112 protein-coding genes, 1 tRNA gene and 3 pseudogenes (2 of these 116 cut by a window edge) are annotated in these 109,599 nt (G+C 70.9%); 37 read left to right on the forward strand and 79 right to left on the reverse strand.

The window, feature by feature from the left end:
- Positions 1-81, forward strand: the final stretch of a protein-coding gene (locus ACFYOH_RS10695; protein WP_388623485.1) for a hypothetical protein. 1,044 nt of this gene lie to the left of the window's left edge; 81 of the gene's 1,125 nt are visible here — the last part of the coding sequence; its start codon lies off the left edge, out of view; its stop codon occupies positions 79-81.
- Between the two features lie 69 nt (positions 82-150).
- Here the strand turns inward: ACFYOH_RS10695 and ACFYOH_RS10700 are convergent, their stop codons facing one another.
- Positions 151-945, reverse strand: coding sequence for an SURF1 family protein (locus ACFYOH_RS10700; protein ID WP_388623488.1), 795 nt, complete (start codon positions 943-945; stop codon positions 151-153).
- A 43-nt stretch (positions 946-988) separates the two neighbouring features.
- Entirely contained in the window at positions 989-1,828 is an 840-nt protein-coding gene (locus ACFYOH_RS10705) for a class I SAM-dependent methyltransferase (protein WP_388623491.1), read from the reverse strand.
- Between the two features lie 83 nt (positions 1,829-1,911).
- Between ACFYOH_RS10705 and ACFYOH_RS10710 the strand changes: the two genes are divergently transcribed.
- On the forward strand, positions 1,912-3,729 hold the full coding sequence (locus ACFYOH_RS10710; protein ID WP_388623494.1) for a prolyl oligopeptidase family serine peptidase: 1,818 nt from the start codon (positions 1,912-1,914) through the stop codon (positions 3,727-3,729).
- 7 nt (positions 3,730-3,736) lie between these two features.
- Here the strand turns inward: ACFYOH_RS10710 and ACFYOH_RS10715 are convergent, their stop codons facing one another.
- The gene (locus ACFYOH_RS10715) at positions 3,737-5,662 is read right to left on the reverse strand and encodes an NAD-binding protein (protein WP_388623496.1); all 1,926 of its coding nucleotides are present in this window, start codon (positions 5,660-5,662) and stop codon (positions 3,737-3,739) included.
- 162 nt (positions 5,663-5,824) lie between these two features.
- On the opposite strand from ACFYOH_RS10715, the gene ACFYOH_RS10720 reads away from it, so the two are divergent.
- The 3 genes from ACFYOH_RS10720 to ACFYOH_RS10730 all read left to right on the forward strand — a co-directional run bounded on the left by ACFYOH_RS10720 (position 5,825) and on the right by ACFYOH_RS10730 (position 8,656).
- Positions 5,825-6,835: a permease gene (locus tag ACFYOH_RS10720; protein WP_388623499.1), complete on the forward strand. Its 1,011-nt coding sequence runs from the start codon at positions 5,825-5,827 to the stop codon at positions 6,833-6,835.
- Complete coding sequence (locus ACFYOH_RS10725) at positions 6,832-7,554, forward strand: TIGR03943 family putative permease subunit (protein ID WP_388623501.1); 723 nt, start codon at positions 6,832-6,834, stop codon at positions 7,552-7,554. The genes ACFYOH_RS10720 and ACFYOH_RS10725 overlap by 4 nt, the downstream gene beginning before the upstream one ends.
- Positions 7,555-7,639: 85 nt before the next feature.
- Positions 7,640-8,656, forward strand: coding sequence for a hypothetical protein (locus tag ACFYOH_RS10730; protein WP_388623504.1), 1,017 nt, complete (start codon positions 7,640-7,642; stop codon positions 8,654-8,656).
- 23 nt (positions 8,657-8,679) lie between these two features.
- On the opposite strand, the gene ACFYOH_RS10735 is transcribed toward ACFYOH_RS10730, so the two are convergent.
- Complete coding sequence (locus ACFYOH_RS10735) at positions 8,680-10,728, reverse strand: NAD(+) synthase (protein ID WP_388623506.1); 2,049 nt, start codon at positions 10,726-10,728, stop codon at positions 8,680-8,682.
- A 159-nt stretch (positions 10,729-10,887) separates the two neighbouring features.
- On the opposite strand from ACFYOH_RS10735, the gene ACFYOH_RS10740 reads away from it, so the two are divergent.
- On the forward strand, positions 10,888-11,859 hold the full coding sequence (locus tag ACFYOH_RS10740) for an ATP-binding cassette domain-containing protein (RefSeq protein ID WP_388623509.1): 972 nt from the start codon (positions 10,888-10,890) through the stop codon (positions 11,857-11,859).
- Positions 11,856-12,650: an ABC transporter permease gene (locus ACFYOH_RS10745; RefSeq protein WP_388623512.1), complete on the forward strand. Its 795-nt coding sequence runs from the start codon at positions 11,856-11,858 to the stop codon at positions 12,648-12,650. The genes ACFYOH_RS10740 and ACFYOH_RS10745 overlap by 4 nt, the downstream gene beginning before the upstream one ends.
- Positions 12,651-12,705: 55 nt before the next feature.
- Here the strand turns inward: ACFYOH_RS10745 and ACFYOH_RS10750 are convergent, their stop codons facing one another.
- From ACFYOH_RS10750 to ACFYOH_RS10765, 4 genes are all read right to left on the reverse strand, one after another.
- On the reverse strand, positions 12,706-15,858 hold the full coding sequence (locus tag ACFYOH_RS10750; protein WP_388623515.1) for an ATP-binding protein: 3,153 nt from the start codon (positions 15,856-15,858) through the stop codon (positions 12,706-12,708).
- A 19-nt stretch (positions 15,859-15,877) separates the two neighbouring features.
- Complete coding sequence (locus ACFYOH_RS10755) at positions 15,878-16,396, reverse strand: hypothetical protein (protein WP_388623518.1); 519 nt, start codon at positions 16,394-16,396, stop codon at positions 15,878-15,880.
- Positions 16,397-16,507: 111 nt separating this feature from the next.
- On the reverse strand, positions 16,508-18,466 hold the full coding sequence (locus ACFYOH_RS10760) for an amino acid transporter (RefSeq protein WP_388623521.1): 1,959 nt from the start codon (positions 18,464-18,466) through the stop codon (positions 16,508-16,510).
- Between the two features lie 275 nt (positions 18,467-18,741).
- A complete protein-coding gene (locus ACFYOH_RS10765) occupies positions 18,742-20,313 on the reverse strand; it encodes a Na+/H+ antiporter (RefSeq protein WP_388623524.1) in 1,572 nt (523 codons plus the stop codon).
- A 297-nt stretch (positions 20,314-20,610) separates the two neighbouring features.
- On the opposite strand from ACFYOH_RS10765, the pseudogene ACFYOH_RS10770 reads away from it, so the two are divergent.
- Both ACFYOH_RS10770 and ACFYOH_RS10775 read left to right on the forward strand, forming a co-directional pair.
- Positions 20,611-20,757, forward strand: a pseudogene (locus tag ACFYOH_RS10770) (hypothetical protein); the annotation flags it as partial.
- Positions 20,758-20,957: 200 nt separating this feature from the next.
- Positions 20,958-22,082 (forward strand): MFS transporter, encoded by a 1,125-nt coding sequence (locus ACFYOH_RS10775; RefSeq protein ID WP_388623885.1) that lies wholly within the window; start codon positions 20,958-20,960, stop codon positions 22,080-22,082.
- A gap of 44 nt (positions 22,083-22,126) precedes the next feature.
- On the opposite strand, the gene ACFYOH_RS10780 is transcribed toward ACFYOH_RS10775, so the two are convergent.
- Positions 22,127-23,533 carry an ATP-binding protein gene (locus tag ACFYOH_RS10780; protein ID WP_388623527.1) on the reverse strand — a complete coding sequence of 469 codons (1,407 nt, stop codon included), beginning with the start codon at positions 23,531-23,533 and terminating at the stop codon, positions 22,127-22,129.
- Positions 23,530-24,201, reverse strand: a complete 672-nt coding sequence (locus ACFYOH_RS10785; RefSeq protein ID WP_388623530.1) for a response regulator transcription factor — start codon at positions 24,199-24,201, stop codon at positions 23,530-23,532. Before ACFYOH_RS10785 ends, ACFYOH_RS10780 begins: the two co-directional genes overlap by 4 nt.
- Before the next feature lie 151 nt (positions 24,202-24,352).
- Here ACFYOH_RS10785 and ACFYOH_RS10790 point away from each other — a divergent pair, with 151 nt between their 5' ends.
- The 3 genes from ACFYOH_RS10790 to ACFYOH_RS10800 are packed head-to-tail and all read left to right on the forward strand — an operon-like array spanning position 24,353 to position 26,672.
- Complete coding sequence (locus ACFYOH_RS10790) at positions 24,353-25,006, forward strand: DUF4956 domain-containing protein (protein WP_388623533.1); 654 nt, start codon at positions 24,353-24,355, stop codon at positions 25,004-25,006.
- Positions 25,003-25,824 carry a polyphosphate polymerase domain-containing protein gene (locus ACFYOH_RS10795; RefSeq protein WP_388623536.1) on the forward strand — a complete coding sequence of 274 codons (822 nt, stop codon included), beginning with the start codon at positions 25,003-25,005 and terminating at the stop codon, positions 25,822-25,824. The genes ACFYOH_RS10790 and ACFYOH_RS10795 overlap by 4 nt, the downstream gene beginning before the upstream one ends.
- Positions 25,821-26,672: a phosphatase PAP2 family protein gene (locus tag ACFYOH_RS10800; protein ID WP_388623539.1), complete on the forward strand. Its 852-nt coding sequence runs from the start codon at positions 25,821-25,823 to the stop codon at positions 26,670-26,672. Before ACFYOH_RS10795 ends, ACFYOH_RS10800 begins: the two co-directional genes overlap by 4 nt.
- A 74-nt stretch (positions 26,673-26,746) precedes the next feature.
- Here ACFYOH_RS10800 and ACFYOH_RS10805 read toward each other — a convergent pair whose 3' ends face one another.
- The 4 genes from ACFYOH_RS10805 to ACFYOH_RS10820 all read right to left on the reverse strand — a co-directional run bounded on the left by ACFYOH_RS10805 (position 26,747) and on the right by ACFYOH_RS10820 (position 30,027).
- On the reverse strand, positions 26,747-27,658 hold the full coding sequence (locus ACFYOH_RS10805; RefSeq protein ID WP_388623542.1) for a hypothetical protein: 912 nt from the start codon (positions 27,656-27,658) through the stop codon (positions 26,747-26,749).
- Between the two features lie 96 nt (positions 27,659-27,754).
- Complete coding sequence (locus ACFYOH_RS10810) at positions 27,755-28,426, reverse strand: hypothetical protein (protein ID WP_388623545.1); 672 nt, start codon at positions 28,424-28,426, stop codon at positions 27,755-27,757.
- Between the two features lie 228 nt (positions 28,427-28,654).
- The gene (locus ACFYOH_RS10815) at positions 28,655-29,596 is read right to left on the reverse strand and encodes a M56 family metallopeptidase (protein ID WP_388623548.1); all 942 of its coding nucleotides are present in this window, start codon (positions 29,594-29,596) and stop codon (positions 28,655-28,657) included.
- 41 nt (positions 29,597-29,637) lie between these two features.
- The gene (locus tag ACFYOH_RS10820) at positions 29,638-30,027 is read right to left on the reverse strand and encodes a BlaI/MecI/CopY family transcriptional regulator (RefSeq protein ID WP_388623551.1); all 390 of its coding nucleotides are present in this window, start codon (positions 30,025-30,027) and stop codon (positions 29,638-29,640) included.
- Positions 30,028-30,177: 150 nt separating this feature from the next.
- On the opposite strand from ACFYOH_RS10820, the gene ACFYOH_RS10825 reads away from it, so the two are divergent.
- Complete coding sequence (locus ACFYOH_RS10825) at positions 30,178-31,014, forward strand: undecaprenyl-diphosphate phosphatase (protein WP_388623554.1); 837 nt, start codon at positions 30,178-30,180, stop codon at positions 31,012-31,014.
- Positions 31,015-31,127: 113 nt separating this feature from the next.
- On the opposite strand, the gene ACFYOH_RS10830 is transcribed toward ACFYOH_RS10825, so the two are convergent.
- Positions 31,128-33,782 carry a WD40/YVTN/BNR-like repeat-containing protein gene (locus ACFYOH_RS10830; protein WP_388623558.1) on the reverse strand — a complete coding sequence of 885 codons (2,655 nt, stop codon included), beginning with the start codon at positions 33,780-33,782 and terminating at the stop codon, positions 31,128-31,130.
- A gap of 376 nt (positions 33,783-34,158) precedes the next feature.
- Here ACFYOH_RS10830 and ACFYOH_RS10835 point away from each other — a divergent pair, with 376 nt between their 5' ends.
- On the forward strand, positions 34,159-34,413 hold the full coding sequence (locus tag ACFYOH_RS10835; protein ID WP_388623561.1) for a hypothetical protein: 255 nt from the start codon (positions 34,159-34,161) through the stop codon (positions 34,411-34,413).
- Between the two features lie 65 nt (positions 34,414-34,478).
- On the opposite strand, the gene ACFYOH_RS10840 is transcribed toward ACFYOH_RS10835, so the two are convergent.
- Entirely contained in the window at positions 34,479-34,748 is a 270-nt protein-coding gene (locus ACFYOH_RS10840; protein ID WP_388623563.1) for a DUF3761 domain-containing protein, read from the reverse strand.
- Between the two features lie 290 nt (positions 34,749-35,038).
- On the opposite strand from ACFYOH_RS10840, the gene ACFYOH_RS10845 reads away from it, so the two are divergent.
- The 3 genes from ACFYOH_RS10845 to gltX all read left to right on the forward strand — a co-directional run bounded on the left by ACFYOH_RS10845 (position 35,039) and on the right by gltX (position 37,723).
- Positions 35,039-35,509 (forward strand): hypothetical protein, encoded by a 471-nt coding sequence (locus ACFYOH_RS10845; RefSeq protein ID WP_388623566.1) that lies wholly within the window; start codon positions 35,039-35,041, stop codon positions 35,507-35,509.
- On the forward strand, positions 35,506-36,168 hold the full coding sequence (locus ACFYOH_RS10850; protein WP_388623569.1) for a hypothetical protein: 663 nt from the start codon (positions 35,506-35,508) through the stop codon (positions 36,166-36,168). The genes ACFYOH_RS10845 and ACFYOH_RS10850 overlap by 4 nt, the downstream gene beginning before the upstream one ends.
- Before the next feature lie 181 nt (positions 36,169-36,349).
- Complete coding sequence (gene gltX / locus ACFYOH_RS10855; RefSeq protein WP_388623888.1) at positions 36,350-37,723, forward strand: glutamate--tRNA ligase; 1,374 nt, start codon at positions 36,350-36,352, stop codon at positions 37,721-37,723.
- Between the two features lie 7 nt (positions 37,724-37,730).
- On the opposite strand, the pseudogene ACFYOH_RS10860 reads toward gltX, so the two are convergent.
- A pseudogene (locus ACFYOH_RS10860) lies at positions 37,731-38,102 on the reverse strand (glycosyltransferase); the annotation flags it as partial.
- 513 nt (positions 38,103-38,615) lie between these two features.
- Here ACFYOH_RS10860 and ACFYOH_RS10865 point away from each other — a divergent pair.
- Both ACFYOH_RS10865 and ACFYOH_RS10870 read left to right on the forward strand, forming a co-directional pair.
- Positions 38,616-40,052, forward strand: coding sequence for a DUF6177 family protein (locus ACFYOH_RS10865; RefSeq protein ID WP_388623572.1), 1,437 nt, complete (start codon positions 38,616-38,618; stop codon positions 40,050-40,052).
- A 122-nt stretch (positions 40,053-40,174) separates the two neighbouring features.
- Positions 40,175-40,738: a site-specific integrase gene (locus ACFYOH_RS10870; RefSeq protein WP_388623575.1), complete on the forward strand. Its 564-nt coding sequence runs from the start codon at positions 40,175-40,177 to the stop codon at positions 40,736-40,738.
- 70 nt (positions 40,739-40,808) lie between these two features.
- Here ACFYOH_RS10870 and ACFYOH_RS10875 read toward each other — a convergent pair whose 3' ends face one another.
- The 4 genes from ACFYOH_RS10875 to ACFYOH_RS10890 all read right to left on the reverse strand — a co-directional run bounded on the left by ACFYOH_RS10875 (position 40,809) and on the right by ACFYOH_RS10890 (position 43,374).
- A complete protein-coding gene (locus ACFYOH_RS10875) occupies positions 40,809-41,225 on the reverse strand; it encodes a hypothetical protein (protein ID WP_388623578.1) in 417 nt (138 codons plus the stop codon).
- A 233-nt stretch (positions 41,226-41,458) separates the two neighbouring features.
- Positions 41,459-41,532: transfer RNA gene (locus ACFYOH_RS10880), tRNA-Pro, on the reverse strand.
- Positions 41,533-41,606: 74 nt separating this feature from the next.
- Positions 41,607-42,365, reverse strand: a complete 759-nt coding sequence (locus tag ACFYOH_RS10885) for a Pr6Pr family membrane protein (RefSeq protein ID WP_388623581.1) — start codon at positions 42,363-42,365, stop codon at positions 41,607-41,609.
- 55 nt (positions 42,366-42,420) lie between these two features.
- The gene (locus ACFYOH_RS10890) at positions 42,421-43,374 is read right to left on the reverse strand and encodes a metallophosphoesterase (protein ID WP_388623584.1); all 954 of its coding nucleotides are present in this window, start codon (positions 43,372-43,374) and stop codon (positions 42,421-42,423) included.
- 198 nt (positions 43,375-43,572) lie between these two features.
- On the opposite strand from ACFYOH_RS10890, the gene ACFYOH_RS10895 reads away from it, so the two are divergent.
- Positions 43,573-44,040 (forward strand): GatB/YqeY domain-containing protein, encoded by a 468-nt coding sequence (locus ACFYOH_RS10895; RefSeq protein ID WP_388623587.1) that lies wholly within the window; start codon positions 43,573-43,575, stop codon positions 44,038-44,040.
- A 177-nt stretch (positions 44,041-44,217) separates the two neighbouring features.
- Here ACFYOH_RS10895 and ACFYOH_RS10900 read toward each other — a convergent pair whose 3' ends face one another.
- Positions 44,218-46,554: a transglycosylase domain-containing protein gene (locus ACFYOH_RS10900; RefSeq protein ID WP_388623589.1), complete on the reverse strand. Its 2,337-nt coding sequence runs from the start codon at positions 46,552-46,554 to the stop codon at positions 44,218-44,220.
- Between the two features lie 493 nt (positions 46,555-47,047).
- Here ACFYOH_RS10900 and wblA point away from each other — a divergent pair, with 493 nt between their 5' ends.
- On the forward strand, positions 47,048-47,386 hold the full coding sequence (wblA, locus tag ACFYOH_RS10905; protein WP_018547931.1) for a transcriptional regulator WblA: 339 nt from the start codon (positions 47,048-47,050) through the stop codon (positions 47,384-47,386).
- Positions 47,387-47,944: 558 nt separating this feature from the next.
- On the opposite strand, the gene ACFYOH_RS10910 is transcribed toward wblA, so the two are convergent.
- Positions 47,945-49,384, reverse strand: a complete 1,440-nt coding sequence (locus tag ACFYOH_RS10910) for an ArsA family ATPase (RefSeq protein ID WP_388623592.1) — start codon at positions 49,382-49,384, stop codon at positions 47,945-47,947.
- Positions 49,381-50,358, reverse strand: coding sequence for an ArsA-related P-loop ATPase (locus ACFYOH_RS10915; RefSeq protein WP_388623595.1), 978 nt, complete (start codon positions 50,356-50,358; stop codon positions 49,381-49,383). Before ACFYOH_RS10915 ends, ACFYOH_RS10910 begins: the two co-directional genes overlap by 4 nt.
- Positions 50,359-50,498: 140 nt before the next feature.
- On the opposite strand from ACFYOH_RS10915, the gene ACFYOH_RS10920 reads away from it, so the two are divergent.
- From ACFYOH_RS10920 to ACFYOH_RS10935, 4 genes are all read left to right on the forward strand, one after another.
- A complete protein-coding gene (locus ACFYOH_RS10920; RefSeq protein WP_003975360.1) occupies positions 50,499-50,660 on the forward strand; it encodes a DUF4177 domain-containing protein in 162 nt (53 codons plus the stop codon).
- Positions 50,657-51,121: a RidA family protein gene (locus tag ACFYOH_RS10925; RefSeq protein WP_228624160.1), complete on the forward strand. Its 465-nt coding sequence runs from the start codon at positions 50,657-50,659 to the stop codon at positions 51,119-51,121. The genes ACFYOH_RS10920 and ACFYOH_RS10925 overlap by 4 nt, the downstream gene beginning before the upstream one ends.
- A gap of 79 nt (positions 51,122-51,200) precedes the next feature.
- A complete protein-coding gene (locus ACFYOH_RS10930) occupies positions 51,201-52,085 on the forward strand; it encodes an NUDIX hydrolase (RefSeq protein WP_388623598.1) in 885 nt (294 codons plus the stop codon).
- The gene (locus tag ACFYOH_RS10935; protein WP_388623601.1) at positions 52,082-52,912 is read left to right on the forward strand and encodes an MBL fold metallo-hydrolase; all 831 of its coding nucleotides are present in this window, start codon (positions 52,082-52,084) and stop codon (positions 52,910-52,912) included. The genes ACFYOH_RS10930 and ACFYOH_RS10935 overlap by 4 nt, the downstream gene beginning before the upstream one ends.
- Positions 52,913-52,925: 13 nt before the next feature.
- On the opposite strand, the gene ACFYOH_RS10940 is transcribed toward ACFYOH_RS10935, so the two are convergent.
- Both ACFYOH_RS10940 and ACFYOH_RS10945 read right to left on the reverse strand, forming a co-directional pair.
- Positions 52,926-53,747: a nucleotidyltransferase domain-containing protein gene (locus tag ACFYOH_RS10940; protein ID WP_388623604.1), complete on the reverse strand. Its 822-nt coding sequence runs from the start codon at positions 53,745-53,747 to the stop codon at positions 52,926-52,928.
- A 148-nt stretch (positions 53,748-53,895) separates the two neighbouring features.
- On the reverse strand, positions 53,896-54,570 hold the full coding sequence (locus ACFYOH_RS10945; protein ID WP_030668030.1) for a Crp/Fnr family transcriptional regulator: 675 nt from the start codon (positions 54,568-54,570) through the stop codon (positions 53,896-53,898).
- A gap of 276 nt (positions 54,571-54,846) precedes the next feature.
- Here ACFYOH_RS10945 and nth point away from each other — a divergent pair, with 276 nt between their 5' ends.
- Genes nth through ACFYOH_RS10960 form a run of 3 tightly spaced genes read left to right on the forward strand, consistent with a single transcriptional unit; the run spans position 54,847 to position 57,870 of the window.
- The gene (gene nth, locus ACFYOH_RS10950; protein ID WP_388623607.1) at positions 54,847-55,908 is read left to right on the forward strand and encodes an endonuclease III; all 1,062 of its coding nucleotides are present in this window, start codon (positions 54,847-54,849) and stop codon (positions 55,906-55,908) included.
- A 54-nt stretch (positions 55,909-55,962) separates the two neighbouring features.
- Complete coding sequence (locus ACFYOH_RS10955; protein ID WP_388623610.1) at positions 55,963-56,658, forward strand: NUDIX hydrolase; 696 nt, start codon at positions 55,963-55,965, stop codon at positions 56,656-56,658.
- Positions 56,659-56,670: 12 nt separating this feature from the next.
- The gene (locus ACFYOH_RS10960; RefSeq protein WP_388623613.1) at positions 56,671-57,870 is read left to right on the forward strand and encodes a MarP family serine protease; all 1,200 of its coding nucleotides are present in this window, start codon (positions 56,671-56,673) and stop codon (positions 57,868-57,870) included.
- A 25-nt stretch (positions 57,871-57,895) separates the two neighbouring features.
- Here the strand turns inward: ACFYOH_RS10960 and ACFYOH_RS10965 are convergent, their stop codons facing one another.
- The 6 genes from ACFYOH_RS10965 to ACFYOH_RS10990 all read right to left on the reverse strand — a co-directional run bounded on the left by ACFYOH_RS10965 (position 57,896) and on the right by ACFYOH_RS10990 (position 66,317).
- A complete protein-coding gene (locus ACFYOH_RS10965) occupies positions 57,896-58,075 on the reverse strand; it encodes a hypothetical protein (protein ID WP_365723261.1) in 180 nt (59 codons plus the stop codon).
- A 202-nt stretch (positions 58,076-58,277) separates the two neighbouring features.
- Positions 58,278-59,198: an alpha/beta fold hydrolase gene (locus ACFYOH_RS10970; RefSeq protein ID WP_388623616.1), complete on the reverse strand. Its 921-nt coding sequence runs from the start codon at positions 59,196-59,198 to the stop codon at positions 58,278-58,280.
- Positions 59,195-59,683: a phage holin family protein gene (locus ACFYOH_RS10975; protein WP_388623619.1), complete on the reverse strand. Its 489-nt coding sequence runs from the start codon at positions 59,681-59,683 to the stop codon at positions 59,195-59,197. The genes ACFYOH_RS10970 and ACFYOH_RS10975 overlap by 4 nt, the downstream gene beginning before the upstream one ends.
- A 122-nt stretch (positions 59,684-59,805) precedes the next feature.
- Positions 59,806-61,248: a Na+/H+ antiporter NhaA gene (gene nhaA / locus ACFYOH_RS10980; protein ID WP_388623622.1), complete on the reverse strand. Its 1,443-nt coding sequence runs from the start codon at positions 61,246-61,248 to the stop codon at positions 59,806-59,808.
- Between the two features lie 185 nt (positions 61,249-61,433).
- The gene (acs, locus tag ACFYOH_RS10985; RefSeq protein WP_388623625.1) at positions 61,434-63,389 is read right to left on the reverse strand and encodes an acetate--CoA ligase; all 1,956 of its coding nucleotides are present in this window, start codon (positions 63,387-63,389) and stop codon (positions 61,434-61,436) included.
- Between the two features lie 138 nt (positions 63,390-63,527).
- The gene (locus ACFYOH_RS10990; RefSeq protein WP_388623627.1) at positions 63,528-66,317 is read right to left on the reverse strand and encodes a SulP family inorganic anion transporter; all 2,790 of its coding nucleotides are present in this window, start codon (positions 66,315-66,317) and stop codon (positions 63,528-63,530) included.
- A 264-nt stretch (positions 66,318-66,581) separates the two neighbouring features.
- On the opposite strand from ACFYOH_RS10990, the gene ACFYOH_RS10995 reads away from it, so the two are divergent.
- Positions 66,582-67,856: a hypothetical protein gene (locus tag ACFYOH_RS10995; protein ID WP_388623630.1), complete on the forward strand. Its 1,275-nt coding sequence runs from the start codon at positions 66,582-66,584 to the stop codon at positions 67,854-67,856.
- Positions 67,857-67,899: 43 nt separating this feature from the next.
- Here the strand turns inward: ACFYOH_RS10995 and ACFYOH_RS11000 are convergent, their stop codons facing one another.
- Positions 67,900-68,892, reverse strand: coding sequence for an ATP-binding protein (locus ACFYOH_RS11000; RefSeq protein WP_388623633.1), 993 nt, complete (start codon positions 68,890-68,892; stop codon positions 67,900-67,902).
- A gap of 101 nt (positions 68,893-68,993) precedes the next feature.
- On the opposite strand from ACFYOH_RS11000, the gene ACFYOH_RS11005 reads away from it, so the two are divergent.
- A complete protein-coding gene (locus ACFYOH_RS11005; RefSeq protein WP_388623636.1) occupies positions 68,994-69,818 on the forward strand; it encodes an oxidoreductase in 825 nt (274 codons plus the stop codon).
- Positions 69,819-70,179: 361 nt separating this feature from the next.
- Here the strand turns inward: ACFYOH_RS11005 and ACFYOH_RS11010 are convergent, their stop codons facing one another.
- Positions 70,180-71,010 carry an HAD family hydrolase gene (locus ACFYOH_RS11010; RefSeq protein WP_388623639.1) on the reverse strand — a complete coding sequence of 277 codons (831 nt, stop codon included), beginning with the start codon at positions 71,008-71,010 and terminating at the stop codon, positions 70,180-70,182.
- A gap of 589 nt (positions 71,011-71,599) precedes the next feature.
- On the opposite strand from ACFYOH_RS11010, the gene ssd reads away from it, so the two are divergent.
- From ssd to ACFYOH_RS11035, 5 genes and pseudogenes are all read left to right on the forward strand, one after another.
- Positions 71,600-72,706 carry a septum site-determining protein Ssd gene (gene ssd, locus ACFYOH_RS11015; RefSeq protein WP_388623641.1) on the forward strand — a complete coding sequence of 369 codons (1,107 nt, stop codon included), beginning with the start codon at positions 71,600-71,602 and terminating at the stop codon, positions 72,704-72,706.
- A pseudogene (locus ACFYOH_RS11020) lies at positions 72,703-73,323 on the forward strand (ATPase, T2SS/T4P/T4SS family); the annotation flags it as partial. The gene ssd and the pseudogene ACFYOH_RS11020, both read left to right, overlap by 4 nt.
- A gap of 802 nt (positions 73,324-74,125) precedes the next feature.
- Entirely contained in the window at positions 74,126-74,386 is a 261-nt protein-coding gene (locus tag ACFYOH_RS11025) for a hypothetical protein (protein WP_388623644.1), read from the forward strand.
- Positions 74,358-74,885, forward strand: coding sequence for a DUF6879 family protein (locus ACFYOH_RS11030; RefSeq protein ID WP_388623646.1), 528 nt, complete (start codon positions 74,358-74,360; stop codon positions 74,883-74,885). The genes ACFYOH_RS11025 and ACFYOH_RS11030 overlap by 29 nt, the downstream gene beginning before the upstream one ends.
- 27 nt (positions 74,886-74,912) lie before the next feature.
- Entirely contained in the window at positions 74,913-75,767 is an 855-nt protein-coding gene (locus tag ACFYOH_RS11035) for a helix-turn-helix domain-containing protein (protein WP_388623649.1), read from the forward strand.
- A 61-nt stretch (positions 75,768-75,828) separates the two neighbouring features.
- On the opposite strand, the gene ACFYOH_RS11040 is transcribed toward ACFYOH_RS11035, so the two are convergent.
- The 23 genes from ACFYOH_RS11040 to ACFYOH_RS11150 all read right to left on the reverse strand — a co-directional run bounded on the left by ACFYOH_RS11040 (position 75,829) and on the right by ACFYOH_RS11150 (position 95,545).
- Positions 75,829-76,449: a collagen-like protein gene (locus ACFYOH_RS11040; RefSeq protein ID WP_388623652.1), complete on the reverse strand. Its 621-nt coding sequence runs from the start codon at positions 76,447-76,449 to the stop codon at positions 75,829-75,831.
- On the reverse strand, positions 76,446-76,739 hold the full coding sequence (locus ACFYOH_RS11045) for a hypothetical protein (RefSeq protein ID WP_388623655.1): 294 nt from the start codon (positions 76,737-76,739) through the stop codon (positions 76,446-76,448). The genes ACFYOH_RS11040 and ACFYOH_RS11045 overlap by 4 nt, the downstream gene beginning before the upstream one ends.
- A 12-nt stretch (positions 76,740-76,751) precedes the next feature.
- A complete protein-coding gene (locus ACFYOH_RS11050; RefSeq protein ID WP_388623658.1) occupies positions 76,752-76,955 on the reverse strand; it encodes a hypothetical protein in 204 nt (67 codons plus the stop codon).
- An 18-nt stretch (positions 76,956-76,973) separates the two neighbouring features.
- Complete coding sequence (locus ACFYOH_RS11055) at positions 76,974-77,735, reverse strand: peptidoglycan-binding protein (protein ID WP_388623660.1); 762 nt, start codon at positions 77,733-77,735, stop codon at positions 76,974-76,976.
- 11 nt (positions 77,736-77,746) lie between these two features.
- Positions 77,747-78,616, reverse strand: a complete 870-nt coding sequence (locus ACFYOH_RS11060) for a hypothetical protein (protein ID WP_388623663.1) — start codon at positions 78,614-78,616, stop codon at positions 77,747-77,749.
- 10 nt (positions 78,617-78,626) lie between these two features.
- Complete coding sequence (locus ACFYOH_RS11065) at positions 78,627-78,848, reverse strand: hypothetical protein (protein ID WP_388623664.1); 222 nt, start codon at positions 78,846-78,848, stop codon at positions 78,627-78,629.
- 8 nt (positions 78,849-78,856) lie between these two features.
- Complete coding sequence (locus ACFYOH_RS11070) at positions 78,857-79,423, reverse strand: hypothetical protein (RefSeq protein ID WP_388623667.1); 567 nt, start codon at positions 79,421-79,423, stop codon at positions 78,857-78,859.
- Between the two features lie 16 nt (positions 79,424-79,439).
- Entirely contained in the window at positions 79,440-82,379 is a 2,940-nt protein-coding gene (locus tag ACFYOH_RS11075) for a hypothetical protein (RefSeq protein ID WP_388623670.1), read from the reverse strand.
- A 16-nt stretch (positions 82,380-82,395) separates the two neighbouring features.
- Complete coding sequence (locus tag ACFYOH_RS11080; protein WP_388623673.1) at positions 82,396-85,725, reverse strand: phage tail tape measure protein; 3,330 nt, start codon at positions 85,723-85,725, stop codon at positions 82,396-82,398.
- Between the two features lie 33 nt (positions 85,726-85,758).
- Positions 85,759-86,235, reverse strand: coding sequence for a hypothetical protein (locus ACFYOH_RS11085; RefSeq protein ID WP_388623675.1), 477 nt, complete (start codon positions 86,233-86,235; stop codon positions 85,759-85,761).
- Positions 86,228-86,383, reverse strand: a complete 156-nt coding sequence (locus ACFYOH_RS11090; protein WP_388623678.1) for a hypothetical protein — start codon at positions 86,381-86,383, stop codon at positions 86,228-86,230. The genes ACFYOH_RS11085 and ACFYOH_RS11090 overlap by 8 nt, the downstream gene beginning before the upstream one ends.
- Positions 86,384-86,424: 41 nt before the next feature.
- A complete protein-coding gene (locus tag ACFYOH_RS11095) occupies positions 86,425-86,877 on the reverse strand; it encodes a hypothetical protein (protein WP_388623680.1) in 453 nt (150 codons plus the stop codon).
- A 15-nt stretch (positions 86,878-86,892) separates the two neighbouring features.
- Positions 86,893-87,855 carry a phage tail tube protein gene (locus ACFYOH_RS11100; protein WP_388623683.1) on the reverse strand — a complete coding sequence of 321 codons (963 nt, stop codon included), beginning with the start codon at positions 87,853-87,855 and terminating at the stop codon, positions 86,893-86,895.
- Positions 87,848-88,042 carry a hypothetical protein gene (locus ACFYOH_RS11105; RefSeq protein ID WP_388623686.1) on the reverse strand — a complete coding sequence of 65 codons (195 nt, stop codon included), beginning with the start codon at positions 88,040-88,042 and terminating at the stop codon, positions 87,848-87,850. Before ACFYOH_RS11105 ends, ACFYOH_RS11100 begins: the two co-directional genes overlap by 8 nt.
- An 11-nt stretch (positions 88,043-88,053) precedes the next feature.
- The gene (locus ACFYOH_RS11110; protein ID WP_388623689.1) at positions 88,054-88,521 is read right to left on the reverse strand and encodes a hypothetical protein; all 468 of its coding nucleotides are present in this window, start codon (positions 88,519-88,521) and stop codon (positions 88,054-88,056) included.
- Complete coding sequence (locus tag ACFYOH_RS11115; protein WP_388623692.1) at positions 88,518-89,399, reverse strand: hypothetical protein; 882 nt, start codon at positions 89,397-89,399, stop codon at positions 88,518-88,520. The genes ACFYOH_RS11110 and ACFYOH_RS11115 overlap by 4 nt, the downstream gene beginning before the upstream one ends.
- 16 nt (positions 89,400-89,415) lie before the next feature.
- The gene (locus ACFYOH_RS11120) at positions 89,416-89,739 is read right to left on the reverse strand and encodes a hypothetical protein (RefSeq protein WP_388623696.1); all 324 of its coding nucleotides are present in this window, start codon (positions 89,737-89,739) and stop codon (positions 89,416-89,418) included.
- A 74-nt stretch (positions 89,740-89,813) separates the two neighbouring features.
- Positions 89,814-91,271, reverse strand: coding sequence for a phage major capsid protein (locus tag ACFYOH_RS11125; RefSeq protein WP_388623698.1), 1,458 nt, complete (start codon positions 91,269-91,271; stop codon positions 89,814-89,816).
- A 144-nt stretch (positions 91,272-91,415) separates the two neighbouring features.
- Positions 91,416-92,129, reverse strand: coding sequence for an HK97 family phage prohead protease (locus ACFYOH_RS11130; protein WP_388623700.1), 714 nt, complete (start codon positions 92,127-92,129; stop codon positions 91,416-91,418).
- Positions 92,126-93,361 carry a phage portal protein gene (locus ACFYOH_RS11135; RefSeq protein ID WP_388623703.1) on the reverse strand — a complete coding sequence of 412 codons (1,236 nt, stop codon included), beginning with the start codon at positions 93,359-93,361 and terminating at the stop codon, positions 92,126-92,128. The genes ACFYOH_RS11130 and ACFYOH_RS11135 overlap by 4 nt, the downstream gene beginning before the upstream one ends.
- Positions 93,358-93,522, reverse strand: coding sequence for a hypothetical protein (locus tag ACFYOH_RS11140; RefSeq protein ID WP_388623706.1), 165 nt, complete (start codon positions 93,520-93,522; stop codon positions 93,358-93,360). Before ACFYOH_RS11140 ends, ACFYOH_RS11135 begins: the two co-directional genes overlap by 4 nt.
- A gap of 9 nt (positions 93,523-93,531) precedes the next feature.
- The gene (locus ACFYOH_RS11145) at positions 93,532-94,974 is read right to left on the reverse strand and encodes a terminase TerL endonuclease subunit (RefSeq protein ID WP_388623708.1); all 1,443 of its coding nucleotides are present in this window, start codon (positions 94,972-94,974) and stop codon (positions 93,532-93,534) included.
- 79 nt (positions 94,975-95,053) lie between these two features.
- Positions 95,054-95,545 carry a hypothetical protein gene (locus tag ACFYOH_RS11150; RefSeq protein WP_388623711.1) on the reverse strand — a complete coding sequence of 164 codons (492 nt, stop codon included), beginning with the start codon at positions 95,543-95,545 and terminating at the stop codon, positions 95,054-95,056.
- 159 nt (positions 95,546-95,704) lie between these two features.
- On the opposite strand from ACFYOH_RS11150, the gene ACFYOH_RS11155 reads away from it, so the two are divergent.
- Positions 95,705-96,133, forward strand: a complete 429-nt coding sequence (locus ACFYOH_RS11155) for an endonuclease VII domain-containing protein (protein WP_388623713.1) — start codon at positions 95,705-95,707, stop codon at positions 96,131-96,133.
- 208 nt (positions 96,134-96,341) lie between these two features.
- Here the strand turns inward: ACFYOH_RS11155 and ACFYOH_RS11160 are convergent, their stop codons facing one another.
- The 22 genes from ACFYOH_RS11160 to ACFYOH_RS11265 all read right to left on the reverse strand — a co-directional run bounded on the left by ACFYOH_RS11160 (position 96,342) and on the right by ACFYOH_RS11265 (position 108,825).
- Positions 96,342-96,692 carry an HNH endonuclease gene (locus tag ACFYOH_RS11160; RefSeq protein ID WP_388623716.1) on the reverse strand — a complete coding sequence of 117 codons (351 nt, stop codon included), beginning with the start codon at positions 96,690-96,692 and terminating at the stop codon, positions 96,342-96,344.
- A gap of 255 nt (positions 96,693-96,947) precedes the next feature.
- Complete coding sequence (locus ACFYOH_RS11165; RefSeq protein ID WP_388623718.1) at positions 96,948-97,148, reverse strand: hypothetical protein; 201 nt, start codon at positions 97,146-97,148, stop codon at positions 96,948-96,950.
- 188 nt (positions 97,149-97,336) lie between these two features.
- On the reverse strand, positions 97,337-99,451 hold the full coding sequence (locus ACFYOH_RS11170; protein ID WP_388623721.1) for an FtsK/SpoIIIE domain-containing protein: 2,115 nt from the start codon (positions 99,449-99,451) through the stop codon (positions 97,337-97,339).
- A gap of 85 nt (positions 99,452-99,536) precedes the next feature.
- The gene (locus ACFYOH_RS11175) at positions 99,537-99,722 is read right to left on the reverse strand and encodes a DUF6257 family protein (RefSeq protein ID WP_388623723.1); all 186 of its coding nucleotides are present in this window, start codon (positions 99,720-99,722) and stop codon (positions 99,537-99,539) included.
- Position 99,723: 1 nt separating this feature from the next.
- A complete protein-coding gene (locus tag ACFYOH_RS11180) occupies positions 99,724-100,038 on the reverse strand; it encodes a hypothetical protein (protein ID WP_388623726.1) in 315 nt (104 codons plus the stop codon).
- Positions 100,035-100,211, reverse strand: coding sequence for a hypothetical protein (locus tag ACFYOH_RS11185; RefSeq protein WP_388623729.1), 177 nt, complete (start codon positions 100,209-100,211; stop codon positions 100,035-100,037). The genes ACFYOH_RS11180 and ACFYOH_RS11185 overlap by 4 nt, the downstream gene beginning before the upstream one ends.
- Complete coding sequence (locus ACFYOH_RS11190) at positions 100,211-101,329, reverse strand: hypothetical protein (RefSeq protein ID WP_388623732.1); 1,119 nt, start codon at positions 101,327-101,329, stop codon at positions 100,211-100,213. The genes ACFYOH_RS11185 and ACFYOH_RS11190 overlap by 1 nt, the downstream gene beginning before the upstream one ends.
- Positions 101,326-101,697, reverse strand: a complete 372-nt coding sequence (locus tag ACFYOH_RS11195) for a DUF6907 domain-containing protein (protein ID WP_388623734.1) — start codon at positions 101,695-101,697, stop codon at positions 101,326-101,328. Before ACFYOH_RS11195 ends, ACFYOH_RS11190 begins: the two co-directional genes overlap by 4 nt.
- Positions 101,694-101,972, reverse strand: a complete 279-nt coding sequence (locus ACFYOH_RS11200) for a hypothetical protein (RefSeq protein ID WP_388623737.1) — start codon at positions 101,970-101,972, stop codon at positions 101,694-101,696. Before ACFYOH_RS11200 ends, ACFYOH_RS11195 begins: the two co-directional genes overlap by 4 nt.
- A 102-nt stretch (positions 101,973-102,074) precedes the next feature.
- A complete protein-coding gene (locus tag ACFYOH_RS11205) occupies positions 102,075-102,287 on the reverse strand; it encodes a hypothetical protein (protein WP_388623740.1) in 213 nt (70 codons plus the stop codon).
- Between the two features lie 71 nt (positions 102,288-102,358).
- Entirely contained in the window at positions 102,359-102,985 is a 627-nt protein-coding gene (locus ACFYOH_RS11210; RefSeq protein WP_388623743.1) for a hypothetical protein, read from the reverse strand.
- Positions 102,982-103,269: a hypothetical protein gene (locus ACFYOH_RS11215; protein WP_388623745.1), complete on the reverse strand. Its 288-nt coding sequence runs from the start codon at positions 103,267-103,269 to the stop codon at positions 102,982-102,984. Before ACFYOH_RS11215 ends, ACFYOH_RS11210 begins: the two co-directional genes overlap by 4 nt.
- Positions 103,266-103,430 carry a hypothetical protein gene (locus ACFYOH_RS11220; RefSeq protein WP_388623748.1) on the reverse strand — a complete coding sequence of 55 codons (165 nt, stop codon included), beginning with the start codon at positions 103,428-103,430 and terminating at the stop codon, positions 103,266-103,268. The genes ACFYOH_RS11215 and ACFYOH_RS11220 overlap by 4 nt, the downstream gene beginning before the upstream one ends.
- Positions 103,431-103,445: 15 nt before the next feature.
- Positions 103,446-103,997, reverse strand: coding sequence for a single-stranded DNA-binding protein (locus ACFYOH_RS11225; protein WP_388623750.1), 552 nt, complete (start codon positions 103,995-103,997; stop codon positions 103,446-103,448).
- Between the two features lie 104 nt (positions 103,998-104,101).
- Positions 104,102-104,479 (reverse strand): hypothetical protein, encoded by a 378-nt coding sequence (locus ACFYOH_RS11230; protein WP_388623753.1) that lies wholly within the window; start codon positions 104,477-104,479, stop codon positions 104,102-104,104.
- Positions 104,476-104,673 (reverse strand): hypothetical protein, encoded by a 198-nt coding sequence (locus tag ACFYOH_RS11235; RefSeq protein ID WP_388623754.1) that lies wholly within the window; start codon positions 104,671-104,673, stop codon positions 104,476-104,478. Before ACFYOH_RS11235 ends, ACFYOH_RS11230 begins: the two co-directional genes overlap by 4 nt.
- Positions 104,674-104,949: 276 nt before the next feature.
- Positions 104,950-106,125, reverse strand: coding sequence for a DNA primase (locus tag ACFYOH_RS11240; RefSeq protein ID WP_388623756.1), 1,176 nt, complete (start codon positions 106,123-106,125; stop codon positions 104,950-104,952).
- Positions 106,122-107,048, reverse strand: a complete 927-nt coding sequence (locus ACFYOH_RS11245; RefSeq protein ID WP_388623759.1) for a bifunctional DNA primase/polymerase — start codon at positions 107,046-107,048, stop codon at positions 106,122-106,124. Before ACFYOH_RS11245 ends, ACFYOH_RS11240 begins: the two co-directional genes overlap by 4 nt.
- An 88-nt stretch (positions 107,049-107,136) precedes the next feature.
- On the reverse strand, positions 107,137-107,385 hold the full coding sequence (locus tag ACFYOH_RS11250; RefSeq protein ID WP_388623762.1) for a hypothetical protein: 249 nt from the start codon (positions 107,383-107,385) through the stop codon (positions 107,137-107,139).
- Complete coding sequence (locus tag ACFYOH_RS11255) at positions 107,382-107,531, reverse strand: hypothetical protein (protein ID WP_388623764.1); 150 nt, start codon at positions 107,529-107,531, stop codon at positions 107,382-107,384. Before ACFYOH_RS11255 ends, ACFYOH_RS11250 begins: the two co-directional genes overlap by 4 nt.
- A gap of 35 nt (positions 107,532-107,566) precedes the next feature.
- Positions 107,567-108,490 carry a DUF6907 domain-containing protein gene (locus ACFYOH_RS11260; RefSeq protein ID WP_388623767.1) on the reverse strand — a complete coding sequence of 308 codons (924 nt, stop codon included), beginning with the start codon at positions 108,488-108,490 and terminating at the stop codon, positions 107,567-107,569.
- 74 nt (positions 108,491-108,564) lie between these two features.
- Positions 108,565-108,825 (reverse strand): hypothetical protein, encoded by a 261-nt coding sequence (locus ACFYOH_RS11265; protein ID WP_388623770.1) that lies wholly within the window; start codon positions 108,823-108,825, stop codon positions 108,565-108,567.
- Positions 108,826-109,060: 235 nt separating this feature from the next.
- On the opposite strand from ACFYOH_RS11265, the gene ACFYOH_RS11270 reads away from it, so the two are divergent.
- On the forward strand, positions 109,061-109,599 hold the 5' portion of the coding sequence (locus ACFYOH_RS11270; RefSeq protein WP_388623772.1) for a helix-turn-helix domain-containing protein. 211 nt of this gene lie beyond the right edge of the window; the window shows 539 of its 750 coding nt (coding positions 1-539); it begins with the start codon at positions 109,061-109,063; the stop codon falls past the right edge of the window.

Below are 109,599 nucleotides of genomic sequence, written 5' to 3' on the forward strand. Positions count from 1 at the left end.
GGCTCGCCTGCGGCCACGGCTACGGTGGCGGGGGAGTGCTCGGGGACGGTGATTTACACCGGCGTGCTGGCTGGGGTGTAGAGATGGGGCGGCTTCGGGCCGTCGTTCGACTGCGGGCCGGTGGGGCTGGTCGCGCAGTTCCCCGCGCCCCTAGGGAGCTGCACTTGCCGTCGGCTCCGGCGTCTCCTCCGGCACCAAGCCCAGCGCGGCGTCCCGCGCGGCCTCGGCCTCTCGGCGTACCAGCCGGAACCACATGAACACCACAAAGCCGGCGAAGACGAACCACTCCCCGGTGTAGCCGAGGTTCTGGAACGCCTTCAGGTCCAGCCCGGTGCCGTCCGGCGCCGTCGCGGGCACGGCCTTCATCCCGGCGTCGGCCTTGTCGAGGGTCACCCAGGCGTCGTACAGCTTGTACGGCACCAGGTTCACCAGGGAGGCCGAGCTGATCGCCGCCGTCTGCCCGGCCGGCAGTCCGCCGGCCGCGCTGACCCCGTTGTCCCCGGGAGTCTCGGACGCCTGCAGCGCACCGGTGACGGTGATCTCACCGCTCGGCGGCGCGGGCGCCTTCGCCGGGTCCGCCTTGCCCGGCAGCCAGCCTCGTACGACCGGCAGTGCCTTGCCGGAGTCGGTGCGCAGCAGGGTGAGGACGTAGAAGCCGTTCCTGCCGCCCACCTGCCGGCCGGGCACCAGCAGCTGGGTGCCGTAGTGCCCGCTCGCGGTGACCCGGCGGCCCGAGGTGGCCTTGTCGACGGGCAGCATCGACTCCAGGGGGCGCGCGGTCTCCTGCTTGTCCGACGCCGCCTGCTCGGTCGCGCTGCGGTGCTCCTGCACCCGCCCCTCGAACCGGCTCAGCTGCCAGGACCCCATGAAGACGCAGAACGGGATGGCGAGCAGCACGAAGACGTTGATGCCCCACCAGCGGGGAGTCAGCAGAAACCGGTACACGCCTCCCACGGTACGGCGCCGCCGCCGGGCGCCTGCCCGCGGGTCAGCCCTTGCTCGCCTTGAGGGAGTAGATCAGCGGGATGCGCGGGTGGTCCGCCGGGAAGCGGTGGTAGCCGTCGCGGACCTCGAAGTTCTCGAAGCGCGGGAAGAGGGAGACGTCGTGCTCGTGCAGGAACTCGATCCGCAGCCCGGTCGCGGCGAGCGCGGAGACCACGTCGCCGAGGGTGTGCTGCCACTCCACACTGCGGTTGTGGACGGTGACGGCGTCCGGGTCGGCGTAGGTGCCGGGCTCGTCCCAGACCTGGGCGTCGCGGCGGAAGTAGTCCCGCACGATCTGCGTGCCGGTCGCGTCGTCCAGCGCTTCGGTGATCGGGTGGAACTCGGCGAGGTACAGGAACCCGCCGGGCGCGACGAGGGAGGCGGCCGTCTCCGCCCAGCGGCGGATGTCCGGCAGCCAGCACAGCGCGCCGAGCCCGGTGTAGACGATGTCGTACGCGGCCTCGGGCACGGTGTCGGCCGCGTCGTACACGTCACTGGTGACGAAGGCGGCGCGCTCCGGGCCGTGGCCCAGTTCGGCGGCGAGGGAGCGGGCGGCCTCGACGGCCGGGGCGGAGAAGTCCAGGCCGACGACCCGGGCGGCGCCCCGGTGGGCCCAGGAGAGGGTGTCGGTCCCGATGTGGCACTGGAGGTGGAGCAGCGTCTTGCCGGTGACGTCGCCGACCTCGGCGGTCTCGAAGTCGCGCAGGGCGTGCGGGTGGGCGCGGAAGCCGTCGAGGTCGTAGTACTCACCGGCGACGTGCACGGGGACGCGCTCGTCCCACATGGCCCGGTTGTCCTCGCGCCAGCCGTCGGGGGCGGAGTGATGGTCGACCTGGGTGCTCATGATCGGAAAGTTATCCACAGGCTGCGCACACCCGCCACCCAATTGTCGGCGCGGCCAGGCAGTATGGGCGCATGACTGGGGCGATGAGTGAGAGCAACGAGCCGGGCGTGCGGGACACGGCCGGCATGCCGGACTGGGAGAAGCGCTTCCGGGCGCCGCGGGTGTCCCTGCCCGACTGGGCGGAGGACGCACCGGACCGCTCCCTGTTCGTGTCGAACGCGACGGGCACGTACGAGCTGTACGCGTGGGACCGCGCGACGGGCGGGCAGCGGCAGGCGACGCACCGGCCGAACGGCACGACGGACGGCGCGCTCTCCCCGGACGGCGCCTGGATCTGGTGGTTCGACGACAAGGACGGCGACGAGTTCGGCATCTGGCGCCGCCAGCCCTTCGGGGGAGGTGAGGACGAGCCTGCCGTCCCGGGCCTCGATCCGTCCTATCCGGCCGGGCTCGCCCTGTCCCGGGACGGGCGCACGGCGGTCGTCGGCCGCTCCACGGACGACGAGGGCACGACGATCCACCTCGCGCGCGAGGGCGAGGACCCGGTCGAGATCTACCGGCACCGCGAGTCGGCGGGCGTCGGCGACCTCTCGCACGACGGCTCGCTGATCGCCGTCGAGCACACCGAGCACGGCGACGCCATGCACGCGGCGCTGCGCGTGCTCCGCCCGGACGGCACGCCGGTCGCCGAGCTGGACGACACCAAGGGCGGCACCGAGGAACTGGGCCTGGAGGTGCTGGGCTTCGCACCGGTCGACGGCGACACCCGGCTGCTCATCGGCCATCAACGCCGGGGCCGCTGGGAGCCGCTGGTGTGGGACGTGGCGACGGGCGAGGAGACCGACCTCGCCCTGGACCTGCCGGGCGACGTCGGCGCCGAGTGGTACCCGGACGGCTCGGCCCTGCTGATCGTCCATGGCTTCGAGGCCCGCAGCGAGCTGTTTCGCTACGACCTGGCGAGCCGTGAGCTGACCCGCATCCCCACCCCGCCCGGCACGGTCTCCGGCGCCACCGCCCGCCCGGACGGGAGTGTCGAGTACCTGTGGTCGTCGGCCGCCGAGCCGCCGGCGGTGCGGTCCACCTCCGGCGGTGTGGTCCTGGACCCGCCCGGCATGGCCTGTCCGCCGTCGGTGCCGGTGGAGGACGTGTGGGTGCAGGGCCCCGGCGGCCGCATCCACGCCCTGATCCAGAAGCCGGCGGGTGCCACCGGCCCGCTGCCCACGGTCTTCGACCTGCACGGCGGCCCGACCTGGCACGACAGCGACTCCTTCGCCGCGGGCCCGGCCGCCTGGGTCGACCAGGGGTATGCGGTGATCCGCATCAACTACCGCGGCTCCACCGGGTACGGCCGCGCCTGGACCGACGCCCTGAAGCACCGGGTCGGCCTGATCGAGCTGGAGGACGTGGCCGCGGTCCGCGACTGGGCGGTGTCCTCCGGCCTCGCCGACCCCGCCCGGCTGATCCTGACCGGCGCCTCCTGGGGCGGCTATCTCACCCTGCTCGGCCTCGGCACCCAGCCCGAGGCGTGGACGGTGGGCATCGCGGTCGTTCCCGTCGCGGACTACGTCACCGCGTACCACGACGAGATGGAGGCCCTGAAGGCCATGGACCGCACCCTGCTGGGCGGCACCCCCGAGGAGGTCCCCGAGCGCTTCGAGGCCTCGTCCCCGCTCACGTACGTCGACGCGGTCAAGGCCCCGGTCTACATCTCGGCGGGCGTCAACGACCCGCGCTGCCCGATCCGCCAGATCGACAACTACGTCAAGCGTCTGGAGGCCAGAGGCGCCATCCACGAGGTGTACCGCTACGACGCCGGGCACGGCTCCCTGGTGGTGGACGAGCGGATCAAGCAGGTGAGACTGGAGACGGACTTCGCGGCCCGGCACCTGGGCGCCAGCTGAGCGGGGGTCAGCGCAGCTCTGCGAGGCCTCGGCGGGTGGCGGCGACCACCACCCGGTCCCCCTTGACCAGCACATGATCCGGTGCCGTGTCCGCCCGCCCCTCCAGTGCCAGCACCCGCCAGGACCCGGCCCGGAAAGCGTCCCGTACGGTCCGCCCCTCCAGCTGGGGATGCCCGGCGACGTCCACCGCGGCGAACAGCAGCACCCGCCGCTCCACCGCGATGGCGCCCAGCACCTGCCGCCCCAGCATCGCCCCGGCGAACGCGGGCGCGGCCAGATGCGTGACGCTCCGGCTCCGGGTGAGGGCGTGCGGGTAGGCGGCGCGCAGGGTGCGGTACACCGCGGTGGCGAAGTCGTCGTCGTACAGCCGCAGCACCACCCGCAGATCGGGCCGTACGCTCCGCGCGTACAGCACGGCCTCCAGGTTCGTGGTGTCCGCGCTGGTCACCGCGAGCAGCGCGTACGCCCGGTGGATCTTGGCGGACTCCAGCACCCCTTCCTGGGTGACGTCCCCGAGCACCACGGGCACCCGCAGCCGCCGGGCGGTCGCCAGGCCCCGTGCCTCCGGGTCGGACTCGACGCACACCACGGGGATGTTCAGCTCGCGCAGCCGGGTCAGCACCCGGGTGCCGATCTTCCCCAGCCCGAGCAGCACCACATGCCCGCCGAGCCCGCGCGGCGGTTTGCGCAGGGCGGAGGCGGTGCGGAAGGTGCCCAGCGCCTCCAGCACGGCCGCCAGCAGCACCGGAAGCAGCAGCAGACCGACCAGTCCGGAGAGGAGTTGCAGGATCTGCCGGCCCAAGGGCGCGCCGATGGCCGGGTTGTCGATCGCGAAGAGGTCCAGCAGGGTCAGATAGAAGGCGCTGAGCGGATGCATCCCGGTGACCACCCACAGCGCGACGGCGAGCGCCACCACGCAGGCCACCATGCCGGCCAGCGACCAGCGCAGCCGCCGGGAGAACAGCGAGGCGAGCGGCGGCACCCCGCCACGGCCGGGCGCGGCCGACTCCCCGCCGTTCGCCGAGGACACCTGCTCCAGCACCACGGCCGCCCGCCCCGCGGCCTGCCGTACCTCGTCGTCGTCCGGCAGCAGCCGGGGCTCCTGGTCCACGGCCTCGGGATCCGTGCCCGGCGGGGAGAGCAGGGCGAGGGTGCACAGTCCGGTGCCGGCCGACGGCCGTTCGACGGCCCGCAGCAGCAGCCCCTCGGTCTGGACGACCTTGCTGGTGCCGGCGACGGCGGTGGCGGCCAGCGCGGGTGCGGCGGTGTCGGCGTCGGACAGCACGGTGGTGGACGCGTCCGAGCCGCCCTCGCCGTTGCCGGCGGCCAACGCGGCGGCCTGGTCGAGGAGTTCCTCGATGTGCTGGCCCAACCGCCGGTTGTAGAGCCGGAGGACGAGCCGCAGCCGGGGGTTGAGCCGGCGGGCGGTCAGTGCGGCCCGGATGTTGGTCTCGTCGTCGTCGAAGACGAGGGCGAGCGCGGCGGCCCGTTCCACTCCGGCCTGGGCGAGCAAGGACTCGGTGATCTCGGCGGCTTCCAGCACCCGTGCGGCCTCACCGCCGTTGCCGCCGCCGGCGGTGCTGCCCGTGCCGCCGGTGCTGCCCGTGCCGGCGGCCGTAGCGGTCGAGCCGGACCCGGGCCCGGAGCCGGACCTGGACCCGGAACCCGATCCGGACCCGGAACCCGGTCCGGAACCTGATCCGGACCCGGATCCGGACCCGGACCCGGACCCTGATCCGGTGCCGCCGCGGCCGACCGTGGCGCTGACCACGCGGTCGAACAGCGCGGCCGAAGCGGACCGGGCCCGTCCGACCACGGGAGGTCTGGCGGTGCGCTCGTTCGGCGGTACCACAAGGGTGACCTGCTCGCCGTAGACTCCGCGCAACTCGGCGGCCAGCCGGTGCGCGAGTCCGTCGTCGCCGCACACCACCATGTGCGGGGCCCTGGGCCCACCTTGATACGGAACGCTCCCCACGAGGGAAAAGACTGCCCCAAGGAGAGGAGTGGTTCCAGCAACGGTGTGAACACCCCGGGGGCGACTCGCGTACCGAAGGGGAGGGAGCGAACGAGGACAGCCAGCCGGAGGTAACCGCACGTGGCCATCACGGAAGACGCCCCGCCCAGCGCGGAGGTCAGCCCCCCGCCCGGTCCGGAGGGCCGCCGGCTCAGCTCCCCCCTCGTACTGACGCTGACTCTCCTCCTCGCGGTGCTCGCCCAGTCCCCGATCCGCGGCCTGCTCGGCACCCCGCTGATGCAGAGCTGGATGACGGTGTTCGTCGCGGTGACGGTCCAGGCGCTGCCCTTCCTCGTCCTCGGCGTGCTGCTCTCGGCGGCGATCGCGGTGTTCGTGCCGCCGTCCTTCTTCGCCCGCGCCCTCCCGCGCCGCCCCGCCCTGGCCGTCCCGGTCGCCGGGATCGCGGGCGCGGTGCTGCCGGGCTGCGAGTGCGCCTCGGTGCCGGTGGCGGGCGCCCTCGTCCGCAGGGGAGTCACCCCGGCCGCCGCGCTCGCCTTCCTCCTCTCCGCCCCCGCGATCAACCCGATCGTGCTGACCGCCACCGCCGTCGCCTTCCCGCGCAACCCCGAGATGGTGCTGGCCCGGTTCCTGGCGAGCCTGCTGGTGGCGTGCGCGATGGGCTGGCTGTGGCAGCGGCTGGGCCGCACCGACTGGCTGCGCCCGCCGGCCCACGGGGCGCACGAGGGCGCGACCAAGGGGGAGGCGTTCTGGAACTCGGTACGGCACGACACCATGCACGCGGGCGGCTTCCTGGTGCTCGGGGCGATGGCCGCGGCCACGCTGAAGGCGGCGACCCCGGCGGACTGGCTGCGCACGGCGGCCGGAAACCCCGTCTTCTCCGTGCTCGCACTGGCCGTCCTCGCCGTACTCCTGTCCATCTGCTCGGAGGCGGACGCGTTCGTCGCGGCCTCCCTCACCCAGTTCTCCCTGACGGCCAAGCTGGTGTTCCTGGTGGTGGGCCCGATGATCGACCTCAAGCTGTTCGCGATGCAGGCCGGCACCTTCGGCCGTACCTTCGCCCTCCGCTTCGCCCCCGCCACCTTCGCGCTGGCGATCGCGGGCGCTCTCGTGACCGGGACGGTGCTCCTGTGAACCGCCAGTCCCAGGCCGCCGTCATGTTCCTGCTCGGCGCCGCCCTCCTCCACGCGGGCAGCACCGACCTCTACCTCCGGTACGTCAAGGAGGGCCTGCGCCCGCTGCTGCTGGCCTCGGGCGCGGTACTGATCGCGGCGGCGCTGGCGACGGTCTGGTACGAACGCCGACGCGCCAGGGCCGCCGCCACCGAAACCCACGACCACCACCACCCCGAACCCCGGGTCTCCTGGCTCCTGTTGCTCCCCCTCCTCGCCCTGATCCTCATCGCCCCGCCCGCCCTCGGCTCCTACAGCGCCCTGCGCTCCGGTACGGCCCTGCAGAAGCCGTTCACCTACGGCAGGCTGCCCGCCGCCGACCCGGCCCCGCTGTCCGTCATCGACTACGCCTCCCGCGCGGCCTACGGCCACGGCCGTTCCCTGCGGGGCCGTACGGTCCGCGTCACCGGGTTCCTCGCCCTCGACCACTCGGGCGCGCCGTACCTGGTCCGGATGGCCCTCAACTGCTGTGCCGCGGACGCCCAGCCGATCAAGATCGCCCTCACCGGCAGCCTGCCCCCGGTCCTGCGCCCCGACGCCTGGCTGGAGGTGACCGGCACGTACACGCCCAGGCTCATGCAAGACCCCGTCAACAACGGTCCCATCCCCTACCTGAAGGTCGCCTCGGCGAAGCCGGTCCCGGTGCCGCACGATCCGTACGACGAGACGTGGAACACCTGACGCGCGATCACGGCAGTGCCGGCCGTCTCCTCGTTGCCGGATCCGGTACAAGACCGTTCGGCCCGGCGCGGTGACAATCCGAGGCATGAACAGCAAGGTCGGTCAACTCGTGGTCTGTGCGCTGCTGCTGGCGTGCGCGGGGGTGGCCGCATGGTTCGTGCCGGCCGTCACCGCGGACGAGCGGGCCTGGCGCGCGGCCCGGCCCTGCGCCGCCGGTACGCGCGGGAACGACTGCCTGCGCACCCTCCCGGCCGTGATCGAGCGGACCGATCCGCATTCGCCCAAGCAGGGCGGCCGCCTGTACTTCACCGACGGCCGTCCGCTGGACCGGCTCTGGGTGTCGTACGACGCGGCCGAGACCTTCGCGGCCGGTGACCGGGTGCGGCTGACCGTGTGGCGGGGTCAGGTGATGAAGGTCGCCGGGGATCGGTACGTCTGGCACGAGCATGTGCCCACCGGGGGCAGCCAGGCCGTCATCGCGGTCGGGTGCGTGCTGGCCGCCGGCTGGCCAGGGGCTCGGCTGTTGCTGCGGGCGCGCGGGCGCCGGCGACCGAAGGACAAGGTCCAGCCGTCACCGCTGCCGTTCCTCGTCCCCCTCCTCGGCACGGCGGTGTGGCTCTTCCCGCTGTGCTACCGGCACCCCGTGTCCCTGTTCGGCTCGCCGGGGACGATCGCCTGGGGGGCAGTGGGCACGCCGGTCAGCGTGGCGCTGTCCGGCTGGGCGTGGCGGGCGACCCGGATCCGCACGCCCGGTGACTCCGCGGCACCCGAACTCCCCACCGACAGCGAGGTGTTCCTGCCCGCGCGTTTCCTGGAGGACACCGACTACAACCCGCACGGCTTCGGTACCCACATCGTGCTCGGCGCCGACGGACCCGCCGTGACGCCGCACCCCGGGCCGGGGCGGTTCGCGGCGCGGCGGATCCCGGTGGGACGGCTCACCGTTCAGGGCGTGCGGCGGCCGCGGGGCGAGGAAGGCGACCTCGTTCCGCACCACTGGCACATCGCCGACCTTGACGACGCGGGTACGCCGGTCCGGCTCGCGGCCGACCCCGACGACCTCGCGCTCGTCCTGCGTGTGCTTTCCGGCGTGCGCGCGTGAATCCGCCCAGCAGCTCGGGGCGCCTACGCCCCGGGCTCCCTGAGGTCGACCCGCTCCAGGTCCCGCAACCACGCCTGCGCCGTCCCGTCCGACGGGGCCCGCCAGTCGCCGCGCGGGGAGAGTGAACCGCCTGCCGAGACCTTCGGGCCGTTCGGCATGGCCGAGCGCTTGAACTGGGAGAAGGCGAAGAAGCGGCGGATGAAGACCTCCAGCCAGTGGCGGATGGCGGCGAGGTCGTACGTGCCCCGCTCGTCCTCCGGGAAGCCGGGGGGCCAGGCGCCGTTCTCGCGGTCGTGCCAGGCGTGCCAGGCGAGGAAGGCGATCTTGGCGGGGCGGAAGCCGTAGCGCAGCACGTGGAAGAGGGTGAAGTCGTGCAGCGCGTACGGGCCGATCTTGGACTCGGTGGACTGCATCTCCTCGCCGGGTACGAGTTCGGGGCTGATCTCCGTGTCGAGGATCGCGGTGAGGATCTTGCCGGTCTCCTCGTCGAACTGCTCGCTGCCGACGACCCAGCGGATGAGGTGCTGGATCAGTGTCTTGGGGACACCGGAGTTGACGTTGTAGTGGCTCATCTGGTCGCCGACGCCGTACGTCGACCAGCCGAGCGCCAGCTCGGAGAGGTCGCCGGTGCCGAGCACGATGCCACCGCGCTGGTTGGCGAGGCGGAACAGGTAGTCGGTGCGCAGGCCCGCCTGGACGTTCTCGAAGGTGACGTCGTACACCGGCTCGCCGGCGGCGAAGGGGTGGCCGATCTCCTTCAGCATCAGCCGGGCGGTGGGCGTGATGTCCAGCTCGGCCGCGGTGACGCCGAGGGCGCGCATCAGCCGGTGGGCGTTGTCCTTGGTGTGGTCGCTGGTGGCGAAGCCGGGCAGGGTGAAGGCCAGGATGTCGCTGCGCGGGCGGCCGGCGCGGTCCATCGCCCGGGCGGCGACGATCAGCGCGTGCGTGGAGTCCAGGCCGCCCGAGACGCCGATGACCACCTTCGGGCCGCCGATCGAGGCGAGGCGCTGCTGCAACCCCGCGACCTGGATGTTGTAGGCCTCGTAGCAGTCCAGGGCGAGGCGGTCGGCGTCGGCGGGCACGAACGGGAAGCGTTCGACGCGGCGGCGCAGGCCGAGGTCGGTGGTGGTGGGCGGGGCGAGTTCGAAGGACACCGTGCGGAAGTCGTCGGTCCGTGCCGCGTGGGTGCGGCGGTTGTCGCCGAAGGTGCCCATCCGCTGCCGTTCCTGCCGCAGCAGGTCGAGGTCGACGTCGGCCACCGCGTACTGCTCGCCGAGCGGGAAGCGCTCGGTCTCGGCCAGCAGTTCCCCGTTCTCGTAGATCAGGGTCTGGCCGTCCCAGGACAGGTCGGTGGTCGACTCACCCAGGCCGGCCGCGGCGTAGACGTACGCGGAGAGGCAGCGCGAGGACGCGGAGCGGCACAGCAGCTTGCGGTCCTCGGCGCGGCCGACCGTGATCGGGCTGCCCGACAGGTTGACGAGGACGGTCGCACCGGCCAGCGCGGCCTCCGCGCTCGGCGGCACCGGCACCCACATGTCCTCGCAGACCTCGGCGTGCAGGACCAGCCCGGGCAGATCCGTCGCCGCGAAGAGCAGGTCCACGCCGAAGGGCACGTCCGCGCCGCCGAGCCGGATCGTTCCGCCGCGTTCGCCGTCTCCCCCGGCGATCTGCCGGCGCTCGTAGAACTCCCGGTAGTTCGGCGGGTACGACTTCGGTACGACGCCGAGGATCCGGCCGCGGTGCACGAGCACCGCGCAGTTGAAGATGCGGTCGCGGTGGCGCAGCGGGGCGCCGACGACCAGCACCGGCAGCAGGTCCGCCGACCCGGCGACGATCGTGGCGAGCGCCGTCTCGACGTCGTCGAGCAGCGCGTCCTGCAGCAGCAGGTCGTCGATCGCGTACCCGGACAGGCACAGCTCCGGGAACACGGCGACGGCGACACCCTCCTCGGCGCACCGGCGCGCATGGCGCAGGACCGCCTCGGCGTTGGCGGGCGGGTCGGCGATGACGGTGTGGCCCGTGCACGCGGCGACGCGCGCGAAGCCGTGCTGGTAGATCGACCAGAAGCTCAACGGGACCTCTTTCCGAAGCGACTTTCCTACAAGAGGAAGCCTAAAGGGCAGGCCGCCGCCCACCGCTCACCTGCGGGTTTCAGCGCTCCGAGGCCCTTCTCGCCCGGCTGAAACCCCGGTGAAGCCGCCCTGAACCGCGCCGGCCGCACGCTCTGGGGCATGACGACGACCGGACAAGAACTCGCGATCGCGGCCACCGGGCTGCGCAAGGCCTACGGGGACAAGACCGTCCTCGACGGCATCGACATCCAGGTGCCCGCCGGCACGATCTTCTCCCTGCTCGGGCCGAACGGCGCGGGCAAGACCACGGTGGTCAGTATCCTGTCCACGCTGATCTCCGCCGACGGCGGCCAGGCCCGGATCGCCGGGCACGACCTCACCGCCCAGGCCCAGGCGGTCCGGGCGGCCATCGGGGTCACCGGGCAGTTCTCCGCCGTGGACGGGCTGATCACCGGCGAGGAGAACATGCTGCTCATGGCCGACCTGCAGCACCTCTCCCGCCGGGAGGGACGGCAGGTCGTGGCCGAGCTGCTGGAGCGCTTCGACCTGGTCGAGGCCGCGAAGAAGCCCGCCTCCACCTACTCCGGCGGCATGAAGCGCCGCCTCGACATCGCCATGACCCTGGTCGGCAACCCGCGGATCATCTTCCTCGACGAGCCGACCACCGGCCTCGACCCGCGCTCCCGCCACACCATGTGGCAGATCATCCGCGAGCTGGTCTCCGGCGGTACGACCGTCTTCCTCACCACCCAGTACCTGGAGGAGGCCGACCAGCTCGCCGACCGCATCGCGGTGCTCAACGGCGGCCGGATCGTCGCCGAGGGCAGCGCCGCCGAGCTCAAGCGGCTGGTGCCCGGCGGCCATGTGCGGCTCCGGTTCTCCGACCCGGTGACGTACGAGCGGGCGGCGACCGCGCTGCGCGAGACCACCCGCGACGACGAGGCGCTCACCCTGCAGATCCCCAGCGACGGAAGCCAGCGCGAGCTGCGCGCCGTCCTCGACTGGCTGGACGCCGCCGGCATCGAGGCCGACGAGCTGTCCGTGCACACCCCGGACCTGGACGACGTGTTCTTCGCCCTGACCGGCAGTTCCGTACCCGCCCAGACCACCGACAAGGAGACCGTCCGATGATCACCGCCGGCTACGCCTTCCGCGACAACCTCACCATGCTGCGGCGCAACCTCCTGCACGCGCGCCGCTATCCCTCCCTCACCCTGAACCTCCTGCTCACCCCGGTCATCCTGCTGCTGCTCTTCGTCTACGTCTTCGGCGACGTGATGAGCGCCGGCATCAACGGCGGCCACGCGAACCGGGCCGACTACGTCGCCTACCTCGTCCCCGGCATCCTGTTCCTGACCGTGGCCATGACCTCGCTCGGCACCGCGGTGTCCGTGTGCACCGACATGACCGAGGGCATCATGGCCCGGTTCCGCACCATGGCGATCTCCCGCGCCTCCGTGCTGATCGGCCATGTGATCGGCAGTGTGATCAAGACGCTGATGGCTCTGGTGCTCGTCCTCGGTATCGGACTGGCCATCGGCTTCCGGCCGAACGCGACGCCGGTGGAGTGGCTCGCGGCGGCCGGACTGATGGCGCTGGTCAGCCTCGCGCTGACCTGGATCGCGGTCGGCATGGGCCTGGTGAGCCCCAACCCCGAGGGCGCCAGCAACATCGGGACCCCGCTGGTCATGCTGCCGTTCCTGTCCAGCGCGTTCGTGCCGGTGAACGCCATGCCGGGCTGGTTCCGCTGGTTCGCCGAGTACCAGCCCTTCTCGCCCTTCATCGAGACCCTGCGGGGGCTGCTGCTGGGCAGCGGGATCGGCACGAAGAACGCCGTGCTGGCTCTGGCGTGGTGCGTGGGGCTGACAGTGCTGGGCTATCTGTGGTCCAAGGCGCAGTTCAATCGCGAGCCGAAGCGGTGACGACGCGGAAGGGGCGGGGCCGCGAGGCCAACCGGCGGCTGCGGGTGAGCCCCCGTCAGTCCGCCGTAAGCTCCCGCAGTGCCTCCGCCCGCAGTCCCTCCCGCCCCAGGGCGGCGTACCTCGACCTCGCGTCGGCGTACGCCGCCCTGTCGGCGTTCTCGGCCGCTTCCCGGGAGCGGGTCAGGGACAGGGTGGGGAACTCCCGTACCACCGGCATCCGTTCGGCCAGCGCCACCAGCCGTACGGCGGCCGGGTCGCCCTGGGCCAGCCGGGTGTGTCCGAGGGCCAGCAACAACGTGCCGTACACCGGCAGTTCCACCGGGGCCCCGTCGGCCGGCGAGCCGTCGGCCAGGGCACTGGACAGCAGCCCGAGCAGCCGCGCCCGCAACTCCTCGGTGAGCCCGGCGACCGGGTCCGGCCGGCCGTGCAGCGCGTGCGCGGCCACGGCGGCCGACTGCAGCTGCAGCGCCCACGGGTCCACGAAGGGATCGTCGGCGGCGTACAGGGCACTGATCTGCCGTACCCGCTCCGCCGCCCGGCGCCACAGCCCGAGCCCGAGCTCGGTCAGTCCCCGGGCCAGCGCGATCTCCGCCCTGGCCGGCAGCTCGGGGCTGAACGTCCCGTCCGAGTCCGGCGGCTGGTCCAGGGCGGCGCGGTCCAGCCAGTACTCGGCCTCTTCGATGTCGCCCTTGTGCAGACAGGCCAGCGCCAGCCCCCAGCGGACGCCGAGCGAGTCCGACGTGTCGCCGAACGCGTCCAGTGCGCTCAGGGCGGCGCGCAGATGGTCGTACGCCTCCGCGCCCCGCTCGGTCTGCAGGCACAGCTCGCTGACCCGGCCGTGGCTGAGCAGGTGCATGGCCGGGTTGTTCAGCGGGGCGAGCGCGTCGACCATCCGGCGGGCGCTCGCCAGCGCCCGCTCCACGTCGTGCCCCGCCTCCCAGACGTAGCTCGCGACGGCCGCGGCGATGCCCGCCAGCAACGGCTCGTCGGCCTCGCACAGCTGCCGGAGCCGGGCGAACTCCGGCGGCCGCATCTCCGGTACGGCGCACAGCACGACGGACAGGGCCCGCAGCACGGTGTCCGGCGGGGCGGGCGGCAGCCGGCGCAGGGTCACCAACTGGCGTACGGCGTGCGGGCCGTGGCCCATGAAGAGGCTCGCCGCGCACACCGCCGCCGCGCTGCGGGCCGGTTCCACGTCCTCGGGGTCCTCGGGCCGGAAGTGGGACAGGGGGCCGGCGGTGTCGGCGGCCAGCGCGGCCAGCCGGCCGTAGGTGGAGCCGGTGGACCACAGGGAGGACAGTACGGCGGTGACGGCCGCGGTGGCGGGCCCGTCGCCGCGGGCCAGCGCGTGCCGCACGGCGAGGACGAGGTTGTCCTGCTCGGCGCGGATGCGGGACCAGGCGGGCACCGGTTCGTGGCTGAACAGCAGGTCGTGGTGGGCGCGGCCGAAGTCCCGCGCCCAGGCGAGGAACCGGCCGGTCACCGCCTCCTCCTCGCCTGCCTCGGCACGCTTGGCGGCGCCGAACTCCCGCAGTGTCTCCAGCATGCGGAAGCGCACTCCGGAGGGGCTGTCGTCGACCTTGATCAGGGACTGCCCGGCCAGCTGTTCCAGCAGGACCAGTGCGTCCCCGGTCTCGCCGAGGACGTACTCCGCCGCGTCCTCGGTGAAGCCCCCGGGGAACACGGACAGGGCGCGCAGGGCGGCCTGTCCGTCGGGCTCCAGGAGGTTCCAGCTCCAGTCGACCACGGCCCGCAGGGTGCGGTGCCGCTCGGGTGCGTCGCGGGCGCCGCCGCGCAGCAGCGCGAACCGGTCCCTCAGCCGGCTGGAGATGTCGGCCACGGAGAGCACCCGCACCCGGGCCGCGGCGAGCTCCACGGCGAGCGGCAGCCCGTCCAGGTGCCGGCAGATCTCGGCGACCGGGCCCGGGGGCAGCTCCACGCCGGGCCGGGCGGCGCGGGCCCGCTGGGTGAAGAGTTCCACCGAGGTCGCCTGGGACAGCTCCGGCAGGGCGTACACGGACTCCGAGCTCAGCCCCAGCGGGGCCCGGCTGGTGGCCAGCACCCGCAGCTTGCCCGTCCGCGACACCAGCGCCTGGACGAGGGCGGCCGCACCGGCGATGACCTGCTCGCAGTTGTCCAGCACCAGCAGCACCGGCCCGGCACCCAACGCGGCGACGATGCCGCTCACCAGGTCGGTGCCGCCGGTGAACTGCCGGCCCTCCCCGGCGCCGACCGCCGTGGCCACCTCGCCGGGCACGTCGTCGTCGGCGGTGACACCGGCCAGTGGAACGAAGTGCACCACGGGCTGCTCGGCCGCCCGGCTCACCGCGTGGGAGAGCCGGGTCTTGCCCAGTCCGCCGGGGCCGACGACGGTGACCACCCGGGCCTCGCGCAGCAGCCCGGTCACGGCGGCGAGGTCGGCGTCCCGGCCCAGCAGCGGGTTCGGGTCGTGCGGCACGCCGTGGCGCACCGGCGCCGCGTCCGCCCGCAGCAGCTCCTGGTACACGGCCTTGAGGCCGGTGCCGGGATCGGTCCCCAGCTCGTCCCGCAGCCCGCGGCGATAGGTGTCGTAGCGGGTCAGCGCGGCGGCCCGGCCGGCGGTGGCGGCCTCGCAGCGCAGCAGCTCCGCCAGCAGCTCCTCGTCCCGCGGCAGCTCCTGCGCCAGCTCGGCCAGGGCGGCCGCGGCCTCCTCCCGCCGCCCCAGCCGGGCGAGCGCGAGCGCCCGGGAGCGGACCAGCGCGCGGTGCGCCCGGATCCGCCCGGCGCGCAACGCCACCACCGGGTCGTGCAGGACCTCGCCCGCTCCGGCGCCCACGTTCCCGTCCCACAGGGCCAGCCCGGCCTCCGCCTCGGCCAGCGCGCCCTCGTGGTCTCCGGACCGGGCGCGCCCGGCGGCCGCCGACTCGTGCAGCAGCAGCGCGGAGCTGTCCACCCGCGGCTCGTCCAGCGCCAGCCGATAGCCCGTCGGCGTGCTCACGATCAGCTCGGCACCCAGCTGCGCCCGCAGCCGTGACACCAGGATCTGCACCGCCTTGCCGGGCCGCTCGGGCAGCTCGTCCTCCGCCCACAGGCCCTCCACGAGCCGGCCCGTGCTGCAGCCGGTGCGCAGATCCTCCGCGAGCAGGGCCAGCAGCCCGCGCAGCCGGGGTGCCGTGATCTCCCGCCCACGACAGGCGACGCGGGACAGCAGTGTCAACTCGGTGGTCACCCGTGCAGGTTAGCCAGAGTCAGGAGAGCCCCGAAGCCCGGAGCACCGCCTGCACGGTCTCGTCGTCGATGCGGTGGCCCAGGCGGTGCACGACGTCCGCACCGCGCAGCAGCGTTCCGCGCTCCAGGGAACGGCGGACACCGGTGTCGAGTTCGTGCCAGAGCAGCGGGTTGGCGGCCAGGACGCGGGGATCGAGTTCCAGGCGGTGGCCGTGGACGTCCCGCAGGACCAGGTGGGAGGAGACACCGTCGTACTGCCGTACGGAGACCAGCGCGTCGGTGCGGACCAGGCGCCGGCGCCAGGGCGTGCGGACCGCGAGCCAGCCGGGGCCCGCGCTCACCCGCTGGGGGAGCAGGACGGTGCACACCGCGGCCGACAGGGCGACCCAGAGCAGGGCGCGCACGGGGGTCAGGCTCCCGGCGTCCCAGTCGACGAGGAGGCTCAGGGCGCAGAAGAGCAGGGCGCAGGTGAGCGCGAGCCGGGCGCTGCCGCGCCAGTGGCGGTCGCCGGCCGAGCCTGGCGGTCCGCTCCGTCGCATGGCGTCGACGCTAGGCGGCCGTGCGGGGTGCGGCAGCCGCTGCTTACGGGGTCCTAGCGCGGTACGGGTGCATCTTGACGGAATCCTGACGCCGGTCGGCGCGGCCGCTCCTCAGCCGGTGTGCACGCGGGGGCGCTGGGGCCGGTTCGGTTCGGCCTCGCGCAGGACCTCGCGGGTGACCGGGGCGACCTCGCCCTGGCCGAAGAGGAAGAAGCGCAGGAAGTTGGCGAAGGGGGTGCCCTCGGTCCACTCGAAGTAGATGTGCGGGGTGCAGCCCGTCATGTCCCGGGCGTGCAGGAGGAGGGCTGCCAGGGCGTTGGAGATGGAGGAGTGCTCCAGGGTCAGGACGCGATAGCGGTTGTGCAGCACCTCGCCGCGTACGGTGAGGCCCGCCTCGAACTCGGAGGGGTCGGTGACCGTGACCTCGACGAAGACGAAGTCCTCCTGCTCCGGCAGGTCGTTGTCGGCCCGGATCTGCTCGGCCTTGTCGCGATACTCGGCCTTGTCGCGGCGGCCGGGCTTGTTCGCGATGAAGCGGATACGGCGGTGCGACATGTCCCGGATGAATCGTTCCGCCATGGCGTCCAGCTCGACATGCGTGACGCGCAGCTCGAAGGCGCGGGCCAGCCGGGAGAGGAAGGAGACGAGCATGATGCCGACGATGAAGCAGGCACCGATCTTCACACCGTCCGGGCGCTCGATCACGTTCACCACGGTCGTGTAGAGGAACACGGCGGAGATCACGGCGAACCCGATGGTCCACTTGCGCTGCCCCGCCTTGCGCGCGGCGATGGTCACCGCGATCGCCGCGGAGCTGATGAGCACCAGCACACCGGTGGCGTAGGCGCCGCCCTGCTTGTCGACGTTGGCGTCGAACAGCCAGGTGACCAGGAAGGCGATGAGGGTGAAGACGATGACCATCGGGCGCACGGCGCGGGCCCAGTGCGGGGCCATGCCGTAGCGGGGCAGATAGCGCGGCATCAGGTTCAGCAGACCGGCCATCGCGGAGGCGCCGGCGAACCACAGGATGGCGATGGTCGAGATGTCGTAGACCGTGCCGAAGGCGCCGCCGAGGTAATCGTGCGCCAGGTACGCCAGCGCACGGCCGTTGGCCTTGCCGCCGGGCTTGAACTCGTTCGCCGGGATCAGCACGGTGGTGATGAAGCTGGTGGTGATCAGAAAGGCGCTCATGATCAGCGCGGCCGTGGTGAGCAGCTTCTTCGTGTCCCGGATCCGGCCGGTCGGCTTCTCCTCGGTGTCGTCCGGGTCGCCCCGGACGTGCGGCATGACGGCGACGCCGGTCTCGAAGCCGGACAGGCCGAGCGCGAGCTTGGGGAAGACCAGCAGGGACACCCCGATCATGGCGAAGACGTTGCCGTGCGCGGCGGTCAGGGCGCTGGTCCAGTCGGTGACCACGTGCCCTGCGGTGAGTACGTGCCCCAGCCCCACCACCACGACCACGGCGTTCAGGGCGAGATAGACCACCACCAGGGCGAACGCGACGCCGATCGCCTCCAGGAAGCCCTTGAGGAACACCGCGCCCAGCAGCGCCACCAGGATCAGGGTGATCAGCATCTGCCCGCCGTGCAGCGTGCTCGTCAGGTGCGGGTTCTCGATCAGGTGGGTGGTGGCGTCGGCGGCCGACAGGGTGATGGTGATCAGGAAGTCGGTGGCGGCGAAGCCCAGCAGCGTCAGGACGAACAGCTTGCCCTTCCAGAAGGACAGCAGCCGCTCCAGCATGGCGATGGAGCCCTCGCCGTGCGGGCTCTCCTGGGCCACCCTGCGATAGACGGGCAGGGCGCCGGCGAGGGTGACGGCGACGAGGACCAGGGTGGCGACCGGGGAGAGCAGACCAGCCGCCAGGGCCGCGATACCGGGCTGGTAGCCGAGGGTGGAGAAGTAGTCGACACCGGTCAGGCACATCACCCGGTACCAGCGCTGACCCTTGTGCGGGGCTTCCGGCTCGGCGTGCGGGCCGGTGTGGCTGCCGTGCTTGCCCATGTCGGACAGGCCCTGCAGCATCCAGGCGCGCAGCCGACCGGTATGCGGAGGGTGTTCGATCGTCGCCATCGGCGTGCTCCTGATGTGCGGCTCAGCGTGGGGTTCCGGCCATCACGCATACGGCGACACCAGCGTAGGCAGACGGTGACGCACGGGCCCATGGCTCGTTCCGCCGGGGGCGTCAAGCTTGCGTCAAGGCCGGCGTGGCGAGTGCTGGCCGGACATACACTGCAAGGTTTTCCCCTGCGCGGGGAGCGGTTGCGCCGTACGGGGGAGCGGGCGGCGGCGGAGCACACGGTGGACTGCGCCGGGGGCACTGTGACGGCCGACGGCACTGCGGCGGCTCAGGTGTCCGACAGCCGGGCCTCCTCAAGGTCCAACGCCCGCTGCAACCGCCGCCGCGTCGTGTCGCTGATGGCATGCGCGTCGTACAGCCGCTGAAGTTCACCCGTCTCGACGGCGATCAGATCGCGCCGCAGCTGGCGGTAGACCCGGTCGGCGGACTCGGTGGCCACGCCGCCCCTGCTCTCGGCGAGGCGGTCGCGGGCGTCGTCGAGGCGGGCGGTCAGGCCCCGGCGGAGCCGGTCCAGGACGACCTCGGGCACGACCTCCAGCTCCGCGAGCTCCTCCAGGCGGGCGAGGCCGGCATGGGCGAGGTGGGAGCGGGCCTCGGCCTCCTCGCGCGCGGTGTGGGCGGGCTCCAGGGCGATGCCGGAGGCGCGGACGACCGGGGCGAGGGTGAAGCCCTGGACGACGAGGGTGACGACCACGACGGACGTGGTCAGGACCAGTACCAGGGGGCGGTCGGTGAGCGGGCTGCCGTCCTTGGCGACCTCGGGTATGGACAGCGCGGCGGCCAGCGGCATCACGCCGCGCGTGCCCGCCCAGGTCAGCACCATCGGGATCCGCCAGTTCAGCCGGCCGACCCCGCCCTCGCGCTGCACGACCGCCGACAGCGGCGCCAGCCACAGCAGCCGTACGGCGACGAGCGTGACGGCGACGGCGAGGGCGTACAGCGGCCAGGGCCGGTCGCCGTCCGCCAGGGCCCGTACCTGGGAGGGCAGGGCCAGGCCGATCAGGCTGAAGACCACACTCTCCAGCAGGAACACCACCGTGCCGTACACCGCGTGCAGCTGGAGCCGTATGCGGGCGTTGGTCAGGCGGTCGCCGCGGCCGCCCAGCACCACCCCGGCCACCACGCAGGACGTCACTCCGGAGGTGTGCGCGACCTCGGCCAGCAGGTAGGCGGCGTACGGGGTGACCAGGGCGATCACCGTCTCCAGCACCGGGTCCTCGGTGCGGCGCCGGATCAGGGTGACCACTCCGGCCACCGCCGTCCCGATCACCGTGCCGCCGCCCGCGAGCAGAAAGAACTGGCCGCTCGCGGCGCCCCAGCTCGCGGCGGCCGAGGCGATGGCGATGCCCGCCGCCACCCGGACCAGCACCAGGGACGTCGCGTCGTTGAACAGGCTCTCCGCCTGCACGAGGACCTGCACTCTCGGCGGCAGCGCGAGCCGGCGGCCGAGCGCGGTCACCGCCACGGGGTCGGTGCTGGCCAGCACCGCGCCCAGGACGAACGCCATCTCCCAGGACAGGGGGGTGACCAGGGCGGCCACGGCCGCGACGGCCGCCGCGGAGGCGAGCACCAGGCCGATGGCGAGGATCCCGACCGGCTTCCACACCGCCCGCAGCTCCCGCCACGGCATGTCCTCCGCGCTCGCGTACAGCAGCGGCGGGAGGACGACCAGGCCGATGATCTGCGGGCTGATCTGGATCTGCGGGGTGCCCGGGAGCAGGGCCACCGCGAGACCGGCGACCACGAGCAGGGAGGGGGCGGGGATGCGCCAGCGGCGCGCGAAGGTGGCGACCACCGTGGCGAGGACCACGAGGGCGAGAACCGTGCCGACGCTGCGCATGCCGTCCCCCTGGAATTGCGGAAGCCACTCTGACTCCCGGCCGACCAGACTTCCCGGCACACCTGCACTCACCCTATCGGGCCAGGTCACGTCAAGACAGTGCCAAGGTGCGTCACAGACACGCACCGCGGGCTGCCCACCGGTGCGGAATCAGGGTCGTAAGAGACCCGTCAAAGCCGTAACCGCCGCCATATGGGAGCCGTCAACGGGCGACCGGTCGCGCTGGTGGCTCTCGCTGCTCCAGGAGGCCTGGGGCGTCTCGCAGAGCAACAAGACCAACTATCTGCGGGTCTACGCATGGCCCAACTCCGCCGGAAACTGTCGGAGGCACACCGCCGGATCGAGCGGGGCACCGACTGCGTGGTCGCCTTCGTCGAACACCATCACCGGCCGCGCACCGAGGTGATGCTGTGCGGCCCGGAGCAGGTACCGCGCAGGGAACTCACCAACCTGGTCGGCCGCCCGCCCGTGGTCGCCGTACGCGACGGCCGCGCCCGCCTCCTGGTCCGCCGCGAGTCCCTGGAGGACGTCCGCAGCCGGGATGTGGGCCTGTAGCCCGGCCTGCTACGTTCGCCGGCATGGCGAACCAGCGCGGACCCGGCGCGGAGGCCGCCGCGCCGGCTTCGGCGGCCTCGGCCCGGCAGATGTGGCCGCTGTACGCGGCCGGGTTCACCACGGCCTTCGGGGCGCACGGCATCGCCGCGAACCTCGGCGGTCACGCGAAGGGCGCGGTGACCTCGCTGCTGGTGCTGGGCGGGCTGCTCGCCCTGTACGACGGCGCCGAGGTGATCCTCAAGCCGGTGTTCGGCACCCTCGCCGACCGGGCGGGCGCCCGCCCGGTGCTGCTCGGCGGGCTCGTGGCCTTCGCGTCCGCGTCCGCGCTGTACGTGGTGGCGGACAGCCCCGGCTGGCTGTGGGCGGCCCGGCTCGGCCAGGGTGCCGCGGCCTCCGCGTTCTCACCGTCCGCGTCCGCACTGGTGGCCCGGCTCAACCCGGCCGCGGGGCACGGCCGCGCCTTCGGCAGCTACGGCTTCTTCAAGTCCATCGGCTACACGCTCGGCCCGCTGCTCGGCGGTGTCCTGGTCTGGGCCGGCGGGCTGTGGCTGCTGTTCGCCGTCCTGGCGGCGCTGGGCGCGGCGGTCGCCGTCTGGGCCGCGCTCGCCGTTCCCGTCGTACCCCCGCTGCCGAAGTCCCGGCAGACGGTGCTGGACCTCGCCCGACGGCTCGCCGACCCGGTCTTCCTGGCCCCGACCGCCGCGCTCGCCGCCGCGACCGCGGCCCTCTCGGCCGGGGTGGGCTTCCTGCCGGTCTCCGGTCGCGCCGCGGGGCTGGGCACGGTGGCCACCGGGGCCGCCGTGTCGCTGCTCGCCGCCTGCGCGGCCGTGGTCCAGCCGCGTGCGGGGCGGGCCCTGGACGAGGGACGCCTGACGACCCGTACAGGTCTCGCCGCGGGACTCGCGATCACCGCCGCCGGTCTGGCCTGCGCCATGCTGCCCGGCCTCACCGGCCTCCTCCCGGCCGCCGTCCTCGTCGGCACCGGCACGGGCCTGATCACCCCGCTCGGCTTCGCCGCACTGGCGTCTTCGACTCCCGGGGAACGGCTGGGGCAGACCATGGGCGCGGCGGAACTCGGGCGTGAACTGGGCGACGCGGGCGGCCCGTTGCTGGTGGCGGCGGTCGCCTCCGGAGCCGGCCTGAGCCACGGCTTCGGCGCGCTGGGGATTCTCGTGGCGGCGGGAGCGTTGGTGGCGTTCATCCGAAGGGGCTGAGGGGCAGCGCCCCACGACGGCGCCGCACCCGCCCGACGGCCCCGTCAGCAAGGCACATCGACGGTGACAGCCGCCCCGCCCGGCGAGTTCTCCGCCCGCACCCCACCCCCATGAGCCACGGCCACCGCCTGTACGAACGCGAGCCCCAGCCCCGATCCCTCGCTCGTCCGGCTGGCCTCCGCGCGGGCGAAACGGTCGAAGGCGCGGGGCAGAAACTCGGGTGGGAAGCCCGGCCCCTCGTCCGTGACGGACAGCCGCAGCCGGCCCTCATGGACGATGGCCGCGACACGGACCGCCCCGTCGCCGTGCCGCAGCGCGTTGGCGACGAGGTTGCCGATCGCGGGCACCAGCCAGCGGGCGTCGACGTCGACGACGGTGTCCGCCGCGTCGGCGGAAACGCCGCGCCCGGCCCGTTCGGCGGTGCGCAGATGCGGGGCCACGGCGGTGCCGACCAGGTCGGCGAGTCGTACCGGTGCCCGGGTGATGTGGCCGGTGCTGCCGAGTTCCTCCAGGTCCAGCAGGGCGTTGGAGAGGTCGATCAGGCGCTGGACCTCCGCGTCCACGGAGCGCAGGGTCTGGTTGAGTTCCTCGGCCGAGCGGGGGCGGTGCAGTGCCACGTCGACCTCTGCCCGCAGCAGGGACAGCGGGGTGCGCAGCTCATGGCTGGCGTCCGCGACGAAGCGGCGCTCGCGGGCGGCGGACGCCTCCAGACGGTCGAGCATGCGGTTGAGGGTGTGCCCGAGCCGGGTGATCTCGTCGTCGCGGTCGGCGGGCACGTCCAGGCGCAGGTTCGGCCCGCCGTCGGCGAGGGCGGCGGCAGCGGTGCGGTAGCGCTCGACGGGGCGCAGTGCGGCGCGGGCGGTGCGGTAGCCGACGTACGAGGCGGCGATCAGGGTCAGTCCGGAGGCGAGGGCGAGCTGGGCGAGGAGTTCCCGCAGGGCCTCGTCGCGATGGCCGCGGCGGACGGCGGTGACGACGACCCGCGTCGCCCCGCCGGCGCGGACCCGCTCGGCCTGCAGGCGCAGCGTGTCCGGGGTGATCGGCAGCAGCGAGCCGACGTCACGGCGTACCGCGCGCCCGTGCCCGGCCGCCCGGAGTTCGGCGGGGGTGAGCAGCGACCGGTCGCCCACGGCGTCGTCGGCGGCGAGGACCCGGCCTCGGCCGTCGAGGACCTGGTAGAGACTGCCGCTGGGGCCCGGAGGCGGCGCGGTGCCGGCGCGGACGGCCCGGTCGAGGCTGTGCTGGTACGTGGCCAGGTCGTCGTGGAGCTGACGGTCGAGGGCGCTCTGCACCCGCCAGTAGACCAGCCAGGCCGTACCGGTCAGCACGAGGGACATGGTGACGGCGACGGCCAGCACGAGCCGGGTGACGACGGGCAGTCGGCCGAACCACGCGCGCAACCGGGAGGGCAGCCGCTCGCACCACGCGCGCAGCCCGCTCGGCTGGGTCACGGGGCGGTCTCCAGGCGGTAGCCGCGTCCGCGCAGGGTCGTGATCGTCGTACGGTCGAAGGCCCGGTCGACCTTCGCGCGCACCTTGGAGACGTGTACGTCGATGGCGTTGCTGCGCAGGTCGGTCTCGCCGTCCCAGACCTCGTCGAGCAGCTGCAGCCGGGTCACCAGGCATCCGGCGTTCGCCATCAGCACCCGCAGGACGTCGAACTCCCGCCGGGACAGGTCGAGTTCGGTGTCCGCCCGCCAGGCCCGCTGCTGCCCGGGGTCGAGGACGAGGTCGCCGACCTTCAGGCGGCCCGAGCCGTCGGGGCGGCGCCGGGAGATCGCCCGCAGCCGCGCCAGCAGCTCCTCCAGGGCGAACGGCTTGACCACGTAGTCGTCGGCGCCCGCGTCGAGACCGGCGACCCGTTCGCTGATCGCGCCGCGCGCCGTCAGCAGGATCACGGGCACGTCGACGCCCTCGCCGCGCAGCGTCCGGCACACCTCGACCCCGTCCATCCCGGGCAGCATCACATCCAGCAGGACCCCGTCCAGGCGGGGGTCACGGGCGGCGGCCAGCCCCGAGGGGCCGTCGTAACGGCCCTCGGCGGTGTGTCCGGACTCGGTGAGGTAGCGGACGACGAGGTCGGTGAGGCGGGTCTCGTCGTCGACGACCAGGTAGCGCATGGCGGTCAGGCTAACCGCCGGAGCTCCGGCTCCGGACGCCTGGAAGCCTTCATGGTCTGTTCATGTGACATCCCTACCTTCCTTCACGTCGCGGTGCTCCGCGGACCGCGACCGGTCCGCCGTCCGACGTTCCGGGACGGAAGGGACAGTCATGGACGCACTGGTGCTCGCCGCCAAGGGCATCACCCACCACATCGCCCCCGTCGACCTCCTCACGCGTGGCGGCCTCGACGTCGTCGCCCTGCTGGTCCTGGTCGGCTGGCTGTACCGGCGCCGCCCCAGCGCACCGGCGATGCCGCTGGTCCTGGCCGCGCTGAACATCGGGCTGTTCGCGGCGATGAGCACCATCAGCGCGGGCAAGTTCCCCGCCGGGGTGGGCTTCGGACTGTTCGGCATCCTCTCCCTGGTCCGGCTGCGCAGCGCCGCCTTCACCCTGCGCGATGTCGCCTACACCTTCGTGGCCCTGGTCATCGCCCTGTGCACCGGACTTCCGCAGCGCGACAGCTGGCTCGTGATCGCGCTGGACGCGGTGGTGCTGCTGGCGGTCCTGCTGGTGGACGACCCCCGCGCCTACCAGCCGCCGACCCGCACGGTGAAACTGACCCTGGACCGGATCTACGACGACCCCGCCCTGATCTCCCAGGACGTCGCCTTCCGCTTCGGCCGGGCTCCGCTGTCGGTCGAGGTCGACGAGGTCGACTACGTCCGCGAGACCACCCGGGTCTCCGCCCAGTACCCCGTCGCAGCGGGCGAGGCGGCCCTTGCCCAGGACAGCGAGCCGCGCGAGCCGGTGACCGTCGCATGAGCTCCTCCCTCGCGGCGGACCTCGGCCTCAGCGCACTGCGCGGCGCCACGCTCGCCGAGGTCGACGCGGCGGCGGCGCTGCAGCACCGCACCGACCGCAAGTACCTGGTCCCCCTCGACCGCGCCCGCGACCTCGTCGCCCGGCTCGCCGACAGCCACCACGTCCTCGACCTGGCCGGCCGTCGTACGACCGGCTACCTCAGCACCTACTTCGACACCGAGCAGCTCGGCGCCTGGCGGGCCCACGTCCAGGGCCGCCGCCGGCGCTGGAAGGTCCGCACCCGCCTGTACGCGGAGGACGGACTGTGCCGGGTGGAGGTGAAGACGAAGGACGGCCGCGGGGCCACCGTCAAGCACGCCCTGAGGATCCCCCATCACACCTACGGGCGACTGGACGGCGCCGCCGCCGGGTTCGTCGACGGGGTGCTGCGCGCGGCGGACATCCCCGTCACCACCGCGGCCCTCTCCCCGGCCGCCGAGATCCGCTATGTCCGCGCCGCCCTCGCCGACCTGGACCACGGCACGCGCGTCACCCTCGACGGCGCCCTCACCTGCCACCACGGCGACCGCACCGCCGCTCTCGACCCGGGGCACGTCCTCGTGGAGACCAAGGGCGGCACCCGGCCCGCCCCCGCCGACCGGCTCCTGCTGCGCCTGGGCGCCCGGCCCGTCTCCCTCAGCAAGTACGTCGTCGGCCGCTCCCTGCTCACCCCCGGCCTGCCCGACAACGACGTACGCCGGCTCGCCCGCGCCCACTTCACCGCTCTCACCGCCGAGCCGCAGCCCGCACCGCTCCTCGAAAGGACCTCCGCCGCATGAACGTCCTGCGCGGCATCAAATGGCCGTACGCCGTCATCGCGGTGGTCGCCGTGACCGCCGCCTCCTTCGGTCTGCTGCGACCGCAGCTGGCCGCCGCCGGATTCCCCGGGCTGAAGCTCTCGGCGACCGACCGCATCAAGCAGAGCCCGCCCCCGGCCCTCTTCAAGGACGCCGAGATCGCGCCGATCGGCAAGCTGGCCGCCGACCAGCGGACGAAGGCCGACGCCCTCTTCGCCCAGTGGCGGAAGGCGCACGGCACCACCCGCGACGACAAGGCGTTCGCCGCCTGGGCCGCCGCGCAGATCCCTGCACCCCCCACCGCGAAGCAGCGCACCGCCGAACTCCACCAGGTCCAGGCCCTCGCCAAGACCCGTACGGCCGCCGGGAAGAAGGCGGCCACCTGGCTGGAGCTCAACGGCAAGAAGGACGTCTGGAAGCTCTACCTCCACGACCAGAACGAACTCGTCCCCGCCACGAAGGGCACGGCGGAGAAGGCGGAGCTCAAGGCGGCCCTGGCGCTGGCCAAGACGATCAGCGACCAGCTGGCCGCCAAGGACAAGCAGCCGGCCCCGTTCGTCCTGGACCCGACCCTGCGCCCGGACAAGCACATCAAGCCCGGCGCCAAGGGCCCGTACTCCTACCCCTCCCGGCACGCGGCCCGTTCCGCCGCGGCCGTCACCTTCCTCAGCGCCCTCTCCCCGCACCGGGCCGGGGAGTACGAGTGGATGCGGGCCCAGGTCCTCTACTCCCGCCTCTACATGGCCGGTCACGTCACCAGCGACCTGACGGCCGGAACGCTGCTGGGCGATCTGATCGGTGACTACGAACTCGCGATCAGCGGGCACTGACGCACCTGAGCCGCCGAAGGGCGCCTTGGCCACCGCGGTGGCCAAGGCGCCCTTCCGTCGGTTGCCGTGCTCGGTCAGCCGACGCGCAGGGTGAGGGACGCGGTGTGCAGCCTGCCGCCGGTCTGGAACTGGAGGAACATCCGCCAGTTTCCGGACTGGGGGAACTGGGCGTGGAAGCTCAGCGCCGGCCCGCCGTGGTCGCCGTCGACCTCAGTCTCCGGGTGGAGGTGGGCGAAGGCGAGGTCGCCCTGGTGGAACGCGGTCAGGTGGGCGTAGGTGTCGAGATACGGCTGGAGGTCGGTGACCGGCTTGCCGTCCTTGGTGACGGTGGCGGTCAGCTGGTGCGCCATGCCCGCCATCGGATCGCCCTTCACCGTCACGGTGTAACCGTCGACGGTGGCGGTGCCGGACGCCTTCGGCAGGGGGTCGGGCATCGCCATGCCGGACACCTTCACGGTGCGGCTGAGGACGAAGTCCTTGCCCTTGCCGGCGCCGCCGTCAGGGACGAAGGAGGCGTACAGCCGCCAGGTGCCCGGCTGCAGCGTGGCCAGCGGCGCGCTCCAGGTGCCGTCCGCGGCCATGGTGGGGTGCAGGTGCTGGAAGCCGGTGAGGTCGGAGCGGATGGCGTAGAAGTGCATCCGCTTGGTCTGGTCGACGGCGAACCCGGTGACCGGCTTGCCGTCCGGCCCGGTGATGGCGAAGCGGTACGCGCTCGCCTTGCCGGCGGGGACGGTGGCGGCCGTGGAGACCATCTTGTAGCCGTCCTTCGCGGCGGCCAGGCCGTTGCCGGCGGACACGGGCTCCATGCCGGGCATCGAGGCCATGCCGTCGTCCGACGCCGACGGGGACGGCGTGGCGCTGTGGTCCATGCCGGACCCGTGGCCGGAGCCGGAGTCCGAGCCGCAGGCGGCGAGGGTCAGGGTGAGTGCCGCGGTGGCGGCGGCCGCGGCGAGGGCGCGGCGGGATGTGCGGAAACGCTGGGTCATAAATGTGTCTTTCCAGGCGGGCGCCGTGAGGCGGCGCGGCCGAACGTGGGAGAGCCGTGCGGGACGGCGGCGACGAGCCGGATCCCGGGGGTCTCGTCACGTCCGCGCGATGCACGCCTGGAGCAGGAGTCGGCGCCCGCCGGCCGGTGGACCCCGGCGACGGGTTCCGTCGGAACCGGGCCGGGCGCACGGCAGCAGGGCTGCGGCCGGGAACACGAGGGCGGCCGCCGCGAGCGCAGGCGCCGGGATCCCGGACCGGGGCGTCGTGGCCAGACACAACGCACCCCGCATGGCCTCGTCCACGCGGGGGGTGGCCGCCTTGGCGGCCGTGGTGGCGGGGCGGCCGCTGCCGCGCGCGGCCTGCCTCGCGGGTGCCGAGCGCATCTCGTCCGTGGGCGCGGTGGCCTTGTCGCCCGCCGCTTTGACGTGGTCGGCGGGGTGCGCGGCTTGCGTCGCGGGTGCCGAGTGCATCTTGTCCGTGGGCGCGGTGGCCTTGTCGCCTGCCGCTGCGACGTGGTCGGCGGGGTGCGCGGCTTGCGTCGCGGGTGCCGAGTGCATCGGGTGCGTGTGCGCAGCCGTCGGGGTGGATGCCGATCCCATGACGGCGGTGTCGGTGGTCTGCATGGCCCCGTGGCAGCCGCCCGCGGCCGCGGCCGGGCCGCCGTGCATGAGGAACAGCCCGAGCAGCACGGCGACCAGAACGGAGGCCCGCACCGCCTGGCGGATGCGGGCCCCGGCCGTGTCGGCGGCGGGCTGCGCGAGGATCACGGCTCCACCTTACTGGGGCGTACGGGCGGGCACGCGGGAAGCGGGCCGAACGGGGGAGAGGGCTCGACGGTGCTCAGTGCCTGTGCCCGGCGTGCTTCACCCTGCCGGGCTGTATCGATGTGCGGCTCCGCCGCGCGGGCGCGAACAACCCACACACACCCGCAGTCGGGAACGGCCCGCACCCCAACGGCGCTGCGTCGCAAACGGCCGCACCGCATGAGCCGGCCGTCAGGACACGCCAACCGTCCGCAGCAGCAGATGGAAGTCATGGGCCGCCTCCGCCGTGGCCAGCGTCGCCGCCGTAAGGACCGCCGCCGTCGCCGCCGTAAGGACGGGGTGGCGGCCCAGCGGCGGAGCCAGCAGCGCGGCGACGCGGCGGGGGACCGGCCCGGCCTTGGCGAGGGGGCTGCGGCGGCCGAGGAAGCCGAGGGCCGCACCGGCGATCCGGGCGAGCGCGGGGGTGCGGTGCGCGGCGAGGGCCGCCTTGCCGACGGTGCGGGCGACCCGCCTGCGGTCACCGGTCGAGGCGGCCGCGTTCTCGTCGGCCCAGCGCTCGATGGTGTAGGTGACCGCGGTGGCGAAGGGGCGCAGGAACGGGTTGGCGGCGGCGCCGAGTTGGGCGAGGGCGACGAAGGCGTAGTGGTGGGCGGTCAGATGGGCGCGTTCATGGGCGAGCAGGATGTCGTGCTCGGACTCCTCCAGGGTGTGCAGCATGCCGGTGGAGACGACGACCCGGCCGGGCAGTCCGGGGATGGCGAAGGCGTCGGGGGCGTCGTCGGGGACGACGACCAGACCGTCCCGGGCGGGCATGCAGGCGGCATCCCACGCGGCGGCGGCCAGTGAACGGGCCCGGCGCCACAGCATCCGTGCCGCCATGAGCACGGCGCCGCCGAGCAGCAGGCCGGCGATCAGCGAGACGGACAGCGCGGCGGGGGCGTCGTGCTGTGCGGTGCCGGCCGACCAGTGGCCCAGGGCGGCGAGTTGCGGGACACGGATCAGTCCGGCCACGGCCAGCAGGCCCAGGGATGTCGTGCTCGCCGCGCCCAGCACCAGGGACGAGGCGGTGAGCAGCCAGGTGGCGAGGCGGGGTTCGCAGCGTTCGGCGAGCGGGCGGGCGCCGAGCGGGGCGATGAGCGAGAGCAGCAGCGGCAGATAGACGGCGACATGCATTCCGAGCGGCTCCTTCCTGTTCCTACCGGTTCCTGCCGGTCCTACTGGCCGGGGTGCTGGTCGGGGCCGAGCAGCTGGCGCAGCAACTCGGCGTCCGTGTCGGACAGTTCGTCGGCGAACCGGGCGAGGACGGCCTCGCGGTCGGGCCGCTCCTCCAGGACGGTGCGCATCCGGCGGGCGGCGAGCCCGGCGTCGTCGGTGACAGGGGCGTAGGCGTAGGCCCGGCCGCGGGGAGTGCGGCCGAGCAGGCCCTTGGTGTGCATGCGGGTGAGGATCGTGACCACGCTGCTGTACGTCAGCTCGCCCCCGAGCCGCTCGGCGACCTCCCCGGGGGTCAGCGCGCCCTCGGCCCGCTGCAGCAGGCCGAGGAGTTCGGCCTCGCGCACTCCGTTGGCCCGCTTCGGGCCGCGTCCCTGTGTGTGGGCGCCCATGGGTTTGTCGTTCTCCCGCTGATCTTCTACAGTCGTGTAGAACTTCTACGGCCGTGTAAATGCTGCCGTCGTCCGAGTGTGCCATGTGTCCCCGGCCCGGGGACAGGCGGGACGGCGGACGGCGGGGCGGCGAGCCACGAAAGGACCCCGATGAGCGCCATAAACCTCGGTCAGGCCGTTGTTCTCGGCATCGTCGAGGGGGTGACCGAGTTCCTGCCCGTCTCCTCGACCGGTCATCTGAAGATCACCGAGGGGCTGATGGGCATCCCGGTCGAGGACACCTCGGTCGTCGGCTTCACCGCCGTCATCCAGGTCGGCGCCATCGCCGCCGTGCTGTTCTACTTCTTCAAGGACATCGTGCGGATCGTCTCCGCCTGGGGGCGCGGACTGCGCAACCGTGAGGAGCGCTACCACCACGACTACAAGTTCGCCTGGTGGGTCATCTACGCCACCATCCCGATCGTCGTGGTCGGCCTGGCCGCAAAGAAGCTGGTCGAGGGCCCGCTGGGCTCGCTGTGGGTGGTGGCCGGCTCGCTGATCGTCGGCTCGGCCGTGATGTGGGCGGCCGACCAGATGGGCCGGCACAAGCGCGGCGAGGACGACACGACCTTCAAGGACGCGATGTGGGTCGGCTGCTCCCAGATCCTCGCCCTGCTCTTCCCCGGCTTCTCCCGCTCCGGCGCCACCATGTCCACCGCGCTCGTCCTGGACCTCGACCGCGTCGCCGCCACCCGGCTGTCGTTCTTCCTCGGCATCCCGGCCCTGACCGGCGCGGGCCTGTACGAGCTGAAGGACGCCGTCGGCGCCGGAGTCGGCGTCGTCCCGCTCGCCGTGGGCACCGCCGTCTCCTTCGTGGTCGCCTACGCCTCCATCGCCTGGCTGCTGAAGTTCGTCGCCAAGCACTCCTTCAACGCCTTCGTGATCTACCGCATCGTCATCGGCGTGGGTCTGCTGGGCCTGCTGGCCACCGGGGTGCTGAGCGCCTGACCGGACGGGCCGCCGGCCCGACGGCCGTCAGCGGGCGCCGCTTCGGTGGGCCAGTCGCAGCAAGGAGCCCCGGACCGAGCGGGCGGTCCGGGGCCCCTGCGCTGTCGCCGGTGTTACGGCGTCCGGGTCTTCCAGATGCCGCGGCCGTGCGTGGCCACGTACACCTGGCTGCCGTCCGGGCTCGGCGAGAGGTAGACCGCCGGCGAGGTGGGCAGGTTCGTGCCCAGGCGCGCCCAGTGGCCGGCCGAGGTGCTGGTGAACACGCCCAGGTCGGTGGCGACCACGAGGGTGCCCTTGCTGGTGATCAGCGCCGAGTTGGCCGGGGCGTCCGGGAAGGAGTCCGAGGCCGCGGGGTCACCGCTGACGTCCGTCCAGGTCGTGCCGCCGTCGGTGGTCTTCCAGACGTGGCCGTAGCCGGCGCCGGGGCCCTCGTTCCAGTGCCGCGAGAAGCCGTTGATCACCGCGTAGACCGTCTTGCCGGAGGCGTCGGACGGGTCGATGGCCAGACCGGAGATGTACCGGTTGGGGAAGGCGGCAGGCAGGCTCACCTGGTGCCAGGTGCCGCCGTAGTTGGTGGCGATACCGCGCCCGAAGGTGCCGTCGACCTTCGAGCAGGGTCCGCACCAGGCCGCCCACGTCACATGGTCGCGGCTGGCGACCGCCGAGGCGGAGTGGCCGGCGCCCAGGTCGTACAGCTTGGTCCAGTCGGCGCCGGAGGTGCTGTTCCAGGTCCTGGTGTTGCCCCAGACGTACTGGCCGCCCGCGACCCACAGGCCGTTCGGGTCGGTCTCGTCCGCGCTGAACGGGGCGATGAAGCGGGCGCCCGGGTCGCCGGGTGCGATGTCGGTGATGACGTCCTCGGAGCCGTCGACGCTCGCGGTGTAGCCGCAGTTGTTCGTGATCTGCAGCGCGAGGTCGACGTACTCGCCGACCGTCTGGCAGCCGTTGTCCGGGTTGACCAGCTGGTCGCCGCCGTCACCGCCGAACGGGGAGACCATCTCGCCGTCCGGGTTGAGCTGCTGCCCCTGGTACGTGGCGCCCTTGGGCGCGAGCAGCGAGACGCCGTTGTCCTGCAGGCCGCCCCAGACGGCGTCGCCGCTGCCGTCGGTCGTCCTGCCCGCGCGCACGGAGTAGTACTGCAGGTCGCGGAGGGTGCCGGACTCGTTGAGGTTGCGCCAGCCGGCGGTCGTCTGCGCGGTCGGACGGGCGTAGGCACCGCCGTCGTTGCCGACGAACACCTCCGGCGTGCTGCCCTTCCACTGCGAGAAGGCGAGGGCGTGCTGGTCGGAGTGCATCACGTCGCCGTCGCAGGAGTTCGCGGCCGGGTCGTACGAGAAGCACTTCATGCCGAAGTTCCAGTACCGGCCGATCGCCTTCCAGGTGGCGCCGCCGTCCCGGGACTCGAACATCTCCTCAAGGCCCAGGTAGACATGGTTCGGGTCGCTCGGATCCACCGCGATGACCTGGTCGTACCAGGCCTGGGAGCCGGGCTGGTAGCCGGAGCCGATCGCGTTGATCTTCATCGCGGAACCGCTCGCCGACAGCGAGGAGGAGGTCGCGATCTGCTGGAACGAGCCGCTGGCGTTGCCGCTCCGGCTGACGTACACGCCGGCGAGCACCGAGTACACGCCGGAGCCGGACGTCTTGTTGAGGAGTTTGGGGGACTCCATCGAGACGTACAGCCTGCTGCCGTCGGCCGCGTAGGCGAAGGCGGCGTTGCCGATCTCGGCGGGGTTGATCGCGCCGGTCGGGTTGGACCGCTTCCAGGTGGTGCCGGCGTCGTCGGAGTAGTAGAAGCCGTTGTAGTCGGCGCCGCTGCGCCAGGCAACGTTGGCCAGCAGCTCCTTGCCGTCGCTGCCGGGCTGTACGGCGATGTCGTTGGCGATGTCCGCGTAGTGGCTGTCCACCCCGCAGGCCACGCCACTGATGCCGACGCCCGCGCACGGGGCGAGAACCTTGGACCAGGCGGCGTCCTGCCCGGCCGACAGCGGGCGCCGGAAGACGCCGTGCGAGGAGGCCGCGAAGACGTAACCGGCGGCCTTGTCGAAGGTCAGGGTGTGGACGGAGCTGCTGTCCAGCTCGGTGCCGCCCACCTTGTCGCTCTCGCTGAAGCTGCCGCTGACCGGGTCGGCGAGCCGGTAGACGCCGCTGCCGAGGTAGTTGTCGGAGGCGGTGGTCGCCTCACCGGTGGCCAGCCACAGCGAGCCGTCGGGCGCGACCGCGAGGGCGCCCACGGACAGGGCGGGCAGCCGGTCGGCGATCGGCGTCCAGGTCTTGCCGTTGTCGGCGGACCGGAACACACCCCCGCCCGCGGCACCCGCGTACACGACCCCCTGATGCGTCGGATCGGTGGCCAGGGCGGCGATACGACCGGCCGAATGCCCCGCGCCACCCCCGGAGTTGGAGGCGGACCGGTCGCGGTAGTGCAGCGCGTCCTCGTTGTACGGCGAGGTGGTGACCTCGCTCCAACTGCCCGACGCGACCGGCATGCTCTTGATGTGCGCCCAGGCGCCGGCGTACGCGCCCGGCGCGATCTGCGCGCTGGGTGAGAGCCTCGGCTCGTTGAACGAGTCGAGGGACTCCATCAGTTCATGGGCCTCCTGGCCCGCCACGTCATGGCGGCCGGTTCCCGAGTCGCTGTCCACTCCGTATGCGGCGACGGGTCCCGTCCCCGCTATCAGAAGCGCGGCGGCGACGACGGCGAAAGCCGACCGCCCACCACCCTCCGTCCCGCGGCGCGATCTGCGCCGTGCGGAATACACACGCATGGACTGTCTCCGGCTTCTTCGGCGTAAGTGGCAGCCGCCCCTACGGCCGCACTTGATCTCCTACTGCCGAGCGCCGGAACGCTACTCCTGTGCCCTCCCCCAACCACAGGGGTTTACAGCGACTTTATAGCCCAACAAACGTAACGATTGTGAAAATCCGCCCCGCTGGCCATCCCACCCTTCCGGAGCGGGAGCACGCCTCATTGCTTGCAGCGCAGGGGGCCGGTTCTCCGTTACTCCGACACGGAGTGGTCGTGGACGATCACCAGGGTCCACGGTGGTTCCCCGCACGATCTGCAGGCGGGCAGGCCTCGACTGAGATTCCGTGCAGGTGCCCGCGCCGTGTCCATGGAATCCTGCCCCGATGAAGAGACGCGTGCAGTTCACCGAGCAGGTGGTGCGGTTCCGTGACTACATGCCGACCGCAGATCGGGAGAAGTTCCTGCGGCTCGTCGACAGGATCGCAGCCGATCCTGAAGGCGCCGACAGTCACCTCGCCTACAGGACCGACACTGTTACGCGCGCGGCCTGGGAGGACCAGGTAATGGTCCACTACGTCGTGACCAGCTTCTTTGTGGTCATCATCGAGGCTGACATCTACGACGCCTCGCGTGGCTTCAACGAGGTGTAGTCGGCCACGAGAGGGCCCTGACGGTCAGTCAGGGCCCTCGTGTTACGCAGCGTGTGGGCGGCGGCCTACTTGAACCAGTAGCGGACGCCATGGTGGTGGGAGCAAGTGCCCTGCGAGTGCCGCGAGTAGGACAGCGTGGCATCCACGCACTTCGCGGTCTCGTACTTGTCCTTGGGCTTTTGGTGGTGCGTCCAGCCACACACGCCCGTGGTGTGGTGGACGCAGTGGTGGGCGGTGTTGGTGGACGGCAACGTCACCGCAGACGCGGTCGGTGCGCTGAAGAAGACGCCGGCCACGGCGACAGCCACAGCCGAGGCGGCAAGACGAGCACGCAAAGGGACCCCCCCTTTTGAATCGAACAAGTGCAGAGGGGACTCTATACGGGTTTCAACTGATCAGTGACTCTTATCGGACTATCCAACAGCGGTGAGCCGCTGGGTCTGGACCAGGCGCGTCCACGTCTCGTTGCAGGCGAATGAGCAGACTGGACCCGGTCGGCGATCAGCTCGCAGCGGTGGGTCGTGAGCAGTGCCAGTTCAGCGGCCAGGTCTGTGGGGACATCGCCCTACGTTGTCAGTCGTCCTGGGTACAGTCCTGGTCCCGACATCAGAGGAGGGCAAGCGGCGTGCCTGTCGACAGCGATCAGTTCGCGCGCGTTATGGCGCGACTCAGGGAGGAGCTTCCGTCCCTGGCTGACGAGCTGAGCCAGGAGGTTCGGCAAGGCCGAGTGGCTTCTGAGCAGCGGCTCAAACAGGAGGGAGAGTACGAGGCCCGTGCCAGTCGTCTAGCTGAGGCCGAACTTCCGCCACTCGGCAAGACTGACATCGCCGTACTGCCGTACACCGACGAGGAGCGAATCGAGCTGGTGCGATCGGCCCTTCTCACCATGGCCGAGACCATGTACGCCTCACGCAAGGCGCTACTGGACCTCACTATGGAGCGTCAGATGGAGACGACCATCCGATTCGGCGACCCAGAGCTGGAGTCACCCACACACCTTGACCTCAAGGCTGAGATGGAGCGCGCACGCATAGCTCGAAGGATCGTCCGCGAGTTGCTGTCTGGCGAGGCCGATGTCATCACGGAGGTCCAGTGAGCAGGATTGACCTGATTCAGGCTATTGAGCAGGCGATCGGTGCTCTACAGCCTGTGTATCGAAACAACGCTGACGAGTCGGATCTATACGAGGCGTCGCTGCTTGTCGTGTGCGTTGACGCTGCTCGAGCGGCAGGCGGATCCGTGCTCTTGACGCAAGATGGCACGAACCCAGCCACTGCACTCCGCTTCCGCAGATCGCCCGGAAACCTGTGGTCTGGTGACTTCACGTACGCCGTGGTCCGCTTTCCTGGCCTCCGAAAGCAGCTGGAGATTCACCTCGGCGTGTACGTGGCGGCACCCACATCGAAGGTGGCTCACGAGTGTGACGTTGCGGTCCTTGACCAGCAGGAGGCGGAGCGGAGCCGTCGGGCCATGGTCCACCCTCGGAGCAGAGGACTCGTAGCCGCAATGGAAGCGAAGTGCTACAGCACCTCACCATCCCTTGGAATCGGCCGCGGATTTCTTGGACTGGCGCAGGAACTGGGCGGAAAGAAGCTATCGCTCGTCTTCCCGTCGCAACGCTCGGACACGCTTGGAGCGCTGATAGCCAAGAAGGACAGCGAGGCGTATCCGCAGTTGCTTCCTGGCACGACGGCGGCTGCCCGGCTGCGCTCGCGTCTGGACCAGGCTATTCGGAACTGGATGGATCAGCTGTAACGACGAAGCGGATCGCACTCTATCGGGGCCGTGGAAGGAGACGAGCGAGCAGAAGGAGCACGGCCGAAAACGTCTGTGCCGCGGTAAGGCGAGTGCTCCGGTGCTCATGTCCGGCATCGATACCCTGGAGCGCATGTCTACTGCCCCGGTTCGCGTTCGTTTCGCCCCGTCCCCGACCGGCATGTTCCATGTCGGTGGTGCACGGTCCGCTCTCTACAACTGGGCGGTGGCGCGACAGTCCGGCGGCACGTTCGTCCTGCGGATCGAGGACACCGACGCGGCCCGGAACAAGCCGGAGTGGACCGAGGGCATCATCAGCGCACTGGAGGCGATCGGTATCCATGGCGAGGACCCGGCCTTCGAGGGGCCGTACTTCCAGTCGCACAGCGCCGACCGGCACCGGGAAGCGGCTCAGCAGCTCTTCGCGGCCGGCCGGGCGTACTACTGCGACTGCACCCGGGAGCAGCTGAAGGAGCGCACGGAGTCGGAGCACCTCGGGTACGACGGGTTCTGCCGCGACCGGGGGCTGGTCTTCGAGGAGGGGCGGGCGCTGCGGTTCCGGACGCCGGACGAGGGAGAGACCGTCGTGGTCGACCTGGTCCGCGGGGAGCCGGCGTTCCCGAACAGCGCGATCGAGGACTTCGTGATCGCCCGTGGCGACGGGTCCCCGGTCTTTCTGATCGCCAACGTCGTGGACGACCTGGATGAGGGAATCACACAGGTCATCCGTGGTGAGGAGCACCTGTCGAACACGCCGAAGCAGCAGCTGCTGTGGGAGGCGCTCGGTGCCAAGCCGCCCGTGTGGGCGCATCTGCCGGTGATCGTGAACGAGAAGCGGCAGAAGCTGTCCAAGCGTCGGGACAAGGTGGCGCTGGAAGATTACCTCGCCGAGGGTTTCCTGCCCGAGGCGATGGTGAACTACCTCATGCTGCTCGGCTGGGGCCCGGGTGAGGACCGGGAGATCAGGCCGTACGAGGAGCTGGAGCAGCTCTTCCGGATCGAGGACGTGAACACCGCGCCGGCCTTCTTCGACGTGAAGAAGCTGACGGCGTTCAACGGCGAGTACATCCGCGCCCTGTCACCGGAGCAGTTCGCCGCCGCCTGCGTACCGTGGCTCGTCGCCCCGTACGCGCCGTGGCGGCCGGAGGCGTTCGACAAGGACGTCTTCGAGGCTGCGGCTTCCCCGGCCCAGACCCGGCTGGCGCTGCTTTCCGAGATCACCAGCTATGTGGACTTCCTGTTCCTCGACGAGCCGGTCGAGGACGAGGCGTCGTGGAACAAGGCGATGAAGGCAGGTGCCGGCGACATCCTGTCGGACGCCCGCGCCGAGCTGGCCGGCGTCGCGGACTGGAAGGCGGACGACCTGAAGGCTGTGCTGCTCGCCGTCGGCGAGAAGCACGGGCTGAAGCTGGGCAAGGCCCAGGCACCCATCCGGATCGCGGTCACCGGCCGGACGATCGGACTCCCGCTGTTCGACTCCATGGAGCTGCTCGGCCGGGACCGCGTGCTGGCCCGTCTGGAAGCTGCCAGCAAGAAGCTGGCCGCGCAGGCTTAGTCGCCGGTCAGGCGACCTGCGCCAGGAGATTGCCCCAGGCGTCGCCGAAGTGGTTGAGGTGGAACCGGGCCAGGGCCTCGTACGCCGCCTTTGCCTTGGTTCGGCGTGATGCCGCGCGTTCTCGGACCTGTGCCGGAAGACGGCGGTGGTCCGGGGCCGGCTGGCCCGTCAGCGCGGCGAGGTCGCCCAGGCCGGCCACCGGGCGGATGAGGCAGGGCAGGCCGAGGAGTAAAGCCTCGTCGGCGCAGCGGCTACAGTCCTCCCGCATGCGGGGGAAGAAGACGCCGACGTCACAGGCGCGCCGCAGACGCAGGTACCGCTCGCCCTCGACGTCGTAGTGCGCGCTGTCGAGGCCGATGGTGTTGCTGCCGCTGGCCGGGGGGCGCCGGCGAGGGCTGCCCAGACACGTCGGGTGGCAGGCCGATCTGCGTGCACGCGCGGTCGCCCTCCGGTAGCCCCACGGTGCCCCGCAACTCTGTTGCGGGGCACCGCCGTTCCTCCGTAGGAGGTCGGCGATTCAACGTTCTGACGACGAGGAATGAGCAGGGCGCGAGTATCAGCAGGGTAGTGAGGGTCGCAGGGCGCTGAAGATATCCGCTCGCGTAACGGAAACGGCCGCAGAGGTCTGGACGTCCTGGCCGCACATGCAACAGATGCTGGCGAGGTGGCATTCGAAGCGGGCGCCCAATGGCTGCTAGGCCAGCGGGTTACTCATGGCCAAGGGCTCAGTGCGCTGGCCGCGCTGTCGTGGGTAGCGCAGAGTCCGCCGCATCCGGAGATCGGCTTGGTCGTCGAGGGCGCCCCTCAAGAAGCCCCGTCCCTGGACGCCCTCGAAGAACTCTCGGGCCGGTACTGAGCGCCGGGTTTCGTCCTCTCTGACAGAAAGCAATACATGCCCCAGGACGTCATCGCCCTCACCCCGCAGACGCCGGACATCAAGACGCTGCTGGCCGCACTGCACGCCGGCGGCCCGGACCTGCGCGTGAACCGGGCAGGTGGGGGATCCGTGGCCCAGTTGTGCACGGACGACGGAAAGCTCCTGGTCTCCGTGGAGGCCCCCCGCTACCTGCAGGTGCCGGGCGAGACGGAGCGGCTGCTGGGGCTTGGCGTTGAGACAGAGGGACCGGTGTGGTGGACCGAGGTGCGGGCGTCCACCGCCATCGCGGAAGCCAGGCTGCTGGCCGGCTCGGTCGCGGGACGGCTGACAACGCTGCTCGGCGGCATCACATGGCCGCCGGAAGCCGCCCATACCGACGTCGTGACGGTACCGGCCACGGGTGAGATAACGGTCCCGTCCGCTGACGTGGACGTACTGACAGATGCGGATGTGCTGACCGACAAGAGCGTCATCGTCATCTACGACCGCCCGGTCGTTGCCGCCACGACATGGCTGACCGAGGCGGTGCGCACCGTGGCACAGGGCCGACGGGAGCTGTATCTCGTCACGTCCCCCAATAGCCGGCTGAGCCTGCCCACCCGCACCGTGCTGGAGCGCATGCCCGCACGCTGGGTCGTACGCCACCCCGAGATCGGCTACTACGACGGCCTCTCCGGAGCCGTACTGCGCTGGCACGACGGACGTTTCACCCCGGCTGCCGACAACGGCCTCCAGATCGCTGACGTCTTCCAACCCCCGCTTGGCAAGGGCGGTGAACGGCAGTTGCTGCTGTCCATCCGCACCATCCATCCCGCCCAGGAGCACCTGATACTCGGTGGCGCTCTGGAGGACGCCTGGCAGACCCTCACCGGATCGCCGCCGGCCGGATGGGCCACCGCCGAGCCCGTCAACGTCCCTTGGTCGCCAAGGCAGCTGACCGACCTGGCCCGCAGCCGCGCCCGCCAGGCCCAGCCCACCTGGACTGTCGCCGTAGGCACCGCCGACCGCCCTGCGATCGCCACCTTGCGCATCGCTCACACACGAAAGGGCGTAGAGGAGCACATCACGCTGGCTCTCGGTTATGCCGCAGACGAGAGAGCACCGGTCGAACTGCTGCCCCAGCTCGCCGAGTCCCTTGCGGCCAGGCGCAACCTCGCCACCATGATCAGTGAACTCCGCGCGGCGCGCGCAGACCTGACCACTCCCGCCCACTACGAACCGCCGTCGATTCCGGTCTCTCTTACTCTCGGCCCGGATGCCGTGGCCGACCTCGACATCAATCATGCCCGCAGCGCCCTGCCGGACTGCCCCCCGACCCAACTCGGCCCGGCCGGTTGCCCCGCCCTGCACTACCCGCTCGGCGACGGCACCGACCCCGCCGCCTGGCAACGCCTGCGACGCATAAACGAACGCCTGAAAGGTGGAAGCGGGGCAGCTGCCCGACCGTCCTGACAGTCGCCGCGCCATCGACCCAGCGGCGGCCCGCCTCGGCTGCGTGCGATATGAGCTGCGAGCCACGAGGGCGTGACGGTGCGCGACCGAACTGAAGGTGCCCGGTCGCCGACCCCTATCTCGTGCTCTCGCTTCTCAGCGGTGTGCGCACGGAAGAGGCGCGGCCCCTCACCTGGGACCACGTCTTCCTGAAGCCGGAGGACGGTCTCCCGCCTCACGTCGCGGTGTGGCGCTCGGTGCGCAAGCACGGTGAGACCAAGACCAGGAAGAGCCGCCGGACCATCGCTCTGCCGAAGCAGGTGGTCGACGTCCTCGAAGAGCACCTGCGCTGGCAGAAGCAGGAGCGGGCATCGCAAGGGCTGGAGTGGAGCCCTACCGGCCGCGTCTTCACGACCCGGACCGGCGAGCCGCTCGATGCGACCAACGTCCGGCGCGACTTCAAGGCCGTCGTGAAGAAAGCCGGGCTCAAGCCGGAGTGGACGCCTCGGGAGCTCCGGCACAGCTTCGTGTCCCTGCTCTCGGACCACGGCATCCCGCTGGAGCGAATCGCGCTCCTGGTGGGCCACAGCAGTCAGGCCACTACGGAGGCGGTCTACCGAAAGCAGCTTCGTCCGGTGATCACGGAGGAGGCTGAAGCCATGGATGACATCTTCGCTGAGGGGCAGATGACGACACTGAGGGACTGACCTTCATCCGAAACATGCATGTCAGTGACGTGATTGGGCGGTCCCGAGCGGGTCACTGAGATGCACGGAGTTAGCAGTCCAACAGACTCCGACAGTTTGCGGTGAAGGTGGCTACGGCTTCGTGGCTGCGCTCTCCATCCTCGACCAGCTCCTCAAGGGAAGGGACGGACCACAGCTCAGAGGGGAACGTGTGTCGGCCCTCTCTGACGGCTATAGCGATGTCCAAAGCGTTCGCCCATGAGTGCAGCTCCGTAATGACCTCGCCGGCTTCGTTTGCCACTTCCTCCGGTCCTTCAAGAGCGATCAGACTCCCGGCGACGTCCAGACGCTCGACTACTTCGCTGAACTGTTCGGAGAGGCGAGCAGAGGAGGGGGCGCGCGCTTCGAAGGCGTCTGCGGCACTGTCACCCAGCCTGAGAGCTTCCGTCGCTTGACTCACAAGGCTGACCGAAGGCATCCCGCCGCAGTTGTCGACGCCAGTGCTCATGCTGGGTCCGTCTCTGATCTTTCCCGGTTAGTCGGGCAGCCCCCAACGTGCCCACGATGCCGATCAGCCCCCCGACCGCAGCTCCTACCAACCCTGCTATGCCTTGATCCACGGCAGCAGTAAAGCTGAGAACCCAAGCCTTCGGGCGGAGATCGACTTGCTTTGGCCCCCTGTTTGGCCCCGAGCACGACAGAGGCCACATACCAATCTTGGTATGTGGCCTCTGACCAGCGTCGGGGTGGCGGGATTTGAACCCACGACCTCTTCGTCCCGAACGAAGCGCGCTGCCAAGCTGCGCTACACCCCGGCGTCGCTGCAGTCCTGCTTCTCGCGGCGACGACGTTTACTTTAGCCCACCGGTGGCTGTAGACGAAATCCGGTTTAGACGCGGCGGCGGACCGGGCTGGGGCGGGTGTGGTCCAGGGCCACGAGGAGGACGGCGAGGGCGTACATCGCGAGGCCCAGGAGGAGGGCGTTGGCCAGGATGCTGCGGTAGCCGTGGGTCGCCACGTCCAGGAAGGGATAGAGGTAGCGGGCCGGGTTCGTGGGGGCGAGGAAGGCCGCTCGGATCAGGTAGAAGGCCAGGTAGGCCAGAGGGTAGAGAAGCCAGCCGGCCGCCTGGCGGAGGTGCAGACGGGCGGCGGGTGTCAGCAGCAGCCAGTCCAGCACGGCCGCCACCGGTGTCAGCGTGTGCAGGATCTGGAGGGTCGCCCATGAGCCGTGCCAGCGCTCCGGGAGCGTCGTCGCGCCGGTCATGGAGAACGGGGGCGTCGTGTGGGCCAGCAGCAGGTGGTAGACGAGCGCCGAGATCACGACGTAGAGGAGTGTGGCGCCTGTCACGGCGGAGGACAGGGGGCGGCGGGCGCGCCAGGCCCTCGATGCCGACATGAGCATGGCGATGGCCAGCAGGAGGGCGGCCTGGACGCCGAAGTAGCTCAGGATGCGGGCCGGGGCGCCGAGCAGGAGCTCCAGGGCCACGCCTCCCGCCGCCACCAGGGCGGTCAGGAGGCGGAAGAGCGCGACCACGGGGCGGCGGATCGGCGCCACTACGGCCGTGGCCGGGACCGGGGAGGGCAGCAGCAGGGGCGGGCCCGGCACCGCGGGCAGGTCCGGGATGTCCCTGGGTATCGGGGCGGTCATGCCCTCACGCTAGGAGCGGGGGAGGGGTGCGGCTATTCGGCTTGGCCCGGGTGGGTTACGACCCCGGGCGGGTTACGGCCGGACCGCTACCGCCCACCAACGTCAGCAGCGTCGCCTCCGGTGGGCATGCGAAGCGGACAGGGGTGTAGCGGTTGGTGCCGCAGCCCGCCGAGACGTGGAGGTAGGAGGTGTGGCCGTCCGCCGTGTGGGTGGACAGGCCCTTCACGCGGTCCGTGTCCAGGTCGCAGTTGGTGACCAGCGCGCCGTGGAACGGGATGCACAGCTGACCGCCGTGCGTGTGGCCGGCCAGGATCAGGGGGTAGCCGTCCGCCGCGTACGCGTCCAGCACCCGCAGATACGGCGCGTGCACCACGCCCATCGAGAAGTCGTACGGCGCCGAGGGACCGCCGGCCACCCGGGCGTAGCGGTCGCGCTTGATGTGGGGGTCGTCGAGGCCCGTCAGCTCGATCGAGACGCCCTCGATCTTCAGGACACCGCGGGTGTTCGTCAGGTTCAGCCAGCCCGCCTCGTCGAAGCCGTCGCGCAGGTCCTCCCACGGGTTGTGGATGACGCCGACCGCCGGCGGGTTGCCGTTCAGGCCGTGCCGGCCGCTCGCCTTCTCCAGCAAGTAGCGGGCGGGGTTGCGGAGTTTGGGGCCGTAGTAGTCGTTGGATCCGAAGACGTACGCGCCCGGGAACTCCATCAGGGGGCCCAGGGCGTCCAGCACCTCGGGCACGCCCTCGGGGTCCGACAGGTTGTCGCCCGTGTTGATCACGAAGTCCGGGCGCAGGCCCGCCAGCGACTGCAGCCACCGCTGCTTCTTGCGCTGGCCGCTCACCATGTGGATGTCGGAGACCTGGAGCACGCGCAGCGGACGCATGCCCGGCGGGAGGACCGGGACCGTCACCCGTCGGAGGCGGAAGGAGCGGGCCTCGAAGCCCGCCGCGTACGCCAGACCGGCGGCGCCTGCCGCCATGATTCCCAGGGGTACTCCGTATCGCGCGCGCATGCGTCCATCGTGTCAGACGCACGGACGCCGACGAGACCGGCCGTCTCTCGATCAACAGACGTCCCTCTTGAGTCCACAGACGTCCCCCGTGAGTCAACGGGCGTTCCCCCTGACCCGACGGGCGTTCCCCTTGACTCGACGGGCGTTCCCCCTAAATCAACGGGCGTTCACGGCCGCACACCTGAGACAATCGATCCCATGACCACCACGCTCAAGTCGAAGCTGCACGACGACCTCAACGCCGCGATCAAGGAGCGCGACGAGCTCCGCTCCTCGACGCTCCGGCTGACGCTCGCCGCGATCACCAAGGAGGAGGTCGCGGGCAAGGAGAAGCGGGAGCTCTCCGACGACGAGATCCTCAAGGTGATCACCCGCGAGGCGAAGAAGCGCCGGGAGGCGGCCGAGGCCTTCGCGCAGGGTGGTCGTGCCGAGTCGGCCGAGCGGGAGAAGGCGGAGGGCGAGGTGCTCGCCGAGTACCTGCCCAAGCAGCTGTCCGACGACGAGCTGAACGCGATCGTCGCCCAGGCCGTGGATGAGGCCAGGGCGGCCGGCGCCGAGGGGCCGCGGGCCATGGGTGCCGTCATGAAGATCGTGAACCCGAAGGTGGCCGGCCAGGCCGAGGGCGGCCGGGTGGCCGCCGCGGTGAAGAAGCTCCTCCAGGGCTGACCCCGGGCACCACGGGCGCCGGCGCATCGCGGGCACACCGAACGGGCAGATACGGCGGCGGGGGGGGGGGGGGGGGGGCGGCGCCCCCCCCCCGCGGCCGCCCCCCCCCCCCCCCCCCCCCCCCCCCCCCCCCCCCCCCCCCCCCCCCCGCCGTACTCACATCACGGGGTCACGGGGTCACCCCCGCCAGCCCCCGTTTCCGTTCCCGTTGGTTCCGCCGTTCGTCTGCCCCTGGATGAAGTTGCCCGGGAGGGAGAAGGTCGGTGCCGGGGTGGCGCCGCCGATCGTGCCACCCGTGGTGCCGCCGTTGACCGTGCCGCCGTCAGCCGTGCCGCCGTCCGTCAGTCCGCCGATCAGTCCGCCGATCCCGCCCGTGCTGGTCCCGTTGTTGCCCCCGTCGGTCCCCCCTTGTCCTTTTCCCTGACCATCCCCCTTTTTGTGGTCGTCGGGGATGTTGATCAGGTTGAAGTCCTCCACGGGTTTGCCGGTCAGCGCGCCGGTCATCATGTCGCGCCAGATGGGGCCGGGGACCTGGCCGCCGTAGACCTTCTCGTTGTAGACGCCGCCGATGGTGATGTTCTTCATCTGGCGCTTGTGGGCCGGGTCGCCGACCCAGACCGCGCCCGCCATGTTGGGGGTGTAGCCGACGAACCAGGCCGCGTAGCGCTCGTCCGTCGTACCCGTCTTGCCCGCGCTCGGGCGGTCGCCGAGGCCGGCCTGCTGACCCGTGCCGTCCTCGACCACGCCCTTGAGGATCGTGCTGATGGTGTCGGCGGTCTTCTCCGACATCGCGCGCGAGCAGGTCGACTTGGGCACCTGGAGGGACTTCTCCGCGCTGCCGACCTTCTGCGTGATCGACTCTATGGCGATCGGGGTGCAGTACATGCCGCGCGAGGCGAAGGTGGCATACGCGTTCGCCATCGTCAGCGGCGACATCTCCTGGGTGCCCAGCGCGATGGAGGGGGCCTGGTCGATGGCCCGGCCGTCCGCGCGCCGCACGCCCATCCTGTTCGCCATGTCGGTGACGGGGCAGATGCCGATGTCGCTGATCAGCTGCACGTAGTAGGTGTTGACCGACTTGGCGGTCGCCTCCTTCATGCCGTACGGGCCGTGCTCCGACTCGTTCTCGTTCTGCAGCTTGGCGGGGTTGTTCGGATCGTTGCGCCAGACCTTGCCGTCGCACGCCTGCACGGGGCTCGGGTACGGCATCTCGTACGGCGACGGGTACTTCTGCGTCGGGGGCTTGCCGCCCTCGATCGCGGCCGCCGCGACGATCGGCTTGAACGTCGAACCGGGCTGGTAGCCGGCGCCGCCGCCCATGTCCGAGTTGACCGAGAGATTGATCTGCGTCTCGTTCGTGCCGAAGCCGTACGGGCGGGACTGGCCCATGGCGAGGATCTTGCCGGTGCCTGGCTCGACGATGGTCGCGGCGGTCGCCACGGGGTCGGACTGGTAGACGTGGTTCTTGATGGACGCCTGCACCGAGTCCTGCGCCTGCGGGTCGAGCGTCGTACGGATCGTCAGGCCGCCCTGGTTCCACAGCTTGGCCCGGGACTCCTTGGTCCTGCCGAAGACCGGGTCGTTCAGGACGACGTCGCGGACGTAGTCGCAGAAGAAGCCGGCGCCCCTGACCGCGGTGATGCAGCCGTTCCTGGGCCGGCTCGGGTGCAGGCCGAGCGGCGTCTGCTTGGCCTGGTCGGCCTCCTTCTGGGAGATGTCGCCAACGTCCGCCATCCGCTGGAGCACGGTGTTGCGCCGCTTGGTGGCCTCCGCCTCGTCGTTGACCGGGTCGTAGCGGCTCGGGGACTGCACGATGCCGGCCAGCAGCGCCGACTCCTGGAGGTTCAGGTCCTTGGCGTGCTTGGAGAAGTAGCGCTGGGAGGCGGCCTCGACTCCGTAGGCCTGCTCACCGAAGAACGTGATGTTCAGGTAGTTCTCGAGGATCTTCTTCTTGCCGAGCTTCTCCTCGGTCTGGATCGCGTACTTCAGCTCCTTGATCTTGCGACCGAGGGTCTGCTGGGTGGCTTCGGCGACCTTCGTCGGGTCGTCGCCGGCCTCCTCGATGAAGTAGTTCTTCACCAGCTGCTGGGTGAGCGTGGAGGCGCCCTGGGCGACGCCGCCTTCCTGCGCGTTCTTGTTCAGGGCGCGCAGGACGCCCTTGAGGTCGATCGCTCCGTGCTGGTAGAAGCGCGCGTCCTCGATCGCGACGATCGCCTTCTGTATGTACGGCGACATGTCCTTGAGGTCCACCACCGTACGGTCGCGGGAGTAGACGCTCGCGATCTGCTTGCCCTGGTTGTCCAGGATGGTCGTGCGCTGACTGAGCTGGGGACTCTTGAGGTTGGCCGGGATCTCGTCGAAGCTCTGGACCGAGCCCTTGGCCGCGAGGCCCAGCGCGCCGGCCGCGGGCAGCGCGATGCCCGCCATCACGGCTCCGGCGAGCACACTGACACCGAGGAACTTGGCGGCCTGCTGCGTTGGCGACAGACCACCGCCCGAGCGCTTCTTTGGCATGGGGGCAGCCTAATCCGTACTGATGAGCGTTCCGAAAGGGTGACCGCATCACGGCACGGCAAAGGGGGACGCCCTACGTTCCCATTCGCCGGACACGCGCGCAGGCCTTGGCCTAAGCTGCTCTCAACTGTCACAGCAGTGCGGTCACGTATCAATACGTCCGGCGACCCCGAATCGTTCCGGGTGTACCCCATTTTTCGCACGTGGGCGTGACCGGCTTCTGAGGAGGACGTGTCCGAATCCGCCTCATGTGTCACCCGGCGCCCGTTGTGGCGCACCACAGCTGTCCTGGTTTGCCGGGATGGTCGCACATGTCGCCAGCTCACTCCCGCGGGTGATCTGCCGTTAACCCATAGTCCGTTCGGGCCATTCAAGATTGGGCCCGAAGGGGGTGTTGCGCTGTGTCCACCTTCCGTAACGTCCTCAACTGGCGGCGGTGAATATGCCGCTGCCGCCGTGGGGGAGCCTCGATTCGGGAGAGGACGGCGCCGGTATGGGCTGGGTAACCGACTGGAGTGCGCAGGCCGCCTGCCGCACTACCGATCCGGATGAACTGTTCGTTCAGGGAGCAGCGCAGAACAGGGCCAAGGCGGTGTGCACCGGTTGCCCGGTACGCACCGAATGTCTGGCCGACGCGTTGGACAACCGCGTGGAGTTCGGCGTGTGGGGAGGCATGACGGAGCGGGAGCGCCGCGCACTGCTGCGCCGCCGGCCCACCGTGACCTCCTGGCGCAGGCTCCTGGAGACCGCCCGCTCGGAGTACGAGCGCGGTGCGGGCATCGTGCCTCTCGACAACGACGAGGTGTACGAGAACTACGCGGCGGTGAGCTGAGGAAGCCGAGGGCATTCCCTCCGGCACATCCCCGGGGCACGAGGCTCCGATCCGGCATACGCCAAGGGAAACTTCCGGCGTGCGCCACGGAAGCAGGGTCGGGCTCAGGCCCGGGGCGCCGAGCGGGGTGTACGCCGATACGCCGGGGATGCGGAAGCGGCTCGGGAAGCGATGGGACGCGGGAAGCGCCGGTCGGGCCTACGCCTGGGGAAGCCACGATCGGCCTCGCCGCCCCGCCTGAGGAGACGGTGGTCGGCCTCGCGCCCGCGCGTGAGCCGCCGCTGGCGTCGGTGCCGTGCGTTCGTCTGTAGAGCCGACGCCGTTCGTGCGCAGATGCGTCAGCTGCGCCGTCCGCACAGGTGACGCACGCTGTCCGTGCATGCGTTGCTCACGTCGGCCGCGCATGTGTGACGCACGCCGCCTGCGCATGCCTCGCTCACGTCGGCCGCAGGTGTGCCACCCACGCACGTACGACCGCTCGCCCCGCATGGCGCCGCGCGGAAACAGCCACGCAGCCGACCGCGCCGCAGCGGTAGGCCGTCGGCCCCCGGGGCCCTGCTACGGCCGCTCCGTCTGCCCTGCTGTGCCCGCTGACAGCCGGGTGCCGATGTCGCGCAGGCCGACGAGGTCGTGGACGTCGCCGGGCAGCGCGGGTACTTCGACGACCGCCACCTCGGGGTGACGGGCGGTGAAACGGTCACGCGTGCGCTGCTCGCGCGAGAGCAGCTGCATGCGATCGGCGTGCAGTCGCAGCAGACCCGCGGTGAGCCGGTCGACGGAGCGCTCCGTATCGGCGGGGGAGCCTTCCTCGGAAGCTGGGGCGTCGGTAGCGGCCTCGGATGCGGGAGATCGCGAACTGCCGTATGTGTCGGGAGAGTTACGAAGTCCAGCTTTCCCGCCCCCCTGATCCACAATGCGGGGGTCCTCAAGATTTTCGGCGGCGGCGAGCGCCCGCTCGGCCGACAGCCGGCCGGCGCCGCTGCCATGGACCCGGTTCAGCACCAGACCGACCAGCGGCATCTTCTCCGCGGCCAGCCGCTCCACGAAGTACGCCGCCTCGCGCAGCGCGTCCCGCTCCGGGGCCGCGACCACCAGAAACGCCGTACCGGGCGCCTGGAGCAGCTTGTACGTGGCGTCCGCGCGCGTACGGAACCCGCCGAAGGTGGTGTCCATCGCCGCCACGAACGTCTGCACGTCCTTCAGCAGCTGACCGCCCAGCAGCTTGCCGAGCGTGCCGGTCATCATCGACATGCCGACGTTGAGGAAGGCCATGCCCGCGCGGCCGCCGAGCTTGGCGGGGGCCGTCAGCAGCCGGATCAGCCGGCCGTCCAGGAAGGAGCCGAGCCGCTTCGGCGCGTCCAGGAAGTCCAGTGCCGAACGGGACGGCGGGGTGTCGACGACGATCAGGTCCCACTCGTCCTTCGCGCGCAGCTGGCCCAGCTTCTCCATCGCCATGTACTCCTGCGTGCCCGCGAAGCCCGCCGAGAGCGACTGGTAGAAGGGGTTGGCCAGGATCGCGGCCGCGCGCTCGGGGTCCGCGTGCGCCTCCACGACCTCGTCGAAGGTGCGCTTCATGTCGAGCATCATGGCGTGCAGCTCACCCTCGCCCTCGGTGCCCTTCACTCGGCGCGGGACGTTGTCGAGGGAGTCGATGCCCATCGACTGGGCCAGCCGCCGGGCCGGGTCGATGGTGAGTACGACCACCTTGCGGCCCCGCTCGGCCGCTCTGAGGCCGAGGGCCGCCGCGGTCGTCGTCTTGCCGACCCCGCCCGAGCCGCAGCACACCACGATCCGGGTCTTCGGGTCGTCCAGCAGCGGGTCGACGTCCAGCACGCGCGCGGGGGAGAGACCGTGGGCCTTCTCCCGCCCGTCGGCCTTGGCCCGCGCGTCGGTCCTCTCCTGCCCGCGTGTCTTCTTCCGGCCCGCGGCTTTCTCCGGCCCCGCGGCCGTCCGTGCTGTTTCGGGTGCCTCGGGTGCCTCGGCCGGGTCCGGACTCATGTCAACCCCTGCTTCCGCAGCTCGGTGGCGAGTTCGTACAGGCCCGCCAGGTCCATGCCCTCGGCGAGCAGCGGCAGTTCGCCGAGCGGCAGCCCCAGCTCGCCGAGCGCCGCGCGCTGCTCCTGCTCCAGCGCGTACCGCTCGGCGTACTCCGCCGCCTGGTCCAGCAGCGGGTCCACCAGCTTCTCCGCGTTCCCGCCGCGCCGGGCCCCGCCCAGCCCGGCCGCCGAGAGCGCCTGTGCGACGGAGGAACGCTCCACGGTCCGTACGAGTTCCAGGTCGGCCGCGTCCAACACCTCCGGCCGGACCATGTTCACGATGATCCGGCCCACCGGCAGCCGTGCCGCGCGCAGTTCGGCGATGCCGTCGGCGGTCTCCTGGACCGGCATCTCCTCCAGCAGCGTCACCAGGTGCACGGCCGTCTCCGGCGACTTCAGCACCCGCATCACCGCCTGCGCCTGATTGTGTATCGGGCCGATCTTCGCCAGGCCCGCCACCTCGTCGTTCACATTCAGGAAACGGGTGATGCGGCCGGTCGGCGGGGCGTCCATGACGACGTAGTCGTACGCGAACCGCCCGGAGCGGTCCTTGCGGCGCACGGCCTCGCACGCCTTGCCGGTGAGCAGGACGTCCCGGATGCCCGGTGCGATGGTGGTGGCGAAGTCGATCGCGCCGAGCTTCTTCAGGGCCCGGCCCGCGCCGCCGAGTTTGTAGAACATCTGGAGGTAGTCCAGAAGGGCCAGTTCGGCGTCTATGGCGAGGGCGTACACCTCACCGCCGCCGGGGGCGACCGCGATCTTCCGCTCCTCGTACGGCAACGCCTCCGTCTCGAAGAGCTGGGCGATGCCCTGCCGGCCCTCGACCTCCACGAGAAGCGTCCGCTTCCCCTCGGTCGCGAGGGCCAGCGCCAGTGCGGCGGCGACCGTCGTCTTTCCGGTCCCGCCCTTGCCGCTGACGACCTGGAGCCTGCTCACGTCTTCGAGCCTAACCAGTCCGCTCGACACTCACGCGGGAGGCTGTGGATAACGCAGGTCACTGTCCCCAAGGTCACAGGTCACCTACCCCGCGGACACAGGTCGCCGTCCCCCCGGTCGCAGCGGCTACAGTCGGCCCCATGACCAAGTGGGAATACGCAACCGTGCCGCTGCTCGTCCATGCCACGAAGCAGATTCTGGACACCTGGGGCGAGGACGGCTGGGAGCTCGTCCAGGTCGTGCCCGGACCCAACAACCCCGAGCAGCTCGTGGCCTACCTGAAGCGGGAGAAGCAGGCATGAGCGCGGTCGAGGCCAAGCTGGCCGAACTGGGCCTGACCCTGCCGGAGGTCGTACCGCCGCTGGCCGCGTACCAGCCGGCCGTGCAGTCCGGTGTGTACGTCTACACCGCCGGCCAGCTGCCGATGGTCGAGGGCAAGCTGCCGGTCACCGGCAAGGTCGGCGCCGAGGTCACCGCCGAGGAGGCCAAGGACCTGGCCCGCACCTGCGCGCTGAACGCGCTGGCCGCCGTGAAGTCCGTGGTCGGTGACCTGGACCGCATCGCGCGCGTGGTGAAGGTCGTCGGCTTCGTGGCCTCCGCGTCCGACTTCACCGGGCAGCCCGGTGTCGTCAACGGCGCCAGCGAACTGCTCGGCGAGGTCCTCGGCGACAAGGGCGTGCACGCCCGCAGCGCGGTCGGCGTGGCGGTGCTGCCGCTGGACGCGCCGGTGGAGGTCGAGATCCAGGTCGAGCTCGCCCAGTAGCCCCCGGAACCGGTCCGCCGGACCGCGCTGACCTCGGGTACCTCTCGAACATTCGCACTGCGCGGGATAGCCTCCGCCCATGGCGAACGGTCAGTGGTACCCCCCGGAGTGGCCGGACCGCATCCGCGCGCTCGCGGACGGCACGCTCACCCCGGTGTCCCCGAGGCGCGCGGCCACGGTCCTGCTCCTGAAGGACACGCCGGACGGCCCCGCGGTCCACATGCTGCGCAGACGCGCCTCCATGGCCTTCGCCGGAGGCGCGTACGCGTATCCCGGCGGCGGTGTCGACCCGCGCGACGACGACCGTACGGTGCGCTGGGCGGGCCCCACGCGCGCGTGGTGGGCCGAGCGGCTCGGCGTCGACGAGTCGGGCGCCCAGGCGATCGTCTGCGCGGCCGTGCGGGAGACGTACGAGGAGGCCGGCGTCCTGCTCGCCGGGCCCGACGCCGAGTCGGTCGTCGGCGACACCACCGGGGCGGACTGGGAGGCGGACCGGGCCGCGCTGGTCGCGCGCGAGCTGTCCTTCGCCGAGTTCCTGGACCGGCGTGGGCTGGTGCTGCGCTCGGACCTGCTGGGCGCCTGGACCCGCTGGATCACCCCGGAGTTCGAGGCCCGCCGCTACGACACCTGGTTCTTCGTGGCCGCCCTGCCCGAGGGCCAGCGCACCCGGAACGCCTCCACGGAGGCCGACCGCACGGTGTGGATCCGCCCCGCCGAGGCCGCCGCCCGCTACGACAAGGGCGAGCTGCTGATGATGCCGCCCACCATCGCCACCCTGCGCCAGCTGCTGCCGTACGCCACCGCCGCCGGGACGCTCGCGGCGGCCCCGGGGCGCGACATGACGCCGGTGCTGGCCCGCGCCCGCCTCCAGGGCGATGAGATTGTCCTGTCCTGGCCGGGGCACGAGGAGTTCACGAAGCACATTCCGACGGCACCGACGACCACCGGTGGAGGCCCCGCATGACCGACGCAGCCACCCTGCCGGGCCAGCCCCGTGGCCAGGTGCTCTCCGGCCCGGCCACCGAACGGGCCGTCAACGTCCTCGCGCCCAACGCCTCCGCGATGACCCTGGACGGCACCAACACCTGGATCGTCGCCGAGCCCGACTCCGACCTGGCCGTGGTGATCGACCCGGGCCCCCTGGACGAGGGCCATCTACGCAACGTCGTCGACACCGCCGAGAAGGCCGGCAAGCGCATAGCCCTGACCCTGCTCACCCACGGCCACCCCGACCACGCCGAGGGCGCCGCCCGTTTCGCGGAACTGACCGGCACGCGCGTGCGTGCCCTCGATCCGGCGCTGCGCCTGGGCGACGAGGGCCTGGCCGCCGGGGACGTGGTCACCGTCGGCGGCCTGGAGCTGAGGGTCGTACCGACCCCCGGGCACACCGCGGACTCGCTGTGCTTCCATCTGCCGGCCGACCGGGCGGTGCTGACCGGTGACACGATCCTCGGGCGCGGTACGACGGTCGTGGCGCACCCGGACGGCCGCCTGGGGGACTATCTGGACTCCCTGCGCCGGCTGCGGTCCCTGACGGTGGACGACGGCGTGCACACGGTCCTGCCGGGTCACGGGCCGGTCCTGGAGGACGCCCAGGGCGCCGTCGAGTTCTACCTCGCCCACCGCGCCCACCGGCTCGCCCAGGTGGAGACGGCGGTCGAGGACGGCTACCGCACCCCGGCCCAGGTCGTCGCCCATGTGTACGCCGACGTCGACCGCTCCCTGTGGCCGGCGGCCGAGCTGTCGGTACGGGCCCAGCTGGACTATCTGAGCGAGCACGGGCTGATCTAGCCACGGCTCCCGGCTAGTCCGGCCTGGGTGCCTTGATGCCGTGCACGCGCGCGTACTCGTCGGCGAGCCAGGGGCCGAGGTCGTCGACGTAGGACCGCAGTACCTCCGGGTCGCCGACGGGTTCCTGGCCATGCCGCGCCGCCGTACGCAGCCGTGCGGCCCGCTCGGGGTAGTAGGCGCCGCACACCTCGGCCATCTGGCCCAGATCGCTGGTCCAGCCGTTCCAGCGGGGCATGACCAGGGTGAAGCCGGTGCGGACGAGGTGCCGGGACGTGAAGCGCACGAGGGGCCGCCTGGCCTCCTCGGTGTCCTCGGCGTCCGCGATCCGCTTGCGCCAGCGGGGCAGCCACAGCGCCAGGTCGCCGTTGGTCTCGCGGGCGAGCAGGGAGTCGGGGCGGTAGCGCGGCAGAAGCTCGGCGAGGTCCTCGCCCAGCAGCGGGGTGCACAGACAGGCCACGAACCAGCCCAGGTCGTACCGCTCCAGCTCGCTCAGCACCCGGTCCCTGCCGTACAGCAGCGTGCCGACGCCGTCGATCTGCGGGAACTCCTTGTCGACCGCCTCACCGAGCGTCCGTACGGCGTCCCGGTCGGCGTCGGCCGGTTCGTCCCGGAGCGCGACGAACAGGTCCAGGTCGCTGCGGCCCACGCGCGCGGTGCCGCGCGGGATCGACCCGTAGAGGTAGGCGCTGTGCAGCCGCGCCCCGAAGACCTCCAGCAGCCGGTCCCGCGCTATGGCCACGACAGGACGGAAAGCGGCGGGCACGCGCGCGAGGGAGCCTTCGCGCGCGATGAAGCCCTGGTCGTCGAGCCCGGGCCGACGGATCGTTTCAGCCATGGGGCAACTGTGCCGCCCGGGAGACGGCCGCGCTGGGCAATTTCGGCGCGGCCGGCATCAGCGGCCCAGGCGGCAGCCCGGAGCGGCAAGGACAGCGGGGCCCGGCTCGCGAGAAGCGGACCCCGAGGTCGTACGGCCTGGACGGGCGTCACCGCGAGCGCTTGGCCAGCCTCTCCACGTCCAGCAGGATGACGGCCCGCGCCTCCAGGCGGAGCCACCCGCGCTGGGCGAAGTCCGCCAGTGCCTTGTTCACGGTCTCGCGCGAGGCGCCGACCAGCTGGGCCAGCTCCTCCTGCGTCAGGTCGTGGACGACGTGGATGCCCTCCTCGGACTGCACGCCGAAGCGGCGCGACAGGTCCAGCAGGGCGCGTGCCACGCGGCCGGGGACGTCGGAGAAGACCAGGTCGGACATCGCGTCGTTGGTCCTGCGCAGACGGCGGGCGACGGCGCGCAGCAGGGCGCCGGCCACCTCCGGGCGGGCGTTCAGCCAGGGCTGGAGGTCGCCGTGGCCGAGACCGAGCAGCTTGACCTCGGTCAGCGCGGTCGCGGTCGCCGTACGGGGGCCCGGGTCGAAGAGCGACAGCTCGCCGATCAGCTCGCCGGGTCCGACGACGGCCAGCATGTTCTCGCGGCCGTCGGGGGAGGTGCGGTGCAGCTTGACCTTGCCCTCGGTGACGACGTACAGCCGGTCACCCGGGTCGCCCTCGTGGAACAGGGAGTCGCCGCGTGCGAGGGTCACCTCACTCATGGAGGCGCGAAGCTCCGCGGCCTGCTCGTCGTCGAGAGCCGCGAAGAGCGGGTTGCGCCGCAGAACGTCGTCCACTGAGTTCTCTCCTTGTCGACCTGCTCAGGGGATCTTGCTCCCCCGAGTGCCAGGGGACCGTGTTCCCCATTTTGCCGGACGGTCCAAACAGTGTGATCTGTCACAAGGATGCCGCACAGGTGTCCCGAGGTAAGCGTCAGGGGTCCAATCGGGGACCGATCCACCGGGTCCGGAGCGGATGTCGGTGCCGGGCTCTAGGCTGGCCGGGTGTCCAAATCGCCGGTGAGAGCACAGGCCAAGGGGGCTTAGCGGGTGGTTGTACGTCGCGATTCCGCTGTGGGCGAACAGGGCTCCGGCGGCAGTAGGAAAACGGGAAAAACGGCAAAAAAGGTCACGCCGACCAAGAAGGCGGCCTCGAAGAAGGCGGCGCCGGCCAAGGCGGCGGCCACCAGCAAGAAGGCGGCGCCCGCCAAGAAGGCAGCCCCAGCCCGGAAGGCCGCCTCGGCGAAGAAGGCCGCCTCGGCGAAGAAGGTCGCCCCCGCCAAGAAGGTCGTGGCCACCGGCGAGGCCGTGGTCCTGAAGAAGGCGGCGCCCGCCAAGACGGTCGCCGTGAAGCCGCCGAAGGAGGAGTCCCGCACCGCCCTGGTCCGCCGCGCCCGCCGCATCAACCGCGAGCTGGCCGAGGTGTACCCGTACGCCCACCCCGAGCTGGACTTCGACAACCCCTTCCAGCTGCTGGTCGCCACCGTGCTGTCGGCCCAGACCACCGACCTGCGCGTCAACCAGACCACCCCGGCGCTCTTCGCGAAGTACCCGACCCCCGAGGACCTGGCCGCCGCCAACCCGGAGGAGGTCGAGGAGATCCTTCGCCCCTGCGGGTTCTTCCGGATGAAGACCAAGTCGGTCATGGGGCTGTCCAAGGCCCTCGCGGAGGACTTCGGCGGCGAGGTGCCCGGCAGGCTGGAGGACCTGGTCAAGCTGCCCGGCGTCGGCCGCAAGACCGCCTTCGTCGTGCTGGGCAACGCCTTCGGGCGGCCGGGGATCACCGTGGACACCCACTTCCAGCGGCTCGTGCGCCGCTGGCAGTGGACCGAGGAGAGCGACCCGGACAAGATCGAGGCCGCCGTCGGCGCGCTGTTCCCGAAGAGCGAGTGGACCGACCTGTCCCACCATGTGATCTGGCACGGCCGCCGTATCTGCCACGCCCGCAAGCCCGCCTGCGGCGCCTGCCCGATCGCCCCGCTCTGCCCGGCCTACGGCGAGGGCGAGACCGACCCCGAGAAGGCGAAGAAGCTCCTGAAGTACGAGAAGGGCGGCTTCCCCGGCCAGCGCCTGAAGCCCCCGCAGGCCTACCTGGACGCGGGCGGCAGGCCGGCCCCGCCGCTGGGGGCCGCGTGACGGAACGATCTCGGGGTCCTCGGGCGTTGGACGGACAGAGCGAGGGGGGTGGCGATGGCGAGGGCCAGTGAGACGCGGGGCGGCGCGGTGACGCTGAGCAAGGAGGGGCTTCCGGAGTGGCTGGCGCCCGTGGTGCGGGCCGCCGAGACGGTCGAGCCGCTCCAGCTGAGCCGCTTCCTGCCGCCGGAGAACGGCTCGGGCCGCAAGTCGGCCGTGCTGATCCTGTTCGGCGAGGGCGAGCGCGGCCCGGAGCTGCTGCTGATGGAGCGCGCCGGCTCCCTGCGCTCGCACGCCGGGCAGCCGTCCTTCCCCGGCGGCGCGCTCGACCCCGAGGACGGCGATCCGCACCGCGACGGACCGCTCAGGGCCGCGCTGCGCGAGGCCGAGGAGGAGACCGGCCTGGACCCCTCCGGCGTCCAGCTCTTCGGCGCGCTGCCCGCGCTGTACATCCCGGTCAGCGGTTTCGTCGTCACGCCCGTGCTCGGCTGGTGGCGCGAGCCCAGCCCGGTGGGCGTCGTCGACCCGAACGAGACGGCGCGGGTGTTCACGGTCCCCGTGGCGGATCTCACGGACCCCGCCAACCGAGCCACCGCCGTCCACCCCAGCGGCCACCGAGGTCCGGCATTCCTGGTCGAATCGGCCCTGGTGTGGGGTTTCACGGCCGGGGTGATCGACCGTCTGCTGCATTTCGCGGGCTGGGAGCGCCCCTGGGACAGAGAGAAGCAGGTCCCACTCGACTGGCGCGCATGACAGGGTGATCCCGTGAACGTGCTGGACATCCTGTTGCTGGTCGCGGCCGTCTGGTTCGCGGTGGTGGGCTACCGCCAGGGCTTCGTCGTCGGCATCCTGTCGGTGATCGGGTTCCTGGGCGGCGGCCTCGTCGCCGTGTACACGCTTCCCGTGATCTGGGACGCCGTGACCGGTAACGCGAACGTCGGCACCACCGCCGCCGTGGTCGCCGTGGTCGTCGTCATCGTCTGCGCCTCCGTCGGCCAGGCCCTGACCACCCACCTCGGCAACAAGCTGCGCCGGTACATCACCTGGTCCCCGGCCCGCGCCTTGGACGCCACCGGCGGCGCCCTGGTCAATGTCGTCGCCATGCTGCTGGTGGCCTGGCTGATCGGCTCCGCCCTGGCCGGCACCACCCTGCCGACGCTCGGCAAGGAGGTCCGCGGCTCCAAGGTGCTCCTCGGTGTCTCCCGCGCGCTGCCCGCGCAGGCCAACACCTGGTTCGCGGACTTCTCCTCCGTCCTCGCGCAGAACGGCTTCCCGCAGGTCTTCAGCCCGTTCGCCAACGAGCCGATCAAGGACGTCCAGCCGCCCGACCCGGCCCTCGCGAACAGCCCGGTCGCCGCCCGCGCCCAGCGCTCCATCGTCAAGGTGACCGGCACCGCCCAGAGCTGCGGCAAGGTGCTGGAGGGCACCGGCTTCGTCTTCGCGAACCGCCGGGTCATGACCAACGCGCACGTCGTCGGCGGCGTCGACGCGCCCACCGTGCAGATAGGCGGCGAGGGCCGCAGGTACGCCGCCAAGGTGGTCCTGTACGACTGGAAGCGCGACATCGCCGTACTCGACGTACCCGACCTGAAGACGAACGCCCTGCGGTTCTCCGCGCAGGACGCGGCCGGCGGTGACGGCGCGATCGTCGCGGGCTTCCCGGAGAACGGCTCGTACGACGTGCGCGCCGCGCGCGTGCGCGGGCGCATCACGGCCAATGGCCCGGACATCTACCACCGCGGCACCGTCCGCCGCGACGTCTACTCGCTGTACACGACCGTCCGCCAGGGCAACTCGGGCGGCCCGCTGCTCACCCCCGACGGCCGGGTGTACGGCGTGGTGTTCGCCAAGTCCCTCGACGACGCCGAGACCGGTTACGCCCTCACGGCGGACGAGATCCAGCCCGACGTCCAGCGGGGACGTACGGCGAGCGAGCAGGTGGGTACGGACAGCTGCGCCCTGTGACCCCCCGGACAGCCCGGGAGGGGCGTCAGCCGCGTGGGTGGCGCAGACGCACCGAGACCCAGCGTGCCCGGCGGCGCAGGATGCGCGGAATCCCCACCCGGAGGTCCGCTTCCGCGAGTTGCGGATTGCCTCGCTGAGACGTGCTCACACCGGCGCCGGAGCGGCGGTTGCGGGGTGCGTCACTGTAGTCGTGCGTCCAGCCCATACCCCGACGCATGCCCCTGCCCGAAGGTCGATAACCGCCTGAGCGCCGCCCAATTGGCCTATGCGGCGGGCATGTGGCCGTTCGGCGGACAACTGTTCAGGAACCGGATACTCCACGCATCGAAACGTCACCGCACGGTCACCGGTGTCCATCACCGATACGGGTGAACCGCACCGCAGTATGTGACCGGCGCGGGCGGGCGTCACCGGTCCGGTTCGGGATCCTTCAGCCAGTTGACGAGCTCGGTGGAGAAGGCGGCGGGATCCTCCTCGTGCGGGAAGTGGCCGAGGCCGTCGAACAGGCGCCAGCGGTACGGCGCTTCGACGTACTCACCCGACCCGGCGGCGCTGCGCGTGCGCGTCACCGGGTCCAGCGAGCCGTGCAGATGCAGCGTGGGCACCCGCACCGGCCGCTTCATCCTGCGGTTGAACTGGATGCCGTCCGGGCGGGCCAGCGAGCGCACCAGCCAGCGGTAGGGCTCGATCGAGCAGTGCGCGGTCGACGGGATGCACATGGCCCGCTGGTAGGTCTGCACGGCCGCCTCCTCCGGCGGCTGCGGCCCGGACCAGTCCCGGAGCAGCCGGCCCACCAACGCGCCGTCATCTGCGGTGAGTTGACGTTCCGGAAGCCATGGCCGCTGGAAACCCCAGATGTAGGAGTTGGCGGCCGTCTGCCGGGCGTCACGCAGCATCGCCGCGCGCCAGCGCCGCGGATGCGGCATGGAGACGACCGCGAGCCGCCGTACGAGCTTGGGGCGCATCGCCGCCGCGGTCCACGCCAGATAGCCGCCCAGGTCATGGCCGACCAGCGCCGCGTCCGGTTCGCCGAGCGAGCGGATCACGCCGGTGACGTCGAGCGCGAGGTTGGCGGGGTCGTACCCGCGGGGCGTGCGGTCGCTGCCGCCGACGCCCCGCAGGTCCATCGCCACCGCCCGGTAGCCCGCGTCCGCGAGCGCGACCAGCTGGTGCCGCCAGGTCCACCAGAACTGCGGGAAGCCGTGCAGCAGCAGCACCAGGGGGCCGTCGCCGAGCTCGGCGATGTGGAAGCGCGCGCCGTTCGCGGCGACGTCCCTGTGCGTCCAGGGACCATCGATGCGTACGGCCGAGGGGGCTGGGTCCGTCATGACTGTGAGCGTGCCACAGCCTCGATGGCCGCGGGGGTGCGGTCCTCGGGCAGCTCCGCGCGCGGGTGCGGCTTGGCGTTCTGCAGTACGCCCGCCGTCTCCTTCATGGAGGCGGCCACCTTCTGCGGGCCCTTGCTCTTCTTGGCCTTCTTCGCGAACAGCGCGCCGATCAGCGCGAGGAGGCCGGCGAGGACCACGTTCGCCGCGAAGGACAGCACGAAGCAGATCGCCAGGTTCCAGCCGCTCCAGGTGCGGATGCCGTAGGCGAGCGCGAAGTTGAGCATCGGGAGCGAGAAGACGAGCAGCACCAGGGCCGCCGAGAACGCGCCGCCGCTGGCCGCGCCGCGCTTGACGTCCTGCTTCAGCTGGGCCTTGGCCAGGGCGATCTCGTCGTGCACCAGCGCCGACAATTCGGTCGTCGCCGAGGCGAACAGCTGGCCGATGCTGCGTTCGGCGCCGACCGGGCTGCCGTCGGGTGCGCTCATCGCGTTCTCCCTTACGAGGTGTCTCGTGCCGCGGTGGCCGTGCCGTCGTACGTCATGCGCGTGCCGTACGTAGCCGGCGGATCCGCTCGTGTGGCCGTCTAGTTTTGTACCGTCTCGTCAGATCATGCCGGACGGTCGTCCTCCTCGCCTGCCCCGCCCGGCACTTCCTGAAGCTCGTGGCGCGCGGCGGCGGCCTTCTCGGCGGCGATCCGGCGGTGTTCGGCGGCCTTGCGCTCGTGGATCTCGGCCATGCGCAGGTGGTAGGCCGGGTCGTCCTGTTCGTAGACGTCCGGGATGCCGTCGAGGTCCTCGTCGCGCTCCTCTTCCTCGCACAGCCTGCGGTACTTGGCATTGCGTATCTTCAGCAGCAGCGTCGCGCACACGGCAGCGAGGAGCGATCCGATGAGGACGGCCGCCTTGATCTCATCGGTGAGGACGGCGTCGCCGGCGAAGGCGAGTTCGCCGATGAGCAGGGAGACGGTGAAGCCGATGCCGGAGAGGGAGGCGACGGCGAAGACGTCGGCCCAGGCGAGCTCCTCGCTGAGGGAGGCGCGGGTGAAGCGCACGGTCAGCCAGGTGCCGCCGAAGATGCCGATCGTCTTGCCGACGACCAGGCCGAGGACGACGCCGAGCGTCTCCGGCTTGGTGAGCACGTCCCCGAGTGCTCCGCCGGAGACCTTCACCCCGGCGCTGAAGAGCGCGAACAGCGGTACGGCCAGCCCGGCGGACAGGGGCCGCACCAGGTGCTCGATGTGCTCGCCGGGCGAGTGCTGCTCGCCCTCCCGAGTGGTGCAGCGCAGCATCAGGCCCATCGCCACGCCGGCGATGGTGGCGTGCACGCCGCTGTTGTACATCAGCGCCCAGATCACCACGCCGAGCGGCACATACACGTACCAGCCGCGGACTCCCCTGCGCAGCAGCAGCCAGAACACCGCCAGTCCGGCGGCGGCCCCGCCGAGCGCGGCGAAGTTCAGCCGGTCGGTGAAGAAGATCGCGATGATCAGGATCGCGAAGAGGTCGTCGACCACCGCGAGGGTGAGCAGGAAGGCGCGCAGGGAGCTGGGCAGGGAGGTACCGATGACCGCGAGCACGGCGAGCGCGAAGGCGATGTCGGTCGCGGTGGGCACCGCCCAGCCCTGCGTCGAGCCGTGCCCGGTGAGGGTGGTGAGGGCGTAGACGAGCGCGGGTACGGCCATGCCGCACAGTGCGGCCACCACGGGCAGGACGGCCGCCCTGCGGTCGCGCAGGTCCCCGGCGACCAGCTCCCGCTTGAGCTCGATACCGGCCACGAAGAAGAACACCGCGAGCAGGCCGTCGGCGGCCCAGTGCGCCAGGGAGAGGTTCAGGCCGAGCGCCGCGGGGCCGAGGTGGAAGCGGCTGACGGACTCGTAGCTGTGGTGCAGAGCGGGGATGTTCGCCCAGATCAGCGCAGCCACGGCGGCGAGGAGCAGCAGGACACCGCCGACGGTCTCGGCCCGCAGCGCGTCCGCCACGAAGGCCCGCTCGGGCAGGGAGAGACGTCCGAGCACCTTGCGGGGAGTTCTACGGGTGCGGGGTGCGGCCACGGCGGGGACCTCCGGGTCGTACGGCGATGATCACGCCGTCGCGCGGATCGCCGACGGCGTCGCCGACCAGACTTCCCGGCACACCCTGAGATCGCCATTTTACTCTGTTTTGACGCCAGAGGTTAGTGAGCCGAACGAAGGAGGGTGCCCGGTGGCGAAACCGGGCACCCTCGCTGCCGTTCCGCCTAGTCCTCGCTGGGCGCCGCAGGCAGCTTCGTCTGGATCAGGTCCATGACTGTGCTGTCGGTCAGCGTGGTCACATCACCGAGCTGACGGTTCTCGGCCACGTCCCGCAGCAGACGGCGCATGATCTTGCCGGAGCGGGTCTTCGGCAGCTCGGCCACCGGCAGGATCCGCTTGGGCTTGGCGATCGGGCCGAGCGTGGCACCCACGTGGTTGCGCAGCTCGCCGACGAGCGCCTCGGTCTCCGCGGCCGTGCCGCGCAGGATCACGAACGCGACGATCGCCTGGCCGGTGGTCTCGTCGGCGGCACCGACGACGGCCGCCTCGGCGACCGACGGGTGCGAGACGAGCGCCGACTCCACTTCGGTGGTGGAGATGTTGTGCCCGGACACGAGCATCACGTCGTCGACCCGGCCCAGCAGCCAGATGTCGCCGTCGTCGTCCTTCTTCGCGCCGTCACCGGCGAAGTACTTGCCCTCGAAGCGGGACCAGTAGGTGTCGATGAACCGCTGGTCGTCGCCCCAGATGGTGCGCAGCATCGACGGCCACGGCTCGGTCAGCACCAGGTAGCCACCGCCGCCGTCGGGCACCTCGTTCGCCTCGTCGTCGACGACGGTCGCGGAGATGCCGGGCAGCGGGGTCTGCGCGGAGCCGGGCTTGGCCTCGGTGACGCCGGGCAGCGGCGAGATCATCATCGCGCCGGTCTCGGTCTGCCACCAGGTGTCCACGACGGGCGTCCTGTCCGCGCCGATGTGCTTGCGGTACCAGATCCACGCCTCGGGGTTGATGGGCTCACCCACCGAGCCGAGGACGCGCAGGGAGGACAGGTCGAACTTGGCGGGGATGTCGTCGCCCCACTTCATGAACGTCCGGATCGCCGTCGGCGCGGTGTAGAGGATCGTGACCTTGTACTTCTGCACGATCTCCCAGAACCGGCCCTGGTGCGGGGTGTCCGGCGTGCCCTCGTACATCACCTGCGTCGCGCCGTTGGCCAGCGGACCGTACACGATGTACGAGTGCCCGGTGACCCAGCCGACGTCGGCCGTGCACCAGTACACGTCCGTCTCCGGCTTGAGGTCGAAGACCGCCCAGTGCGTGTACGCCGTCTGGGTGAGGTAGCCGCCGGAGGTGTGCAGGATGCCCTTCGGCTTACCGGTCGTGCCGGAGGTGTAGAGGATGAACAGCGGGTGCTCCGACTCGAACGCCTCCGGGGTGTGCTCGGCGGACTGCCGCTCGACGCGCTCGTGCCACCACACGTCCCGGCCCTCGGTCCACGCCACGTCCTGACCGGTACGGCGCACCACCAGCACATGCTCGACGTTGTCGACCTTGGAGATCGCCTCGTCCACGGCCGGCTTGAGGGCGGACGGCTTGCCGCGCCGGTAGCCACCGTCGGCGGTGATGACCACCTTGGCGTCGGCGTCCTGGATGCGCGTCGCGAGTGCGTCCGCCGAGAAGCCGCCGAAGACCACCGAGTGCGCGGCACCGATCCGGGCCGAGGCCAGCATCGCGATCGCGGTCTCCGGGATCATCGGCATGTAGATGGCGATCCGGTCGCCCTTGCGGACACCCAGCTCCAGCAGGGCGTTGGCCGCCTTGCAGACCTCGTCCTTCAGCTCGGCGTAGGTGATCGAGCGGCTGTCGCCGGGCTCACCCTCGAAGTGGATGGCGACACGGTCCCCGTGTCCCGCCTCCACATGCCGGTCCACGCAGTTGTAGGCGACGTTCAGCTCGCCGTCCTTGAACCACTTCGCGAACGGCGGGTTCGACCAGTCCAGCGTCTCGGTCGGTTCCTTGGCCCAGGTCAGCCGGCGGGCCTGCTCGGCCCAGAAGCCGAGCCTGTCAGCCTTGGCCTGTGCATACGCCTCCGCGGTGACGTTGGCGTGCGCGGCCAGGTCGGCGGGGGGCGCGAACCTGCGTTCTTCCTTGAGCAGGTTGGCCAGGCTCTCGTTACTCACGACATCTCCCTTTCGAAGGGTGTCCGTTGTGTCCCAGGCCACAGCTCATCAGACGCGGGGGTCCGATGACAAGGGTCATCGGCTAAATTGGTTTAGACCTGTTGGTGAGTCCTTTTCCCGGGCCGAGCCGCGAGCCTGTCACGCCGGACTGCGTGCCTCCCTCACAGGCGCCCCGTCCGTGACACTTCCCCGGACGTCCTCGAACGCGCCGTGTCCCTCCCCCTCGTTACCCGCCAGCAAGTACGCCTGTGCCTCGCCCACGTGGAAGTACATCCCGTGCAGCTCCAGTCCGCCCCTGGCCAGCGCGCGGGCCACCGGGCCGTGCGCCCGCAGGTGCTCCAGCTGCTGGATCACGTTGATCAGGCACAGCTGCTCCACCGCGTCCGCCGGGGCCCGCCCGGCGAGCCGGGGCAAGCCGCGCCGGTGCCCGGCCATCCGCGCCAGACTCGGCAGCCCGTGCTGCAGCCAGCGGCGCAACGGGGTCTCCTCGTCCGCGTCGGTCGCGGTCAGCAGCGCCTGCATCGCCCCGCACCCCGAGTGCCCGCACACGGTGATGGAGCGCACGCCGAGCACCTCCACCGCGTACTCGACGGCGGCCGCCACCGACTCGTTGCCGTGCTCCTCGCCCGGCATCGGCACCAGGTTGCCGATGTTGCGGACGACGAACAGATCGCCGGGACCACTGGCGGTGATCATCGACGTGACGAGCCGGGAGTCGGCACAGGTGAGGAAGAGTTGCGCGGGCCGCTGGCCCTCCCGGGCTAGCCGCGCCAGCTCGTCCCGTACCAGCGGCGCGGTGTGGCGCTGGAACGAGCCGATCCCGCGGACCAGTTCGCGCCCGGCCGCCCGTCCCGCCGGGGCGGTGACTGCCTCCTGGAGGCAAGACCGGTGATTTCGCCAGGGCATCCAGGGCCGACACCGGCACGCGACGGATGGGGGTGGTCCCGTGGGCGGGGGTGGTTCGGTGGGAGGGGTTGGCTTGGTGGGCGGGGGTGGATCTGTGGGCGGGGCTGGCTTGGTGGGCGGGGTCTGTCCGGTGGGCGGGGGTGGATCTGTGGGTGGGGGCTGTTCGGTGGATGGGATCGACCCGGTGGATGGGATCGACCCGGTGGGCGGGTTCGGCCCGGTGGGTGGGGGCGGTTCGGTGGATGGGTTCGACCCGGTGGGCGAGGTCGGCCCGGTGGGTGGGGGCGGTTCGGCGGACGGGGTCTGTCCGGTGGGCGGGGTCGGTGTGGCGGACGGGGTCTGTCCGGTGGGCGGGGTCGGTGTGGCGGTCAGGGTCGGTTCGATGGGCGGGGTCGGTGTGGCGGTCAGGGTCGGTTCGATGGGCAGGGTCGGAGTGGCGGTCAGGGTCGACCCGGTGGGCTGATTCGGCTCGGCGGTCAGGGCAGGTGCGGCGGTCCGGATTCCGCCGCGTCTGCCCCTCAGCTCGGCCGTACCGCCGCGTGCGGTGTGGGAGCTGCGCCAGTCCTGCAGCGACTCGTATGCCGCGTGGTCCATGAACGAACCGTCCAACTCCACGACGACGTGGGCGCCTTGGGGTACGAGATGCAGGGACCGGCTGAGCCGGGGCACCGCGAGGAACGTCAGCTGACCTCGGATTCTTACGTGATGGACTCCTTCCTTCTCTTCGTGGGTGATGTGGGTGCGGGCGAGGCGGCGCAGGGCGACGGCGACCGCCACGGCGACCCCGAGGAGCACGCCCTGCAGGACGCCGAGGAGCACCACACCGAGTGTGGTCGCGGCGTAGGCCAGCACTTCGCGGTGGCGCGTCACCGTGCGGATGTGGTGCAGGGACACCATCTGGATACCGACGGCCATGACCAGGGCGGCGAGGGAGGCGAGCGGGATCTCCTCCAGGGCCGGAACCATCAGCAACGCGGCGACTACTACGAGAACGCCGTGCAGCATCGTGGAGTTCCGGCTCACCGCACCCGATTTCACATTCGCGGTGCTGCGCACGGCCACCCCGGCCACCGGCAGTCCGCCGAGCGCCCCGGAGACCATGTTGGCGGCGCCCTGGCCCAGCAGCTCTCGGTCCAGGTCGGAGCGGCCGACGCGGGGGACCGGGCAAGGACGGGCCGCGACCAGTTTGTCCACGGCCACCGCACCGAGCAGCGACTGCACGCTGCACACCAGGGTAGTGGTGAGCACCGCGGCGGCGAGGCCGGGCGCCGCGCCCTCGGGCAGTCCGGCCAGGGCGTGGCTGCGCCACGACGGCAGGTCGACCCGGGGCAGGGTCAGGCCGGCGAGGGCCGCCGTGGCGGTGGCCCCGGCGACGGCGACGAGGGCGGCCGGCACGCGCCGGAGCGTCCGGCCGGTGCGACCGGGCAGGCGGGGCCAGGCCAGCAGCAGCGCGAGCGTCAGTGCGCTCATCGAGACGGCGGCCGGATGCAGATGGGCCAACTCGGCAGGCAGCGCACGGACGTTGGCGAGAACGGAGCTGTCCGGACTGCCGCCGAGCACGATGTGCAGTTGGGCGACGGCGATGGTGATGCCGATCCCGGCGAGCATGCCGTGCACCACGGCCGGGCTGACCGCGAGCGCGCCGCGCGCCACCCGCAGGCAGCCGAGGCCGAGTTGGGCCAGTCCGGCGAGGACGGTGATGCCGCAGGTCGCCCGCCAGCCGTAGCGGTGGATCAGGTCGGCGGTGACCACGGTGAGTCCGGCGGCGGGACCGCTGACCTGGAGCGGGCAGCCGCCGAGCCGGCCGGCGACGAGTCCGCCCACGGCGGCGGCGACGAGGCCGGCCTGGAGCGGGGCACCGGTGGCCAGGGCGATGCCGAGGGACAGGGGCAGAGCGATCAGGAACACCGCGACGGACGCCGAGAGGTCGGCGCCCGCCACGGGGAAGCGGCGCCAGCGGCCGGGCGGCGGGCTGTGCGGCGGGCGCGGATGCTGGGTGTGCGGGGGTGCGCAGGCTGACATGGTCCCGTCTCCTCCGGGGCGGCGGGATGGAGCAATGCTTGGCAAAGGAAACGTAATGGCATGTAAAGAGCGAACATAGCTTTTCGTGGCAAATGGCTCGCGCGGTCCCTCGTGTGAGCGAACTAATCATTTGATTGGCTTGTCGCACCGCTTCCTTCTCGGCTCTGTGTGATCTTGGCGGCAGCGTCGGTCCAAGCCCGGCACATCACCAGAAAACGGCCCTCGCCAGCGCGTGTCCGAGAGAAGGAAGAAGGTGGGCGGAACATGGCCGCCACCCAGAGGATCGCCGTCGGCGCCATGGTCGCCGCGGCCTGTGCCGCCTCGCTGGCCGGTTGTGCGACCGGCTCCCACGCCTCGAAGGAAGGGACGTCCGGCCCGCAGAAGGGTGCCCCGGCGGCCCCGGCACCCCAGAGCGTGTTCCGGCTGATCGGTGACGGATCCACCGCGTACACCGGCTCGCAGCCGCATCTGCCCAGACCCGAGCGGCTGAAGCCCGGTGAGAAACCGCCACAGTTCGTGGTGTTCTCCTGGGACGGCGCGGGCGAGGACAGCCAGAAGCTGTTCTCGCACTTCCGTGAGGTCTCCAAGGAGAACCACGCGACCATGACGTACTTCCTCAGCGGCGTGTACATGCTGCCGGAGGAGAAGCGCGAGCTGTACAAGCCGCCCCAGCACTCGCCGGGCAGCTCCGACATCGGCTTCAACGACGAGAAGGGAATCGCCGACACCGTCAAGCAGGCACGGCTGGCCTGGTTGGAGGGCAATGAGATCGGCACGCACTTCAACGGCCATTTCTGCGGGTCCAACGGCGGGGTCGGCACCTGGTCGGTGGCGGAGTGGAAGAGCGAGATCGCCCAGGCCAAGCAGTTCGTGAAGTCCTGGAAGACCAACACCGGCATGAAGGAGTCGGCCCCGCTGCCCTTCGACTACGACAAGGAGCTGATCGGCGCCCGTACGCCCTGCCTGGAGGGCCGGCAGAACTTCACGAAGGCGGCCCGCGAGTTGGGCTTCCGCTACGACTCCAGCGGAGTCAACAACCAGGTGTGGCCCAAGAAGAAGGACGGCCTGTGGGACCTGTCGATGCAGCTGGTGCCCTTCCCCGGGCACACCTATGAGCAGCTGACCATGGACTACAACTTCATGGTCAGCCAGTCCGGCACCAAGACCCAGGGCGACGCGGGCAAGTTCGGCTACTGGGGCGACCAGATGCGCGACGGCCTGGTCAAGGGCTTCCACCGGGCCTACGACGGCAACCGCGCGCCGCTGATCATCGGCAACCACTTCGAGTCCTGGAACGGCGGCACGTACATGCGCGCCGTCGAGGACACGGTGAAGGAGGTGTGCAACAAGCCCGACGTCCGCTGTGTGTCCTTCCGCCAACTGGTCGACTGGCTGGACGCACAGGACCCGAAGATCCTTCAGAAACTGCGCACCCTGGCGGTGGGCGAGGCCCCCAGGCAGGGCTGGGCGTCCTTCCTCTCCGGCCGCCCGGCCCCGGCACCCAAGGGCGTGCCCGGGGCACCGGCGGTCAGGCAGTAGGCGTCACAGGCAAACCGTAGGTGTCACGCTCAAGCCGTAGCTCTCACACGGAACTTGTGATCTCCGCGCCGAGGCTCTCGTCGAGCACGAAGGCGGGGTCGACCTGCGCCGCCAGATCGGCCCCGGTGCGCTCGTTGCCCCACGCCTCGGCGTTCTTCAGGTGGAAGTGCACCATCTGACGGGTGTAGCGCTCCCAGTCCCGCAGGTCGTATGTAGCGTCGGCGGTGGCCCGAAGGGTGTGCAGTGCCTGGGCGTTGGCCTCCTCCAGCAGTTCGAACCGGGGCGGACGGCCCTTCTCCATGGCGCGCACCCAGTCCGAGCGGCCGACGGTCACGAGCAGGTCGTCACCGACCTCCTCGCGAAGGAAGTCGATGTCGTCCTGTTCCTGGATCTTGTTGCCGACGACCTTCAGGGCGACGCCGAAGTCGCGGGCGTACTCCTTGTACTGGCGATAGACGGAGACCCCCTTCCGGGTCGGCTCGGCGACGAGGAACGTCATGTCGAAGCGGGTGAACATGCCGGAGGCGAAGGAGTCCGAACCGGCCGTCATGTCGACCACGACGTACTCGTCGGGGCCGTCGACGAGGTGGTTCAGGAACAGCTCCACCGCTCCCGTCTTGGAGTGGTAGCAGGCGACCCCCAGGTCGGCGTCCGTGAAGGGGCCGGTGACCATCAAACGGACGGCGCCGCCCTCGAGTTCCACCGGCCGCGCGCAGGCGTCGTAGACCGGATTCGGCTCTCGCACCCGGACCAGCCGCGAGCCCTCGCCGGGCGGTGTCGTCTTGATCATCGTGGCGGCGGAGGCGATGCGCGGGTTGCTGCCGCGCAGATAGTCCTTGATCAGCGGCAGCCGCTCGCCCATGGCGGGCAGCGCTGTGGCCTCCGCCTCGTCGAGGCCGAGCGCGGGCCCGAGGTGCTGGTTGATGTCCGCGTCGATGGCGACCACCGGGGCGCCGGCGGCCACGAGGTGGCGGATGAACAGGGAGGAGAGCGTGGTCTTGCCGCTGCCGCCCTTCCCGACGAAAGCAATTTTCATATTCACCAACGGTAGTCGGTTGGTAGCTGTAAGTGGCAGTCGGGAGTGAAGAAGACCACTCCTTCGAGGGGTTGGGCGATGGGATGCGTAGGGTCGTACTCATGAGTACGACAGGCGCGAACGCCGACCCGCTCGCGGCCCTGGGCTCGCTGCCCGGTGTGGCCGACTCCGTGGAATCCGTGCGCAAGGCCGTGGACCGGGTCTACGGGCACCGGATCATGCGGCGCCGCAGTGCCGAGATCACCTCCGAGGCGGCCCTGCGCGCTGCCCGTGGCTCCGCCGCCCTGTCCGGCGCCGACTGGGCCCTGGAGGAGGTGCGGCGGCGTACCGACTTCGGCGGCGACGCGGAGGCGCGCGTCATGGGTGCGGCCCTCAGGCTGTCGGCGGAGGCGGGACAGCTGCTGTCCATCTGGCGGCAGTCGCCCCTCCGGGTCCTGGCGCGGCTGCACCTGGTGGCCGCGGCGAGCAAGGACGACGAGGTCGGCAGGCCGCGCCAGGCCGGCGAGCCGGTGGACGAACCGCTGGTCGAGCTGCCGCTGCCGGACGCGGCGGAGGTCTCCGGGCGGCTGGAGGGGCTCGCGGACCTGATCATCGCGGGGACGTCCGCGCCCGCGCTGGTCACGGCCGCCGTGGTGCACGGCGAGCTGCTCGCGCTGCGGCCCTTCGTGTCCCACAACGGCCTGGTCGCACGCACGGCCGAACGGATTGTGCTGATCGGAAGCGGCCTGGACCCGAAGGCGATCTGCCCGGCCGAGGTCGGCCACGCCGAGCTGGGCCGCGCCTCCTATCTGGCGGCGCTGGACGGATATGTCTCCGGCACCCCCGAGGGTATGGGGGCCTGGATCGCGCACTGCGGCCGGGCGATCGAGCTGGGTGCGCGCGAGTCGACGGCGGTGTGCGAGGCGCTGCAGCGCGGCGCGGCCTGATAAGGCGCCCGGCGGGCCCCGGACATGAATGCGGCGGTACGAGTCTTCGTACCGCCGCTGGCATGTTCACCGGGTTACCAAGCGTCCTCGATATCTGCCCATCAGGTCGGGGACTTTGCCCGTCACCTGGTGCGGCTGGCCCGTAATCGACGGGTCGACGTCGCGTGGGTGCCCGGTGTCCATGCGTGGTCCGTGGGCCAAGTGCGTAGTGGTAGGTGATCCTCTCGGATGTCCCTTTGGTCTCGCGGGCCTAAGGTCTTTGTACCGCGCGCCGGGAGGAAGCGAAACCCTTGCCTCCGGTTCTTTTACCTTTAGGTTCAAACGAGGGCGAAACGGGCCCAGTCCCGACGGTGCTTCTGTGTCAGGCGGTGCTCCGGCGTCGGCTGGCGTACCAGACGAGGCCGGCGGTTGCGGCCGCCGCTCCTATGGCCGCCGCCGCGACCAGCGTGGGGCGGGCCGGGACGGAGAACGTGGGCAGCCGCTTCTTCAGCGGGACCGGCCGGCGGAACTCCAGAACCGGCCACCCGCGCGCGACCGCCTCGCGGCGCAGGGTGCGGTCCGGGTTCACCGCGTGCGGGTGCCCGACGGCCTGGAGCATCGGCAGGTCGGTCACCGAGTCGCTGTAGGCGAAGCAGCGGTCGAGGTCGTAGCCCTCGGACGCGGCCAGCTCCCGGATCGCCTCGGCCTTGGTCGGGCCGTAGGCGTAGTACTCCACCTCCCCGGTGAAGCAGCCGTCCTCGCCGACGACCATGCGGGTGGCCACCACCCGGTCCGCGCCGAGCAGTTCACCGATCGGCTCGACCACCTCGGCGCCCGAGGTCGACACGATCACCACGTCCCGGCCGGCCGAGTGGTGCTCCTCGATGAGGGAGGCTGCCTCGTCGTAGATGATCGGGTCGATCAGGTCGTGCAGGGTCTCGGCGACGATCTCCCGCACCTGCTGCACGTTCCAGCCGCGGCACAGGGTGGACAGATACTCGCGCATGCGCTCCATCTGGTCGTGATCCAGGCCACCGACCAGGAAGACGAACTGGGCATATGCGGTACGCAGCGCGGCCCTGCGGTTGATCAGCCCGCCTTGGTAGAAGGACTTGCTGAAGGTGAGCGTGCTCGACTTCGCAATGACCGTCTTGTCCAGATCAAAGAAGGCTGCTGCGCGGGGCAAGGAGTGGTTTTCCACGCCCCAGAGCATAGGCGCCCACCATTCGGCGTAAGGTGGGGCGCGTGGGTTTGCCTGAGAGGGCTCTCGGGTACACCATGGAAGTCACGGATCGTTCGCGACCGTGCTAACCCGGTCCGACTCCTCCCCCCCGAGTCGGCCGTGGGGACGACCCCCGCTCTCCCCCCCGGCGGGGGTCGTCGCATGTCCGGGCGGCTTTTCCCCTTCCTCCCCTTTTTTCACGCGACCGCGGGTCGGTACGACGGCACCGCGGCCGCCGCTTCCGTGCGCCCATGATCCGTTACTCCGGGTAATCGTCGCACTGCTCTGTGGAAGTCGCGCAGGGATGGGCGCAGAGGTCACCGGTATGGGTGACTGCGATATTCACAGCCCCCGAGTTGTCCACAGATTTCGACCAAGATCCACATGATTTCGCGGATCGCTGCACCGTGATTCCAGCGCGCTCGGCCACGGCGAGTTCATGGCCGGTTCCGATTGCCGGAGCGCCTATGGCCGGTTTCTGCCGGCCGCTCATATGGGGGGCCGCTTGCCGGTTCTTCACACCTTTGGGAATCGCGTGGCCGCAGGGGCGCGCGGCCCACGCAGCGAAGGGGGAACACCCGTGACCGCAGCCGTCACCCACGACCCGCCGCCCGGCACCCCGGACCGGCCGGGCAGGCCGCTCATCGTCACCGAGGACGCCGAACTCCTGGACGACCTGCTGCGCCTGTGCGCGGCCGCCGGCGCCACTCCCGAGGTCCACCACGGCGTCCCCGAACACGGCGACGGCTGGGAAACGGCCCCGCTGGTGCTGGTCGGCGACGACTGCACCCGCCGGGTCGGCGGGGCCACGCGCCGGCGCGGAGTGGTGCTGGTCGGCCGTGACCAGGACGACCCGGGGGTGTGGCAACGCGCCATGGAGATCGGTGCCGACCACGTCCTGATGCTTCCCGACGGCGAGCAGTGGCTGGTCGACCGCATCGCCGACGTCGCCGAGGGAGTCGGCCGCCCGGCCCTCACCGTCGGCGTGATCGGCGGCCGGGGCGGGGCCGGCGCCTCCACGCTCGCATGCGCGCTGGCCGTCACCTCCGCGCGCGAGGGACTGCGCACCCTCCTCGTGGACGCCGATCCGCTCGGTGGCGGACTCGACGTACTCCTCGGTGGCGAGAGCGTCGACGGACTGCGCTGGCCCGCCTTCGCAGCCTCCCGCGGCCGGGTCGGCGGCGGCGCCCTGGAGGAGTCGCTGCCCGAACTGCACTCCCTTCGGGTGCTGAGCTGGGACCGCGGCGACTGCGTCGCCGTCCCGCCGCAGGCGGTGCGCGCGGTGCTCGCCGCGGCCCGCCGGCGGGGCGGCACGGTCGTGGTGGACCTGCCCCGCCGGCTCGACGACGGGGTCGCCGAAGTCCTCGCCCAGCTCGACCTGGCGCTGCTCGTCGTCCCCGCCGAGTTGCGCGCGGTCGCCGCGGCCGGGCGGGTCGCCTCCGCTGTCGGCATGGTGGTGCGCGACCTGCGCGTGGCGGTGCGCGGGCCGTACGCCCCGGGCCTGGACGACCAGGGGGTGTCCCGGTTGCTCGGCCTGCCACTGGCCGGCGAGGTGCCGGTCGAACCGCCGCTGCTGCGCCCGCGGGGCGGTGCGAAGCCGCCCGCCGCGACCGGACGCGGTCCGCTCGCCCGCTTCTGTGCGAACTTCTGGGAGCGCGCGCTGGTCGAGGTCGGAGGCACCCGATGAGCCTCCCCGGACTCGACCGCGCGGACGGCGCCACTCTGCTCGACGGCGTCCGGCGCCGGCTGGCCGAGAGTGGCGCCGAACCCACCCCCGCGCGGGTGGCCCAGGCCCTGCGCGAACAGGGCAGGGTGCTCGGCGACGCCGAAGTCCTCGGCGCGGCCCGGCAGCTGAGGTCCGAACTCGTCGGCACCGGCCCCCTGGAGCCGCTGCTCGCCGACCCGGACGTCACCGACGTCCTGGTGTCCGCCCCCGACCGGGTGTGGGTGGACCGTGGCGGCGGCCTGGAGCTGACCCCGGTGACCTTCCCCGACGCGGCGGCCGTACGACGCCTCGCGCAGCGGCTGGCCGCCGTGGCCGGACGCCGGCTGGACGACGCCCGGCCGTGGGCGGACGCCCGGCTGCCCGACGGCACCCGGCTGCACGCGGTGCTGCCCCCGGTCGCCGTCGGCTGCACCTGCCTGGCCCTGCGGGTCGTACGGCCCCGGGCGTTCATGCTGGAGGAGCTGGTCGAGGCCGGCACGGTACCGCCCGGCGGCGAGCGGATCCTGCGGGCGCTGCTCACGGCCCGGCTGTCCTTCCTCGTCAGCGGCGGCACCGGAAGCGGCAACCCCAATCTACTTCTACGACGCCTCTAAAGTGATCTTGATTTGGGGTGCTTGCGGAGGCCCGGAATAGCCCCTGTGACCTGCGGCTTTGTGGCGACGTGGCGCCGCTTTCGCGCGAGCCTTCGAATCGAAGGTTCCGCCTCTATGGCGCCCCAGCGGACGCGAAACGGCCCCGGCCGGATCGGCGTCCGGCCGGGGCCTGCCCGTGCCCGGCACGCCGTCGCGCCGGGTCCGGGAGTCTAGGTGTCCTGCCTGCCGTGCAGCCGCCGCACTGGAGCCGTCTGGCGCGGCACCGGCCTGCACCACTCCTTGTGGACGTAAACCGTGCCGCCGGCACCGGACGCTGAGAACTTATCGACCGCCCGGGGCTCGCCCTCGATCGGCTGGTCGCAGCGCGCGCACATCATCGGCGGACACCCCCGCGGTCTGCGCGGCGGGCTGTCGACCATGCGCGGCGCAGGCGGCCCGCCTCCGGGCAAGCGACGGCAGTGTTCCTGTGGCATGCGCGGCAGGTGCTGCAGTGCTCCAGCAGCGCCTTGTACTCGGCTGCTGCGGGCACGGCCGGGATGGCTTTAGTCTTCTGCACGTCGACGCTCCTCACGTGGCGTTGACCGCGCCCCGGGAGGCCCGCCGCCTCGCCGGGGTTTCGTCGTATCCGCTGACGCTAGGAGCGCGGTGTGCGACGCCTCCAGCAATGTGCAGATCTGCTCACGTCCCTTTCCTGGCCAGTGGGTTGGCCGCTTTGCCCCCTTGACCGACTAGACCGACGGGATGACGGTGTTGCACACAACTGCACAACTCATCGACGGAGGCAGTCGTGTCGCTACTGTTCATCGGCATCGACCCCAACACCGGGGACAAGCAGAGCCCTACCGTGTGGGTCGACCAGGAGAAAGCAGAGTTCGTCTTCCAGGGCTGGAAGCCGGGGCCCGAACTGGAGGCGGAATGCGCTGCGTTCGAGGTGCCGGGCCACGCGCAGGGCATCCCCGAGGGCGAGGCAGTGATCCGTATCCCCGCCAGGATGGTGCACATGATCAGGGAGGCGTGCGATGCCGTCGAGCGTTCCAACCTTCGATGAGCTGATCGCAGGCTGCACGCGCTCAGCCGTGCACCTCGAGATGCGGGACTCCTACGCCGTCGACTACGAAGAGGGCCCGTTCGCCCAGTGGCGGGCAGGCTTCCGTCACGACCCGGCGGACCGCACCTCCTGGTGGCGGCCGTGGCTCGACCTCATCCAGGAGACCGTGGGCCGCGGCGTCGTCGTCCGCCGGGCGCGCATCGTCTCCGAGCCGGTCAGCGAGTACACGCGCTTCCTGTACGACGGCACCTTCACCAACGTCGCCGCGGGCGAGCAGGTGCGGTGGCTTCCCCGCCGGCAGGCTTCCGACATCGCGCTGCCGGGCAACGACTTCTGGCTCTTCGACGAGCGCTGGGTCCACTGGAACCACTTCGCCGGCGACGGGTCGTGGACCGGCGAGGAGATCGTCGACGACCCGGCCGCGGCCAAGCTGTGCGCCGAGGCGTTCGAAGCCGTGTGGTCCCGCGCCACCCCGCACGAGCAGTACGAGATCCACTGACAGCACGCACCGGACAGGCCAGCTCACATGCCGATCTCCCCGTCCTCGTCTGCCCAGGCCGCGCGCCAGGTCGTCGCGCTGCGGCTGCGCGACCTCCGCAAGAGTGCCGGGCTGACGGTGGTTGAGCTGGCCGACCGGTGCGGCTGGCATCACTCGAAGACGTCCCGCGTCGAGAACGCCATCACCGCCCCGTCGGCGAAGGACATACGGGCCTGGGCTGTCGCCTGCGGGGCCGTCGACCAGGCGGAGGATCTGGTCACGCAGTCGCTGAACGCTGAGTCCATGTACAGCGAGTGGCGGCACCAGGTGCGGCGCGGGATGAAGCAGCTGCAGGACAGTGTCGTCCAGTTCTTCCACGAGACGCGGCTGTTCCGGGTCTACTCCTCGACGATGGTCCCTGGCCTGCTGCAGACCGAGGGCTACGCGTCCGCCCTGTTGAGCAGCATCGCCGACTTTCGAGGCATCCCCGTCAACGACGGCGCCGAGGCCGCAGCCGCCCGGGTCGAGCGCTCCCGGGTCATCCATGAGCCAGGGCACCGTTTCGTCATGCTCATCGAGGAGGCCGTTTTGTACTCCCAGCTGGGCGACGCGGACGCGATGGCTGCCCAACTCGGCTACCTGCTGACAGCCGGCGCGCTGCCCCAGGTGTCGCTGGGGATCATCCCCATGGCGACGCGGGCGCGCCGTCAGTGGCCCGTCGAGACGTTCCACATGTACGACGACAGTCTCGTGTCGGTCGAGTTCCTGTCGGCGGAGGTGAACATTACGCAGCCGTCGGAGATCGCCCTCTACCTGAAGGCGTTCGAGCAGTTGCGCGGCATGGCCGTGTACGGGGCCGATGCCCGCGCGCTGATCGTGAAGGCCATCGACGCGCTGCACTGACCCCGGGCATGACGAAACGCCCCCTGCACAGCCCGCGATGGGGCCGTGCAGGGGGCGTTCGTCATGCGTACTGGCGGCGTTGCGGGTCGAGCCCCATGCCGAGCAGGCTGCTGTCCCTCTTCTCCGATGGCGGGGCGCCGTCGCGCCGGCAGACCAGAGCGTCGGGGTCCCAGGCCGGCGCCTGTAGGGAGTACCCGTCCGGGCAGGTCTGCCCGTCCCTGCCGTCCGCGCCGTCCTTGCCGTCGGCGCCCGGCGGGCCTTGAGGACCGGCCGGCCCCCGCTCGCCCTGCGGGCCTTGGGGCCCGGCCGGTCCAGTGGCCCCGTTGGTGCCGGGGGCTCCGGTCTGGCTGACTCCGTTCGCGCCGTCCTTCCCGTTCTTGCCCGGCGCCCCGGACGGTCCGGTCGGCCCCTCGGGTCCGGTCGGGCCTTGCTCGCCCTGGGGTCCCTGCGGGCCGACCACACTCTTGCCAGGCTCGCCGCGGCTGCCGGGAGGCCCGGCGACAGGCTTCGCGCCCAGCTGCTGCACCTGGCGGGCGAGCGCGTCGCGGGCCTGGTTCGCCGTGTGCAGGTCGGCGGCCAGGCTCTGCAAGGTGACGACGATCCACAAGACGCCAGCCAGCGCTGCGGCAACGGCCAGAAGGAACACGATGTCGCTGCGCCGACGGCGGGCAACGCGGCTCATACCTTCACCCCCTGCGACGCCAGGTAGATCATGACGACGAGCATGATGACCGGCGCGATCAGTGCGGTGAAGATGAGGCGCCGGTCACCCGCGCGGCGGTCGGCTTCCTTCTCCCGGTCGTCCTCGATCTCTTGGATGTCTCGCTGCATGGCTTCCATGGCGCGGTCGCGGGCGGACTCCCGCGCGTCGTACACGTCCCGGCGCACGAGTTGGTCGAGGCGCTGAGAGAGGTCGGCGCGCACGTCGGTGATGAGCCGCCACAGCTCAGAGTTCGACGGCTCATCGGCCACGTGGTGCTCCGATCAGAGGCTGGGCTGGTCGCTCGTGGTGCTGCTGGTCTGCCGGTTGGGGACGGCCCAGGTCACGCCGAGCGCGCCGAGGATGGCGAGCGCGATGGTGACGCCCTCGGCGGCCGTGACCGTTCCGTCCTGAACGGCGGTGGCGGCGGCCGCGGCGCCGGCGGCCGCACCCGCGACGACGGCCTTCCACATCTTGGAGATCTTCATGTGCTGGTCCTTCCGGGGTCAGACGTTGGGAACGTGGAGCTTGGCCCACGAGGTGGGGCCGGGGATGCCGTCGGCTGCGCTGCCTGCGTAGCCGAGCTTGCGCTGCCACGCGGCGTAGGAGCGGACGTCACCGGGCCCCCAGACGTCCGAGTTGGCGTTGGACTGGTATCGGCCGCAGCCTTCGGCGACCAGGCGGCGGTGCATGGCGGCGATGACCGGGGAGCGGCGGCCGGCCGTGAAGAACGAGACGCCGGGGAACGGCTCGTGCGCCGGCTGAGGCGGGTGGTCGAGGCCGAGGATCTGCCTGGCGCGGGCGATGATCGCGCCGCGCTGTGCCTTGATGGGTTCGCCGGGGCAGCCGGTGTGCCCGCCCCATGCCTCGCCTCCCATGCCGTGCCAGCCCAGCCCGCGGCCGTCCGGGTTGTCGGTCGGCTGCAGGGGCACGCCGTCGTGGGTGTGCAGCCAGGCGAGCAGCTGCGCGGCGTTCTCCAGCTGGCTCGGGGTGAGCTGGTCGCCGGCGTAGCCCTCGTTCTCGATCGAGACCCAGTGGGCGTTCCCGGCGGCCTCGGCCCAGGCGCGGTCCTTGGTGTCGACGAGCTGGCGCAGGCCGCCTGTCTTCGGGTTCAGGAAGTGGCTGGAGGCCTGCGAGGCGGGGTTCTTGAACCAGGCCTCCGACCCGGTCTCGGTGCCTTGCTGGATGTGGAGGACGAGGCCGCAAACCTCGACCATGCCGTCCGTCCGCTGGTTCGGGGTCGGGCCGATCCATGTCGCCCCGGGCATGCGTGCCATGGTCAGAGTCCCTTCGTGGTGAGCCACTTGTGGGCGGCGTTGGCGAGCGCCTTGTCGGCGTCCGTGGGCGCGGGGGCGGGGGGCGCGGGGGCTGGTATGGGGTTGGGCTGGCCGGTGAGGGCGGCGTACTGCTGGCCGAGGGCGTACCAGCTCGGCGCGCCGGTGAAGTAGACGCCGGCCTTCTGCAGTCCGTCGGCGTCGAGGACCACCCAGGCCTCGTCGACGTAGGTCCGCCAGAATGCCTCGGTCATCTGGGTCTCGGTGCCCCAGGTGACGAGGCCGAACTTCCCTGAGCCGTAGGCGCCGACGATGATGCAGTGGCCGCCCTCCGGCTTGGCGCCCTTCACGACGTCCCAGGTCTTCCCGGCGTTGAACTGGTCCATGGCCGAATCGGGGACGGTGAGGCCGACGTAGACGGTGCCGAACAGGGCGATGGCCTGCTTGACCTCGGTCAGGCTGGACACGTCGAGGGAGGCGTAGGCCGTGATCTTGTGGCCTTCCAAACCGGTCTTGCGCCAGTAGCCGAGGACGTCCTGGCAGTACGCGCCGGTGTCGCTGTCCGGGTCGGCCGGGGTGTAGCCGGTGATCGCCGAGTACATGCCGATGACGGACTTCTCGGCGGGCAGCTTCTCCGCGCCGGAGCCGTAGAACGTGAGCTGGTTGACGAGGTGGCCGACGCCAGCGCAGGTGCAGTCGCCGATGGTGTCGTTGCCATACATGGGCCAGGTGATCCGGTCGTCCTGCCAGTCCGCGGAGGCGGGCGGAGCGGCCAGTCGCTCGGCGAGGACGGCGGACAGGCGCAGCTGCGGCCGCGCGGGCTGTGCGGGCAGCTTGCCCAGGCGGAACTGACGGAGGGCGGGTGTAGTGCTCAACTGGAGCCCCTCAGGACGGGTTGTCGGTGGTGGTGATGGCGTAGAGGGCCAGCGTCGTCGTGACGGTGCCGCCGGTGCCCTCCAGCAGCGCGCGCAGGCTGTCGAGGACGCCCTGCGTCGTCATGCCGGGCAGCGGGCCGCCGGCGCCCTCCTCGATGTGCACGAGCAAGCCGAAGCCGGTCTCGTTGGGGCCGTCGGCCTGCAGCCGGTAGTACGGGTACGGAAGGTCCACGGGGACTCCTAAGAGAGCAGCTTGACGCGCATATACGAGCCCTGCGCGACCTTGCTGAAGGTGGCGTTGGCGGTGGTCTGCGCGGCCTGGAGGGCGAAGGTGCCCCCGCTCGCGCCGGTGAAGATCAGGCCCTCTTCGATGGCGGCACAGATGTTGGAGTTGCTGTCGCGGGTGCCGTAGGTGACGGCGGTGGTAAAGGCGTGCACGCCCCAGCGGCCGCTGCCGCCGGACGAGGTTCCGGAGAGGATGACGCCCTGGTCGGGGCCGACGGCCGAGCGGTTGCCGGTCGCGCCGGAAGGCACCAGCCACTGCGTCTTCAGCCGGGCGAGGTCGATGGCCGCATAGTGGAGAGCGATCTCCACGCGGTACGTGCTGTTCGGCAGCAGGGTGCACTGAAGATCAGGGTCGGACGCGAACGTCGTCGTGTTGGTGATCTGCCAGTCGGTGGCCTTGTACGCCTCGATATACAGCTGCCCGTACAGGTAGTTGATCGGGTTGTAGACCTGGGCGTTCCACCAGGCGTCCGAGGCGGGAAAGCCTGCCGTGGCCTGGGTGATGGAGGGACGGGTGGTCACGGGGCTTCCTCCGGGGTCATCCGAAGCCGAACAGGGGCTGGGTGCCGCCGAACGATGCGGCGGCGTCGAAACAGGAGGGGTAGGTGCCGCCGGGCGGCAGCGCGATGGAGGGCAGCGGCGAGCAGATCAGGTCTGCGCTGCTGTGGCTGTTCACGGTGTTCGCGGCGAGGGTGAGCTGGACCGTGCTGTAGCCGGGGGCGACGGTCTGGACGCTCTGGACGGTGACGGTCTCGGCGTTGGCGGTGCCGTAGCCGAGGACCATCTGGAACCCGGACGGGATGACGTACTGGGCGGCGATCGCACTGTTCCCGGAGATCGGCCCGACGGTGACGACATTGACGCCGGCCGCGATGGAGGAGGACAGGGCCGCCCATGCGGCGGAGATCATCCAGTAGCGGTACTGCGAGGCCGGGGAGACCTGCAGGGCCAGCTGCAGGACGGCCCCGGTGTCGTCTCCGGACCACTCCAGCTGTTCGATGAACCCGTCCAGCTGCTTGGCTGGGGCGAGGGTGGGGCGCTTCATCACGCGGACGAGGTCGCCGAAGTGAAGGGCCGCCGCCTTCTTCTGCAAGGAGGCGTTGTGGGCGAGGTCGACGGTGAGGCCCTGCAGGCGGGTGTGGGGGTCCTTGTACAGGCTGAGCAGGTAGTTGGCGATGCTCGTGCCGGTGGCGACCGCCTTGGGGTTGATGGTGCGGGTGAGCGTCTGGGGGAAGTAGGCGCTCTGGCTGGTGGTGTCCTGCACCTCCTGGAGCCGGTTGAGGTCGGTGCCGTCTGCCGCGCCGTCGATGGTGATCTGGACGTCGTTGTAGAGGTGGGCTGGGTCCTGCTCGAACTTGATGTCGCCCCTGACGGGGATCTCACCGGCGGCGGTGTTCTCGCCGAAGGTGGCGACAGGGATGCTCTGGATCCAGCGCCACACGTGCCCGTAGAGCGTGGGGTTGCCGAAGTTGTCGACGGCGAACTGCCCGTTCTCGGTGTCCGCGCACTCCTGGATGGCGTCCAGGGCGCTGCGCCCGTCCAGGGCCATCGAGCCGAGCGTGCCGACGGATCCCAGGAACTGGAAGGCCACGGCACTGCCGGGGTGGAACGAGGCCAGGTTGAGCAGGCGGCTGATGCGGTTGGCGACGGTGTCGCCCGACCAGCCGGTGGCGAAGCCGCGGGTGAGGGTGAGGGAGGTGACCAGGTCGAGTTCGGTGTTCCACTGGGCGAAGTAGGCGATGTCCCCGTTGAAGGGGGTGGTGTTCTCGCCGTTCGTGGTGAGCGTCGCCCCGATGACGTCGATGGTGTAGGTGGACGAGGCGGCGCTCGAGCTGAGGGTTACCGAGGTCCAGGACCCATCGACGCAGAGCCGGGCCGTCTTCCCGTCCGCAGACAGGGAGATCAGGGCACAGTGCCAATTGCCGTCGCAGACGTAGACGAAGCTGTTCAGGAAGTAGGTGGACGAGGTGTTCCCGGCGTTCTGCAGCTTCATCGTGCAGTGGCCGTCGCTGTAGATCTCCAGGTTGGCGACGGACTGGTTGCCACTGCCGGTGAGGTAGCCGGGGCCGGTGGCGCCCCAGAGGGTGGCCACGTTGAAGCGGCCGCCGGTGCTGGGCTGGTTGGTCGTGCGGAAACAGATCAGCCGGGTCCAGCCGCCGTTGGGCAGCATCAGGTTGTCGATGCCGTCCCAGGGCTGCAGGTAGGTGGCTCCCGCGCTGTTGCCGAGTGATGCGGCCTGGTTGTTGGCCAGCGTCGTCACGGGGCCCGGTACGCCCCACAGCGTTCCCTGGGCGGTCGTGGACGTGATCGACGTGCCGTAGGTGATGTTCGCCCCGACGACGTCCAGGCAGCCGTTCGACAGTTGGGCGCCGGCGTAGGGCAGGAAGGCGGTGCCGGCGGGAACGTCCCGGCTGGTGCCGGTGGAGGCGAGGTCGTAGGCGCACTGCAGGCTGGCCGACTGGGTCTGGGCGAGCCAGCCCGGCATGACGTGCTGGTAGGTGAGCTGGGAGAGTGGGGCGAGCGCGTCCACGCACGTCACGTCGACGACGCCGTACTTGCCGTTGTTGTCGTAGGCCTGCGGCCAGCGCTCGACGAAGCCCTGCCACAGCTGGGACCAGTCGCCCGGGTAGGCGTAGGCGGTGGGCGCGGCGGCCTGCTCCAGCTGCCAGCCGGTGGTGCGCACCGTAGTGGCGGCGGTGGTGGCGATGTTCGTGGACAGGCTGACGATGGCGAACGCGGCCCCGGCCGGGGCGGTGCGGGTCATCGACAGGCGGGACCAGGCGGTGGTGACCGACGTGACGGTGCCGATGCTGCGAGAGAGCAGGTTGCCGTTGAGGTCGTACCACCCGATGCGCGGCTTGAGGTCCAGGCTCGTCATGCCGCCGGACGCCAGCTGAACGTCGAGGGCGAAGCCGTAGCTGGCGCCAGGTGTGACGGTCGTGCCTTCGCAGTCGTGGTCTGACCAGGACTGGATATCCCCCGAGAGGCCGACGGCGGCGAACGCGGCGGTGCCGTTGGGTAGGGCCCACGATTGGGCGGTGGTCAGTCCCGAGAGGGACGGCGACAGGCCCGTGACGGTGCCGAACGTGCCGGTCGAGACGGCCATGGACTGGGTCTTGGTGCCGGCGGCGACCCACGGGTACAGCAGGTTCTGGGAGGGCGTGGTCATCACGACCAGGCGGGCGCGCCGGTAGGGCAGGACGTAGGGGTAGAAGAAGCTGCTCGCGTTGTCCGGGTCGAACGCGCCGTCCAGGTTGTCCAGCTTGAACGTCATCGAGCCGCTGGTGACGGTGTCGAGTTCGTACTGCCGTCCGGCGAGGGTGGCCTTCCAGCCGCCGCGCAGCCGCTTGGTGACGGTGTACCAGTGGTTCGGGGCGGTGGAGTTGCCGCCGGTGTTCCAGGCGATCTGGACGAGGACGCGCGGCCAGGTGCCGATCAGGGGGCCGTCGTCGAGGGGGAATCCGGGCGGGACGGTCACGACGAGGGCCCCCTTGTCATCTGCTGGTCTTGGCCGAGAGGCCGTTGTTGGTGTTGCGTCGCTCGTGTTGCAGGGAGCGGCGCTGCATGGTCTGGAACAGCTTTTCGCCGTCGACGTTGACGATGGTGGTGTGCTCCAGGACGGCCCCGTGTGCTCCGGCGGCCGCCCAGGCGGGCGTGCGCATGCCCGCGATCCTCGGGACGGCCGGTGTCCCGGCTGTCCGGACGGCGCCGGCCATGGCCAGCGCGGCGGCCTCGGCGGTCCGGGACCCGGCGTGGATGCCCTTGGCGAGACCGTCGGTGATGAACCCGCCGATCTCGTGGAACACCTGCGAGGGGCTGCGGATCTTCAGCTCATGCTTGATCGCGTTCGCCATGGATTTGGCGATCTTCTGCATGGCCTTGGTGATGGCCTTCTGCTGCGACTGCAGGCCCTTGATCAGGCCCTTCGCCGAGTCGATGCCCGCCTTGTACATGCCGTCGGCCGTCGCCGCGCCGACGCTGCCCGCGGCGGTCTTGGCCTGCTTCTGCAGCTTGTTGATCTCGGCGATCTGGCTGCTGTTGCCGGACGCCAGGGCGGCCGCCGTGGCGCCGGCCTGGTCGACACCCGCGTCGGCGAGCTGCTTGATCAGGTCGGCGGACAGGCCCTTCTTCCGCAGCGCCTGCAGGTCTGCGGCGAACTTGGTGGCTTTGGCGACCTGGTCGCGCATGTTCGCGACCACGTCCTGGCTGGTGAGCGCTACCGCGTTCTCCGGCAGGGCGGTGACGATGGAGACGTTCTGCATGACGCTGGACGCCACGTCGTCACGGGTCTTGGTCCACTGCTTCTGCAGGTCGCCGAGCTTCTTGTTGGCGTCCTTCAGCCGCTTGGCGATGCTGTCGCGCTGGTTGGCCAGCTTGACCAGCTCGGCGCCGTCCTTGCGGACGAGGCTCTGCAGGTGCCGGTGACCGGAGGACCCGAACTGCCGGTACAGCATCTGGGCGATGCGGGTGGACGCCGACTTCACCTGCGAGGTCGTCCCGGTGAGGCCCTGGACCAGGCCCGCCCCGACGAATGCGCCGATCTCGGCGAACTTCTTCGACGGCGAGGCGATGCCGAGGAAGGACTTCGCCGCGTTCAGCGCACCGGAGGCCAGGTGCTTCAGCGAGCTGAACAGGGCGCCACCAGCGGACTCGACGCCGTGGATGATGCCCATCACGATGTTCTTGCCGATCGACAAGAACTTGCCGCCCCACGACTTGGCCTGGTTCCAGGCCGCGGTCAGGTGGCTGGAGATGGACGACGCGACCTGCCCCATCAGGTTGGAGATGGCGTGCAGGGCGCCCAGGACGGGCGTGATCATCGCGGACTTGATGTGGGACCAGACTGTGGCGGCGGCCGAGCGGATCCCACCCCAGGCGGCGGACAGCCAGCCGGAGATGGTCTTCCACAGCGATTGCAGGTCGGCCCACAGGGCGAGCATCGGGTCGATGACGGCGGCCTGGATGACCGCCCACACGGCGGAGGCGACCGCCTTGATCCCGTTCCACACGGAGTGGAAGAACGACTTGATCCCGTTCCAGACGGTCTTCGCCACGGACACGATCTGCTTGTGCCAGTGGTTCCAGATCGCCAGCAGGACGGCGACCGGGAACGCGAAGATCACCAACAACAAGGGCCACCACTTCTTGAAGAAGTCCTTGATCCCGTTCCACACGGTCGCCGTGGTCTGCTTCACCCACTGCCAGGCGTGCACGATCGGATCGGCCACGCTGTGCCAGGCGGAGGAGAAGAACTGGGCGACGGTGTGCCAGGCGCCCTTCACCCAGTCGGTGATGGAGTGCCAGACGCTGGCGGTGTGGGAGGCCACCCAGTCCCAGGCGCCGGACACTGCTTTGGCGACGTCGCCGGCGATCCGCTTGATGAAGCCCCAGACGGTCTTCCAGTGCATCGCCAGCAGGATGATCGCGGCGATCAGCGCCATGATGCCGAGCACGATCCAGGTGACGGGGTTGACCGCGGCCGCGGCCGCCATCTCGTACAGCGCTGCGGTCATGGCGGCGATGGCCGCGACCAGGACGACGCCGATGATGATGGCGAGGGCCTTGGCGACGTCCTTGTGCTTGGTCAGCCAGGTGACGCCGGCGGCGACGACCGTCATGATGCGCTGCATGACGGGCAGCAGCATCTGCCCGACCTGGATACCGAGGGCCTGCGCCGAGGCCTTGGCCTCGTCCATCTTCTGGTTGAAGTTCTTCTGGACGTCGCTCCAGCCCTCGATCGACTTGCCGCCCTTTTTGACGTGCTCGTCGATGCCCTTGGTGTTCTTGATGAAGTCCTTCATGTGCGGGCCGGTCAGCTGCAGCGCCGCCTGCATGGACTTCGTACCGCCGACCATCGTGGCGAGGGCGCCGACGTATGTCTGCTGCTGGGGCGGCAGGTTCGCCAGGGCCCGCTGGAACTCCGACGTGTTCTTCGCGGCGCCCTGCAGGTGCCGGATCATGACGGTGCCGGCCGGGCCCATCTTCTTCTGGATGGCGTCGGTGAGCATCGTCAGCGTCGAGGCGAGCCCGCGCTTGCCGAGGTTCTGCCCGACCTGGACCGCGGACAGGCCGAGGTTCTTCATCTCGGTCGCGGCCTTGTTGCTGGGGTTGCTCAGCTGGCCGATGGTCTGCCGCAGGTAGGTCGCGGCGACGGCGGCCGGTGTGCCCTGCGCGGTCATCGTCGCCATCGCGCCGAGGACCTCATGCAGCCCCACGTGGGCGGCGGCCGCGACCGGGAGGATCGTGCTCATCGAGCCCGCGAGGGCCTCGAGGTTCGTCTTGCCCTCGGCCTCGGTCGCGATGAGGCTGTTCATCACGTCGGTGACGGAGCCCGCGCCCAGCTTGTAGGCGTTCATCGCCGTGGTGGCGGCGTCTGTGGTCGTGTTGAGATCGGCGGCACCGACCTTGGCGCCCATCGCCGCCGTCTTGAGGACCTTCAGGGCGTCCGCGCCGTGGTAGCCGGCGGACTCCGTCATGTACAGGCCCTTGGTGAGCTCGTCCGTGGACTGCCCGACCTGCCCGGCCATGGCCAGGACGCCGTCGCCGACCATCTTCATGTTCTTCGCGGACTCTCCCGCGCCGGTGCGGACGCGGGTCATCTGCTGCTGGAAGTCACCGGCCATCTTGGCGGTGTGGATGGCGACGCCGGCGGCCGCGATACCGATGCCGACGACCGCGGCCTTGGCCATCAGCCCGGTGCGCTTGAACGCGCCGGCTCCGGCGGCGTCGGCGCCCGCCATCTCCGTCTTGACTTCGGCGATGGCCGTCTTGACGCCCTTGGAGTGGCCCAGGAACTCGATGAACACCGGGGGCAGTGCGCCCAAGGGAATCACCTCCCCTGGGTGCGCTGCGGTGGATCAGATGCTGGTCGCGCGCCGCCAGTGGGTCTGCCAGACGGCGGCCATCTTCGGCTCGGCCTTGCGGACGCCGGGCCGCACGTAGGGGTACTGGCCCTCGATGCGCTTCTTGTAGAGGTTGCGGACGCCGCCGCCGACGCCGACGCCGCCCTGGAAGCCTCCGCCGGGCAGCGGCTTGGGCTTGCGGACGCCGCCGACGCCGCGCACGAGCTTCCCGGTCAGCCGGCCGGGGCCGCCGCCCTTGGCCACGTGGTGCGGGGTCAGGTTCAGGTTCACCGTGGGCCCGGTCCTCGAGGACTTCCCCCGGTGGTCCCATCGCGGGCGCCCCCGCATCCCGGACCTGATGCTCTTCTTGGCCAGGGCCTGTGTCGCCTTCAGCGCCCGGACCGTGGCCAGGTCGATTTCCCGGTCCAGGCGCGTCAGGGCGCCCCGTACTTCCTTGGTGCCGCGCACGACGACGGTGATGCCTTCAGGCACGGGCTGCCTCCTCTTGGACGTTGGCCTTGGCCTGCTCCACCGCGCCGTCGACGGCCAGGATCCAGTCGAGCCGCTCGGCCGGCAGGTCCATCCAGGTGTTCGGCGGCCCCACCACGCGGCACAGCTGCCAGTCCCGGTACGCGTCCATGGGCAGCTGGTGCGCGGGGTAGTCGTACTTCCCCTCTAGCGCTACGCGGAGGCGGTAGAGGGCGCGGTAGGGCTCTCCGCCTCGGTGGACGGCGAGAAGTCCGGCCCGTTGTCCAGGGCGCCGTCGGCGCAGACTTCCTTGAGCTTGTCGTAGGCCGGTCCGGGCAGGTCCTGCAGCGTGTCCAGCGTGACGGGGAAGTCGAACGACCAGCCGGCCACCCGCGAGAGGATGAGCCGGTCGTTGAGGTCGTCCATGAGGGCGAAGGCCTCGTCTCCCATGTCCTGGGCCATCTTCAGGGCGTCGGACTCGTCGATGTCGTCCATCTGCTTCACGCCCTTGTCCTGGGCGTCCTTGACGACGCCCGCGAACGCGGGATTCTGGGCGAGCTTCATCTGGATGGCGCGCACGGGCCGACGCAGGCGCTCCGACACCTCGGACGCATCGCGCAGGTCGGCCCAGGCGCCGCCGGGCAGCTGGTGACGGTGGATAGCCATGAGGGTGTGATCTTTCTACTTGTAGGTGCCGGACGTGACCGCGTTGGTCAGCGTCGCCTTGATGGGGCTGTAGCCCGCACTGGTGCCGGCATCGGTGGTGTTGGCGATGGCCGTGAAGCTGATCGGTAGCTCGATGTACTCCTTGCCGTAGGACGGCGTGCCCTCGGTGAAGGCGACCTGGCTGCAGTGCAGCTGCAGGCCGTTCTGCGAGGCGCCCGCGCCCTGGGTGTAGGAGACGTCGAACGACTGGATGGTGGCGCTCTGGAAGTTCGTGCGCTGGGTGGCGGCCTCCATGACGAGGGTGGCCTTGCCCTCCACGGAGATGTCGCCGGTCCAGATCCGGTACGGGTTCTGGGTGCCGGCCGCGCCGCGGATCGCGGTGACGTTCCGCTTGATGGTCAGCTCGCCGTCCTGCACGAACGTCGGCGTGCCGCCGATGTTCACGACGATGTTCCAGTTGGCCACCGGGGGCACGCTGGTGAAGGACGGCGTCGGCGTCGTCGTGGTGGTGTACGCCCACGACATGGCCTTGGCGGACCACTCGAACAGGCCGTCGGCGTTCCACTTGAACCCGAGCTCCGAGAACTGTGCGCCCGCGTACTGCCAGGTGCCGAGCGGGTCGAAGATGGTCCAGGTCTGCGACGGGGGCTGGGTGTCGCCGGTGTTCAGCGTGCTCATGGCGTGCGAGAACGGGGCGGAGGCGCCGGTGGTGGTCAGGTCGGGCAGGACGGAGACGAGCGGCCAGCCGATGGTGTCGGCGTAGACGTCGCCGCCCAGGTCGAGTTCGGCGCCCTTCTGCCCGGCGTACATGCCGTAGACGTCGACCGCCGAGCCGCGCATCCCCTGATCCTGGATCAGGTTGACGTCGTCCTTCGGCGTCAGCGTCTTGAACGGGATCCACTTCGCCGCGGCGACCGCGGTACCCGGGGTGACCTCCTTGGCCACGCCGAGCACTGAGAGATGGGACGGCTTAGGCATCGCTGCCCTCCTGCTTCTGCTCTGCCTCGGCCGTTTCCTCGGCCTCCGGGGCGGGTTCGGGGTCCGGCGGTGTCCAGTCGCCGTCGCCGGGGTTGCTGTCGAGGGGGTACCGCTTGCCCGGCTCGGGTGTGAGGCCGAGCGTCGGGTAGTAGCGGCCCTCTTCGCCGTTGTAGGTGTAGCGCCGCACTGCGGCCTCCCTCACAGGGTCTTGAGACAGTCGATGCCGATTTCGATCACGCACTGGCGGCCCTTGTGGTCCTCGCTCCAGCCGGACGTGTGCGTGACCATGCCGGGCCGGGCGCGGTCGACGGCGCCGCCCAGGGACGGATCGGAGCGGACGACGGCCACGACCAGGTCGGCCAGATGGCGCGCGCGGGAGAAGACACCCAGGGCGTCGTCGCCGCCGCGGTAGACGTCCACGGTCACGGTGATCGTGTAGTCCTCGCGCAGCCAGTACGCGCCGCCGGAGCCGACGACGTTCTCGGGGTTGTACTGCTGGTGCACGTCACCGACGGCGATGATGTCGTCCGGCTGGTACGGGCCCGGCTCGTCCAGGCAGACCAGCACGCCCTTGTCGAGGGCGAGCTGCGCCTGTATCCCGGCGAGGATCCAGGCGCGGGCGGCCGGGATGCTGGAGGCGGGGATGTTCCCGATGGGCGTGGTCATGCGATCCCCGGGGGCCGCTTGAAGGGCTGCCACAGCTCCAGGACGCGCTGCGGCAGGGCGAACCCGGTCGGGACGCCCATCGACTCGCCGTCCAGGGCGGCGCCGCCGAAGCGTGGCCGGCCGCCCTGCTGGGTGAGCTGGAACAGGTGCCGGATGAGCTCCAGGCCGCCGAGCCGGACCGTCCAGGGGATGCTGCCGCCACGTCCGGCGGTGTAGACGACCTTGACGTTCTTGACGCCGTGGGGGAAGCAGACGGCGCCGCCGGTGGCCCGCCGGGTGATCTGGCCGCGGTCGAGGTCGACGGTGTAGCCGTAGGCGTCCGTCGACGTGCCGAGCGGCTGCTCGGTGAGCACCCACGTGGAGGCCGATACGTACTCGGTGACCGACTGGACGGAGGCAACGGGCAGCCAGTCCAGGGTGATCGTGGGACTGCCGCCGTTGTGCCACTCGGTGTGCTGCTCGGGCAGCAGCGGACCGACGACGTCCCGGGCGAGCTCGCCGGCCGCGAGGATGAAGCCCTGCAGCTCGGCATCCTGGCTGGTGTCGCTGGCCGGGATGTTCAGGTGGGCCTTGACCGAGTTCAGATCGACGATCTGCTCGATGCCGGGCGGCCGGACCTGGAACTGGCCCTCGCTGGCGTAGCCGACGCCGGTTCCGGTCGCCGTCCACCGGTACAGCCAGGTGCCGGCCACGGCGACCGTCGGCACCGCGGCCACGTAGACGCCGGAGCCCGCCGAGGTGACGGCCGGGGTCGACGTGACGCCGTTCGGGTTGGTGACCGTCAGCGTGACGGTCAGGGTGCCGGTGGCGGGGGCGCCGGTGTCGTCCAGGATCGTCTCGGACAGCCGCACGTCCTGGCCGGTGAAGTAGATCAGCATGACGCCCCCTTCCCGGTCAGCGGGTCTGCGGAGGCTTCGCTGCGGCCGCGGTGCGCTTCCCGCCGCGCTTCGCCTCGGTGCCGTCGCCGTCGGACTCCAGGGCCTCGCGAAGGGCCCGGGCCTGCTCGCGCGCCGCGCCGGCCGCGCCGTCCTGGCCGTTCGACAGCAGCTCGTCCGCCTGCTTCTCCAGGGCCTCGGCCTGCTCCTGGACCTCGGCGCTCACGCGGTCGATCTGCTCCTGGACCTCGGCGGTCTTCTCACGCCGCGTCTCACGCGGCCCGTTCTTGCAGATGGCCAGCTCCGCCCGGAGACCGGCCAGTTCAGCGACGCGATCATGCATCGCGCACTCTCCTCACTGGGGGATGGGCCCCGGGCCGCCGCACCCTCAGACGGCGGCCCGGGGAGCTGGCGGGATCAGAAGCCGGTCGGGGCGATCAGGCCGGTACCGGAGATGACCGAGATGGTCTCCGGGCGCCGGTTCGGCATGAACGCGGCGTAGTTGTAGACCTGGAACCGGACCTGCAGCGTGCCGCTGAGGACCTCCTGCAGGACACGGGTCCGCATGGACCCCTCCCACAGGTACAGGTCCGAAGTGCGGGCCGCGATGACGCGGTCCTCGTTGGTGCCCGCGCCGAGGTTGGTCGGGATGTTGCCGTCCGCCAGGAGGGGGAAGTTCAGCACCCGACCGACAGGGCCCTCGACGTCCCCGCCGGTCTGCAGGGCCAGCGGGTTGAAGGGGGCGTTGGTCTCCGGGAGGATGAACGGCCGGTTCTGCGAGTCGAGCTGAGAGGCCATCCAGAACCAGCGAGACGGCGTAAGGAACACGGCCGACGGCATCATCTTGCGGTTCTTCGCCGACAGGGACAGCGCCTGCATCAGCGGCGCGTAAAGCTCCGGCAGCGTCGGCGTGGCGTCGGTGTACGTCACCGAGTTGATGCCGGAGACGTTCAGCACGCCGAGCAGCTGCCCGGAGGCGCCCGAGCCGTTCAGGCACTGGGTGTCGAGCCGCTGGTTGTAGTCGGCGATCAGGTCCGCGAACACGACCTCGTCGAACGCGACCGGCGACTGGTCCAGCAGCTGGATGGAGACGTCCTGCTGACCCGCGATCGTGCGGACGGGCGCGGACACGCTGGTGTCCGTCAGGTCCTGGCTCGTCACCGCGGCGGCATCCGCCGTCTGCACGCCGGTCGCCGTACCCGTCGCCACCTTCGGCACGTTCACCGAGTCGGTCCCGCCCGGGAGGGTCATGTTCCGCACGGTGTTGGCGAACGTCCGGCCGAAACGCGGCAGGTCGATGTACTCGTCGACCAGCCACAGCGGCGGCACGAAGTAGCCGCCCTGCCCGTCGGTGCGGTTCGGGTTGACGCGCTTCTCGAAGACGGTGCCGCGGCCGCGCACGCCCAGCTCACGGTCGAGGGAGTCGCGGTCGCGGTCGGCGGCCGCGCGGCGGGCCCGCTCACGCTTGGGCATCTCCACGTCGACCTCGGCGCCGTGCCGCTGCAGGCGGGCGAGGGCATCGGACACGCCGCCGTCGCCGTCGCCGCGGTTGAGCTGCACCCGGGCCAGGTCGAGGAAGTAGGAGTGACCAGACTCGCGGGCGTAGGTCATCGGCTCGGAGACGACCTCGACACGGCCGACGCCGTAGCGCTTGGCCATGTCGGCGGCCTGGGCGTCGCGCTGCTCGGCCTCGTCGAGCTCGGCGACCCGGGCGTCGATCTCCCGGATCTCCTTCTCCAGAGCGTCGAACCGCTGCTGCTCGTCCTCGTTCAGGCTGTCGCGCTTCTCGTCCTGGGCGGTCTTCAGCAGGTTGTCGAGCTCGGTCTTGCGCTCGGCACGCCGCTCGATCAGCCCCTGGATCACAGTGTTGGGCATGGTCGTCCTTTCAGACGCGGATGGTGGTGATGGCGTGCCTGCACCTCGGGTGGTGGCTCGGGTGGCGCCCAGGTGGTGCCCCGTGGCGGGGTCCGGCGTGGGCAGCCGGCGCGGCTCCGGCGCGGTCGGCAGGCGGTGAAACGGTCAGAGGGCCAGCGCGCGGGCACGGGCCTGCAGGAACGACAGGGACGGCCCCGCCGGGGTGTCCTCGACGGGCGCGGGTGCCTCGGCGAACTCGGCGGCGAGCCGGTCGAACACCTCGCGGCGTTCGTCGGCGGACAGGCGATGCAACTGCGCCGTGACGTCACGCGAGTTGAGAGTCGCGCCGGCCGTGTTCGGGTTGGCCCCGTAATTGACCACCGAGACGTCGCCCTTGTTGAGGCTCACCTCGAGGATGTCCCGCTGGTCGTAATCCGGGGACCACTGCTGACGCGTGATCCAGAACCCGAAACTCATCTCATCGACGTCGCCGCGCTCCATCGCCGAGCGCAGGGCCTGCACGTGCGGGCTCGCCGGGTCCAGCTCGGCCTCGGTGTGCAGGCCGGTGTCGTCCTCGGCCAGCCGCAGCGTCCCCGACTTGGTCCTGGCCAGCGTCAGACCGCTGTGGTTGACGAGGAACGGCACGTCGGCGTTCTCGGCGAGGGTCTTGGTGAACGCGCCCTGGCGAACGACCTCGGTGAACGGGCCGAGCCAGTCCTCCATCTCGTACCCCTGCTCGGTGACGCAGGCGTAGCCGCTGAAGGTCAGGGCGTCGCCGCCGGTGCCGTCGGGCTTGGCGCGCAGCTCCACGCCGCGGAACGGCATAGCGCGGTGCTGCATGGTGGTGGGCCGCTCGGCCCGGACGGAGAGGTCCATCATGGCTCCTTGTCGAGGGCGGGAGGCCCGTCGCCGGGCGGGGCGGGTGGTGTGCTGTCGCCGGAATGCGCGCTGTTCAGCGGGGCCGCGATGTCGTCGCCGCCCTCGATCGGGGGCAGGCCTTCCTTGGCCCGGATCTCGTTCTGGGTCATGCCGCCGATGGTTCGGGCTGTGGCGTACCAGGACCAGCGGCCGGCGGTGTCGGTGCGCTCCAGTTCGCTGGTGTCGAACCGGGCGGACTGGCCGCGCGGCAGCATCGCTGTCCACGCGTCCTCGAAGGTGCCCAGCCAGTCGTCCAGGGTCCACACGCGGAACCCGATGGCCTGCTGCTCGATGCCGGTGCCCCAGCTGGTGGTGCGGTCGACCTGGCCGAGCATGTGGGGAGGGACGCCGTACAGCATCGCCATGTCGAGGTTCTGGCCGGCGCGGGTCTGCAGGAACTGGGCGTCCTCGGGATTGACGGAGATGGGCTGCCACTTCGCCCCGCCGGACAGCACACCGATCGCGTGCGCGTTCGCCAGACCGCTATGGCTGGCCTCGAACCCTTCCTTCATCTGCCGGGCCCGCTGCTTGTCGAGGTCGCCGTCGACGGTGATGACACCGGACAGGTGGGCGCCCTGGCCGAAGAACTGCGCACCGAAGCGCTCGGCTGCCAGGCCGAGACCGATGGACTGCCGGGCGTAGCCGATCGGGGACAGGCCAGTTGGGGATCCGGGCATACACATGCCGGTCAGGTGGACCATGTCCCGGGGGTCGTCCACGGCAACCCGGTTGACCTCGTAGTCCCGGCCGCCGTCCTCGTTCATCGTGACCTTCACCAGGTCGGGATGCAGCACGGCGATGCGTGACGGGCGGTACAGGTGGTCCCGGGCGGTGACGATGCCGTAGGCGTTGCCGCGCAGCAGCAGGGAGATAGCCATCTGCTTCAGGCCGGCCCGCCTGGTCGGGAAGCGGGTGTTGCTGGCCCCGCCGAAGGGATCCACCACGATGGTCGGGGCCGCCGGGGTCGGGACCTGGACGCCATCGCGCATCACCATGGCGTTGAGCGGCAGCCGGGAGATCGCCGACGACAGGATGCGCACGCAGGCCTGCACGGCGATCAGCTGCATGGCGGTCTGGTCGTTCACGGGCACGCCGGACGCCGTCGGCGTCATCAGCGAGCCGTTCGTGGGGATGCTGCTGTCCCCGAACTGCTGGATGGTGCGGCGCTCGGCGCCACGGCGGAACAGACTCACCGGTCCACCACCCATCCCATGCCGATGATGGCCACGCCAGTCGCGACGAGGCCGAGGATGGGCTGCCACCACCAGGCCGCGCCCACCAGGCAGCCGACGCCGACCACGTCCGTGACGTCGGTGAGCGTCCGTCGTGGCCGCTTCAGGCGGGGGAGCTTCACGGGCACCTCCTACAGGTCGGCCCAGCTCCAGAACTGCGGCGTCGGCTCGGGCTCGGGTTCCTGACAGGCCCGTTCGAGGGCCATCACGGCGGCCACCGCAAGGTCGATCTTGCGGCGGCTGTTCTTGTGCTCCTTGGTCAGCCGAGCGCCGCGGGCGTCGACCTTCAGTGCGCAGTTACCGATATGGCGGGCGAGCCGCGGATCTCCCGAGTGGGTCAGCTGCTTGTTGACCGTGGCCTCGTAGAAGCGCGTCGTCGCCGGGATCATCCGAGCCGGGCTCTGCGGGAACTCCACGATGGGCAGGCCCTCGTCCTCGAGGATTTGGTAGGTGCGCGCCCATCGGTACGGGTCGCACACGATCTCCCGTACCTGCCAGCGGCGGCACGCGTCCCGGATTGCGGCCTCGACGTCGAGGATCGGCACCTGCCAGTCACCGATGACGTTCTCGGGGCGCTCCCAGGCCTCGACGACGTCCACGTGCGGCAGCTCGTCCTCGTCCTGGGGGCAGGAGACGACCACCAGGGCCGTCGAGTCCCCGTTGTACGAGCCGTCGAAGCCCAGGCAGACCTCGGCGCCCTCCGGGACCGGTTCGCTGCGCTGGCATTCCTCCCAGGCGCCGGCGGGCATCCACCGCTCGGCGACCGTGGTCCAGATTCCGAGGTGGTAGCGGACGAACTCGTGCCGGGGGATCTGGTAGAAGCGGGCTGCGACGTCGGGAACGGACAGGAACAGGCCGGCGGCGGGGTTGGCGTCCCGGATGGCCTGCTGCAGCTGCTCGTGGTCGTTGAGGTCGTAGCGGTCTTCAGGACATCCCCACCACACGAACAGGAACTCTGGGTCCTCGATCTCACCGGAGTTGACCTTGATGCCGTATTCGTGGAGCTTGCCGGCCATCGAGTCGAGGTCGGCGCCCGGCGTCGTGGTGTTCACCACGACCGACCCGGCGCGCTTCGCGGCGCCGTTGGCGATGACCAGGTGCACCCGGGCCTTGTTGCCCGTCCACTCGTGGATCTCGTCCGCGAAGAACGCGCTCGGACGCTGACCGTCGTTCGTGCCGGCCACCGCGGCGACCTTGTACGCCCGGCCGGGGCCATCCTTGACCTGAACCTCGCCCTCGAAGGCGTGGAACAGGGGGCTCAACGTCGGCGACTCGGCCACGGACGTCCGTAGGTCACCGAAGAGCAGCTCGGCCTGCTCGTAGCTTGCCGCAGCGACCGGGATGACGGCAGAGCGCTGCGTCGCCAGCAGGTACGCCGCCACCCACGAGGCGATCGGCGTCTTCCCGTTACCCTTCGGCACCTCCAGGAGCGCCCGCCGGTACCGCCGGGTGCCGTCCGGCTTCAGCTCGAACAGCCAGATCAGGAACAGTTTCTGGAACAGCTCCAGCTTCACCCGCTGCCCGAACCGGTCGCCCTCGCCGTACCGGCAGTGCTTCTCAATCCACCGGATCACCTTGGGCCCATCGCTGCGCGCCGTCGTCAGCGGAGGCGCCGACAACGGCTTGGGCACCGAGTCAGGCCAGGGGAGGACCTCAACCGGTGAGGAAGGCGCGCGGGTCGTCATCGTCGTCGCCCTCCTCTGCTTCCGCGGTGAGGTCCGCGAGCGACTTGGCCCCTTCCGCGATCTTCACGCCGAGCCGAAGACGGTTCAGGGGCCCGATCCCTAGCTGCTGCTCATCCGCCTTGATCGACGCCTCGATCTTGAACGCGAGGTCATAGAGACCGTTCGGCTTCTGCTGGCCCGTCGAGCCCTCGACCACCGGCTCCTTGTCGGCAAGCCGCATGATCCGGTGATAGCGGTCGACGTTATGGATCCACCGGTCGACCAGGGGTGCGTCCCCAGGACGTAGCACGCCGGCGATAACGTCCGTCCAGTAGTCGTTCCAGGCCCGGTTCGCGGCGGCGCACAGCTTGGGCGGTGCGGCCGGCGCTTCCCCGGCGAGACGGACGATGCCGAGATCGGCGCGGTGGCGTCCTTGGCGGTCGCTAACAGGCTTCGGCGGCGGTCCCGGCAACTCGACCACCTACCCCACTAGTTGACTTACTATTGGGTCATGCGATTGTGCGTTGACTGCGGCGGGGCCGCACGCCCGAGACTTGGCCAGCGAGGACCTCACCCGAAACGCTGCCAGGAATGCCACGACCGCTACCACGAGGAGCGGCTCGAGAGTGTCAAAGAGCGCGTGAAGAACACCCCGTGGAAGCCGCGCCCTTGCTGTATCTGCAACGAGCAGATCCCCCGAACGCGCAGTAAGAGGGCAACCACGTGCTCCGATGAGTGCCAGAAGGCCAGGATCGCGAAGTACCACCGGAGCTACTACTCGGAAAACGCTGACCAGTGGCGGACGTTTGACCTCGGCCGCAAGTACGGACTCACACCGGAGGAGTACGACCGTCTCCTGGCCGCCGCCGGTGAGCGATGCGCCATCTGTCGGCGAGAACCGCCTGCGGGCAAGCGACTGGTGGTCGACCACGACCACGACACCAGCGCCGTGCGGGGTCTGCTCTGCCAGAACTGCAACGTCATGATCGGGATGGCCCAGGAGAACCCGGAGACCCTCGCGAACGCCATCGTGTACTTGCGCACCGAGGCCCCGGAGATCACCCGGTAAAGGCACGCAAAGTCACGCTGTGAAGTCAAAATCGAGCGCGGAAGCCTACGCGGCGACGCTGGCCCTCGAAAAAACGGCTCAGAACCCCTACGCGAAGTTTTGGGGCGGGGGGCCGGGTCCGGGGACGATCTTGCTCCCGAGATCGACCCCGCCCCCCTTATGCGACGTCGCCGACCTCGGGCATCACCCTGGGTGACCGTGGTGGTGGTCAGGTGGACTGTGCGTGCTTCCTGCTGTTGCAGCCACGGCAGAGGACTTGGATATTGCTCGGGTCGTCGGTGCCGCCGGCTGCCTTGGGCACGATGTGGTCGGCGGTGAGGTCGGTCGCTGGGTGAGCAGGCACCTTGAAGCCTGGGCAGTAGTCGCCCCACTCGCTGCGGTGCTGGGCTACGGCGTGGGCTGCTGCTGTGCGCCAGGCCTGGGTGTAGCCACGCTGGTGGGCGCTGCCTCTCACTCGGTCTTGCTGCTGTTGCCACTGCTGCTGGTGTGGGTCGCAGCGTGAGGGGTTGCGGGTGAGGGTGCCGCACACCAGGCAGGGGCGCATACGGCGGCGTGCCATGGCGTCCTCCCTGTGTGGTCGGGTGGTCCGGTGGGATTCGAACCCACGGCGGGTGGGGGCAGGGTCGCCCTTTCCCCGCCCAGCACCGCGAAGACCCTTCCGCCGTGCTGGTGCATTTGGCCGCTCTGCCACGGGCCGCCCGTTCACAGCGAAAGCCCCAGCCTGTGGACATCGGCTGGGGCTTCATCTGTGGTCTGTGGTGCCGCGTGAGGGCACAGTTGTACACCGAGATCGTGACACTGCTCTGACCTGCGGTCAAGCGGCGTCGCGCTGGGCCCGCTTCAGGGCGAGGATCGTGACGTCCTCGGTGGCGTACCAGGGTTGGCGCGGGCTGCCGCCGGACCGCTTGAGCTTGCCTCGGTGGACGAGCTGGCGAACGCCGTCGAGGGTGATGCCGAGCTGCTGGGCGGTCTGGTGGGCGGTGAGGTGGCCGGGCCGCAGGTTGGTCGACTCCATGGCATCCATGATGCGTCAGTGGTGTCGGGCGCAGAGGGGTGACCGGAACGCTATTCCGGTCACAATCGGGGGCTGCCCGGTGTGGCCCGAAACCCGAAACTTGCCAGCTCAGACCCGATATCGGGGGCGAAACCGGTTTCGGGTCGGGGTGAAACCTCAACCCCTTCCCGAAACCGGCCCGCGGGCCGTCAGTCGCCGTCCTCGACGGCCGGGAGATCGGCGTAGCGGACGCCCTTGGCGCCGCCACAGCAGTCCCGGATCTGCAGCTGCCGGGTGGACACCTTGAAGGGCTTCAGCGCCGTGCTGAGCGCCGTCGAGGCCGCAGCGGCGTCCATCTCCAGCCAGGGCTTGTACAGGTCCGGCCGGTAGCTGGCGAGGGCCTCGACGAGCCGGTGCGAGTGCACGGCCTCGATCCCGTCCGGCCAGATTGCGCGGACGTGGTCGACGACCGTCTCGACGTCGAGCTCCTCGACCTGCGCGCCGACGGACTGCCCGGACAGGGTGCCGGCTGCGGTGCGGAGCGCGAGCGCACGCTTGGCGATGTCCTCGGCCTCGGTCTGCTTGATGAACGCGGCGCGCACGGTGATGCCTTCACGGCCGCGGGCGAGGATGCCGGTGCCCTGCTCGTCGATGCTGATGTCCGTGGCGCGTAGGCCTCGCTCGTAGGCGCTGGTGCCAAGCACGTTGTTGTTGGCCCGCCAGTCCATGACGGCCAGGCACAGGCGGGTGCCGACCGAGCTGGAGACGGAGGTGGGCAGGGACGGGGCGTCGGGGTTCTGGGTGAGCAGGATGAGGATGATGCCGTAGGCGCGCGCCTTCTTGATCAGGCGCGTCGCCAGGGCGGCTGCCTCCTCCTTGTACTCGGGGTGCGTGAACAGTTCCTGGACCTCGTCGATGACGATGACCCGGGGGCCGAGCTGCTGCTCCGGATACTTCTCGGCGAGCGCCCGGGTGACCTTGCGGCCCTCCGGGACCTCGGAGGCGGGCAGGCTGCGGACGAACGCGGCGCGCCGCTGGTACTCGGCGATCCCGGACCGCATCCCGGCGAGCGCGGCCTCGAGGTCTTCATCCTCGTCACCACTGACGTACCGGTGGCAGATGGGCTTGACCGAGTCGAGGTCGCCGGACCCCTTGAGTTCGTAGATCCACAGTTCGGCCGACGGGTCGAGGGCCACACCGAGGACGATCGCCAGTGCACAGCTGGTCTTACCACTGCCGGGGATGCCGCCGACCAGCAGGTTCGAGTACATGAGGGTGATCTCGACGAGGTTGCCGCGCGGGTCGAATCCGTAGGGCAGCGGCTGGTAGACGTCGGCCTGGCCGTCCTTCATGAGCGGCCACAGCTTCCGGCCGGCCTTGGCCGGGTCACGCTGGGCGACCCACAGCACCAGGCGCCCCGGGTGGGCGGTGCGGTCGGCCTCCGGCCACACGGTGCTGATGGGGCGGCGCATGGCGGCGGCGAGCGCGGCCCGCTTCTCCAGCACCGCGGTGGCCTCGACGCCCGGGGGAAGGTCGACCTCGGCCCGCCAGCCGGGCCCGTCCCGCATGACCTCGGAGGCGAACTCGACGCCGCGGCGGCCCTTCTTGCCCTCGATGCCGATGGCGGCGAGCGCGTCGAACACCTCGGTGCTGTCGAGGCGGCGCAGGACGTTGGTGGCGACGTAGCGGGTGATGAGCGGCTTGTCGCCCTTCTTGCCGAAGCAGCCGGTGACCGCGGCGGCGGCGACGTAGGCGGTGAGGGTCCAGCCGGGCACCAGGAAGCTGCTGACCAGCGTCGTTATGCCGGTAACCGTGGCCACGGCGAGGGAGGCAATCCGACGCGGGCGGACACGGCGGGAGTGCTCGCGGGACAGGGCGAGCCAGGCCTCGATGTCCGCCGAGGCGGCGGCCTTGGCCTCGACCGGCCGGGCCTCGGTGTCGGCAACCCACTTGCCCCAGCGGACGACGAGTCGGCCGGCGCCGCGTGGGGCGCGCAGCAGAAGCCGGGCCAGGTAGACAGGCGCACGGAGGGCGTGGAAGGCGGTGACGTGCGCGTAGTACGAGACGGTCCAGCGGGCCGCGTCGACGAACTCGGCGGCGTTGCGTAGGAACGTGGGGACGACGGGCGGTGCTTCGGCGAGGTAGGCCTGCTTTTCGGCGAGCCAACTGCCGGGCTCGGCGTTGGCGTTGGGCGGGTCGACGGGCCTGGGCTGGGCGTCCTGGATGACGTCGATGATGGTCTCGGTCAGGACGCGGGGGGCGTCCTCGGCGTCCCGGGCATCCTGGTGGGCGTCCTTGTGGAGCTGAACGACGGTCTCCGTCATGCTGGTGGCTTCCTGCCTCTTGCTGTGGTCGGGAGGCCCGGGGACGGCGGCTGCTTGGTGGTAGGACGCCGCCCCCGGGGCGGGGCTACTTGCGGTTCTTGCGGCGGAGGGCCGCGTTCTCGATGCGCTCGATGCGGCGCTGCAGGTCGCTGATGTCGACGTTGCCGCTGCCGTCGTCGGCCATGCCGCGCTTGGCGGCACGGGCGGTCAGCGCGACGATGTGCACCTTCTCGCCGGTGGTGAAGTCAGAGAACTTGAGGTCGTCGGCCATGTCAGTGGCCTTTCTGGAAGTCGCGCCAGATGGCGCGGAGGACAAGGGCGAGGATCGCGACGGAGATACCGCCGATGGCGACCGCGATCGAGGCGAACGCGATCCCGATGCCGCCGACGCAGACGGCGCAGCTGATGGCCAGCCACTCGCCGGCGCTGCGGCCGGGCTTGTGCTGGTGCTGGCATGCGGGCGCGTGCGGGGCCTGCTGCTGTACGGCCTGCTGCGCGGCGATGACCGCGGCCACGATCCGGGTGACGTCGGTGTTGTCGCAGGCTTCCCGGACGGCGGCCTCCGCCTTGTTGAGGGCGTCGCTCACGCCGTCCACCCCCTGACGCGGCGACCGATGACAGGCCGGGCCAGGGCGCCGGCGGCGAAGGCGATGACGAGGGGCTGGGAGACCACGGCCAGGACGGTGGTACCGACCAGCGTGGCCGTGGCCGGGAAAGCGACCAGCACCCCCAGCAGGGCGCCGAAGAGAATCCAGCGCATCACGCGTATCCCCCTCGCATCTCGTCGCCCTGGACGCCGTCCTGCGGCCTCTTCGCCGCCCGGGACAGGGCCGTGCGGACGTAGTTCTCGGTGACGACCAAGCGGCGGCGACGGGCCACGTGCTCGGCGATCTCGCGGGCTTTGGCGTCCGGACCGAGGATGGATGCGGCCTCGACGACCGCGGCTTCGAGCGTCACCGGCTCCAGGGCGTTGACCTGCAGCGCATCAGCCTCATCAGGTCGATGCACCTCGTACTCCGGCGGCCGGTTGCCGAGGACCAGAGCGACCGCTACAGGGTCGACGGGCAGGCCGTAGGTGCCGAGCAGGTGGGCGAGTTCGGCCGGGGGCGCATCAGGTCGCGCATCGTGTGCGAGGCGGATGGCGTCGGACGGGTCCATCTCGGCGAAGCGAGCCCGGAGCACCTCCGTGGCGGAGGCCGTCCGGGACTTTGTGAGGTCCTCCTGGGACCTCACAACCGCCGGGGCGCCGTACATGGATGCGAGGGCCGCATCGGCTCCCTCGCGGACCCGGACGCGCTGGACGTCGACCAGGCCGGCGCCCAGCTCGGTGTCGCCTACGCCCACGTACTGGGCCAGCCGCCAGTAGCGGCGGACCGCCAGCTTGCGCTGCCACTTGCCCGGGTGGCCGTCGGCGACGGCCCGCTGGAAGGCAAGCTGCCGGGCGGCATCGGCGTTGCGGCGCATCACCTCGGCGTCCACGCCGGTGCGGTAGACGACGATGCTGCGGGCGATCAGCCCGAGGCCTTCGGCGGCGCCGGACATGGCGAGCGGGGTCACCGCGTACACGGCGGCCTCGCGAACGTCGTTGGCGATGGCCACGCCGATGCAGCTGGCGGAGACGGGGGCGAGCCACATGCCGCCCCGCACCACGACCGGTGACGCCATGCCGAGCATCGTCCTGCCGAGCATGATGAGGGCGAGGATCAAGGTGAGGCCCTCGCCGGCGGCGACGACGCCGGCGGCGGTGGCCTGCCGGTGGAAGGCGGAGACGGCGTTGCTGTAGGTGCCCCAGGCGCCGAAGCCGCCGACGATGACCATGGCGATGGCGGCGGCGCCGAGGACGACGGCCTGGCCGCGGGTGAGGTCTCGGGTGCTCACTGGCCGCCTCCCGCGAGGGCGGCGGAGAGGTCGTGGCCGAGGGCGCGGAGCCGGTCTGCGGCCTGGGTGAAGGCGTCGGCGAGCTGCTCGACCTCGTCGGGGGCGTAGGAGCCGGTGAAGTCGCACTCCTCCACGTACAGGCAGACCTCCCGGTTCTCCTCGCTGCTGGCGAAGGGGGACTGGGAGAGCATCGCGCGGCAGACCGGGATGCCGTTGGCCGCGATGGTGTGCTCGGGTCCGTAGTGGGTGATGTCCGGCTTGAACTGCGCCTGGTCGGTGCGGTGGCCGGTGCACCAGTCGGGCTCGTCGATCTCCAGCGGCTTGGTGACGAGGATGTTGACGGTGGCGGTGCGGGGCTCGGTGCTCACTGGGCACCTGCCTCGGCGTCCAGGGCGGCGAGCTTGCCGCGGAGGTAGTCGGCGTTCCAGCCGATGTCCTCGCCGGGGTCGTCGAGGACGGCGTCGGCGACGGTCCGGGCCCAGGCGGCGCGCTCCAGGAGCCGCTGCTGGTAGTCGGCGACTCCGAACGGGAGAGCGAGGGCCTCGCGGATGGCGGCGAGCAGGTCGCGCAGCTCGCGGGCCTCGGTGGATGCGGGGATCTGGGTGGTGCCGCGCTCGTGCGCGGGCATGGCAAGATCGGCCATAGCCGGATCTCCTCCTGGTTAGGTCAGGTAGGCGGTTCGGTCAGGCCCTTGGCTGGGACGGCAATCCCGGCCTTGGGCCGTCTTCAGTTGTGGGGCAGAGCTCTACGGCTGCTGCTTCTTCTCATAGGCGCGGATCGCCTGGTTGACGCTGGGGGTCTTGACGCCGAGCTCTCTGGCGACGGCGGCTTGGCTGCCGAGTTCGTCGACGCCGGCGATGAGGGCGAGGGCCCGTTCGTCGGTGGCGTCCTGGTAGGCGCGCTGTGCGGCTTGCTGTTTGCGGACGGCCTCGTCGTGCCGTTCTTTCCACGTAGTCACGTCCCTCCTCGTACCGGAGGCGACTGCCTGACCACAAGCATAAGCAGGGGTGCTTATCTCGGTCAAGGGTGTCATGCCGCATCGCCGTCCGCCCAATGACCGGACGCGAGGACGAGCCAAGTCTCGGGCGGGTAGACGGTGTTGCACCACTGACATTCGACCTTGGCAGTGCCGTGCGGGACGCGCAGGACGGCCCCGCAGACGACACCGTCCTCGAAGACGGCCGGGCAGTTACCGAGCCGCAGCGACGGTTCGGGCGGGTTCACGATCGAGGTGACGTCCCGCACCAGGTCGCGGATCTCCTCGGCGAACGCGCCGGCCATCGGCCAGCTCGCCGCGATCCAGTCGAGGTTGATGGACAGGGCCCGGGCTGCGACGGCGACACGGCGCGGGGTGTCGCCCGTGGTAGCGGGCTCGCCCCAGCCGCGGTCGGACTGCATGGCGGACCGCCAGTCCTCCAGGATGCCGACGATCCCGCCGGGCCCGCGCAGGTTGAACGCGGGCTCGGCGATCGGCAGCGGCGCCTCCACCGGCCGGGCTCGGCCGAGCTCGGGCCGGCGGCCGCCGGGGTGGAGGAACGCGGCGAGGGCGTCGTACATGCGCGGCATGCGGTCGAGGTGCCGGGCCGTGGCCCGAGCGCAGCCCGGGCACAGGTAGCCGTGCTCGAGGTCGCGCTCGCACAGGCCACACGGGTTCATGAGACCTGCTCGGCGTCGATGGGTGGAGCCTCAGTGGAGGGCAGGTCCCGGGTGCAGTACCAGCCGGTCGTGATCCGTCGGCCAGTACGGCGCTCGATCTTCCACTCGGCCGGCTTCCGGCAGGGGCCGAGACCCTGCGCCCGGCGGGCCAGAGTGGAGCGGCACGGCTGCATGCGCCCCTCCGGCCCGGCGGGGTCGACGGGCCAGCCGCCCACCTGCCAGGTTGCGGTGACAGCATCCTTGCCGTCCTTCCACGACCAGGCTGCGGTCGTTGCGTTGCTCATCGGTGGGCCTCCACGCGGTGCTGCAGCTGGGCCTGGGCGGCGAGCCGGGCCTTACGGTCCCGGCGGTCGTCACGGATCCCGAAGAGGATCTGTACGAGCAGCATCAGGTCCATGCCGATGGCGATGCCGATGACGAGCAGCTGGATCTCGTGGTCGCTCATGTCGTACTCCCGGGCTTAGAAGGGGGGTTCGTCGGAGTAGCCGGCGCCCTGCTGTCGGGCGGTTGGGGCAGAACGCTTGTCTTCCTGGGAAGAGGAGCGTTGGCTGCCACCCCAGCCGCCGTTCTGCTGCTGGCCGTTGGCGGGCTGGGCGCCGGCCCACGGATCGCCCCCTGGGCTCCGTTCGCCGGTACGGACTCCAGACGCCGGGTTCTTCGTGACCTTCGCGGTGGCGCGGGCGAGGGTCGGGCCGACCTCGTCCACATCGATCTCGTAGACCGTCCGCTTCACCTGCTCGCGGTCCTCGTAGGAGCGCTGCTTCAGCCGGCCCTGGACGATGACCCGCGTGCCGCGGGCGAGGGACTCGGCGGCGTTCTCGGCGGCCTGCCGCCACACCGAGCAGGTGAGGAACAGGGTCTCGCCGTCCTTCCACTCGTTCGTCTGTCGGTCGAAGACGCGCGGGGTGGACGCGACGCGGAACTTGGCGACGGCGGCGCCGGCCGGGGTGAAGCGGAGCTCGGGGTCGTCGACGAGGTTGCCGACGACGGTGATGACGGTCTCTCCAGCCATCAGCTGGTCTCCTTCGGGGTGAGGTGCGTCATTTGACGCACCTGGTGCGGGATGCTGAGCGGGAGGCCGGCCCGGTTCCCGCGGGCCGGCCGTTGCCGTGCGGGTCAGAGCCAGTTCATGTGCTGGCCGGGCACGTCGAACGCGCGGATGCCGTCCGGCCGGGTGCGGCCGGTGAGCACGTAGTAGACGTCGTGGCTTGCCTCGCAACGGTGCTCGTCGCACGTCGAGGTGCGGATGAGGCGGCCAGCGCCGTCCCTGGCGAAGCTGAAGCCGATCGCGCCGCCTGGTTCGTCGGTGATCTCGGCCAGGGCGAGGGTCACGAGGGTCGCTGGCCGTGAGCATCCGTCCAACTCCAGGCAGTGGGCGCTGCGGTAGCGGGCGGGGACGCGTTCGATGCGGGTCTGCACGATGGCGTATCCGTGGTCGCGGATGTCGTCGGCGGCGGCCTCGAGCGTGCCGGGGGCGAGAGTGCGTTCGGTCACTGGTTCTCCTCGGTGGTGGTGTCGGCAACCGTGGGCGTATCCCCACGACTGGCCTGGCTGCGGAGCTTCTGGGCGTGGCGGGCGGCGAGGCCGCGTTGCCGGGCGGCGGCGAGGGCTGCGCGCCGGCGCTTGGCGTTCTCGGCGCGGATCCGGGCGGCGGCGATCTTCTCGGCCACGATGTCGTCGACGTTCATCGCGCGGGCCGCGGGGTGTTGGGGACGGGCATTGAGGCGCCTCCTGTTGCGGGTGTGCTGACCTCGTCCCGGCGGCGTGGTCGGTCGTGGACCCTGTGTGTGACCTCGTCCTCGTCCCACCTAAAGAAGTGGGACGAGGGACGAGGACTCACGACCTCGTCCGGGACGAGGTGGGACGAGGTGGGACGAGGTCATTTCCGGGAGTTGTCGATCAAGAGGGGTGTATGAAGTGGGGCAGAGTGGGACAGACGACCTCGTCCCATGCCCGGGACGAGGTCACGCGGCCTCCTCCTCGGGCAGTTCGTCCCCATTTGTGGACGGGGTGGCGAGGCTGTGGAGAGTGGCGCCGCGCGGGCCCGGCTCGGTCACGATCCGGCCGGAGTCGACGAGGGCTGCGACCGCCCGTCGCACGTCCACGGCGCGGCCGGCGACGCGGTCCTCGATGCCCTTGCCGGGCAGCGGGCCGGGTGCTCCGGCGAGCGCGTCGAGCACCTTGTTCTGCAGCGCGCGCAGGCGGCGCGCGTCCTCGTCGGCCTCGCGGTCCTCCTCGTCGCGCTGGATCGGCGCGTACAGGTGGGCCTCGGCGTACTCCTGCGACTCGGACTTGACGACCAGGTCGGCGTACCAGTGCATGCCGCTGGAGTGCGACAGACCGTTCTTCCGGATCTGGCCAGGCCGGTCCTTGGCGACGCGGATGGTGGACTTGCCGGTCACCCCGATGCCGAAGGGGCGTCGGTTCTCCAGCATGTACATCACGCCGTTGAGGCCGTTGAGTTTGTGGACGCCGCCGATGCTGTACCGGCCCCTGTTCTCCGACGACTTGACGACGTGGTCGAGGGTGACGACCGCGGCGCCGCTGTTCATGAGCGGGCGCAGCAGTTGGCGGCCGAACTTGGCGATGTCGGTGTTGTCCTTCAGCTCGAGGCCGAAGAGGCTCATGCCTTCGGTGACGCCGTCGACGATTGCGAGGGTCGGCTCGTGGTCGAGGACGGTGGCCAGGTCGATGAGGTCGATGTCGCTCGGGCTGTTCTCCGGGCGGACGTAGTGGAAGTTCTCCAGGACGACGGCCGGGTTCGCACCGAGGCACAGCAACCGACCGACGACGCCGCCCGCGTCGTCCTCAAAGTCGAGGTACAAGACGTGGTTGCCGTCGTTGATCTCCTGCAGACAGGCGATGAGGGCGAACCACGTCTTGCCCGCCTCGGACTCGCTGGCCACGCTGTTCATCCGGCCCGGGTAGAACAGGCCGACGCCGTCGTCTCGCCGACCGACGGTGGGCTGCGGCGGCTTGTAGCTGCCGTCGAGGACCGACCGCAGGTCCTGCGCCGCCCACGTGCGGGGAGCCGGCTCCTTGCCCGCGGGCTCCGCGTCCACGTCGCCCCAGTCGACGGGCGGCTCCTCGCCGTCCGGGCCGAAGTAGGCGTCCATCGCGGCGTCGAAGTCGGTCGTCACGCCACCCACCCCCGGTCGCTCGGCCTGGTGGACGCGCTGTCGAACGAGGCCCTCGCTTCCGAGTCGGTGAGTCCCACCGCTGATGCCGCCGACAGCAGGCCCAGCTCGGCCTCGCCGAGGTCGATGAGGTTCTGCTCGGCCAGCTCGTGCGCGCGGCACGCGGCGAAGAAGAAGGCGTTGTTGCGGTTGCCCTCGTGGGAGTCCATGACGTGCTGGACGAGGTCGGCCACGGTCCACATGCGGCCGCCGCCAGGGCGCCCTTTCGGTCGTTCTTGCGGGGGAAACCGGTGGCGGGGCGTGGCGCGGGCGGGGGGCACGGTGCGCCGCTGCTTCCGAGGCAGCAGGGTGGCCGGCCAGTCGACGGCGGGTGCCGCATACGTGCCGTCTCCTACCCACTGGTAGCGGCCGCCGGAGGCGTGCACGGAGGGGGCGAGCAGGATGTAGCCGTTGTGCTTGAAGTCGATGCCGGGACCGAGCAGGCCGGGCAGTTCGAAGTCGGGGGAGCGGTACAGGATGTGCAGGCCTCCGCCGCCGGTGAGCTGCATGGTGGTGCCGGGCAGGACGCCGACCCGGTTCTCCAGCGCCTCGTAGGATTCGCGGCCGCCGTTGCGGGGGTCGATGTCGACGACGGCCCAGCCGTTGAGCTTGCAGGGCGCGCCGATGTTGGCGTCGGGTTCCTCGCGCCACCAGCGGCGGACGAGGTCGAGGTCAGTGGTAGCGGCCCAGAACCCGTGGCAGGTGGGTACGCCGCATTGGCAGTCCTCGGGGCGGTGCTTGATGTACAGGCTGCTCTGCCGGTCGCAGCGCGCACAGTTGGCGTATGGGGTCTTGTTCCGCCGAACACGAAAGACCTTGATGCCCGCCTTGGCGTAGGTCTCGGCGGCGGCCGGGAGCTGGGCGGGAATGCGGAGGCCGACGGTCACGAACTGCTCTCTTCTACGAGCTGGATCAGTTGGTTCGTGGGGGTGCGGGCGGGCGCCGCCGGGGGGAGGTACGGCGCCCGCCCGCGGCTCAGGCGGTACTGCGCTTGCTGCGGGCGATCTCCTCGGCAGCCGCCGTGATGCGGTTGCACCAGTTGCGGGCCGCGCTGACGACCGTGAACGCGCTGGGCTGCTGCTCCAGGTCGTGCCGGATGGAGTCGAGGACCATCTCGTGCAGCGCCCGCTCGCCGGCGCGCTGCACGTACAGCTCGTCGTCGCTGGCCTGGTCGAGGTCGGCGGGCTCGTCGACGGGCCACTGGCCCGGGCGTCGCTCGGTCATGCCGCCGCCTCCTTGGGAGCGGGCTGGTGGAATGCGGCGCGGATCCGCGCGCGCTGGTCGTCGGTGAGGGGCGGCGCCTGGTCGACGATGCGACGGACCCTGTCCCAGTAGCCGGCGGGCCGGGCCGGGCGCCCGGTGTCTGCCATGCCAGACACCGACGCCTGCTCTGTGGTCGCCGCGCTCACGCCTGTGCCTTCGCGCTGGAGGCCATGGCCTCGATCTGGGCGGCGGCGGCCCGGAGTTCCGCGGCCTTGGCGGCCGCATCCGCGGGGTTGAACTCGTCGCCGCCGATGTACAGGAGAGGCTTGCCGTCGGACACGTGCACGAAGCCGTAGTCGACGGCGTTGTGCAGGTGGCTGGCGTGGTCGTCGTGCGGACCGGTCTCGGTGCAGACCCCGGGGTAGATGGGGCACAGTCCCGTCTCGGCGGCCTGGCGCGCGAAGTAGTCGGCGCGTATGCGGGCCAGCTCGGCGCGTCGCAGTCGCATCACGGCGAGGCGCCGCTCGAAAGTGTCGATGACGCCCTGCAGGCCGTGCTCGTCGAGGTCTCCGATGTAGTGCTCGTCGATGACCTCGACGACTGCGTGGGGGGCGCGGCGGGCGGGGTTGTCGGAGAACGGTTCGTGCGCGATGACGGTGTCGAGGATGCGGTAGTCCTCGTCCTGCCCGGCCCCGTCGATGGGCAGGGTTTCGGAGGTGCTGCCGTCGGTGTTCCAGCAGTAGACGTCCAGCGTGTAGCTGGGCGTCGCGATGTCGCCGGTGTGGTCGCTGGTGCAGCCCTGAAGGCAGGTGATGGTGCGCGGCTCGCCGGTCTCCCGGTCGGTGAATGACCAGGTGCGCGAGGGGATCTTCGGCGCGGCCGCGGCCTCGTACTGGGCGGCCAGCTGCTCGATCCGGGTGATGTCCTTCCGTGCCTCGGCGGCCTGAGACAGGATCTGTGCCACGGTGACCACCTGAAGGTCACCCTGGTTCCCGTGGGTGCTGGCGAGCAGCGCGGGCTGGCCGTTGTCGAGGTCGTTCATGATCTCGACGGTCAGGCTCGCGGTGATGCTCTGCTCGGGAAGGGACGACGGCGCCTTTGCCGCCTCGACGGGCTGTGCTTTCATGGCCATGAGGACGTTCTCTTTCCGGCGGCGGCGCTAATGGGGTGGCTAGACCCCGGGCGTCGCCGTCTTGCTAGTTAGCGCTGGTGGTGAGGGTCGTTCTCGCAAGGCGGCGTCGGGTGGCTAGACCCGGCGCCGCTCGCGTTGGGATCGATGTCGAGCGCGCGGAGCAGCGCGGCCCGGCTGACGCGGTAGGTGCGGCCAACCCGCATGACCTGACACGGATAGTCACCCGCCTTGGCCAGGCTGAAGCCCTTGGTACGGCCGAGCAGGAATGCCCGGTTGGACGTCTCGAGGTCGACCATGACGGGCAGTCGGAGCAGCTCTTCAAGCTGCATGCCACGGGCGGCATGTCCCGCCCGCGTTTGGTGAGGAGGCGCTGTCATTGCCTCACCTTTCTGATCTTGTGTCGCTCTGTGCCGGGCAGTGCCACCCAGTGTCAGTCTGTAATGGACTGAGAAGATGAGAACGTGGCGTGCTTACGGGACGACAGTACACGCAGACGTGGGGGTGTCAACCCGGAAACGGCCTGATACCTTCAGCTCATGACGAACTATGCCGAGGAGTCCTGACGTGAAGCCGGACGATTTGGACGCGCGAGTAGCTGACGACGAGGAGCAGGTCTACATGGCCATGCAGCTCGTCCATGAGGAAGGGGAACGGCAGAACGTTGACTACGATCCGCCGCATCCTCTGGACGGCCTGGATATGGAGAGGCTTGCGAGCTTCAACCTGAAGCAGATCCGCACGGCCCTCGGGATTTCGCAGCAGCAGATCGCCGACAAGTTGACGGCGGATCGAGCGGCCGGACACCACGACGTGAAGTTGTCTCAGACACAGATCGCCAAGATCGAACGCGGTGAAAGGCCATGGCGCCTCAACGAGCTGGTCGCGATTGCCGCCGCGCTGGGCGTAGCGCTGGACGAGTTCTTCAGTGGGCAACCAGCATCCAACGACGCCAAGATGCTGGTCCGTACAGCCAAGCTCAAATATCAGAGAGCCAAAGCGAACGAAGAGGAAGCCCGCGACGCGCTCAAGGCCGCAATTCGCGACACCTATGAAGCAGAGAACGCGCTGCTCAGAGCCGCAGCACGCCATCAGATCCAAGACCC

The sequence above is a fragment of the Streptomyces sp. NPDC007856 genome (genome assembly GCF_042868225.1).
Lineage (GTDB): Bacteria > Actinomycetota > Actinomycetes > Streptomycetales > Streptomycetaceae > Streptomyces.

What these genes read in the sequence shown, in the direction of transcription:
- ACFYOH_RS11090 (WP_388623678.1), bottom strand. Translation starts at nt 86,383, where the DNA reads ATGGACGCGTACCGGGACTGGCAGCTGTGCCGCGTGGTGGGGCCGCCG.
- ACFYOH_RS11165 (WP_388623718.1), bottom strand. Translation starts at nt 97,148, where the DNA reads ATGGAGTCGACCAACCTGCGGCCCGGCCACCTCACCGCCCACCAGACC.
- ACFYOH_RS10865 (WP_388623572.1), top strand. Translation starts at nt 38,616, where the DNA reads ATGCCCCAGGACGTCATCGCCCTCACCCCGCAGACGCCGGACATCAAG.
- ACFYOH_RS10925 (WP_228624160.1), top strand. Translation starts at nt 50,657, where the DNA reads ATGAGCGCGGTCGAGGCCAAGCTGGCCGAACTGGGCCTGACCCTGCCG.
- ACFYOH_RS11100 (WP_388623683.1), bottom strand. Translation starts at nt 87,855, where the DNA reads ATGCCTAAGCCGTCCCATCTCTCAGTGCTCGGCGTGGCCAAGGAGGTC.
- ACFYOH_RS11175 (WP_388623723.1), bottom strand. Translation starts at nt 99,722, where the DNA reads ATGGCCGACGACCTCAAGTTCTCTGACTTCACCACCGGCGAGAAGGTG.
- ACFYOH_RS10920 (WP_003975360.1), top strand. Translation starts at nt 50,499, where the DNA reads ATGACCAAGTGGGAATACGCAACCGTGCCGCTGCTCGTCCATGCCACG.
- ACFYOH_RS10935 (WP_388623601.1), top strand. Translation starts at nt 52,082, where the DNA reads ATGACCGACGCAGCCACCCTGCCGGGCCAGCCCCGTGGCCAGGTGCTC.
- ACFYOH_RS11250 (WP_388623762.1), bottom strand. Translation starts at nt 107,385, where the DNA reads ATGACCGAGCGACGCCCGGGCCAGTGGCCCGTCGACGAGCCCGCCGAC.
- ACFYOH_RS11050 (WP_388623658.1), bottom strand. Translation starts at nt 76,955, where the DNA reads ATGAAGATCTCCAAGATGTGGAAGGCCGTCGTCGCGGGTGCGGCCGCC.
- ACFYOH_RS11260 (WP_388623767.1), bottom strand. Translation starts at nt 108,490, where the DNA reads ATGAAAGCACAGCCCGTCGAGGCGGCAAAGGCGCCGTCGTCCCTTCCC.
- ACFYOH_RS10970 (WP_388623616.1), bottom strand. Translation starts at nt 59,198, where the DNA reads ATGACGGACCCAGCCCCCTCGGCCGTACGCATCGATGGTCCCTGGACG.
- ACFYOH_RS10760 (WP_388623521.1), bottom strand. Translation starts at nt 18,466, where the DNA reads ATGGCGACGATCGAACACCCTCCGCATACCGGTCGGCTGCGCGCCTGG.
- ACFYOH_RS10755 (WP_388623518.1), bottom strand. Translation starts at nt 16,396, where the DNA reads ATGCGACGGAGCGGACCGCCAGGCTCGGCCGGCGACCGCCACTGGCGC.
- ACFYOH_RS10815 (WP_388623548.1), bottom strand. Translation starts at nt 29,596, where the DNA reads ATGCATGTCGCCGTCTATCTGCCGCTGCTGCTCTCGCTCATCGCCCCG.
- wblA (WP_018547931.1), top strand. Translation starts at nt 47,048, where the DNA reads ATGGGCTGGGTAACCGACTGGAGTGCGCAGGCCGCCTGCCGCACTACC.
- ACFYOH_RS11160 (WP_388623716.1), bottom strand. Translation starts at nt 96,692, where the DNA reads ATGGCACGCCGCCGTATGCGCCCCTGCCTGGTGTGCGGCACCCTCACC.
- ACFYOH_RS10975 (WP_388623619.1), bottom strand. Translation starts at nt 59,683, where the DNA reads ATGAGCGCACCCGACGGCAGCCCGGTCGGCGCCGAACGCAGCATCGGC.
- ACFYOH_RS10885 (WP_388623581.1), bottom strand. Translation starts at nt 42,365, where the DNA reads ATGACCGCCCCGATACCCAGGGACATCCCGGACCTGCCCGCGGTGCCG.
- ACFYOH_RS10965 (WP_365723261.1), bottom strand. Translation starts at nt 58,075, where the DNA reads ATGGGCTGGACGCACGACTACAGTGACGCACCCCGCAACCGCCGCTCC.
- ACFYOH_RS10775 (WP_388623885.1), top strand. Translation starts at nt 20,958, where the DNA reads ATGTGGCCGCTGTACGCGGCCGGGTTCACCACGGCCTTCGGGGCGCAC.
- ACFYOH_RS10800 (WP_388623539.1), top strand. Translation starts at nt 25,821, where the DNA reads ATGAACGTCCTGCGCGGCATCAAATGGCCGTACGCCGTCATCGCGGTG.
- ACFYOH_RS10990 (WP_388623627.1), bottom strand. Translation starts at nt 66,317, where the DNA reads ATGTCAGCCTGCGCACCCCCGCACACCCAGCATCCGCGCCCGCCGCAC.
- ACFYOH_RS11055 (WP_388623660.1), bottom strand. Translation starts at nt 77,735, where the DNA reads ATGCCCGGGGCGACATGGATCGGCCCGACCCCGAACCAGCGGACGGAC.
- ACFYOH_RS11110 (WP_388623689.1), bottom strand. Translation starts at nt 88,521, where the DNA reads ATGACCACGCCCATCGGGAACATCCCCGCCTCCAGCATCCCGGCCGCC.
- ACFYOH_RS10930 (WP_388623598.1), top strand. Translation starts at nt 51,201, where the DNA reads ATGGCGAACGGTCAGTGGTACCCCCCGGAGTGGCCGGACCGCATCCGC.
- ACFYOH_RS10910 (WP_388623592.1), bottom strand. Translation starts at nt 49,384, where the DNA reads ATGAGTCCGGACCCGGCCGAGGCACCCGAGGCACCCGAAACAGCACGG.
- ACFYOH_RS11125 (WP_388623698.1), bottom strand. Translation starts at nt 91,271, where the DNA reads ATGCCCAACACTGTGATCCAGGGGCTGATCGAGCGGCGTGCCGAGCGC.
- ACFYOH_RS10995 (WP_388623630.1), top strand. Translation starts at nt 66,582, where the DNA reads ATGGCCGCCACCCAGAGGATCGCCGTCGGCGCCATGGTCGCCGCGGCC.
- ACFYOH_RS10940 (WP_388623604.1), bottom strand. Translation starts at nt 53,747, where the DNA reads ATGGCTGAAACGATCCGTCGGCCCGGGCTCGACGACCAGGGCTTCATC.
- ACFYOH_RS11010 (WP_388623639.1), bottom strand. Translation starts at nt 71,010, where the DNA reads ATGCTCTGGGGCGTGGAAAACCACTCCTTGCCCCGCGCAGCAGCCTTC.
- ACFYOH_RS10875 (WP_388623578.1), bottom strand. Translation starts at nt 41,225, where the DNA reads ATGAGCACTGGCGTCGACAACTGCGGCGGGATGCCTTCGGTCAGCCTT.
- ACFYOH_RS10745 (WP_388623512.1), top strand. Translation starts at nt 11,856, where the DNA reads ATGATCACCGCCGGCTACGCCTTCCGCGACAACCTCACCATGCTGCGG.
- ACFYOH_RS11005 (WP_388623636.1), top strand. Translation starts at nt 68,994, where the DNA reads ATGAGTACGACAGGCGCGAACGCCGACCCGCTCGCGGCCCTGGGCTCG.
- ACFYOH_RS10825 (WP_388623554.1), top strand. Translation starts at nt 30,178, where the DNA reads ATGAGCGCCATAAACCTCGGTCAGGCCGTTGTTCTCGGCATCGTCGAG.
- ACFYOH_RS10790 (WP_388623533.1), top strand. Translation starts at nt 24,353, where the DNA reads ATGGACGCACTGGTGCTCGCCGCCAAGGGCATCACCCACCACATCGCC.
- ACFYOH_RS11200 (WP_388623737.1), bottom strand. Translation starts at nt 101,972, where the DNA reads ATGGCCGATCTTGCCATGCCCGCGCACGAGCGCGGCACCACCCAGATC.
- ACFYOH_RS10820 (WP_388623551.1), bottom strand. Translation starts at nt 30,027, where the DNA reads ATGGGCGCCCACACACAGGGACGCGGCCCGAAGCGGGCCAACGGAGTG.
- ACFYOH_RS11185 (WP_388623729.1), bottom strand. Translation starts at nt 100,211, where the DNA reads ATGCGCTGGATTCTCTTCGGCGCCCTGCTGGGGGTGCTGGTCGCTTTC.
- ACFYOH_RS11040 (WP_388623652.1), bottom strand. Translation starts at nt 76,449, where the DNA reads ATGAGCCGCGTTGCCCGCCGTCGGCGCAGCGACATCGTGTTCCTTCTG.
- ACFYOH_RS11255 (WP_388623764.1), bottom strand. Translation starts at nt 107,531, where the DNA reads ATGGCAGACACCGGGCGCCCGGCCCGGCCCGCCGGCTACTGGGACAGG.
- ACFYOH_RS11210 (WP_388623743.1), bottom strand. Translation starts at nt 102,985, where the DNA reads ATGAACCCGTGTGGCCTGTGCGAGCGCGACCTCGAGCACGGCTACCTG.
- ACFYOH_RS10765 (WP_388623524.1), bottom strand. Translation starts at nt 20,313, where the DNA reads ATGCGCAGCGTCGGCACGGTTCTCGCCCTCGTGGTCCTCGCCACGGTG.
- ACFYOH_RS10785 (WP_388623530.1), bottom strand. Translation starts at nt 24,201, where the DNA reads ATGCGCTACCTGGTCGTCGACGACGAGACCCGCCTCACCGACCTCGTC.
- ACFYOH_RS11220 (WP_388623748.1), bottom strand. Translation starts at nt 103,430, where the DNA reads ATGAGCGACCACGAGATCCAGCTGCTCGTCATCGGCATCGCCATCGGC.
- ACFYOH_RS11170 (WP_388623721.1), bottom strand. Translation starts at nt 99,451, where the DNA reads ATGACGGAGACCGTCGTTCAGCTCCACAAGGACGCCCACCAGGATGCC.
- ACFYOH_RS11235 (WP_388623754.1), bottom strand. Translation starts at nt 104,673, where the DNA reads ATGAACGTCGACGACATCGTGGCCGAGAAGATCGCCGCCGCCCGGATC.
- ACFYOH_RS10715 (WP_388623496.1), bottom strand. Translation starts at nt 5,662, where the DNA reads ATGGTGGTGTGCGGCGACGACGGACTCGCGCACCGGCTGGCCGCCGAG.
- ACFYOH_RS10900 (WP_388623589.1), bottom strand. Translation starts at nt 46,554, where the DNA reads ATGCCAAAGAAGCGCTCGGGCGGTGGTCTGTCGCCAACGCAGCAGGCC.
- ACFYOH_RS11115 (WP_388623692.1), bottom strand. Translation starts at nt 89,399, where the DNA reads ATGCTGATCTACTTCACCGGCCAGGACGTGCGGCTGTCCGAGACGATC.
- ACFYOH_RS11120 (WP_388623696.1), bottom strand. Translation starts at nt 89,739, where the DNA reads ATGCATGATCGCGTCGCTGAACTGGCCGGTCTCCGGGCGGAGCTGGCC.
- ACFYOH_RS11225 (WP_388623750.1), bottom strand. Translation starts at nt 103,997, where the DNA reads ATGGCTGGAGAGACCGTCATCACCGTCGTCGGCAACCTCGTCGACGAC.
- ACFYOH_RS11095 (WP_388623680.1), bottom strand. Translation starts at nt 86,877, where the DNA reads ATGGCTATCCACCGTCACCAGCTGCCCGGCGGCGCCTGGGCCGACCTG.
- ACFYOH_RS10890 (WP_388623584.1), bottom strand. Translation starts at nt 43,374, where the DNA reads ATGCGCGCGCGATACGGAGTACCCCTGGGAATCATGGCGGCAGGCGCC.
- ACFYOH_RS10710 (WP_388623494.1), top strand. Translation starts at nt 1,912, where the DNA reads ATGAGTGAGAGCAACGAGCCGGGCGTGCGGGACACGGCCGGCATGCCG.
- ACFYOH_RS10740 (WP_388623509.1), top strand. Translation starts at nt 10,888, where the DNA reads ATGACGACGACCGGACAAGAACTCGCGATCGCGGCCACCGGGCTGCGC.
- ACFYOH_RS11030 (WP_388623646.1), top strand. Translation starts at nt 74,358, where the DNA reads ATGCCGTCGAGCGTTCCAACCTTCGATGAGCTGATCGCAGGCTGCACG.
- ACFYOH_RS10830 (WP_388623558.1), bottom strand. Translation starts at nt 33,782, where the DNA reads ATGCGTGTGTATTCCGCACGGCGCAGATCGCGCCGCGGGACGGAGGGT.
- ACFYOH_RS10955 (WP_388623610.1), top strand. Translation starts at nt 55,963, where the DNA reads ATGGCGAGGGCCAGTGAGACGCGGGGCGGCGCGGTGACGCTGAGCAAG.
- gltX (WP_388623888.1), top strand. Translation starts at nt 36,350, where the DNA reads ATGTTCCATGTCGGTGGTGCACGGTCCGCTCTCTACAACTGGGCGGTG.
- ACFYOH_RS10730 (WP_388623504.1), top strand. Translation starts at nt 7,640, where the DNA reads ATGAACAGCAAGGTCGGTCAACTCGTGGTCTGTGCGCTGCTGCTGGCG.
- ACFYOH_RS10795 (WP_388623536.1), top strand. Translation starts at nt 25,003, where the DNA reads ATGAGCTCCTCCCTCGCGGCGGACCTCGGCCTCAGCGCACTGCGCGGC.
- ACFYOH_RS10705 (WP_388623491.1), bottom strand. Translation starts at nt 1,828, where the DNA reads ATGAGCACCCAGGTCGACCATCACTCCGCCCCCGACGGCTGGCGCGAG.
- ACFYOH_RS10895 (WP_388623587.1), top strand. Translation starts at nt 43,573, where the DNA reads ATGACCACCACGCTCAAGTCGAAGCTGCACGACGACCTCAACGCCGCG.
- ACFYOH_RS11035 (WP_388623649.1), top strand. Translation starts at nt 74,913, where the DNA reads ATGCCGATCTCCCCGTCCTCGTCTGCCCAGGCCGCGCGCCAGGTCGTC.
- ACFYOH_RS11215 (WP_388623745.1), bottom strand. Translation starts at nt 103,269, where the DNA reads ATGAGCAACGCAACGACCGCAGCCTGGTCGTGGAAGGACGGCAAGGAT.
- ACFYOH_RS11130 (WP_388623700.1), bottom strand. Translation starts at nt 92,129, where the DNA reads ATGATGGACCTCTCCGTCCGGGCCGAGCGGCCCACCACCATGCAGCAC.
- ACFYOH_RS10805 (WP_388623542.1), bottom strand. Translation starts at nt 27,658, where the DNA reads ATGACCCAGCGTTTCCGCACATCCCGCCGCGCCCTCGCCGCGGCCGCC.
- ACFYOH_RS11265 (WP_388623770.1), bottom strand. Translation starts at nt 108,825, where the DNA reads ATGCAGCTTGAAGAGCTGCTCCGACTGCCCGTCATGGTCGACCTCGAG.
- ACFYOH_RS11000 (WP_388623633.1), bottom strand. Translation starts at nt 68,892, where the DNA reads ATGAAAATTGCTTTCGTCGGGAAGGGCGGCAGCGGCAAGACCACGCTC.